We start from the raw sequence: 115,343 nt of genomic DNA, 5'->3' as shown, positions 1-115,343 counted from the left end.
TGAGCTTGCGGGTCGAACCGGCCACCTCGTTGCGCTGCTTGGATTTATGGGTACCCTGGCGCTGATCGGCAAGATACTGCTTCACGTCCAGGTAGATAGCGTGGTCATTAGCCTCCACGCCGAAAACAGCGTCCGAAAGGACCACTTTACGGCCTGTCTCTTTTCCTTGTGTGTTTAATACAGCTAATTCCATACTATTTCTCAATTGTTAAATAAGCACCCTTTGCCCCCGGAATCGAACCTTTCACCAGAATCAGGTTGTTCTCGGGAATAATTTTCAAAACTTTCAGGTTCAAAACTTTCACCTGCTCACCGCCCATACGGCCCGGCAGACGTTTGCCCGGGAATACGCGCGAAGGATAGGACGATGCACCGAGCGAACCCGGCTTGCGCTGACGGTTGTGCTGACCGTGAGTCTGACCGCCCACGCCGCCGAAACCGTGACGCTTCACAACGCCCTGGAAGCCTTTACCCTTGGAGATCCCCGTCACATCGACCCAGTCCTCTTCCGAGAACATATCGACGGTCAGCGTATCGCCCAGGTTCACTTCAGGCATATCCTTAAACTCAGCCATCTTGCGTTTAGGGGTAGTGCCGGCTTTCTTGAAGTGTCCTAACAAACTGCCGGTGGTGTGCTTTTCACTTTTGTCGTCATAGGCAATCTGAACCGCTTCGTAGGAGTCCTTCTCCACGGTTCTGATTTGCGTAACTACGCACGGACCAGCCTCAATGACAGTGCATGGTATGTTCTTACCCTCGGCACTGTAAACGGAAGTCATTCCGATTTTCTTTCCAATAAGTCCTGACATTTTTGTCAAATTACGTTTGTTAATATAAAGTATAAAGTGATCTTCTTAGAACTGTCGGGAACATTTGCGATCCCGTAGCGGCAAAACGTGCCGGAAAGGGCTGCCGCACCGGCTCGACACCGGGCGGCGGCACGATCCGAAACAGGTTTCGATCAGTCTATCAGACCTTGATCTCCACTTCGACACCCGAAGGAAGCTCCAGTTTCATCAGAGCGTCGATGGTCTTGGGAGTCGATGAATAGATATCGAGGATCCGCTTGAACGTGCAGAGCTGGAACTGCTCGCGCGCCTTTTTATTGACGAAGGTCGAGCGGTTCACGGTGAAAATCTGCTTGTGCGTCGGAAGGGGCACCGGACCGCTGACTACGGCTCCCGTGCTCTTCACGGTCTTCACGATCTTCTCGGCCGACTTATCGACGAGGTTATGGTCGAAAGACTTCAGTTTGATTCTAATTTTCTGGTTCATATGTTTTTCTTATTCTAATTCCTTACGTTTACCACTTGCCTTCTCGATCACCTCCTTGGCAATGTTCGCCGGAACTTCCTCGAAGTGCGAGAACTCCATCGAAGAGGTGGCACGACCCGACGAGATCGTACGGAGCACGGTCACATAACCGAACATCTCCGACAGGGGCACTTTGGCCTTCACTACGCGGGCATTACCCTTCGACTCCATACCCGTCACCTGACCGCGGCGCTTGTTCAGGTCGCCGATGATGTCGCCCATGTTCTCCTCGGGCGTCACCACCTCGACGGACATGATCGGCTCCTTGATGACCGAACCGGCCTTGGGAGCGGCGTTGCGGTAACCGTTACGGGCGCAGATTTCGAAAGACAACTGGTCGGAATCGACCGGGTGGAACGAACCGTCCTTCAGGGTAACCTTCATCGAGTCCATCGTGTAGCCGGCCAATGCACCGTTCGCCATCGCTGCGGCAAAACCTTTCTGTACGGCGGGAATGAACTCCTTCGGAATGTTACCGCCCTTGACTTCATCCACGAAAGTAAGACCCATCGTGCCTTCGTCGGCAGGACCGATTTCGAAAATGATGTCGGCGAACTTACCGCGACCGCCCGTCTGCTTCTTGAACACCTCGCGGTGCTGAACGGTCTTGGTCAGCGCCTCCTTGTAGTTCACCTGCGGAGCACCCTGGTTGATCTCCACGCCAAACTCACGGCGCAGACGGTCCACGATGATGTCGAGGTGCAACTCACCCATACCGCTGATCACGGTCTGGCCGCTGTCCTCGTCGGTATGTACGGTAAAGGTAGGATCCTCCTCGGCCAGCTTGCCCAGGGCAATACCCAGCTTATCGAGGTCTTTCTGCGTCTTGGGCTCCACAGCCAAACCGATCACCGGCTCGGGGAAGGTCATCTGCTCCAATACGATGGGTGCATCTTCCGCACAAAGCGTATCGCCCGTGCGAATCTCCTTGAAACCTACGGCTGCGCAGATATCACCGGCCTCTACAACCTCCAACGGATTCTGCTTGTTGGAGTGCATCTGGTACAGGCGGCTGATGCGCTCACGCTTACCGCTGCGGGAATTAAGTACATAAGAACCGGCATCGAGCTTACCCGAATAAACGCGTACGAAGCACAGACGGCCGACGAACGGATCGGTAGCGATCTTGAACGCCAGACCGCAGAACGGATCCTCTACGCTGGCATGACGCACTTCCTCCGCATCGGTCTTGGGATTTATACCCCTGACCGCAGGCACATCGAGCGGCGACGGCAGGAATGCCATCACATAGTCAAGCAGCTTCTGCACGCCCTTGTTGTGGAACGACGAGCCGCAAAGCATCGGCACGAGCTGCATGGAAATCGTAGCTTTACGGATCGCAGCCAGGAGTTCGTCGGGAGTGATCGAATCGGGATCCTCGAAGAATTTCTCCATCAGCGCATCGTCCGTAGCGGCGACTTCTTCGATGAGCTTGGCACGCCATTCGGCAGCCTCGGCCTTCATCGACTCGGGAATCTCGCGAACCTCGAAATTATCACGCACGGTCTTATCGTCGAAATAATAAATCGCGTTATTATATATAAGGTCTATCAAACCTTCGAACTTGTCCTCGACACCGATCGGAAGAACGACCGGAAGTGCCGTAGCGCCGAAGTGCTCCTTGATCTGAGAGCAAACGGCCAGGAAATCGGCACCCGTACGGTCCATCTTATTGACGTAACCGATACGCGGCACATTATATTTGTCGGCCTGACGCCAAACGGTCTCCGACTGGGGCTCCACACCGCCTACGGCGCAGAACGTGGCGATAGCGCCGTCCAGCACACGGAGCGAACGCTCCACCTCGACCGTAAAATCGACGTGTCCCGGGGTGTCGATCAGGTTGATCTGGTACTGGTGGCCCTTGTACTGCCAGAAAGCGGTCGTAGCAGCCGAGGTAATCGTAATACCGCGCTCCTGCTCCTGCACCATCCAGTCCATCACGGCAGCACCTTCGTGCGTTTCGCCGATCTTGTGCGTTTTACCCGTGTAGAAAAGAATTCGTTCCGAGGTGGTCGTCTTACCGGCATCGATGTGAGCCATGATACCGATATTGCGAGTATAAGTTAAATCTCTTGCCATCTGTCGAATCTCCTAATTAAAATCTAAAGTGTGCAAATGCCTTGTTGGCCTCGGCCATACGGTGCATCTCCTCCTTACGCTTGAAAGCGGCACCCTGCTGGTTGTAGGCATCCACGATTTCGGCAGCGAGTTTCTCAGCCATCGTTTTACCGGCGCGCTTGCGGGAGTAAAGGACAAGGTTTTTCATAGAAATCGAAATCTTGCGCTCCGGTCGAACCTCCATAGGAACCTGGAATGTCGCGCCACCGATACGCTTCGACTTAACTTCGACTTGGGGCGTGATATTCTCGAGAGCCTGTTTCCAGACTTCCAGCGGAGATTTATCAGCATCCTTCATCTTCTTGCCCACCAACTCCAGAGAGTCATAAAAAATGGTATAGGCAATACTCTTCTTACCATCCAGCATAAGGTTGTTCACGAAACGCGTTACTGCGACATCGCTGAACTTCGGATCCGGAAGTAGAATTCGCTTCTTTGGCTTAGCTTTTCTCATTGTTATTGGCTAAATTAATGTTTTGTCGTAGTCCTGATATTACTTCTTGCCTTTAGCGGGAGCCGCTGCACCTGCCTTGGGGCGTTTTGCACCGTACTTGGAACGACGCTGACGGCGTCCGTCCACACCTGCGGAGTCGAGAGCACCGCGCACCAGATGATAACGCACACCCGGAAGGTCCTTCACACGACCGCCGCGAACCAGCACGATGGAGTGTTCCTGCAAGTTGTGGCCTTCTCCGGGGATATAGGCGTTGACCTCCTTGCCATTGGTCAATCTTACACGCGCCACCTTACGCATCGCCGAGTTCGGCTTCTTCGGGGTCGTGGTGTACACACGCGTACAAACGCCCCGGCGCTGCGGACACGCGGCCAGTGCGGGGGACTTGCTCTTGTCCTCCAGACGTACTCGGCCGTTTCTCACTAACTGTTGAATAGTAGGCATTTCTTACTGTTTTTGTCCTTTAATAAATGGTTTGAATTTCAATCTCCATTGTCCAAAATGGACTGCAAAGATACGCAAAAATTCCGAACCGCCATATATAAGTGCAATATTTTTTGCCGTTCCAGCCCGATTTTTCAGCATTTTAGCCCATTTCAGCCCTTTTATCGATTCTTTTTATTTATAGAATTTATAAACATATAACATAATACTTATATACAAATCCGCAACTTACTGACAATAAAACCTATCTGCTCTCCGCGAAATAGTCTTTCGGCCTCCAGCCGACCTCCCGTCTCACCAAAACACAGGCTCCACTACGACACCCGGACAGCTCATCCGGGTCTTTCACCCCAATTCTCCGAAGCAAAGGGCAAGCCTCTCTCAATCAAAAAATTTCGATCCGTCTCCGGCTTCCGCCATCTTTCCGTACAGGAAGGCGGGACCGGACCCGAAACGGAAACCGAGGACATACGAACTCCGCCGTACAACGAACAGGGGTCCCGAAAAGAGGCCGATAAACGAAGAATATAAGGAGTATTTACAAATGATACCGGATCCGGAAAACGGAGAAACAAGTTCAAAGTCAAATCCGGCCCGTCGCTTCCTTTCTCCATTTACAGAAGACAGAATACGGTCCGGACAAGTTTGGCTCGCCCCCCATCTTTCACTATCTTTGCAGAAGATCGAATACGTCTCGGAAAACTGCGAGCAAGCACCCATTTTCTTCCGGCTTTCACTATCTTTGCAGAAGACAGGAGGCTGTTCGGAAATCTTGGAGAATAAATTCTCCCGATTTCGCCGGGCTTTCACTATCTTTGCCCCTGAAACGAAAACAATTCAAACCTATGGAGTACAATTTCAAAGAGATAGAAGCCAAGTGGCAGCGCCGCTGGCAGGAAGAGGAAACCTATCGCGTGGAAGCCGATCCCACACGTCCCAAATTCTACGTGCTCGACATGTTCCCCTACCCTTCGGGTGCGGGTCTGCACGTCGGACACCCGCTGGGCTATATCGCTTCGGACATCTACTCGCGCTACAAACGGCTTTGCGGCTTCAACGTACTTCATCCGATGGGCTACGACGCTTTCGGCCTGCCTGCCGAACAGTACGCCATTCAGACGGGGCAGCACCCTGCCGTAACGACCGAACGGAACATCGCCCGCTACCGGGAACAGCTCGACAAGATCGGCTTCTCGTTCGACTGGCACCGTGAGGTCCGCACCTGCGATCCCTCCTATTACAAATGGACCCAGTGGGCCTTTCTGGAGATGTTCAAACACTACTACGACCGCAGTACGGACAAGGCCGAACCGATCGAAAAACTCGTCGCCCGTTTCGAGGCGCAGGGCACCGAAGGACTCGACGCCGCCTGCACGCAGGAGATGCGTTTCACGGCCGACGAATGGAAATCCAAAACCGAAGAGGAACGCGAACAGATCCTCCAGAACTACCGCCTGGCGTTCCGCGCCGACACGATGGTCAATTGGTGTCCGCAGCTGGGCACGGTACTGGCCAACGACGAGGTGAAGGACGGACTCTCCGAACGCGGCGGCTTTCCCGTCGAACAGAAGCAGATGAAACAGTGGCTGCTCCGCGTAACGGCCTACGCCCAGCGGATGCTCGACGGACTGGAACGGCTCGAGTGGAGCGACTCGCTGAAGGAGATCCAACGCAACTGGATCGGCCGTTCGGAAGGCGCCCAGGTCTTCTTCGACATCCAGGGCTCCGACCGAAAACTCGAGATATTCACCACGCGTCCCGACACGATCTTCGGCGTTACCTTCATGGTCATCGCTCCGGAGCACGAATGGGTTCACGACCTTACCACGCCCGAACAACGGGCCGCCGTCGAGGAGTACATCGCCCAGGCGAAGAAACGCTCCGAGCGGGAGCGCATCGCCGAAACCAAGCGCGTAAGCGGTGTAGCGACAGGCTCCTATGCGATCAACCCTTTCACGGGCAAGGCGATTCCGATCTACATTTCGGACTACGTGCTGGCTGGCTACGGCACGGGGGCGATCATGGCTGTTCCTGCCCATGACTCGCGCGACTACGCCTTCGCCCGCCATTTCGGGCTGGAGATCATCCCGGTCGTCGAGGGCGGCGACATCGAGAAAGAGTCCTACGACGCCAAATCGGGCAAACTGATCAACTCGGATCTGCTCGACGGACTCGATGTAAAGGAGGCGATCGGTCGCATCCTGGGCGAAATCGAGCGACGCGGATTGGGCCGCCGGTTAGTGAACTACCGCCTGCGCGACGCCATCTTCTCGCGTCAGCGCTACTGGGGCGAGCCGTTCCCGATCTACTACAAGGAAGGCACGGCCTATCCGCTGCCGGAAGAGCGGCTGCCGCTGGAGCTGCCGCCGATCGACAACTTCGGCCCGACCGAACAGGGCGAACCGCCCCTGGCCCGCGTCAAGGAGTGGACGACGCCCGAAGGCTATCCCCTCGAAGTATCCACGATGCCCGGATTCGCCGGATCGTCGGCCTACTACCTGCGCTACATGGACCCGCACAACGACCGGGCGCTCGTGGGCCGCGCCGCCAACGAATACTGGCGCAACGTCGATCTCTACGTCGGCGGCATCGAACACGCGACAGGGCACCTGATGTATTCGCGCTTCTGGAACATGTTCCTCTACGACCTGGGATATGTCTGCGAACCGGAGCCGTTCAAGAAACTCGTCAATCAGGGTATGATCCAGGGCCGTTCGAATTTCGTCTATCGCGTGGTCGGCACCAACAAATTCGTATCGCTCGGACTGAAAGACCAGTACAAAACCCAGGAGATCCACGTCGATGTGAACATCGTGCGCAACGACATACTCGATCTCGACGCGTTCCGCGCATGGCGCCCCGAATTCAAGGATGCGGAGTTCATCCTCGAAGAGGGCAGGTACGTCTGCGGCTGGGCGATCGAAAAGATGTCGAAGTCGATGTTCAACGTCGTGAACCCCGACTACATCGTCGATAACTACGGCGCCGACACACTGCGCATGTACGAGATGTTCCTCGGCCCGCTCGAACAGTCGAAACCGTGGGACACGAACGGCATCGACGGCGTGCATAAATTCCTGCGCCGTTTCTGGGCCCTCTTCTACAACCGCGAAGGACAACTGATCCTTACGGACGAAAAAGCCACGGATAAAGAGCTGAAGACGCTTCATAAAACGATAAAAAAGGTGCGCGAGGACATCGAAAATTTCTCGTTCAACACCTCGGTCGCCGCTTTCATGATCTGCCTGAACGAGTTGGGCGGCTGCCCGAAGCGCGAGATCCTCGAACCGCTGACCGTGCTGCTCGCCCCCTTCGCACCGCACATCGCCGAGGAGCTGTGGCACACGCTGGGACACACGACCTCGGTCTGCGACGCGCAATACCCCGTCTGCGAGGAGAAATACCTCGTGGAAAGTTCGTTCGAATATCCGGTTTCGGTCAATGGAAAGCTGCGTTTCAAAAAGGAATACGCCCTGACGCTCTCCCCGGCCGACATCCAGGCGGACATCGTACGCACGGACGAAGCGCAGAAGTGGCTCGAAGGCAAGGCCCCGAAAAAGATCATCGTCGTACCGGGCAAAATCATCAACATCGTAATCTAAACGACCGCTCTGCGGAATATGCGATTCGGGGGAGAAGCGAAAACTTCTCCCCCGAATCTTTTAACCGCTCCGCGATCAGGCGATCAGACCGGACAGATGAAATTTACGCTTGCAGTAGCGTTCGCACTGCATCGAAATATCATAACCCAACATGATGCCCAGCATGAAATCCTCCTCGGGAGTCAGTTTGTTCAGCGGTTTATCGACGAACGTCTGCACGGCGTCCAGGCAGCTACGCTTGCCGAAATAGAGATTGACCTTCTGCTCCGTTACCGGCTGCAACAGATAGTCGATACCCTGACTGCGAAGCCGTTCGATCAGCAGCCCGGCACAGGTCGGGCACAGCGTGCAGAGCACCAGATCCCGAACGCCCTTACGGAATTCGTAGATATGATGCAGCAGCATCTTCATATTGTCGTATCGGCTGAAATCCCCGGCACTCATGGCATTCGGTTTTAGCCGATGGCGGCGATCCACAACTCCATCCGCATCTGGTTCTCGGCGTCCGACGCGCTGTCGTCCACGGCCCAGCCGATCGCCTCTCCGTCCTGACACAGCCGCGAACCGCACCCCGGATACTCCTCGGCGTCGAATCCCCCGACGAACGTGCAGCCCGTCGAAGCCAGTCCGTCCCGAATTTCGGCCATCGCATCGCAGAAAGTATCGCTGTAAATACCCGCATCGCCGCAGCCGAACAGCGCCACGCGGCGGCCGGAGAGGTCTTCCTTCCCCAACTTGTCGAGAAATCCCGGCCAGTCGTCCTGCAACTCTCCGCTGCCCCAGGTCGATGACCCCAACAGCAGCAGATCGTATTTCTTCACATCTTCGACGGACGCAGCCGCCACATTATGCACATCGGCCTGTGCTACGCCGAGCCGCTCGGCGATCCTGGCAGCTACGGACTCCGTAGTCCCGGTCGTGCTGCCGAAAAAAATTCCTGTCATCTTTTTATTTGGTTTTATGAGTGAACTTCCTGTTGCAAAGGACGCGGATTTTCCGACGGCGGACAACCCCGCGTATTGGGGATTTTCCCGGGGCGCCCTCCCCGGAAAATGCGTCGCCATATATGGGGATAACCGATAATCCGAAGCGGAATTCCGACATTCACCGCGCAGCACGGTCTTGCCGGGAGAGCACGGGCCGGGACAAATCCAAATAAATTTGGCATTGCTCCCCGCTTGCACTATCTTTGCATAAGATAGGGGCATCTCGGAAATCTTTGGGAATAAATTCTCCCGATTTCGCTCGGCTTTCACTATCTTTGTACCCAAATTAAATTATATGGCAGACAATTCCATACTCACCAGACTGGACGGTCTGAAGCTCAAATACGAAGAGATCGGCCAGAAACTCACCGATCCCGAAGTGATCGCCGACGTCAAGCAGTTCATCCAATTCAACAAGGAATACCGGGAGCTGGAACCGATCATCGAAGCCTCGGAACGCTACCGCACGGCCATCGCCAACCTGGCCGAAGCCAAAGACATCCTGGCCAACGACAAGGACGAGGAGATGCGCGAAATGGCACGCGGGGAGATCGCGGAACTGGAACCGAAGATCGAAACCCTCGAAGAGGAGATCAAACTCCTGTTGATTCCCAAGGACCCGCAGGATGCGAAAAACGCGATCGTCGAGATCCGCGGCGGCACGGGCGGCGACGAAGCCGCCATCTTCGCCGGCGACCTGATGCGCATGTACACCAAATACATCGAATCCAAAGGCTGGAAGTACGAAATCACCTCCTTCTCGGAAGGCACGGCCGGCGGATACAAGGAGGTCGTGATGAAAGTCACGGGCAACAATGTCTATGGTACGCTCAAATACGAATCGGGCGTACATCGCGTGCAGCGCGTACCCCAGACCGAAACGCAGGGCCGCGTCCACACCTCGGCCGCTTCGGTGGCCGTGCTGCCCGAAGCCGAGGAGTTCGACGTAGAAATCTCGATGAACGACATCCGCAAGGATATCTTCTGCGCTTCGGGCCCCGGCGGACAGTCGGTCAATACGACCTACTCGGCGATCCGCCTGACGCACATCCCGACCGGTATCGTCGTGCAGTGCCAGGACCAGAAATCGCAGCTCAAGAACTTCGACAAGGCTTTCGAAGAACTTCGCACCCGCGTCTTCAACCTCGAATATTCGAAATACCTCGACGAAATCGCCTCGAAGCGCAAGACGATGGTTTCGACGGGCGACCGTTCGGCCAAGATCCGCACCTACAACTACCCGCAGGGGCGCATCACCGACCACCGCATCAACTACACGATCTACAACCTGTCGGCCTTCATGGACGGCGACATCCAGGACTGCATCGACCATCTGATCGTAGCGGAAAACGCCGAGCGCCTCAAGGAGAGCGAACTCTAACACACCTCCGACATGGCCCTTCCCGAAGGATTCGACGCGGAAGTCTATTCGGTCGTGGCGCAAATTCCCGCAGGGCGCGTAACGACCTACGGACAGATCGCCCGGCTGATCGGCATGCCGGGATATGCCCGCCGCGTGGGACATGCGCTGGCAGCGGCTCCCGCCGGACTTCCCTGCCACCGGGTCGTGAACAGCGCAGGCAGAACCGCACCCCATTGGACGGAGCAACGTCCGATGCTCGAGGCGGAAGGTGTCCGCTTCCGAAAAAACGGCTGCGTCGATCTGACCCGCTCGGGCTGGAAGGAGGTCACTCTCTGAAAGCAATATTCCGTGGCCGAAACCCGTTCTGCGGATAAACGAACCGTATGAAAAAACAGCTCATACTCCTGTTCACACTGATCTTCACCGGGATCTTTTCCGCTGCGGCGCAGGACCCCATATACGTAGTCAACGGGCAGGTCGTAAGCGACATCCGCAACATTCCGCCCGGCGACATCGAATCGACCGAGATGCTGCCTGCCGACGAGCAGACCATCGCCCGATACGGAACAGAAGCCTCGAACGGCGTGATACTCATCACCCTGCGATACGACACCCCGGCCCGCTTCCCGGAAGCAGACGGCAGTTTCAACGACTATATTTCCAAACAGACCGATTGGGATGATTCTCTGCCGGCTGCACGGGTAGTCCTGCGTTACAAGATCACGACCGACGGGAGAACCGTCCCGACCGACGAGCTCGAAGCGACCGACCGAAGGCTGCGGCGCCGTGTGATCGACGCCGTCGAAAAAGCACCCCGCTGGCAGCCCGCCATGCGCGACGGAAAGCCGGTCGAAAGCGAAGGGGTTCTGCGCGTACAACTGCCCGAAGGCAAAAGCATTCCGCGTCCCTTGGAATTCATCATGCGCTAAATCCGACCAAACCCTCCGAAACTTGAAAACGAACTCACTCTCCGCATGGATTCTGGCCATCCGGCCGTACAGTCTGGGGAATTCCGTCATCCTCATTCTCATCGGATCGGCCCTGGCCTTCACCGACGGCGGCTTCCGCCCGGTCGTCGCTCTGCTGTGTCTTGTCTTCGCCGTGACGATGCAGTGTACGGCCAATCTGGTCAATGATCTCTGCGACTTTTTGAAGGGAGCCGACCGCCCCGACCGACTGGGTCCCGACCGCGCTTTCGCCAAAGGCTACATCACCCTGCGGGCGATGAAGAGCGGTATCGCGGCTTTCACTCTGGCGGCCTGTGCAGCCGGAGCGGGATTGCTGGCCCTCAGCGGCTGGAACTGGTGGCTCCTGCTGGTGGGTGCCTCCTGCATTGTCTTCGCCTATTTTTACACGGCAGGCCCGTGGCCGCTGGCCTATCACGGTATGGGCGACATAGCCGTCATCCTTTTCTTCGGCCTGATTCCCGTCGGATTCACCTACTACCTCCAGTGCGGAGGGTGGAGCGGAGAAACCGCCGTAGTCGGACTGGCCTGCGGCATGGTGATCGACACGATGCTCATGATTAACAATTTCCGCGACCGGGAGGAGGACCGCCGCTGCAACAAGCGCACGATCGTCGTCTGCCTCGGAGCCGCAGCGGGACGCTGGGGTTACCTGGTTCTGGGCACAGGAGCCATCCTGCTGTGCCTCTCGCTGTTGGCCGAAGGCCGTATCGCCGCAGCTCTGCTGCCTCTGCCCTACCTTGCAGTCCATATCGCCACATGGCGCAAGATGGTACGCATCGACCACGGCGAAGAACTGAACGTCTGCCTCGGCGAAACGGCCCGCAACATCCTGCTCTTCGGCGCCCTGCTGACCGCAGGCATCCTGCTCGACAAAATCCTGTGCTAACAACGGTCGGCACCTACTGTCCCCGCCCCGACCGCACTTCGCAGTGGGTATCATGCCCGATTTCCGAAATTCTGACGATCCCAACCCAAAGTCGAACACAACGACCGTCGCACGGCAGACCGACGGCGCCATCCCCGGAAACCGACCGTCCCCAAACGATCGACCTGCCGGACCGAGATTCGCCGCCCTCGCAGAAAAGAGAGCACGGTCCGCACAAGCTCGAACCACCGGAGATCAAAACGAGCGCAAAGGACGCCAGCCGACTCTGCCCGGCGAAAAGACGGAAAACCCATAATTAAGTTCGGTGCATCGCCCTTCTTCCGTTATCTTCGCTCAAGATCGGAGGCGGTTCGGCAATCTTTGCGTGCAAGCCCGCACGATTGCTCTCACCTTTCACTATCTTTGCAGAAGATAGGATTCGCCTCGGAAAACTGGGAACAAGTTCCCGTTTTTTCCCGGCTTTCACTATCTTTGTCGTCATGCAAAACCACCTGACACTCTCCCAGCTCCAAAAGCTCGTCAAAGCGACGCTCGACGAAGCGTTCGCCCTGCCCGTATGGGTCAGTGCCGAAATCGCGGAGATCAAAATCAACTATTCGGGGCATTGCTACCTCGAACTGGTCGAAAAGGGTGGCGACAACGGCGTGCCGCTCTCGCAGGCCCGGGCGGTCATCTGGCGCACGGCTTACGCCCGCATCGCCGGCTATTTCGAGGCCGAAACGGGTCAGCGACTGGCCGCAGGCATCCGCATCCTGGCCCGGGTGATGATCTCCTACCACGAACTGTACGGTTTCTCGCTCAACATCCTGGACATCGACCCGACCTTCACGCTGGGCGACATGGAGCGACAGCGGCAGATCACCATCGAGCGGCTCCAGCGCGAAGGAGTCTGGGACATCAACCGCGAAAATCCTCTGCCGCAGGTAGTACAGCGTATCGCCATCGTTTCGAGCCGCCAGGCAGCGGGCTATCAGGATTTCTGCAAGGAGTTGGGCAAAAGTCCCTATGCTTTCTCCCTGACGCTTTTCGACGCTTTCATGCAGGGCGCCGGTGCCGAGGATTCGATCGTGGCGGCACTCGACGCCGTGGCCGACCGCATGGACGATTTCGATGCGGTCGTACTGATCCGGGGCGGCGGGTCGGCCAGCGACCTGAACTGTTTCAATGCCTACCGCCTCTGCGCCCACATCGCCCAGTTTCCCCTGCCGATCCTCACGGGCATCGGCCACGACAAGGATACGAGCGTCGCGGACATGGTGGCCCACACGGCACTTAAAACCCCGACGGCCGTCGCCGGATGGCTCGTCGAACGGATGACGGGCGTCGAGGGATGGCTCGACACCGCCGCACTGCAACTGCGTGACGCCTCGGCGGGCATCTTCCGCCGCCATGAACTGCGGCTCGCGGAGCTCGGCAGCGAAATCGCGCATCAAAGCGCCCTCCTGCTCCTGCGTCGCAACGAACAGCTCTCCCGCTGGAGCGATGAGCTTTCGACCGCTGTCGGCGAGCTCCTGCGGCGGCAACACACACGGCTCACGACCGCCGAAGAGCTGATCGCAAGCCGTTCGCCCGAACATATTCTCTCGCTGGGGTTCGCCATCGTACACCGGGGCGATGAAACCGTCACTTCGGCCAAAGGGCTTTCCTCCGGCGACACTCTGCGGGTGGAACTGTCCGACGGCACATTCGATGCAACCGTAAAATAAGCAACCTGACAATATGGCAAAGAAAGAGATTACCTATACCGAAGCGATGAACGAAATCGAGCAGATCCTCGACCGCTTCCGCCGCGAAGAGATGACCGTCGATTCGCTGACCAAGGAGGTCAAGCGGGCTACCGAACTGATCGCCCTCTGCAAGGAGCGGCTGCACCGGACGGAAGAGGAGCTGAAAAAAATCTCCGAATAAGATGAAAAGGCTGATTCGCTGGGCACTCAACCACCTGCCCCGCACGTTTCTGCAACGCATCGCCGGAATATCGGTTCCGGTGCTGGGATGGTTTTATATCGGCCGGGGCGTCGAATGTCCCGTCTGCGGCACCCGGCGGCGCAAGTTCCTGCCCTACGGCTACGTCCACTCCCGTCCGAACGCCCTCTGCCCCCGCTGCCTCTCGCTCGAACGGCACCGCCTGCTATGGCTCTACCTGCAACGCGAAACCGACCTGCTGACCGCGTACCCCCGCATCCTGCACATCGCTCCCGAAGTGTGCCTGATGCGCAAACTGCGCAAACATTACGACGGTCACCCGGGCCTGTACCTCACCGCCGACCTCGAAAGTCCGCTGGCCGATATGCATTTCGACGTGCAGCACATTCCCCTCGAGGACGATTTTACGGACGTGGTGATCTGCAATCACATCCTGGAACATGTCGAAGACGACCGGCAGGCGCTGCGCGAACTCCACCGTATCCTGAAACCCGGCGGCTGGGGCATCGTCCTGTCGCCGATGGATTCGTCGCGCAAAGAGACCTTCGAAGACGACACGATCACCGACCCTGCAGAACGGACCCGCGTCTTCGGCCAGTACGATCACCGGCGCATCTACGGCCGCGACTACGCCGACCGGCTGCGCAGTGCCGGATTCGAAGTCGCCGACATCGACTTCGCAGCCTCGCTCACCGAAGCCGAGCGCCGTCTCTACGCCCTGCCCGACGACCATATTTACGTCGTTTACAAAGTCCGGGAGTAACCGACTTCCAGCGAGATTTCCCGCCGGTACCGATCGGGCGTCATCCCCGTTATGCGGCGGAACTGCCTCACGAACAGTGCATAGCTGTTGAACCCCGACTCATAAGCGATCTGCGAACAGGTCAGATCGGAATGTTTCAGCAACCGCACCGCGTGTCCGATGCGCATTTCCGCCAGGTATTCGAACGGTGTCTTACCCGTCCTCTCCCGAAAATAACGGCACAGTGCCGCCGGATTCCGGCCTGCCGCCGCTGCGAGCGCGGACAGCGAAACCCGCTCGCGGAAATGGGCCGCCAGATAACCTTCGACGGCATCCATGGGCGATCCGGGACACCACGAAGCCCGGCATACACATTCGGCCGGCGAAATCAACCGGTAATCCGCACAGCGTGCCAACCGTCCGAGAATCTCATACAGACGCACCAGCCGCTCCGTACCCGACAACGCATCGACCGAGCGGACCAGGCGGCCGACCTCGGCCGCCAGCACCCGGTCGCCGAAACGAATCCCCCTGCGACTGCACTCCAGCAATCTGCGGATTTCGGCATAATCCCCCAGACGCTCCATATTCTGCGGGAACAGGTCGGGCGGAAATTGCAGAACCTCGCCCGAACTCGCTTCGCCGTCCCCTCCCAGGCGCACCCGGTCGCACAGATGGAAATGAGGCAGCCCGCTGCCTAACAGCGCCAAATCCCCGGCCCGATAAGGTTCCACCCCATCGCCGGCGAACTGCAACCCCCGGCCCGAAGTGATGTACATGAGTTCGAATTCGACATGGGCATGACACGGCAGCGAGAACTGCCCGTAACGGATATGGCTGAAAGCCGTGCCGGGATCGTGGAGAATACGCCGTTCGAGAATTTTCATCAAAAAAGAAAGTTTATCTGCAAATATAGTATATCTATCCGCAAATATAATACATTTCACAACGGCTCGTTCCCCCTATTTTTGTCGGAAACAAACGAACTCATGGAACGAGAAAATCTATTATCCCGTTACGGCACGGCTGCCGAACGGGTCGAACGAGCCGCAGAAAGCCTCCGCCAAGGCCGCGGAATCCTGCTGGTTGACGATGAAAACAGAGAGAACGAAGGCGATCTGATCTTTGCCGCGACAAATATGACCGTCGAACAGATGGCCCTGATGATCCGCCGATGCAGTGGCATCGTATGCCTCTGTCTGACCGAAGAGCGGGTCCGGCAACTCGACCTGCCCCCGATGTCCACCGTCAATACGAGCCGCTACGGTACGGCATTCACCGTGTCGATAGAGGCGGCGGAAGGCATCACGACAGGCGTTTCGGCCGCCGACCGCATCCGCACGATCCGAACGGCCGTTGCACCCGACGCCCGTCCCGAATCGCTCGCCCGCCCCGGCCACGTCTTCCCTCTGGCGGCCCGCAGCGGCGGCGTACTCGAACGCGGAGGGCACACCGAAGGAAGTGTCGATCTGACAAAACTCGCGGGACTGCCACCCTGCGCCGTCCTGTGCGAACTCACCAACGAAGACGGCACCATGGCTCGGCTGCCCGAAGTGGTAGCTTTCGCCTGCGAACACGACTTTCCGATCGTTTCGATCGACGACATCCGCCGCTACCGGACGGAACGGGAAGCCGCACGCACCGACCTATAAATAATACGACGCCCAAAATCTCCTGTCAATGCCGAATTTCACCGGACCGAAGGAGCCTATGGGATCAGGCTCCGATACGCCTGCACGAACCGGTACGGTCGCGAAGGAATCGACCGCCCCCGCTGCAAACCGACACGGACAGCCCGATCGCCTGAAAACCGGTCGGCACGAACCGGCAAAATCGGTCGTTTCCGCAGGAACCGGCGCGTGCACCGACGAAAAATCCCCGGCCTCGCGGTCGGGGATTTTCTCATCCATGCGATCAAGGATTATTTCTCCTCCTTGGCAGCCGCTTCCATCGCGTCCTTGAGTTCGGCCAGACCGGCGATGTCACCCAGCGTGGTCTTCTCGACCGAAGCGTTGATCTTCTTCATCGAAGACTTGGTAGCCTCGGCGGAAGCCTTCTTCTCGGCAGCCTGCTCGGCCCGCTCGGCACGTTTAGCCTCTTCGAAAAGACGAGTGTGCGAAAGCGTGATGCGCTTGGTAGCCTTCGAGAATTCGATCACCTTGAACGGCAGTTTCTCGCCGACCGTCGCCGTCGTGCCGTCCTCTTTCACCAGCTGACGCATCGGAGCGAAGCCCTCGACGTTTTCGCCCAGCGATACGACGGCACCCTTGTCGGTCATCTCGGTAATCGTACCTTCGTGTACGCTGTCCACTGCGAACTGACCCTCGAACTCGTTCCAGGGATTCTCCTCAAGCTGTTTGTGGCCCAGCGACAGACGACGGTTCTCCTTATCGACCTCCAGCACTACGACCTCGATCTCGGCGCCTACCGACGTAAATTCACCCGGATGCTTGATCTTCTTGGTCCAGCTCAAGTCGGAAATATGGATCAGGCCGTCGATACCCTCCTCAATCTCGACGAACACGCCGAAATTGGTGAAGTTGCGAACCTTGGCCTTGCATTTCGTACCTACGGGATAGCGGGTTTCGATATCGGCCCAGGGATCGGGAGTAAGCTGCTTGATGCCCAGCGACATTTTGCGCTCGTTACGGTCGAGGGTCAGGATGACTGCCTCTACCTCGTCGCCCACCTTCATGAAATCCTGTGCCGAACGCAGGTGCTGGCTCCAGGACATCTCCGATACGTGGATCAGACCCTCGACACCCGGTGCGATCTCGACGAACGCGCCGTAGTCGGCCATCACGACAACCTTGCCCTTCACGTGGTCGCCCACCTTCAGGTTGGGATCCAGCGCCTCCCAAGGGTGCGGAGCGAGCTGCTTCAGACCCAGTGCGATACGCTTCTTGGCATCGTCGAAGTCGAGGATAACCACGCGGATCTTCTCGTCGAGCGAAACGATCTCTTCGGGGTGATTGACGCGGCCCCACGACAGGTCGGTGATGTGGATCAGACCGTCCACGCCGCCCAGATCGACGAACACGCCGTACGAAGTGATGTTCTTGACCGTACCCTCGAGGATCTGGCCCTTCTCGAGCTTCGACATGATTACCTGCTTCTGCGCCTCGAGCTCGGCCTCGATCAGCGCCTTGTGCGAAACGACGACGTTACGGAACTCCTGGTTGATCTTCACAACCTTGAACTCCATCGTCTTATCTACATATACATCGTAGTCGCGGATCGGCTTCACGTCGATCTGCGAACCCGGCAGGAAGGCCTCGATGCCGAATACATCGACGATCATACCGCCCTTGGTGCGGCACTTGATGTAACCCTTGATGATTTCGTCCTTCTCGAGGGCCTCGTTCACACGATCCCACGACTTGAGCTGACGCGCTTTCTTGTGCGAAAGAGCCAGCTGACCGTTCTTATCCTCGGCAGACTCGACGTAAACCTCGATCTTGTCGCCGACCTTCAGATCCGGGTTGTAACGGAACTCCGAAATGGGGATGATACCCTCGCTCTTGTAGCCGATATTGACGACCACTTCGCGCTTGTTGATACCGATGACCGTACCTTCGGTCACCTCGTTTGCGGCGATGTTCGAAAGAGTCTTGTCATAAGCCTCGCCGATCTGCTCTTTGGGCTGGTCGTAAACGCCCAGGTCGTTTTCAAACGCGTTCCAGTCAAAGTTCTCGTTTGCAACTTTTTTTGCTTCTTCCATGTGGAAATTAAATGCGATGCAATCGCTCGTTAAATGGTTAATAATAAAACACTCCCCTCGCGCATCGTGCGCATACGGGGAGTGCAAAGATAGGAAGAAATCGGCAATCTGCAAACTTTCGACCTTTTTTACGCAGAAAATCAATGCGTATGGACGGGCAGCGGAGCCGAAGGTACGGCCGGGCCGCGATAGGAGCGGATCACCAGCCCCACGCCGAAGAAGATAACCAACGCGCAGAGCGCCGTATCCAGATGCAGGCGGTCGAGGCCCATCGCCACCGACAGGACGACGGCCAGAACGGGTTGCAGGTAGGTATAGATGCTCGAAACGGTCGGCTGTACGTATTTGAGCGAATAGTTCAGCAACAGGTTCGGGACATACGTCGGCACGAAGACCACGAACAACGTCGCCAGCAGGATGTCGGTATCCATCGCCGCGAAATCGGTATGCACCAACTCCCGGGCACCGAACGGAAGTACCATCAGCGCCGCCAGACAATAGACCCAGCGCAACATGGTGACGACATCGTACCTGGCGATCAACTTTTTGAACCAGACCATGTAGCAGGAAGTAGCCAGGGCGCAGCCCGCGATCATCAGGTTGCCGACTAGTCCGGAGTGCGTATGTCCGCCGCTGGCTCCCAGCAGGACGACACCCACCGCACCTGCCATGCCCAACACCAGACCGGCGATCTTGAGGCGCGTGAATTTATCGATACCGAGCACCACGGAAATAAGCAGTACCAGCAGCGGCGTGATCGTGTCGATGATCGATCCGTCGATGGGCGACGTGCGGGACAAACCGTACATGAGCAGCACCTTGCGGATTACGCCGATCAGCAGGGCCGCACCGATCATCGTCTTGATGTCCTTGCGGGCGATCGGCTTCGCCTTGCTCCAAAGCAAAGGAACGAGCGAGAAAAGTGCCGCCGCGCAAAGCGAAGCGGTAACCAGCGCGATCGGGGCCACGTACTTCGACAGCACGAGGTTGTAAAAGGGATAGTCGCATGCCCAGATGATGTTGCACAACAGCAACGCCAAATGGGACTTCACCAAAAGATTCAACGGAGTCGCTTGCACCATACGCTAAAGAAGCTGCCGCCTGCGGATCCGGCAACCTGCCGAACCGTCGCGGTTTCCCTGCATTCCGGGCAAATACCGTGCAAGACACAACCGACAAGCCGGACACTTGCGCCGAAACGCCTCGGAAAATCCGACCGTTTCGGCCGACCCTCAGCTCCCCGCCGCCAACAAAACGCCGGAGCCCGACCGCCCCGGCGCATAATACCCGACTCACCGATCCCCGTCCTTCGATGAAAGGACCGGATCAATCGTCGTCACGATCGTCGTGGTTCTCCCGGTCATCGTGCAGACCTGCGACCGACTGCCGGAGCGTATTGTCGGGTGCGAGGGGTTTGCCGCCGTTGGCGACGTATTCCATCAATACGTCGGGCACGAGCCACTGCGTAGTCTCGCCGTTCGTATATTCGAGTCCCTGGTAATTCTTGAAAACATAGTCGCCCATCGCCACCTTGTATTTACGGCCGGACACCAACCCGGGAAAGATCACCTCTACCGCATCGTACCCGTCGGTACGGATCACGTACGGTGCGGTCGAGAAGAGGTCGATCCGATGCGACTCGCCCTTATTGACCGTGTCGTTGTATTTGGTCAGCACCATTTTGCTCATCTGTTCGGGCGTCATCTCCATCACGCTGACAGAAGAAATGAAAGGATCCAGGTCATATATGTCGCTCCGTGTCAGGTCGCCTTTCGAAAGGCTGTCGCGGCGAATCCCCCCGTAGTGGTAGAAAGCCACGTCGCTGCCCGACTTGCGTTTGAGCGCCTGGAGGAAGATGTTGGCCACCCCCACCTTGTCGGCCGTAGCGGTCAGCTCTCCGGCCTTCTCCTTCAGCACCGGATTGTTGCGGTAGGTCTCGACCATCTCCTGATAAACCGGGTCGGGCGCGTAGTCGGCCAGCGGAACCAGCCGGAACGACAGGGACCGGATCTCCTTGCCTTGCAGTCGCACCTCGGTAACCCCCACCATGTTCAGGTTGCGGCCCGTCTGCGTGATGAGCACGCCGTCCTCCACCTCGTTGATCCGCTCGTGGCTGTGCCCGCCGATAATCAGGTCGTATTCCGAGGCTTCGTCGGCCAGTTCCCGGTCGTATTTCGAACCGATGTGTGTCAGCGCCACCAACACCTGACAACTGTCGCGCAGGTATTCGTACTCCTCGAGCGTCCGCACGGCATCCGTAAAACGCAACCCCTCGAAGATGGCGTCGTGGCCGTCCGGATGGTTGTTGTACCCGTAATTGGTCACCGCAGCGACGAAAGCGAACTTCTCCCCTTCGCGATCGAGAATGACATAGGGTTTCAACTGCGGAATCGGCGAGTTCTCGCTGACCATGTTGGCGCAGATCACCGGGAAACGGCAATAACCGATCGCTTCGGCCAGCGTCTGCTGCCCCACGTCGAACTCGTGGTTGCCGAGCGTGGCCACGTCGTACCCCAGCTCGTTCATCAGCTCCAACACGGGACGCCGTCCTTCGGCCTGGTCCACATAGGCGTTGCCTGTCCAGCGGTCGCCGGCATCGACCAGGATCACCGACGCCGTGTCCCGACACTCGGCAACGGCCGTCGCCAACTGCGGAAAATTCTGGATTTGGGCATGTATATCGTTCGTTGATAATATGATAACTACTTTTTCACGAGGTGCGCACGCACACAACGCCGCACACAGCAACAGCGAAATACCCAAGAAGATTTTTTTCATCACAAATAGAGTTTACGTTTGTCAAAGTTAGGAAATAATTGTATTTTTACGCGATTTATGAACAAAAATATGTCAGACACCCTTCCGGTCATCTGCGAAAACGCAGGACGGACGATCGAGGTCGCGATGGGCACGACCCTGCTCGAAGTCGAACGGCAGCTCCGGCTCGACGGGCCGCATCCGTTCCTGGCCGCCTATGTCAATAACCGCATCAAGGAACTCAACTACAGAATATACAAACCGGTAACGGTCCGGTTCATCGACATCACCTCCTTCGAAGGAATCCGGGTATATCAGCGCACGATCTCGTTCATCCTGCAAAAGGCGGTCCGGGAGCTGTTCCCCGACCGCACGCTCTACATCCGGCACTCGCTGGGGGCAAGCGGTTTCTACTGCGAAATATCGGGCTTCGGACCGATTCCCGCCGAACACCTCGACGCGATCAAGGCCCGCATGCGAGGGATCATCGACCGCAACCTGCCGATCCAGGGGGTGAAGATGCTCACCGACACGGCCCGCAAAATCTACGAAGGGTTCGGAATGGCCGATAAAATCGCCCTGCTCGACTCCCGGCCGAGGTTATACAGCAAAATTTATACGATCGACTCCCTGCCGGGTTATTTCTACGGAGCCCTGACCCCTTCGACGGGTTACACTCCGCAGTTCGACCTGCACCCCTATTACAACGGCTTCTTCATCGCCCTGCCGCTGCGGACCGATCCGACGCGGCTGCAACAGAGCGTCCACCAGGAGAAGATGTTCGACGTCTTCCACCAATACCAGTCGTGGGTGGAGATCATGGGCGTTCCGACCGTCGGACAGCTCAACTCGAAAGTCCTCGCGGGCGACGCCAGCGAGCTGATCAAGATCGCAGAGGCGTTCCATGAAAACAAGCTAGCCCAGGTGGCCGGCTGCGTCGCGGAGGCCAACCGCGAACGGGGCGTGCGGCTGGTGTTGATTTCAGGCCCTTCGTCCAGCGGCAAGACCACCTTCGCCAAGCGGCTGGGCGTACAGCTTCGGGTCCTGGGACTCAACCCGGTACTGATCTCGCTGGACGACTATTTCGTGGACCGCGAAAAGACGCCACGCGACGAAAAAGGAGAGTACGACTACGAGGCACTCGAAGCGATCGACCTCGAACAGTTCAACGACCATCTGAAACGCCTCGAACGGGGCGAGAGCGTCGATATTCCGCGTTACGACTTCATTTCCGGCACCCGCCAGTGGCACGACAACCCCTTGCAGCTCGACGAGCGGTCGGTACTGATCGTCGAAGGCATCCACGGACTGAACCCGGCCCTGACGCCCGGCGTTCCCGAATCCCGGAAATTCAAGATCTACGTTTCCTGCTTCACCTCGGTGGCCCTCGACAACGTGTCGCGCATCGCCACCTCCGACAACCGGCTGCTGCGCCGCCTGACGCGCGACTACCGCACGCGGGGCAACGACGCCCTTTCGACGCTCGCCCGCTGGGAAAGCGTCCGCCGGGGCGAGGAGAAGCACATCTTCCCCTACCAGGAGAATGCCGACGTGATGTTCAATTCGTCGCTCTTCTACGAAATTTCGGTCCTGCGCCGCTTTGCCGAACCGATCCTGCGGGAAGTACCCGATACGGTCCCCGAATACGGCGAGGCCAAACGCATGCTCAAGTTCCTCGACAACTTCATCCCGATCTCTCCCGAAGAGATCCCGCCCACGTCGCTCCTGCGGGAGTTCATCGGAGGCAGCAGTTTCAAATATTGATCCCGAACGAATAAATTCGAATTACAAATCATAAAAAAATCATTCTCAAAATCCTATGTTTGATAAATTTTCCGACCGCCACATCGGCGTCACCAATCCCGAGGATTTGAAAGCGATGCTCGCCGTGATCGGCGTCAAATCCGTCGATGAGCTCATCGCACAGGTCATCCCTCAGTCTATCCGCCTGAAACAGCCGCTCGCCCTGCCCCAGGGCATGAGCGAATACGAATTCGCGAATCACATCCAGGCCCTCGCAGCCAAGAACCGCACCCTGCGTTCGTTCATCGGCATGGGTTACTACCCCTGCGCCGTACCGGCCGCCATCACGCGCAACGTCTTCGAGAACCCCGCCTGGTACACTTCGTACACCCCCTATCAGGCCGAGATTTCGCAGGGACGCCTCGAGGCGCTGCTGAATTTCCAGACCGCCGTCATTTCGCTGACAGGCATGGAGATCGGCAACTGTTCGCTGTTGGACGAAGGCACCGCAGCCGCCGAAGCGATGCTGATGATGTTCTCGCTCCGCTCGCGCGAAGCGGTCAAGGAGGGACGCAACCAGCTTTTCGTCGATCGTAACATCTTCCCCCAGACGCTCGACGTACTGATCACCCGCAGCGAGCCATTCGGCATCGAACTGGTGATCGACGACTACAATACATATGAATTCACCGGCAAGGAGTTCGGCGCCATCGTACAGTACCCCGCCGCCAACGGCGAGGTGCGCGACTACGCCGCCTTCACCGAAGCGGCCCATGCCAAAGGCGCCCTGGTAACGGCTGTTGCCGACCTGCTGTCGCTGGCCCTGCTGAAGGCTCCGGGCGAATGGGGGGCCGACATCGTCGTCGGCACGACGCAGCGTCTGGGTATTCCGATGGGCTTCGGCGGCCCGAGCGCCGGCTACATGACCACGCGCGAAGCGTATAAGCGCAACATGCCGGGCCGCATCATCGGCGTATCGATCGACCGTCTGGGCAACCGTGCGCTCCGCATGGCGCTCCAGACCCGCGAACAGCACATCAAGCGCGAGCGTGCCACCTCGAACATCTGCACCGCTACGGCACTGATGGCTTCGATGGTCGGCTTCTACTGCGTCTATAACGGCGCCGAAGGTCTGCGCCGCTCGGCCAAGACGGCCCACACGGCAGCCGTAACGGTAGCCAAGGCGCTCGAAGCGATGGACTACAAACTGGCAGCCAAGAACTTCTTCGACACGCTCGAAGTAGAGGCGGAAGCCGCCGTCGTACAGTCGCTGGCGCTCGAACGCGGCATCAACTTCTTCTATCCTTCGGAGGATCGGGTTCGTTTCTCGTTCGACGACGTGACCACCCCCGAGGAGGTGAACGAGGTAATCGCCATCTTCGCCGAGGCCAAAGGCAAAAAAGCCAAGGCCGTCAAACTGTCGGAGGAGATTACCATCCCGGCCGCGATCCTGCGCCAGTCGGAGTTCCTGACCGAACGCGTCTTCAACACCTACCGCTGCGAAAGCGACCTGATGCGTTACATCAAACGCCTCGAGCTGCGCGACATCTCGCTGGCAAATTCGATGATCTCGCTCGGCTCCTGCACCATGAAACTCAATGCCGCAGCCCTCATGCAGCCCCTGTCGCTCGCCGGGTTCCAGAACATGCACCCGTTCGCTCCCGCCGACCAGACCGAAGGCTACCGCGAACTGATCGACGGGCTGGCCGCCGACCTGGCGACCATCACCGGCTTCGCCGCCTGCTCGCTGATGCCCAATTCGGGCGCCGCAGGCGAATACACGGGACTGATGGTGATCCGCGCCTACCACCAGAGCCGGGGCCAGGGCTACCGCAACATCGTCCTGATCCCCTCGTCGGCACACGGCACCAACCCCGCTTCGGCGGCGATGGCCGGCATGAAGATCGTCACGGTCGACTGCGACGCCAACGGCAATATCGACGTGGAGGACCTGAAGGCCAAAGCCCAGGAGCACAGCTCGGAGCTGGCCTGCATGATGATCACCTACCCCTCGACGCACGGCGTATTCGAGAGCCGCATCCGCGAGATCGTGGATGCCGTACACGACGCCGGCGGACAGGTATATATGGACGGCGCCAACATGAACGCCCAGGTAGGCCTCACGAACCCCGGCTACATCGGTGCGGACGTCTGCCACCTGAACCTGCACAAGACCTTCGCAATGCCTCACGGCGGCGGCGGCCCGGGCGTAGGTCCGATCTGCGTGGCGGAGCACCTCCGCAAGTTCCTCCCCTCGCATTCGATCGTCCCCACCGGCGGCGACGAAGGCATCACGGCCGTGGCATCGGCACCCTGGGGTTCGGCCATGCTCTTCCCGATCACCTACGGTTACATCAAGATGCTGGGCGGCGAAGGTCTGAAAGCGGCTACCGAGATGGCGATCGTGAACGCCAACTACATGTCGTCGGCCCTCAAGTCGGAGTACCGCACCTACTATTCGGGTGAAACGGGCCGCGTGGGTCACGAGATGATTCTCGACCTGACCCACTTCAAGAAAGACTACAACATCGACTGCGGCGACATCGCCCACCGTCTGATGGACTACGGCTTCCACGCCCCGACGCTATCCTTCCCGGTACACGAAACCCTGATGGTCGAGCCTACGGAATCGGAGCCGAAAGCCGAAATGGACCGCTTCATCGCCACGCTCATCCAAATCAAGCGCGAATGCGAGGAGGCCGCCGCTTCGGGCGAAGCGGACAACGTGGTGGTGAACGCTCCCCACACGGCTGCCGAAATCTGCGGCGAATGGTCGCATCCCTACACGCGCGAAAAGGCAGCGTTCCCGCTCGAATTCATCCGCGAGTCGAAATTCTTCCCCTACGTGTCGAAGATCGACAACGGCTACGGCGACCGCAATCTGGTCTGCCGCTGCACGGAATAAACCGGGACTCTGCATGAAAAAGGAGGGACGCGGACTGCGCCCCTCCTTTTTATTTCACCCCGAAGGATTCGAGCCTAAAAACTCAACCCGGCACGCAGGACGATACCTCCCAGACCGCTCGAAGTGTCGGGAGCAGTCTGCTGCTGCACCTGGAATCCGAAGTCGATGTTCAGTGCCAGGACACTCCCCAAACCGAATTTCACACCGACGGCCGGCGCAGCATAAATACCGCCGTGCTTGTGGATGCCGTAACCGATATCCACTTTCAGATAGGGGGAAATCCGCCGGTCGAGGAAATAAACCTTCATATCGGCGAAAATCGGGACGAACGAACGGCCTCCGTCGGTGTACTCCCTGAAACTATCGTCCGGCATATCTCCCCGGGCGGAATAGTAGTTCCAGGCCACACCCAGGCCGACGAACAGTCGCGGGCCGATGCGCACGCCGTGGACGGTTTCCAGGACGAAACGGTCGTAGGCGTTCGATCCTACTCCGAAAGCGGTCCCCACACCGACCTCTCCCTGATAACGAATCCCCTGCCCGCTCTGCGCGAATACTGCGGGGAAGCACCACAGCGCCATGATCCATGCGAAGAATAATTTTTTCATCGTTTTCGCGTTAATAATACAATGTATAAATCCGTTTATTTCATCCCGATTGCAAAATCCGGGCGAAAATCGTATCTTTGTCACAATTACACTCAAATAATTTTCTGAAAACAATGAAAGTAGAAAAAAACAAAATGGTAGCGGTCGATTACAAACTGACCGTTGACGGCGCAATCGCAGACCAGTCCCAGCCGGGCGCTCCCCTCGAGTTCATCTGCGGAACAGGCATGCTGCTCCCCAAATTCGAGGAGGCGATCCTGGGCAAAGAGCCGGGCGAGAAGGTTGCCTTCACGCTCTCTCCGAAGGACGGTTACGGCGAGGTGATCGCCGAAGCGATCGTCGATCTGCCTAAAAATACATTCATGGTGGACGGCAAGCTGGCCGAAGACATCCTCTTCGCAGGTTCGCAGGTGCCGATGAGCGATGCACAGGGCAACCGCATGATCGGTACCATCAAGGAGGTGGGCGAAGAGACCGTGAAAATGGACTTCAACCATCCGATGGCCGGCAAGACCCTCAATTTCGAGGTCGAGGTCGTTTCGGTACGCGACGTAACGCCCGAAGACCTGCAATCGGCAGGCGGCTGCAGCTGCGGTTGCGACGGCGGCTGCGGCGATCATGAGGGAGGTTGCAGCGACCACAAGGGAGGCTGCGGCGAGGGCTGCTGCCACTAATCCGACACCGGAAAAGCGTTCCCGTACGCTTTTCTTCAATCCTGCAAGTGGAGAGCCTTCGGTTTTCCACTTGTTTTTATCTTCCCTTCATCCTGTTATCCATGCTCCATTCGATCCGCCAATTCATCGAGGCTCTTCAAGATCCCTATGGGCTGACCCGCACACTGGGAGAAATCGAAGTGTGCCGTTCTTCGGACGGCGAACCCCTGCGCTGGGTCGGCAACAGCGCGGTGGTTTTCAAAATCCGCTGCGGCGGCCGGTACAAAATGCTCAAATGCTACACACGGCCTATGGAGCATCTCGAAGCGATCTATCAAGAGAAACTCCTGCGGCAAGAGCTTTACGTTTGGCAGGCCGACGGGCAGGGCGAGTGGTGCGACGTGGTCATAGACGACTGGATCGAAGGGATCACGCTCTACGAAGCCGTTATGCGGGGCGCCGGCTCCGGCGACAAAGCGCACCTCAGCAACTTGGCCCGACAGTTCGACCGCCTGGCGCTGGAACTTCTCGAAAGCGACTGGGCGCACGGGGACCTGAAACCCGAAAATATTCTGCTGGACGAGAGCGGCACGCTCCGTCCGGTGGATTTCGATGCGATGTTTCTTCCCGTCTTCGCCGGAGAGAAAAGTCCCGAACTGGGCACGGCAGCCTACCAGCACCCCGGACGCACGGCGGAGGATTTCGACGCGTCGATCGACGACTACTCCATCGCCACGATCTCCACGACCCTGCACGCGCTGGCGCTCGAGCCCGGACTGCTCGCCCGCTACAACCGGGGAGAGGGACTGCTGCTCTCGCCCCGGAAAATCGTCCGGCACGGCTGTGCGGCCCACGCAGAATGCCTCGCACTGTTCGAAAAGGCGGGCGATGCCGTCCGCTATCGCATCGCCCGGTTGCTCGAATCCCCGCTGATGCGCCTGCCGAACTTGAAGCCGCTCGTCCGATACGCCGTTTGCGGGCCCGAAACTCCGGCCGACCGGGGCGAACTCTTCGTCCGGGACGGACTGTGGGGTTTCAAAATCGGAGAACGGGAATTGATCCCACCCATATACGACGCCGGTTTCGACTTCACCGAAGGCTTGGCCGCCGTCCGCACGGGACGCTGCTGGCATTTCATCGACCCCACCGGTGCCGTAGCGATCGACTGTTCGGACTGCAATGCGGTAAAACCGTTCGCAAACGGCCGGGCGATCGTCGTCCGCGACGGACAACGTCTGGCCATCGGCCGCAAGGAACCCCGAACCACCTTGCATATTTGACGGCGAACAACTATCTTTATCCGAAGAATACCTGTTCCGACAGGGTTGTTTCGCGGCAATCCGAAAAATAAATTTTCGATTGCCCGTCGCTTTGACTATCTTTGCAAAAGATAGAAGGCGACTCGGACAAGTTCGGACAAGTTCGGACAACCGACGGTCGAAGCAGAGGGCACTCGTGAACTCTGCCACGCAAAAAAAGAAACTAAAAGGGATGTTTGGCTCGCCGTCCACCTTTCGCTATCTTTGACATAGTTTTAGATAGGATGCGCCTCGAAAAACCGGGAATAAGTTCCCGTTTTCTCCCGGCTTTCGCTATCTTTGCAGAAGATCGGAGGCAGTTCGGCAATCTTTGCGTGCAAGCCCGCACGATTGCCCTCACCTTTCACGATCTTTGTCTTCAATATTTCGAATCGCAACGACGACATGACGGAATACAGAAAACCGACACCGGCCGAAATCGAGGCGCTCACGGCCGCCGGAAACAGCGCGGAAAATTGGGATGCCATCGAAGTCGCACAAGACTTCACCCCGGCCCAACTTTCGGGCTGTCGGCTAGAAGGACGCGTACAGATCGGGCGGGGAGCACGGCTGCGCCGCTGCACCATACGCAACTACCGCATCGGCGAAGAGGCGCTGATCGAAGGGGTTACGGCGCTCGAATGCCGCCGCGAATCCTCGTTCGGCAACGGAGTCCGGGTCGCCGCCATCAACGAGAACGGCGGACGTACCGTACGGATCTACGACCGACTCACCGCCCAGACCGCCTACATCCTGGCCGTCTATCGCTATCGCCCCGAGGCTGTCGAAGCCATCGAACGAATGATCGAACGCTACGCCACAGAGCGCCGCGACACCCTCGGTACCGTTGGTCCGCACGCACGCATCACCGGCGCCCGTTTCATCCGGGAGGTCAATATCGGGGAAGGAGCGACGATCGACGGAGCATCCCTGTTGGAAAACGGCACGGTCTGCGCCGGAGCTTATGTCGGCATCGACGTCCAGGCCCGCGATTTCATCGCCGCAGAAGGAGCCCGCATCGACGGCGGCACGCTTCTCGAACGCTGCTTCGCCGGCGAATGCTGCACGCTGGACAAACACTTCACGGCCGTCGATTCGCTCTTTTTCGCCAACAGCCACTGCGAAAACGGAGAGGCCGTTTCGATCTTCGCGGGTCCCTACACCGTTTCGCACCACAAATCCTCGCTGCTGATCGCCGGAATGTTCTCGTTCTTCAACGCCGGCAGCGGCGCCAACCAGAGCAACCACCTCTTCAAGAGCGGCGCAGTGCACCAGTCCGTCCACCTGCGGGGATGCAAATTCGGCAGCAGCACCTACATCATGGCTCCGGCCATCGAAGGACCCTTTACGCTGGTCCTGGGCCGCCATACGCAGCATCACGACACCTCGGCGTTTCCGTTCTCCTACCTGGTGGAACAGGACGGACGTTCGGCACTGATGCCGGGCGCCAACCTCACCAGCTACGGCACTGTGCGCGACATCGGGAAATGGCTCGAACGCGACCGGCGCACCGTCAAACGCGACCGGATCAACTTCGAGGAGTACAACCCCTATCTGGCCGGAGGAATGATCGATGCGGTCAATACCCTCAACTCGCTGGCGGAAGCGCACCCCGACGCGGAGAGTTATGTCCACAACCACGCCCTAATCCGCTCCACGCAGCTGCAAAGAGGTCTGAAGCTCTACAATAAGGCGATCGTCGCCTCGCTCGGCGCGATGCTCCGAAACGGCGAACCGGGTCGTGCGGACGGCACGGGTCGCTGGAACGATGTGGCGGGGCAATATGTTCCCCGCCGGGAGGTGAAACGTATCCTCGACGCCATTGCGAACGGCGGCATCGATTCGCTGGAAGGCATCGACCGGGCATTCGACCGGATAGCCGCCGACTACGACCATTACGCCCGCAGTTGGGCGGAAGGGGTGCTCGCGCAACTGCTCGGACACGCTCCCTCCCCAGAAGAGATCGCAGAAGCCGTGACAGCCGGAGAGCGAACCCGCGAAACGCTCCGTAAATCCGCCGAAGACGACCGGGCCCGCGACTGCTCGCCCGCCATGGCCGTCGGATACGGCGTGGATGCCGATTCGGAGGAGGAGAAAATGCAGGACTACCACACCGTAAGAGGAATCCGATAATGTACACCCAAAGTATCACGCGGAGCCACCGCACAGCCTTCATCCTGGCCATCGACCAATCCGGCTCGATGGCGGAGAAACTCTTGTTCCGGGGACGGCAGACCACCAAGGCCGAAGCCGTCGCCGAAGTCACCAACCGGCTGCTGTTCGAACTCATCGAACGGGCCCGGCGCAGCGACGAGGTGCGCGACTACTACGACATCGCGGTATTGGGCTATTCGGGCGACGGAATCGTATCGCTGCTGAACGATCCGGAGCCGCTGGTTCCGGTATCGCGGCTGGCCGCTCTGCCCGTCGATTTCGCAGAAACGGTCGTGGAGCGCCGCATGCCGGACGGCGAAGCCACCTTCCGCAAGATTTCGATGCCGGCCTGGATCGCTCCGAAAGCCGTCGGCCAGACACCCATGTACGAAGCGCTGCTGCAAATCCGCGACCTGACACAAGCGTGGTGCACGAATCCGGCCCACAGCGAAAGTTTTCCGCCCATCGTCTTCAACATCACCGACGGGGAAGCCTCGGACTGCGACGAACGCGAACAGCTTGCGATCTGCGAAAAGATCCGCACCATCGGAACCACCGACGGCAAGGTGCTCCTGATCAACATCCATATCGCCACCACGTCCGACTCACGTTCGCTGCTCTTTCCGACCGAAGAGGAGATTCCCGCCGACAACCGCTACGCAAGACTGCTGCACGACTGTTCGAGTCCGATGCCCGAAGAGCTTTCGGAGGCGATCCGACAGGTGCGGGGCGATCTGGCCAAGCCACCCTTCCGAGGAATGAGTTACAACACGTCGATCGCCGAACTCATCGCCATCCTCAACATCGGCTCGATCAGCATCAAAATACAGTAAAAAGATGACCGTTCCCACCCTTTATAACTTCACCGAAGCGCTCCAGGCTCCCGATCTGGCCTTTTCGACGCTCCGCGACTGCCGTCCCCGCCGGACGGCGACGGGAGGAGTAGTCCTGTCGCGCACCAGTCGCTTCGCCGAAGCGGAAATCGAATGGCAGAGCCGGAAATACCTGCTCTGCTTCCCGCTCTCGACAGCCTCGATCTTCGCCGTCGAACAGACAGCGGCCCGGCTTCGGTACCTCCGGACACCATTGCTTACCGAATACACGATCCTGCGCGACGAAATGACCTACACGGACGACACCGGGACGACCCGCACCTGCGATGTGGTGCTGCATCGGCTGCCCGAAGGGCGCCCCCTTTCGGTCTGCGCCGCAGAGTTCGATGCCGAATCCCTGCGGTCGGCGCTCGATAAACTGGAGGCGGGACTGTCCGAGCTGGACTTCAGCCACAACAACCTCAAACCCGGAAACCTCTACGTCACCTCCGACGGACGACTGATTCCCGTCCGGTACCATTTCGCCCGTTTCGGCGAAGGACACGACGCCGAAGGATTCGAACGTCTGCGTCAGTTCGTGCGCGAACAGGGCGGCAAGGGGCAGATGCTTTGCGACGCGGAACCGTCCCGCTACACCACGCTGCCCGAATTTCCGGGGCATCTGTTCGTGGGCGAGATGTCCGATCAACTGGTTCGTGTGGAAGACGAAACCGGCTACGGGTTCGTCGATACCGAAAACCGACCGGTTATCGCGCCGCAGTTCGTCTGGGCCGCCGACTTCCGCGAAGGACGCGCCGAAGTCCAGACCGCACAGGGCATGGGCCTGATCGACAAACGGGGGCGCTACGTGATCGAACCCCGCTACGAAATCGTCGATTACAACCCTTACACGGGCTGTTCCCGCATTCGGAGCGAAGGGCTCTGGGCGCTTGCCGACTACAACGGACGCATCGTCGGCGGATTCACACCGCGCTACATCGAAGAAAACGAATACGTCGAAGCTTAATAACTTAACAAAAAAAATACTTTATGGAAAACGTAAAATGTTTGATCATCGGCAGCGGCCCTTCGGGCTATACGGCTGCGATCTATACCTCCCGGGCGAATCTCTCGCCGGTACTCTACGAAGGGATCGAACCGGGCGGACAGCTCACCACCACCACCGAAATCGAAAACTTCCCCGGTTTCACCGAAGGCATCGACGGCCCCAAACTCATGGATAACATGCGCCAGCAGGCCTTGCGCTTCGGGGCGGATATCCGCCCGGGCGTCATTACCAGCGTCGATCTCTCCTCGCGCCCGTTCCACGTCATCGTGAACGGAGAGAAGGAGATCCAAGCCGAAGCCCTGATCATTTCGACCGGCGCCGCAGCCAAATACCTGGGACTGCCCTCCGAAGAGAAATTCAAGGGCATGGGCGTCAGCGCCTGCGCCACCTGCGACGGATTCTTCTACCGCAAGAAGGACGTAGCGGTCGTCGGCGGCGGCGATACGGCATGCGAGGAGGCCACCTACCTGGCTTCGATCTGCCGCCAGGTATATCTGATCGTCCGCAAGCCCTACCTGCGGGCTTCGAAAGCCATGCAGGAGCGGGTGATGAACACCCCGAACATCAAAGTCCTCTTCGAGCACAACACGGCCGAAGTGCTGGGCGATGAAACCGGCGTAACGGGCGCCCTGCTGCGCGACAACAAAGGCACGGAAACCAAAATCGACATCGCCGGCTTCTTCGTGGCGATCGGACACCATCCCAACACGGAGATTTTCGCAGACCAACTGGAACTCGACGCCGAAGGTTATATCAAAACCGCAGCGGGCAGCTCCCGCACCAGCGTCGAAGGCGTTTTCGCCGCCGGCGACGTGCAGGATCCCCACTATCGCCAGGCGATTACGGCCGCCGGTTCGGGTTGTATGGCCGCTCTGGACTGCGAGCGTTTCCTGTTACAATAATTCCCAGACAAAGAAAGGGAACGAACCGTCAAAGCCGTTCCCTTTCTTCGTCTCCGGCAGCCGGAAGGTTTCCGACCGTTCGAAACCCAGTCTTACAAAACCGGCGGGCGGAGAACACGGAAACCCTCGAACTTCTTCCAATTCCTGCAGCATGGGTTTCGACGCGGCTGTCACCCTTTTCGGAAAGGACGAGGAAGAACGGAAGGTATCCATTCCCTGCAACCCTTTTTGATTTTAAGGGCACAGGTTTTGACAGGACGATGCGATGGCCGGATGGGCATACTTTTAAGTATTCCCCAGTCGGAAAGAGCGAAAAAGGGGCGAAAGAGTCCCCATATCCTGCCGCCCTTTTTTGATTTTAGGGGTGCAGATTTTGACATGACGACGGACGACACGGAAGGGACATACTTCAAGTATCTCCCTTTCGGGGAGGACGAGGAAGGGCGAAAGATGCCCTATAAAATCGAAAAAAGATGAGTTTCAGCGTAACCATATTAGGCTCGGCTTCGGCCAAACCTACGCCCGACCGACATCCGTCGGCGCAGATCGTCAAGGTACACGAACAGCACTACCTGGTCGATGCCGGCGAGGGCGCACAACAGCAAATGTTCCGCTACGGAATCAATCCGCTGAAACTGCGGGCGGTATTCATCTCCCATCTGCACGGCGACCATGTCTTCGGACTCTTTCCGCTGATCTCGACGCTGGGGCTCTACGGACGCCGCACGCCGCTCAAGATTTTCGGTCCCGCGCCGCTGGGCGAAATGCTCGGATGCCACCTGCGCTACTTCGACACGCAACTACCCTACGAAATCGAATGGGTGGAAGTCGATACGACCCGGCACGCCCTACTGTTCGAAAACCGCACGCTCGAGGTGTGGAGCGTTCCCCTGCGTCACCGCATCCCCACCTCCGGCTACCTGTTCCGGGAGAAACAGCCCCCGCTGAACGTCCGCAAGGAGAAAATCACGGAATACGGACTCTCGATCGCCCGGATCACGGCCGCCAAGCGAGGCGAAGATATTCTGCTCGACAACGGAGACACGCTCCCCAATGCGGAACTGACCTACCGACCTTACGCGCCACGTTCATATGCTTATCTCTCGGATACGAGCTGGTCGCCCAAAGCGGCAAAACTCGTCGAGGGGGCCGATCTGCTCTACCACGAAACGACCTACGCCCACGCCGAGCACAAGATCGCCCGCGAGCGGGGTCACTCCACTACGGTCGAAGCGGCCCGCATCGCCCTCAAAGCCGGCGCCGGACGGCTCGTAATCGGACACTACTCGTCCCGCTACAAGGAAGAGAGCGTTCTGGTCGAAGAGGCCCGCACGGTATTTCCCGATACCCACCCGGCCACCGAAGGCACAACATTCACGATCGAAAAACGGCAGCAACCATGACCAAAGCCGAAATACAACTCGTCCGCTCGCTGGCCGACAAACGCAGCCGCACCGAACACGGGCTGTTCGTAGCCGAAGGACACAAGTTCATCGGGGAGCTGTGCACCTCCGCCCTGCGCGTCCGCAAGATATTCGCCCTGGAAGGGCTTTTCGAGGGCGGCGAAGTCGAAACCGTGTCTTCGCGTGAAATGGAGCGGCTCTCGCTGCTGAAGACCCCGTCGGATTCGCTGGCGCTGGTCGAAATCCCGCATCATCCTTTCCGGCCCGATACGGCACAACGGGAGCTGGTGCTGGCGCTCGACCAGGTGCAGAACCCGGGCAACCTGGGCACAATCATCCGCTTGGCGGACTGGTTCGGCATCCCCGAGATCGTCTGTTCCCCAACGACCGCCGACTGCTACAACCCGAAGGTCGTGCAGGCGACCATGGGGGCCATCCTGCGGGTCAAAGTCCACTACACGGCCCTCGAACCGTACCTGGCACAGGCTCGGGAGCGGAATATTCCCGTTTACGGGACTTTCCTCGAGGGGGAAAACATCTACTCGACACCCCTTACGCCGGGCGGGATCGTCCTGATGGGCAACGAAGGCCAAGGGATCGCTCCGGCCGCCGCACGACACGTATCGCACAAACTGTTCATCCCGCCCTATCCCGCCGACCGCAACGGTTCGGAATCGCTCAACGTAGCGATCGCCACGGCCGTCGTCTGCGCCGAATTCCGCCGGCAGGCGAGCGCAAAGAGATAAGACAAGTCCGAAAGACGAGAGAGAACCGGACCGGAGAGTCGGCATTCAGCCGGCAAATCCCCGTCCGGTGCATTTTTTAGTTTAGCGACTTTTATCTCCTCGGCGAACGATTTCGGGAAAAACGGGAAGTAATTACGTCAAACACAGACGGTTCTACGGCATAAGCCCGACGCCGGGCGAACATATATCGGAAAACAGACAACTGACAGCCGAAAAAGAACGGCAGCGATACGGAGGACCGGAATACCTATCGGAATTTCTCCCTCCCCCAAGCGCTCCGTTTCTTAGCCGGGCGCACATTCCGCCATTCTTAAAAAACGCCCCACACCGGCCAGCGACAGAATATACACTCCTGTTTCCGAGCGACTAAAAAACCCTCTCCGCAGGATCGGGAGAGGGTTCGGAACCAACGCAGACCGAAATCACTCCGCATACGGCGATGCCCAGAACCATTTGTCGTTGGTCGTCATGAAATGATACTCCCGGTCGCAATCATAGCCCTCCGGAATCAGCGCAACATAATAGATCGGATGCTTGCCTTCGCACCAGGTTTCGGTGTCGAACTCGCTCCGGTCGGAGCATACCAGGTAATAGAGGTTCTTGGCCATATAGGTATCGAGATAATGTTTCTGCGTCTGGGGCGACTCGTTGTTCCAGTTGGCATCCTCGTTCAGGAAATAGGGACGCCCGTCGCGCATCCGCTCCCGAACCTCCTGGATCGAAAGCATCACCCCGTTCTCATCGACCACGTAGGCATCGAACGTGGGATCGACCCAAACCCACTTGTCGAGCGTCGCGGAATAGACGACATTAATAACGTGACAGTCATTGACCATCTTCCGGGGCATGCAGGTCACGAAGCGCGACTTGAAACCCATCGCCAGATAGCACTCGTTGAGCACCTGAGCCATCATACGGCAGTTGATTCCCCGGTTCTCCTTGCGGCACACCTCGATCAGATCGATCGCGTTGCGAGAGGTCGGATTGCGGGAACTGCCGTCGTGACGTACCGCATTGTGCACCCAGTGCATCAGGTTCCGGATCTTCGACAGTTCGTCGCCGCTGCCGGCAATACTGTCCAAGTTGAAATACTCCCGCACCCGCACCAGATCGCGGTCGTTGGGATCGGCATAGCGGAACCGGGGAAGAGAATCCGTCGGCGCAGAGGAATCGTAAGGCCCCGCCTGCCGCAAGATCCACATGAAATCGCCCTGCTCACGAGCTTTTTCTACAGTCTCCGCATATCCCCTCTCGGAGCGGATATTGTCCAGATCGGGATCTTCGATCATCCAGGAGTAATCGCAGTTCCCGCAATCGACATAGGCCGCAAGGCTCGCCACAGCCGCCCTGCGTTTGTTCAGTCGGGACTGTGCACAAGCCAGGTTGTAATATTCGCCTCTCAAATAGCCGCCGTAATTCCACTCGTCGAGCTGCGTCCGGACACTATCGGGCAATGTCTCGAAAAGGCGGATCGCCTCCCGGTACTCACGCTCCGCTTCCGCATACCTCTTCGCTTCCATCGCCCGATTCCCACGCTCGCAACAGGAATGGACCGGAGCTAACAACTCTTCAAAACTCTGGGCCGGCGAAGCGGTTATGCAGAATGCCGCAACCACCGATAAAAGCAACTTTTTCATACACTTCCAATTTAATGGGTTCAAAACTTTCCGAAAGATAGAAAAAATTCCCCCCCCATAATTTTCGGCAAAAAAATTTACATCCGGTCATAATTTCGGCGCAAAATCCGCGAACTCCGAAAAAATATCCTATATTTGTAGATTGAAACAGAGCGTTTTCGCCCGGCAAACAGCGAAAAGACGGATTCTATCGTCGGATCGCGTGCGCGAAAACGGAACAAAGAATTTTATTTATGTCGGAAAACAGACTCAAAATAGGCATCACGCAGGGTGATCCGAACGGCATCGGCTGGGAAGTCATTCTCAAGACTTTCGCCGATCCGCGTATGACGGAACTCTGCACGCCCGTCATCTACGGATCCCTGAAAGCGGCGGAATTTTACCAGAAAACCATCGCCGATCTGGAACCCGTCCCCTTCCATATCGCCTCTTCGATACACGAGATACGCCGGGGCAAGATCAACCTGATTCTCTGCGGCGACGAAACGAAGATCGAGCCGGGTACGGCCTCGCCGGAGGCGGGCCGGGCGGCAGCCGAGGCGCTCCACGCCGCCGTGCGCGACCTGCGGGACGAACAGCTCGATGCACTGGTCACGGCTCCGATCGACAAGGAGTCGATCCAGTCGGACGACTTCCGCTATACGGGACACACCGAATTTCTGGCGGCCGAGCTGGGCGGCGAACCCCTGATGATGATGTGCAGCGACCTGCTCCGCATGGGATTGGTCACGATCCACATCCCGGTCACCGAGATCAGCCACGACCTGACCCGGCAGAAGATCGTCACACGGCTCGAACAGCTGCGTTCGTCGCTCAAGGCGGATTTCGGCATCGTCGAACCCCGTATCGCGGTGCTGGCACTCAATCCTCACGCGGGCGACGGCGGTCTGCTCGGTTCGGAAGAGGAACACATCATCCGACCGGCAGTCAATGAGGCTTACGAAAAAGGCATACTCGCTTTCGGCCCCTTCGCTGCCGACGGATTCTTCGCCAGCGGCCACTACCGGGATTACGACGCAGTACTAGCCATGTATCACGATCAGGGACTCACGCCGTTCAAGACCCTCTCGCCCGACGGGGTGAATTTCACGGCCTGCCTGGGCAGCGTACGGACATCGCCCGATCACGGCGTGGCGTTCGACATCGCCGGACAGGACAAGGCCGACCCGCAATCGATGCGCAACGCCATCTACCTGGCCACGGACATCGTGAACAACCGCCGCGCCTGGGCCGAATGGACGAGCAACCCGCTGCCGCACGCCGAGCGCGAACGGGGCGGAAGGGACTTGTCCGTGAAGGACCTGCCCGATACGGAGAAAGAGAGTTAAACCGGCTGAACGCGGCTCCGAAAACCGAACGGATAGTCGGCTCCGTAAATCGGACGGCACGCACTCTCCCGACGGTCCCGGCCGATTCAAGGCATAGTGTCATACGGCAACGGAGCCGATCCGGACAAGAAACCGCTTCCCGGCACGTTCCTTGTCACAAGCATAAGCGACAATCCGGCCCTATCCGCCTGCGCGGACAAGCCCGCCGGAAAGCCGCAGGCAAAACAGTAAAACCGGGCGAACCGGAGGTGTATTCCGTCTCGTAATTGTGGAAGCGCCGAAGGCCCCAAAACAATAATTTACAAATGATTAAAATCACCTTTCCGGACGGCAACGTCAAAGAGTTCGCCAAAGGGACTACGGCTTATCAGATCGCCGAGAGTATCAGCCCTCGTTTAGCTGCCGACTCCCTGGCCGCATCGGTAAACGGCGCGACCGTCGATCTCAACCGCGCCATCGAAGAGGACGCTTCGATCAAATTCTACAAGTGGGACGACCCCGAAGGCAAGCACGCTTTCTGGCACACCTCGTCGCACCTGCTGGCCGAGGCGCTCGAAGCCCTCTATCCGGGCATCAAGTTCGGCATCGGCCCGGCGATCGAGAACGGATTCTACTACGACGTGGACTCACCCGTGCCCATCACCGAAGCCGATCTGGAAACCATCGAGAAGAAGATGATCGAACTTTCGCGCAACAAGGAGCAACTCATCCGCACGGAAGTATCGAAAGCCGACGCGCTGAAGAATTTCACCGAAAAGGGCGATCCTTACAAAGTGGAGCTGATCCGCGACCTGGAAGACGGCACGATCTCGTTCTACACCAACGGCGCATTCACCGACCTCTGCCGGGGACCGCACCTGCCCAACACGGGGTTGATCAAGGCCATCAAGCTCACCTCGGTCGCCGGAGCCTACTGGCGCGGCAACGAGAAGAACAAGATGCTCACCCGCATTTACGGCATCTCCTTCCCCAAGAAGTCGATGCTCGACGAGTATCTGGCGATGATGGAGGAGGCCAAGAAACGCGACCACCGCAAGCTGGGCAAGGAGCTGGAGCTTTTCTGCTTCTCGCAACGCGTAGGCCAGGGGCTACCCCTGTGGCTTCCCAAAGGCGCTGCCCTGCGCGACCGCCTGGAACAGTTCCTGCGCGGCGTACAGAAGGAGTACGGCTACCAGCAGGTCATCACGCCCCACATCGGCAATAAGGAACTGTACGTGACCTCCGGCCACTACGCCAAATACGGCAAGGACTCGTTCCAGCCGATCCACACCCCGATCGAGGGCGAAGAGTATCTGCTCAAGCCGATGAACTGCCCCCATCACTGCGAAATCTACCGCTCGAAGCCCCGCTCCTACAAGGAGCTGCCGGTGCGCCTGGCGGAGTTCGGCACGGTGTATCGCTACGAGCAGTCGGGCGAGCTGCACGGCTTGACCCGTGTGCGCGGCTTCACGCAGGACGACGCCCACATGTTCGTACGCCCCGACCAACTGCTCGAAGAGTTCGAAAAAGTGATCGACATCGTGCTCTATATTTTCAAAACGCTCAAGTTCGACAACTATACGGCACAGATTTCGCTGCGTGATCCCAACAACAAGGAGAAATACATCGGATCGGACGAAAACTGGGAGAAGGCCGAAAGCGCCATCATCCAGGCCGCCAAGGAGAAGGGGCTCAACACGGTCATCGAATACGGCGAAGCCGCCTTTTACGGTCCCAAGCTGGATTTCATGGTCCGCGATGCCATCGGCCGCAAGTGGCAGTTGGGTACGATCCAGGTAGATTACAACCTGCCGGAGCGTTTCGATCTGACATACAAGGGCGCCGACGACAAGATGCACCGCCCGATCATGATCCACCGGGCGCCGTTCGGCTCGATGGAGCGTTTCGTAGCCGTGCTGCTGGAGCACACGGGCGGCAAATTCCCGCTGTGGCTCTCGCCCGACCAGGTGGTCGTGCTGCCGATTTCGGAGAAGTTCAACGACTACGCCGAGAAGGTCAGCGCCTACCTGAACAAGTACGACATCCGCTCGCAGGTGGACGACCGCAACGAGAAGATCGGCCGCAAGATCCGCGACAACGAGCTCAAGCGCATCCCCTACCTGCTGATCGTCGGCGAAAAGGAGGAAGCCGAAGGACTGGTATCAGTTCGTGCGCAGGGCGAAGGCGACAAGGGACAGATGACCCTCGAAGCGTTCCGCGACTATATGACCGATCTGGTCAGCCACGAGATCGACGCCAACAAAATGGAGCAAAAAAACTAAGTATTAACTAAATATTTCAGGAGGACAAAGCTATAGCAACACCACCTCGTCCATTCCCGCCGCGACCATCGACTCCCGGGAATAACAATTCACAGAAACCGAGGCTTCCAAGACCCGGTTTTCAACCGAAAAAAGCGGATAATCCGCACCGTATCAACGACGAGATCACGGCACCCCAGGTGCGCGTGGTCGGCGACAACGTCGAACAGCCCGTCGTACTCCCGATCCGCGACGCACTCAAGCTCGCGGACGAGATGGAGCTCGACCTGATCGAGATTTCGCCCAAAGCCGATCCCCCCGTGTGCCGCATCGCCGATTACCAGAAGTTCCTCTACCAGCAGAAGAAAAAGGCAAAGGAGCTGAAGGCCAACCAAGCGAAGGTCACGATCAAGGAGATTCGCTTCGGACCGCAGACCGACGACCACGACTACAACTTCAAGTTGAAGCACGCCGAGAACTTCCTCAAGGAGGGTTCCAAGGTCAAAGCCTACGTCTTTTTCCGCGGTCGTTCGATCGTGTTCAAGGAGCAGGGAGAAATCCTGCTGCTGCGTTTCGCCACCGATCTGGAAGAGCTCGCTAAAGTCGAGTCGATGCCCAAATTGGACGGCAAGAAGATGAACATGATCCTCGCGCCGAAGTCGAAAAAATAACGACAGACCGAGGGCAACACGGGCTCCGACCGTAAATACGACACACCCCGAGGGAGAAATCACATTTTCCCTTGGGGTGTTATTTGAATTTACGACACCGAATATTTCCCGACCGAACCGGAATTGGAATTGGGGACCCGGAGCACAAGCCGGGAAATTCCGCTTCGCACGATTCGCCGCAGGCAGAGCCGACAACCGGGCAGAGAAGGAGGAAAACAAAAAGTTAAGTTTGACTTGTCGCCCACCTTTCACTATCTTTGTAGAAGATAGGATACGCCTCTGAAAACTGGGAGCAAGCTCCCGTTTTCTTTTCGGCTTTCACTATCTTTGTAGAAGATAGGATGCGATTTGACGATCTCTGCGTGCAAGCCCGCACGATTGCTCTCACCTTTCACTATCTTTGACTGCGCTTTTAATCTTTCACCTGCACGATGACGACAACCGACAATATCTTCGCCCTCGAACCGGGAAATACACCCGCTTTCGAACGGACCGCGCTCGAAACTTTCCGGTTTCAGGCCGACCGGTGCGCCGTGTACCGCGAATACCTCGACCGCATCGGAGTCATACCCGCAGAAGTGACGCGGATCGAACAGATTCCGTTCCTGCCGATCGAGCTGTTCAAGCGACGCGAAGTTTATGCCGGCGACCGGCCCCCCGAAATCGTCTTCACGTCGAGCAACACGGGCGGCACGATTCCCTCGCGGCACTTCATGCAATCGCTGGCCCACTATGAAAAGGCGTTTCTCACGGCCTTCCGGACGTTTTACGGCGATCCGGCCGGGTGGAGCCTCTACGGATTGCTGCCCAACTATCTCCAGCGCGAAGGTTCGTCGCTGGTCTATATGGCCGACCGACTGATCGCAGCCTGCGGTTCGGGCGGCTTTTACCTCGACGACTACGAAAAACTGCTCGCGGACATGGCCCGCGATCCGAAGCCCAAAATCCTGCTGGGTGTCAGCTACGCACTCTGGGACCTCGCGGAGCGATACGCCCCGAAATTCGAAAATACGGTCGTGATGGAGACCGGCGGTATGAAAGGGCACCGGGAGGAGCTTCCGAAGGCCCAATTCCACCGCATCCTCTGCGAAGCGTTCGGCGTAGAAAGCATCCACTCGGAATACGGCATGGCCGAACTGACCTCGCAAGCCTACTCTTCGGGCAGCGGCATCTTCCGCACACCGGGCTGGATGCGGGTGCTCGTACGCGACGTGAACGATCCCTTCGACATCCGCCCGGCAGGTGTGCGGGGCGGGATCGACATCATCGACCTGGCCAACCGCTACTCCTGCGCCTTCATCCAGACGCAGGACATCGGCCGCGTCTTCGACGACGGCAGTTTCGAAATCGAAGGACGTATCGACCGCAGCGACATACGCGGTTGCAACCTGCTGGTACAGTAAACACCGGGGCTTCGGTATCTACGCAAAAAGGGATTCCTCGCAAAAACACCCCGAAGAGGGCGGCCTGAAAATCCCGCAGTCACCCGAAGATCGAAAAAAACGGAAACGGACAAGAACCCGAATAAAATTTAATTGCCAAACAGCAAAAATGAACGAGATAGATTTCGTAATCCTGTGGGTGGACGGCAACGATCCCGCCTGGCGCGAAGAGTTCGTCCGCACACGACAGGCGGAGAACGACGATGCCTCGGAGATCCGTTACCGCGACTGGCGCAATCTGCACTACTGGTTCCGGAGTGCGGAACGTTTCGCTCCCTGGGTGCGGAAGGTGCATTTCATTACCTGGGGACACCTGCCTGCGTGGTTACGGCGCGACCACCCCAAGCTGCACATCGTGAATCACCGGGATTTCATCCCGGCGGAATACCTCCCCACATTCAATTCGAACACCATCGAACTGAATATCCACCGCATCGAAGGGTTGGCCGACCGGTTCGTACTCTTCAACGACGACACGTTTCTTACGCGCGGCTGCCGGCCGGAGGATTTTTTTCGCCGGGGTGTGCCCTGCGACATGGCACGCCTGAGCGTCGTACAACCTTCGTCGGTCGGGCATATCATCTACAACGACCTGGAGCTGATCAACCGCCTGCACGATAAACGCACGGCTATCCGCAACCACATCGCCCGGTGGTTCTCGCCACGCTACGGTATCGTCAGCCTGCTGAAAACCCTCACGCTGTTACCCTGGGGCTTCTTCCCGGGTTTCAACGACTCCCACATGCCCCAGCCCTACCTCACGGAGCGCTTTCGGCAAGCCTGGGAACGCTGGCCCCAGGAGCTGGACGCCTCCTGCCGTCACCGAATCCGCTCCTTGAGCGATCTCTCGCACTGGCTCGTCCGTTACGACATGCTGGCCTCGGGAGCTTTCGCGCCCCGCTCGATGGCCGACTGCCGGTTGATGACCCTCACGGACGACTCGCTCGAAAGCATCTGCCGCGACATCGAACAGCAGCGCTGGCGGATGATCTGCCTGAACGACAGCGAGCACATCTCCGACTTCGACCGCCAATGCCAGCGTCTGTGCAAGGCTTTCGAGCGGATACTCCCGGAAAAATCGAGCTATGAAATCTGATATTTCGGTCGTCATTCCCCTCTATAACAAAGAGAAAGAGATCGCCTGCACCCTCCGTTCGGTGCTGGCACAAACCTCGCAGCCTCTTGAAATCATCGTCGTGGACGACGGTTCGACCGACGGAAGCGCCGCCCGGGTCGAGGAGATCGGCTCGCCCCTCATCCGGCTGATCCGGCAGGAGAACCGGGGCGTAAGCGCCGCCCGCAACCGGGCCATGCAGGAAGCCTGCGGAGAGTACGCCGCCCTGCTGGACGGGGACGATACGTGGGAACCGGGCTATCTGGCAGAAATCGAACGTCTGATCGCTGCCTACCCGGGCTGCGGAGCCTACGCAACCTCTTTCAACGTGGATGACGGACATCACCTGACACCGGGCGACACTCCGCAAACGGAGGGTGTCGTGGATTTCTTCACCGAAGCGCTCTCCCATTACGTGCTGATCCCCTCCTCGACTACGCTCCGGCGGGAACCGGCTCTCTCGCTGGGCGGATTCCCCGAAGGGATGCGCATGGGCGAAGATCAATACCTTTGGACGAAACTCGCACGCACCAGCCCGGTCTGCTTCTCCCCGGCCCGGCTCGTGCGTTACTCGAAAGCCGCTTCCAACCGTTCGGCAGCCATCTACCGCCCGGAACAGACGCGATTTTCCTTCGAAGACCTATACGAACCCGCCGCCCGCGATTCGAGCAACGAATACGTCGCCCGCGCAGCACTGGGCAAAGCCCTCGTCGTCAGCGCCAAAGGCGGCACGGCGGAAGCCGCGCGGGCTGCGAAATTCTTCGCCTACACCCGGCACGACCGGCGTACGCTGCGCAAACTGCGCATCCTCAACGCACTGCCCGTCCGCTGGCGCGGTCCGCTGCTCGCGGCCTACAACCGCCTGGCCTGGGCGATCGCCCGGAAAGGGATGTAACGAAACGCCGGGACGCAACCGCCGAGGCTCCGGCCGACACGACAGTCGGGCGAAGTCCCCCGCCCCCTCCGCCAAACAAAAAATCCCGGCATCGTGAAATGCCGGGATCGTCTTTATGTGCGAAACGAAAAACTACTCCTCTTCCGCCTCGTCCTTCATGGCGGTATAGACGTTCACCACGTCGTCGTCCTCCTCCAGACGCTCGATCAGCTTCTCGACCGCCTCACGCTCCTCGCCGTGAAGCTCCTTGGTATCCGTAGCGATGCGGATCGACTCGCCCGACACGATCTCGTAGTTCTGGTCGTCGAGCCATTTCTGGATCGCACCGAACGACTCATAGGGCGCCTCGACCGTAACGGTCGTTTCGTCTTCGGGTGCGAACTCGTCCACGCCCAGGTCGATCATCGAAAGCTCCAGCTCTTCGAAATCCGTACCTGCCGGCACGTGGAACTTGAACACGCACTTGTGCTCGAACAGGAAAGCCACGCTGCCGCTGTTACCCAGCGTACCGCCGCAACGACTGAAGTGCATGCGGACATTGGCCACCGTGCGGTTGGTGTTGTCCGTCGCCGTTTCCACCATGACCGCAATGCCGTGCGGGCCGTATCCTTCGTAGATCACCTCCTTGTAGTCGGCCGAATCCTTCTCCGTGGCACGCTTGATCGCACGTTCGATATTCTCCTTGGGCATGTTCTCCGCTTTGGCGTTCTGAATCAGGATGCGCAGGCGGGTGTTGGCGGAAGGATCGGGACCCGCCGACTTGACGGCTATTTCGATCTCCTTGCCGATCTTGGTAAACACCCGGGCCATGTGCCCCCAACGCTTCAACTTGCGCGCCTTGCGATATTCAAACGCTCTTCCCATAGTTTTCTATATTTTTTCAATTATTCAACGACTCTAACTCCCACACCCGAAACGTCTTCGGGGACCGGAGCGCGGCGCAAAATTAAGAAAAACAATTCATATTTTACAAGGAATATCCAAAAATGTCTAACTTTGCCAAAGGTTTTCGCCGCGCGAGGACCGGCCGGCTCTCCGGATGCGACCGCGTGCCTGAACGTCCGGTTCCGCGACCGGAAAAGCGGATCGCGTCGCCGCCTCCGGGAACGAAGCGAAACCGATTTCCCGCCCGCGTCGCCGCAAACGGAAGATGCAAACCGGCCTTACGACCACGACCCGGAGCCGTGAGCCATCCCGGAAACCGGGCGATCGCAGTATCGGGACGACAGCCGCTTCCGGCCCCCCGAACAGGAAACGACGAAAGCCTCTTTCCATTTCCGCGCTGCAAGGGCAGACGGAATCCGGACGCGCCCAACGGCGAAAACGAAACAGGATATTCAACGAAAACACGACAATTTTTTCTATGGAAATCAAAGCCCGCTTCGACCATTTCAACATCAACGTCACCGACCTGGAACGCAGCCTCGCGTTCTACGACCGGGCCCTCGGTCTGAAAGAGATTTCACGCAAGCAGGCCGACGACGGCAGCTTCATCCTCGCCTACCTGGGCGACGGAGAAACCGGGTTCCGCCTGGAGCTGACCTGGCTGCGGGATCACGCCGCGACGCCCTACGAATTGGGCGAGAACGAAAGCCACCTCTGCGTCCGCGTCGCGGGCGACTACGAAGCCGTACGCGCCTACCACAAGGAGCTGGGATGCGTCTGCTTCGAAAACCACGAAATGGGACTCTACTTCATCAACGATCCGGACGACTACTGGATCGAAGTGCTGCCCCTGAACCATTAACACAAGACGGCTCCCGGGAATCGCTCCGCTCCGGGAGTATCCGCAAATTCGAAAAACATTATGGCAACGGAAACCATGGAACAGGCCGTGACGGAGGCCGTCCGGATCCTTCGTGAAGGAGGAGTGATCCTCTACCCGACCGACACGGTCTGGGGCATCGGCTGCGACGCCACCAACGCCGAAGCGGTCGAGCGGATCTACCGCCTCAAGCGCAGCGAAAACAAGAAATCGATGCTGGTGCTCTGCGCCACGCCCGATATGGTCGTGCGGTACGTTCACAAGGCCCCCGGCATCGCCTTCGAAGTGCAGGAGCTGGCCACCAAGCCGCTCACGCTGATCCTGCCCGGAGCTTCGGGCGTCGCCGCGAACCTCATCCCCGAAGAGGGGACGCTGGGCGTACGGATTCCCGACCATGCCTTCTGCCAGGCGATGCTGCGCAAGCTGGGGCGCCCGATCGTTTCGACTTCGGCGAACATCTCGGGCGAAGATACGCCCCGCAACCTGGCCGAAATCTCCCGCGAGATCATCGACGGGGTGGATTATGTGGTCAATCCAAAATTCGAAGGCAAACCGACGGGCAAGGCCTCGTCGATCCTCCTTTTCAACGAAGCCGGAGAGTTCAGGATCATCCGCGAATAAAGCACCGACAGAACTCCGGCCTCTTTTTACCATCTACCAGGCAGAGAGCCTGTCCGGATCCCCCGCCAAAGGCAGCGACAGGTTCTTGCCCTAAAAGGTACACCTTATGGCACGAATCATCAAAACTCTTATTCAAAAGCGTGTTTCGGATATCGACATGTTCCAGCACGTGAACAATGTATCGCAGCAGATGTATTTCGACCTGGGCAAAGCGGATTTCTACCGGCAGGTCCTGCAGGACGACGTACTCTCCGGAACGAGCCGCATCATCACGGCCGCGACCGCGAACTCCTTCAAAGAGCAGATCCGGATGGAGGACGACATCTACGTCACGACTACGGTCGCCAAAGTAGGTAACAAGAGCATCACCCTCTTCCAGCAGATCATCGGGCGCAATGCCGCCGGGAGGGAAACGGTAAAGACCGAAAGCACCTCGGTCATGGTCGCTTTCGACTTCGACCGTCAGGAGTCGGTGACGGTGCCTGAACGCTGGAGAAGAAACCTCGCAGATTAGCTTCGCGGATCACCAGGATAATACTGGCGAAAATCAACACCCCGGCGATGATGTTGGTGCGGTCGATCTGTTCCTGGTGCCGCACGAGCGCGAGAACCGTAGCGACTACGGGCTGGATATAACGGTAAAGGGCCGTGTGGATGAAAGTGAGCTTCTCCGTGCCCCGGTAAAGCAGGTACATCGGCAGCACCGTACCCAGAACCAGCACATAAGCCAGCTCCGCCTGACCGCTCAGCGGCAGGCGCAGAAAATCCGTATCGGCAATGTATTTCCAGAAGAAGGGGGCGGTAATAAGCAACCCGATGATATAGTACCATCCCATCACCACCAACGTCCCGTACCGCTGCAACTGCGGCTTGATGATGACCGTATTGACCGCGATCGCCACCACGGCGACGAGCACCAGGGCGTTGCCCAGGCCGCTGCTGCCGGGTGCCAGCCGAAACCCCTTGTCGAACAGGAGGAAAGCCGCACCTGCGAAACCCAGCACCACACCGATACGGCGTGCCCACGTAATGTTCTTTTCCCGCAGCAGGAAATGTCCCGTCAGGATGGTGAACACCGGACCGAGGGTCGAGATCGTCGAAGCGTCGATCGGCGAGGTATAGGAAGCTCCCCACAACAGCATGAACATCCAACCATAGACGATCAGCACGGTCACGATCAAGATATTGCCGAAATCGCGCAGCGGAATGCGGTAGGACTGTTTCGAGAAAAGGGCGAAAGGAATGAAAAAAATCGACGCCGCAAGTACCTGAAGCATAAAAATCTGCTGGAAATCGAGGTAGTTGCGCGTCAAAGAGACATAAAATGAAAAATTGGCGCCGAACAACAGATTGGCGAAAATCAGATCGAAATTATAACGCAACGCTCCCATAGACGGAAAGCATAGGACAATTTTCGCACCAAGTTCCGGTTTTCTGCGTATCTTTGTCCCTGTCACCAAAAAAGGAATCAATCGAATGGAGCGCGGAGCTCTCAAAGGGCACGGAGCCCTGCTGCTGGCCAATGTCATCTGGGGACTGAACTCCCCGATCTGCAAGACCGTCCTTCTCTCGCCCGAGAACCCGGAGGGGCTCAACCATTTCGCCCTGACGGTCTATCGTCTGGTCGGGGCTTTTCTGCTCTTCTGGCTGGCATCCGCCTTCCTCCCGCGCGAACGGGTCGCCTGGCGCGACCTGGGCGGACTGTTCATCGCCTCGCTCTTCGGCATCCAGCTCGACCAGATTCTTTTCCTCTGGGGACTCTCCCTCACCTCGCCGATCAATGTCTCGATCATCGCCACCACGGTACCCATCCTCACGATGATCCTGGCGATGTTCTTTCTGCGCGAACCGATCACCCCGCTCAAGACGGGCGGCGTGCTGCTCGGCGCCGCGGGAGCCGTGCTGCTGATTCTCATCAGCAGCCGCGGTGAAAGCGGCGGCGGATCGATCGCAGGCGACATCATCACCCTCGTCAGTTCGGTCTGCTACGCCATCTACCTGACGGCCTGCCGCAAGGTGATCCTCAAATACTCGCCCGTGACCACAATGAAGTGGATGTTCTTCTTCGCAGCGATCGTAGTGGTCGTACTTTACCACCGGCCCGCCCTCGAAGTGGACTTCCCGGCCGTTCCCGCACGGGTCTGGGGCGGAGCCGCCTTCGCCATCGTACTCTCGACGTTCCTGGCCTATCTGATGGTGCCGATCGCCCAGCACTACCTGCGTCCGACGGTTATCAGCATGTACAATTACGTGCAACCCGTCGCCTCGGTGCTTTTCACGGTCGTGCTCGGGCTCGACGTTTTCGGATTCACGAAAGCCGCCGCAGCGGGCTGCATCTTCCTGGGCGTATGGCTGGTAACGATGTCCAAATCACGAAAAGACCTCGAAGCGGAACAAGCCGTCAAAATGACGGATAAGAAATAAATCGGCCGACCGCCCCAGGCGACCGGTCGTTCCGAAAAACGTGCAGCGCAAGGCGAACCCCTGCGCTGCATTTCATATACGGTCGTCCCGCCTCTCCGCACCCACACGACGGCATACGGGATCGGGATCACCCGCCTTACGATAAAAATCAAAAGGAAACAGGCCCCGGAAAACGAACCGCACGAGGAAGGGAAGGGTACTCACTGTTTTTTACGAAGTCCCCGTTCGTCCGCCAGCCGTTCCATCAAGGCGTACGCCGCCTCATAATCGTTGGGAATCTCCCCCTCCAGAATGGCCTCCTTGATGATCTCCTTGATCTCGCCGATTATGCGGGAGGGCGGAACTCCGTAGGTTTCCATGATGATCTCGCCCGTGATCGGAGGCTGGAAATTGCGGATGCGGTCCCGCTCCTCCAGGTCCTTCATCTTGCGGCGCACCAACTCGAAATTCCGCAGGTAGCGTTTCACTTTGGCGTCGATGCCGGACGTAATATCCGCCTCGCAGAGGGTCATCAGTTTCTCCACGTCGTCCCCGGCCTCGAACAACAGCCGCCGCACCGCAGAATCGGTCACCATATCTTCCGAAAGGATAATGGGACGCAGATGCAGAAAGACCATCTTCCGCACGAACTTCATATGCTCGTTCATGGGCAACTTCAACGCTCGGAAAATGGCGGGCACCATCTTCGAGCCGACCACTTCGTGCGAATGGAACGTCCAACCCACCTGAGGATCGTAAGCCTTCGTCAGCGGCTTGCCGATGTCGTGCAGGATCGCCGCCCAACGCAGCCAGAGATCGTCGCTCACGGCCGCCACGTTGTCGAGGACCTTGAGCGTATGGTAGAAATTGTCCTTATGGGCGTGTTGTCCCCGCCGTTCGACACCTTTGAGACGCTGCATCTCGGGGAAAATCAGCTCCAGCAGCCCCGTCCGCTCCAACAGGTCGAATCCTACGGACGGAACGGGCGAGAGAACGATCTTATTGAGTTCGACGGCGATGCGCTCCCGCGAAACGATGCCGATACGCTCCCTGTTGCGGACGATCGCCTCGAAAGTTTCGGGGAAGAGCCGGAAATTCAGTTGCGAAGCGAAGCGCACGGCCCGCATCATCCGCAGCGGATCATCCGAAAAGGTGACATCCGGGTCGCACGGCGTGCGGATGATCCCCTCATGCAGATCCCGCATCCCGTCGAAAGGATCGACCAGGCGGCCGAAATCCTCCTCCCCGAGCGACCAGGCCATCGCGTTGATGGTAAAGTCGCGGCGCCGCTGGTCGTCTTCGAGCGTCCCCGCCTCGACCTGCGGCTTGCGCGAATCGCGCACGTAAGACTCCTTGCGGGCTCCCACGAACTCGACTTCGACACCCTTGGTTCGGAGCGCCGCCGTGCCGAAAGTCTTATAGACGGACACCTTGGTCCGCAGTTCCCGACCCAGCTCCTCGGCCAGCCCGATACCGCTGCCCACGACCACGACGTCAATGTCGGTAGAAGGCCGCCCGAGGTAGAAATCGCGGACATACCCTCCGACGACGAAGGCCGGAACGCCCTGCCGGGAGGCAATCGCGGAGATCTGCCGGAAAACCGGCAGGGACAGAGGAGCTGTGGAATCGTTTTTTTTCACGGAATAAAATCAGAATTTTAACAACATTACGACCTGCCTCCCGCCTCCGTTTCGATACGGAACGGACGAAACTGCCCCGCGACGGCCCGTCGAAGAGCGAGCCATCCGCCGGGAAAGCGGCTTCGGAGCGAATGCCGGGCGAATTTTCAGAACGTCAGTTCACGGCGGTAAAGCCGCACGGTATTTTCGAGCCCGTAATAGAGAGCGTCGCAGATCAGCGCGTGCCCGATCGAAACCTCGTCCGTCCAAGGAATCCGCTCGACGAAATAGCGCAGATTCTCCAGATTGAGGTCGTGGCCCGCATTGAGCCCCAGACCGCAACGGCGAGCCTCCTCAGCTGCCCGGACATAAGGCTCGATCGCCCGTTCGCGCCCGGCGGCGAAATCCCGGGCATAGGCCTCGGTGTACAGCTCCACCCGGTCGGCTCCGCACTCCTTCGCCCCTGCAACCATCTCGGCGACGGGATCGACGAAAATCGAAACCCGGATTCCCCCGGCCTGAAATTCAGCGGTCACCTCCCGCAGAAAATCGCGGTACTTCACCGTATTCCATCCGGCATTGGAGGTGATGGCGTTCTCGGCATCGGGCACGAGCGTCACTTGCGCCGGACGCACTTCGAGCACCAGTTCGCGGAACGAAGGGATCGGATTACCCTCGATATTGAACTCGGTCGTCAGCACTTTCTTCAGGTCGCGCACGTCCGAATAACGGATATGGCGGGCGTCGGGACGGGGATGCACCGTAATCCCCTGCGCTCCGAAGCGCTCGCAGTCCAGTGCCGCACGTACCACGTCGGGAAGATTGCCGCCGCGCGAATTGCGCACCACGGCGATCTTATTGATGTTCACACTCAGTTTTGTCATAAAAAACTCTATTTACCCAAAAACGACAGGCAATCCGTCAAACTTTACCCGCAAACCCGCACGATTGCTCTCACCTTTTCGTATCTTTGCGGAGGTAAAGTTAATTATTTTTCCAGACACGACGGATGAAAATCATACTTTTTTCCCGGCAGGGCGTCGTCCACACGGCCGGCGACCTGCATCAGATGTTCGACGCGATCGCCCGTTTCGGGTTCGATTACGCGGTCAATGAGGAGTTCGCTCCCCAGATCGAACGGCTCACCGGCATATCCATCGATGCGGCCCACCGTTACGGGCGGCCGATGGGTCCCCAGCCTGCGGAGTCGGTGCTGGTATGTTACGGCGGCGACGGTACGCTTTTGGATGGCATTCACCGGCTGGGAGGGGCCGAAATCCCCGTCATAGGCATCAACTCGGGACATCTGGGTTTTCTGACGAGCGTACCCCGCAACGGCTGCATCGGCGATGTCTTCGAGCTGATCGCCGCCGGCAAACTCGAATGTCAGCCCCGATCGATGCTCGAGGTCACGGGCGACTTCGGCGACGGCATCTCGACCCGCTATGCGGTCAATGAAGTGGTCATCCAGCGCCAGGGCGCGGGCATGATCTCGGTCGAAACGTACGTGAACGACCAAATGGTCGCCACCTATCACGGCGACGGACTGATCGTCAGCACGCCGACCGGCTCGACGGCCTATTCGCTCAGCGTGGGCGGTCCGGTCGTCGCCCCCCAATGCGCCTGCCTGGTGCTCTCGCCCGTCGCGCCCCACAACCTGACGATGCGCCCGGTCGTGATTCCCTCGTCGAGTGACGTGCGGCTCAAGGTACACGCCCGGCACGCCGAAATATCGATCGCCACCGACAACGAAACCTGTCCGATTCCCGAAGGAGCCGAATTCAAAGTCCGCCTGGCTTCCAGACGCTTTTTTCTGGCGGTCCCGCACAATATATCGTTTTACGACACGTTACGCAAGAAAATGATGTGGGGAGTGGATATCCGAAGCTGACGAAAAACCCCTGTTTGCCGGAAATTCTTTCGCTTTCGGATTTTATTCCCTATATTTGCATGCTATGAGCGAGCAAAAACGCATACCTCGACACGTCGCCATTATCATGGACGGCAACGGACGCTGGGCCGCGCAACACGGGCTGGAGCGTTTCGAAGGTCATATCCGGGGTGTGGAGTCCGTGCGCCGGGCAATCCAGGCCGCGACCCGTCACGGGGTTCGCTACCTGACGCTTTATGCTTTCTCGACCGAAAACTGGGGACGCCCCGCCGCAGAGGTCGATGCCCTGATGGAGCTCTTCTGCAAGAGCATAATCAACGAAACGCCCGAACTGGCTGCTCAGGGAGTGCGCGTGCGGATCATCGGCGACAAAAGCCGTTTCCCCGAAAAAGTAAAACACCACCTGGATCAGATCGAAAACCGAACGGCTACCGGGAAACGCCTTACGCTGCAACTGGCCCTCAACTACTCTTCCCGCAGCGAAATCGTCCATGCGATGCAGGGTCTGGCACGCCGTGCCGCAGCCGGCATCTTCTCTCCGGAAGAGATTTCCGAGCAGACGGTTTCCGAAGCGCTCTATACGGCGGGCTGTCCCGACCCCGACCTGCTGATACGCACCAGCGGCGAACAACGGCTCAGCAATTTCCTGCTGTGGCAGGCTGCCTACGCCGAACTCTTTTTCACCCCCGTATTATGGCCCGACTTTACCGAAGAGGATTTCGCGCAGGCACTCGACGAATATGCCCGGCGCGAAAGGCGTTTCGGACTGGTAAAAAATAATGAACGTATTCGGTAAGCGAGTGCATCACGAGTTTACTCGCTACACTGAACGGAGAGAATGAAGAAAGAAACTCTAGAGAGAAGTTAGACGACACACGATGAATCATCCAGGCAAAGTATTTCTGACACTGACGGCCGCCCTGCTGCTGCTCTGTCCCCAGATATTCGCGCAGGAGCCCTCCGGCGAGGCGGCTCCGCCCCCGGCCGAACAGACGGATCAGGACGAGGATACGAACCAGCTTTTACAGCAATTCGAAAAAGCCCCGACGCTCGAAGGCGGTACCCAGAAACTTTACCACATCCGCAACGTCAATATTCACGGGGCGCAATACATTGACAACAGCATTCTGCGAGCTTCGTCGGGTCTTATCCCGGGCGATTCGATATACCTGCCCAGCAACTTCATCTCGACAGCCATCACCCGCCTGTGGAACCAGCGCCTCTTTTCGGACATCCGCGTCGGTGCGACCATCGAAGGCGACAGCCTCGACCTGGAAGTTTTCCTGAAGGAACGTCCCCGCGTCAATTACTGGCGTTTCGAGGGCATCTCCAAAAGCAACCAGAAAGACCTGCTCGAAAAGCTCAAACTCAAGCGCGGCACCGAGCTTTCGGACTACGTGATCGACAAGAACTCGAAGCTCATTCACAAATACTACGCAGACAAAGGTTTCCGCAACGCCGAAGTATCGGTCCGCATCGACAACGACTCGATACTGAAGCAGGCCGTAAACGTGACCTTCATCGTCGATCGCAAACGTAAAATCAAAATCGGAGAGATCAATTTCACGGGCAACGAAGAATTTTCCGACAAACGTCTGCGCCGCACCTTCAAGAAAACCCACCAGAAAAGCCTCAACTTCTTCCGGGGGGCGAAATTCAACGAAGAAGATTTCGAAAACGACAAGGAGCTGCTGCTCGACTTTTACAATTCGAAAGGTTTCCGCAACGCCAACATCGTCGCCGATTCGATCTACGCGATCAACGACAAGCGTATGGGTATCACGCTGGACATTTCGGAAGGCAACAAGTACTACATCCGCAATGTTTCCTGGATCGGCAACTCGGTCTATGAAACCGACGAACTGGCTCGGATGTTCGGTGTCGAAAAAGGCTCGATTTACGACAAAAAATCGATGTACAAGCGCCTGGGCATCGGCGCCTACTACAATCCGGACGAACCGTCCATCACCAATCTCTACAAAGATCAGGGCTACCTCACCTCGCAGATCGACCCGGCCGAAATCATCATCGGCAAAGACTCGATCGACCTGGAGGTCCGCGTATTCGAAGGCAAACAATTCACCATCAACAATGTCGGCATTTCGGGCAATATGCGGCTCGACGACGAGGTGATCCGCCGTGAACTCTACACGCGGCCGGGCGAACTCTACAACCAGTCGCTGTTGTTCCAGACCATCCGCACCCTGGGTTCGATGGGACATTTCACGGCCGAAGCGATCGCTCCGGACATTCAGCCCGTCGTCAATTCGGACGAATTGGTCGATATCAACTGGCCGCTCGAGGAGATCGCCAGCGACCAGTTCCAGATCGCCGGCGGTTGGGGCGGCGGTACGTTCGTGGGTTCGGTGGGTGTCACACTGAACAACCTCTCGATCAAAAACTTCTTCAAGAAAGGCGCCTGGAGACCCTACCCGATGGGACAGAACCAGCGGCTGTCGATCAGCGCCCAAACCAACGGTACTTACTACAAAGCCTTCGCAATCAGCTTCACCGATCCCTGGATGGGCGGGCGAAAACCGAACTCCTTCACGATTTCGGCTCACTATTCCGATGAGAACAACGCCTATTACGCCTGGCAGAAAGGTACCCGTTATTTCCGCACCGCCGGTGTCGCGGCGGGACTCGGCAAGCGTCTGGACTGGCCCGACCCGTACTTCACGTTCTATGCGGAAGCCAGCTACGAGCGCTACATGCTGAAGGACTGGAACACCTTCGTACTCAAGAACGGTGCGGCAAACCTGCTGTCGATCCGCCTGGTATTGGGACGAAATTCGGTGGATCAGCCGATCTATCCCCGCAGGGGTTCCGATTTCAGCGTTTCGGTGCAGCTCACTCCTCCCTATTCGCTGTGGGACGGCAAGGATTACAAAAGCACGGCTTTAAGCGAACAGGAACGCTACAACTGGATCGAATTCCACAAGTGGATGCTCAAAGGCCAATGGTTCACTCCGCTGACCCGCAACGGCAACCTGGTGCTGATGGCCCGCGCAGAAATGGGATACCTGGGACATTACAATAAAAACAAGGTATCGCCCTTCGAACGGTTCGAAGTCGGCGGCGACGGCATGACGGGCTATAATATGTACGGTATCGACATTATCTCCATGCGCGGTTACGACGACGGAGCGCTCGATCCCGTAGGCAGCAACTATTCGTGTGCCTACAACAAATACACGATGGAGCTCCGCTATCCGCTCCTGCTCAAGGGACAGACCAACATCTACGTACTGGGATTCCTGGAAGGAGGCAACGGATTCACCTCGTGGAAGGAGTTCTCCCCGTTCAAGATCAAACGGTCGGCGGGTATCGGCGTGCGCCTCTTCCTGCCGGTCGTAGGCATGGTGGGAGTCGATTGGGGCTGGGGCTTCGACCCGGCCGCAGGACAGACCAAGCGCAGCGGCAGCCACATCCATTTCACGATGGGTATGCAGTTCTAAACCGGCGGAAGTTGGCAATAAATTTGAAGAAACAGGGTTATACTTATAAAAGATAACTAAAAAATAAACGGTATGAAACGGATCCTTTTGCTCGTACTCGCCTTCACGGCAGCCATAGGCTCGCTTTCGGCACAGAACTACATCGTGGTAAACAGCGAAAAAGTATTCAAGTCGATCGACGAATATAACAAAGCACTCGACACGCTCGACCAACTGGCCAAAAGCTATCAGCAGCAGGTCGATCTCAAATTCGAAGAGGTCGAAGCCCTCTACAACAACTATAAGGCGCAGGAAATGTCCCTTTCGGCTTCGTCACGACAGGCCCGGCAAAACCTGATTCTCACCCGGGAAGAGGAGGCCAGCAAATTCCAGGAGGAGATCTTCGGCCAGGACGGTACCCTTATGAAAAAACGGATCGAGCTGATCCAGCCGATCCAGAAACGGGTATTCGACGCCATTGCGAACTATGCCGCACAAAACGGGTATGAGCTGGTTCTCGATGCGGCTTCGAACCCCACGCTGCTTTACAATTCAGAAAAAATCGACCACACTCAGGCCCTCATCGAATTTATGAAAAAGTAAGAAATATCGAATCAAATCAATAAATCCGTATGAAAAAACTCATTAAATTAACCCTCGTGGTTGCCTTGGTACTGGGAAGCAGTTCCCTGTTCGCACAGAAGCTGGGCCGTATCAATCTCGAAGAGATCATTACCCTTATGCCGGAATACAAGGAGATGATGACCAACATGGAGGCGTACAGCAAAGATCTGCGCGACAACCTGGAAACGATTCAGGTCGAGCTGAACACCAAGTACAACGATTTCCAGAAAAACAAAGCGACCTACTCGGAGGTAACCCGCCAACTGAAGGAGAAAGAATTGACCGACCTGCAAAACCGTCTGCAAGAGTTCTACCAGAGCGCACAGGAAGACTTGCAGAAAAAGGAGAAGGAGCTGACCGACCCGATCGTCGCCAAGGCTCAGGAGGCCGTCAAGAAGGTGGCGCAAAAGGGAGCTTACGTCGCCGTATTCAATACGACCATCCCCTCGATGGTCTATTACGACGAAGCAGCCATGACCGATTTGAGCACCGAAGTCAAGGCCGAGCTAGGGATTCAATAAACGGCAACGCATCGACAACAAAAAGCGTCCGCTTCGGATTTCGAAGCGGACGCTTTATTTCTTCCAAAAGTCCTTTCCGAGCTGCGGAAATCAAAGTTCAACATATCCTTCCCCTGCCGACACGAACTCCGTGCAGACGAATCATCCTCGCCCGACAGCGGCTCCATACACAGCCCCGGCCGCCGCAGTGAAAAATCCGGTACACCGCCCGCTCCGGCCCATATTCCCATATCGGCATCAGAACGGATAACCTACTCCGAAATTAAGCGCCGTATTCTTCCACTTGAAATTGTGGATCCACCGTTGTCCGGCAGGTGCATTGGGGTTGTGGATCTGTATGCCCCAGTCCAGACGCAGTACGGCAAATTTGATGTCCAGGCGCAGACCGATACCGGCATCGAAGCCCAGTTGCCTGTAGAAACTGTCGAAATGGAAAACCGCAGCGGGCGAAGGCGCGGAATGCCGGTCGGCAAACCAGATATTGCCCACATCGACGAACGTCGCTCCGTGAAACATCCCCCAAATCGGGAAGCGCAATTCGAGATTGGCCTCCAGCTTCATATCGCCCAGTTGTGTAGGGAAAACCGCATCTTCCGGCTCCGGAACAGCCCCCGGCCCCAACATACGGGGTGCCCAACCGCGCATGCTGTTGGCACCGCCCGCATAAAACAGACGGTCGAAGGGAATCGAAGTCGAATTGCCGTACGCCATACCGTAACCGCCGTAAAGCCGTCCCACGAGAGCCGTCACCTCACCGAGCATGATCTTGCGGCTCACACTCAAATCGGCCCGGAAATATTGCGAATATTGAAGACCGAAAACCTCGTAATAGTCCTTCCCGGCCGCCGGACGCGAGAAGAGGTGCATCAGGCCGTCGAGCAGGTTGCCCGCCATCTCGTAATTGAAGCGGAGCAGCGTCGCGTTTCCGCCCAGATGCTTGCGCTGATTGTTATAGACATAACTGAACGAAAGGCCGCTGATGAACTGCGACTCGTAACTTCGCTTGAGATATTCGTTCTGGAGATGATCCAGGAAATCCTCCCTATTGACATACCCCATATCGATCACGTTGATATCGATCGGACGCAGCGAATAGCTCGAATACTTCAAATCGCTCCACGAATATCCCCAAGCCACGCTGGAAAGGGTACGCCGATAATAAGGGCGATCCTGGAAATTGATGCCGAATTCGAGCCGGGTCCGGGGCATCTGGATCGACTGCCACCGCTGGGTTCGGAAAGGCAGCAGGAAACGGGGAAACTGCAAACCCATATTGACTCCGAATTCGATGGCGTTGCGCTTGCGGGCACTCGGAGTTTTCATATACTCGTACCCTACCGAGAACGAAACGTCGAAAGACTCCGCTCCCCGGAAAATATTGCGGTTCTGATACCCCACCGTCGCCCGCAATCCGTAGAAACTCGACGTCGTACTTCCTTCCAGCTCTATCTTATACCCCTGCTTCAAGGCCGGAATGCACTGGATGTCGCACTGGAGATAGCCCTCGCGGGTCTGATGTACCGAATCGGCCGGCTCCTTGCCTTCGCCCACGAAAGTCACGTAGTTATCCTTTGCCACACTGTCGGCCTGCTCGTTGAAAATGACGTTGGCGCTTTTGAAATAGCCCATCGACATAATCTGGTTGTACGTCTGATCGACCCGGTTAATGTTATAGACGTAGTTCGGATAGATCGGCACGATCTGTCGCAGCACCGAAGGACGTATGTTGGGACGCTTGTTGTCCTTGTGGTACACCACGTTCAACCCCCGGTAGTAGATCGTGTCGAGTCCCTTGCGGTAGTCGGGAGCAATAGCCGCCGTAGGATCGTAATTGGGAAAAATATTGATCTGGTCGATACGGTAAACCGTATTGTTGCGCAGAATCGGATAACCCTGCTCGTTATAACCGGCCAGATGCTGCTTGACGATCATCTTCAGGTCCACCAGATGATTGCCGCCGAGCGTGTCGGCTTCATACTCGATGTTATTGACCGTAAAATTGTAATAGCCGCGCTGTTTGAGGTAGGTGGTGATGCGCTGCCGCTCCTGGTCAAGGACCTCCATGTCGAACACCTCGCCCGTACGGAGCAGCGAATGTACCGTATCGGGCAGGATGATCTGCTCGAGGAACCGATCGCGGAAATCGTACGAAAGGCGGTTGATGCGGTAAGGCTCGCGCTGTACGGTGCGGTAGGTGATGAAAGCCCGCTTTTTCCGCGACGTGGTATCGACTTCGTAAGTCGCCTGCGAAGAGAAGAACCCCCGATAGTCCATGTAAACCTTCAGGTTGCGGACCGACTGCTCCGTGAGGCTCATATCCAGCAGCACGGGCGCTTCGCCGATACGCCGTTTGAACCGGTTCCACCAATTATCCTTTTCGGGATCGGCCTGCTCATAAACCCAGACGTAAAAATTGAGTCCCAGGAACCGTTTATTCGGATTCTGACGGATGAATTTCCGCAGGTCGGAAGCCGGAATACGCTCTTTTTTAGGCGTTTCCTTATCGGCTTCTACGGTCACCTTCTGCACCAGATAACTTTCCTCGGGAAGTTTGCGCGTGACACTGCACGACACCCCCGCGAGCACCGCCAGCAAAAAGACGAATATGACCGGCAACCGTTTCAAGACTTCCGTTAATTGTTGAAGAAACCCTGTTTTTTCAGCAGCGCGAAATAGTTGCGCGAAATAGCCAGGTTATCTTCGGCACGATACCTGTTGCGCGTGAAAATCTGTGCCAGATTCGGCAGGCCGTTCTCCTCGAGCAGCCGCCGGGTCTCTTCCGACGTCTCCTTCTCGGCCCAGAGTTCGTCGATCTCCGACGAGGTGTAATGATGGTATTTCTCGCAATGCACGACCGCATCGAGCGGCAGGCGGTCGGTCAGTTCGGGCGACTCGTCGGGATGCCCCACCACGATCGTCGTCACGGGAATCACCCCTTTGGGAAGATCGAGGATGCGGGCGATCTCCTCGGCCGTATAGATGGTCGTACCGAGGTAACAGATTCCCAACCCGTGCGCTTCGGCCTCGACACACAGGTTCTGCGCCGCCAGCAGCGCATCGGTCACCCCGTTGAGAAACCAGGCGAAATTATCGTAGCACGGCTCGGCATCGCGCTGTTCGCACCACATCGAAAAACGGTGGACATCGGCACAAACCGTAATCACGCAGGGAGCCTGCGTAACCATCGGCTGATTGAAATGACACGGGGCCAATGCCTCGCGCAATTCCCGGCTCTGAGTAACGATCAGACTGTAAAGCTGCATATTGCCGCACGTCGAGGCACGCGAGGCGGCTTCGAGCATGTCTTGCAGCACCTCCGGCGCAATAGGCTCAGAGCGGAATTTTCGGATCGAACGGTGTTTTGCAAGCAATGTTTTCATACGGATTATAAGTTACGTAACAAATTCACGCAAAAGTAGTAAAACTTTTAGAATTTTATTATTTTTGTCCGCGTTAAAGCTGGTTGGAACCTATTTTGCAGCGCCCCGGAAAAACCCTCTTCCGTCCCGGACATACACGCGTTTTCAGGATGCAAGAGAAGTGCCGAACGGCTCCGACCTCCGAACCGGAATAGCGACAAAGCCGATATTTCAGAACAGATGCAAATGCGATTCGCAAAATACGAAGGTGCCGGCAACGACTTCATCCTGCTCGACCTGCGGAACGGCGGAGCGACTCCCCAAAGCGCGGAGATCGCCCGTCTGTGCGACCGCCATTTCGGCATCGGAGCCGACGGTCTGATGACGCTCGCCGCTTCCGCCGTATCCGGCTGCGACTGTTCGATGCGCTACTACAACGCCGACGGCTCGCCGGGCGAGATGTGCGGCAACGGAGGCCGCTGCTTCGCCCTGTTTGCCCATCACCTGGGCATCGGCGGCGACATCAAGCGGTTCGACTCGACGGACGGCATCCACGAAGCCAGGATGCTTCGTATCGACGGGCTGCGAAGCACCGTAGAGCTGGGAATGATCGACGTCGAACGGATCGACCGGGGCGACGGATACTGGTTCCTCGATACGGGCGTTCCCCACTACGTCGAATTCACGGACGACCTCGAAGCCGTGGACGTCATCGGACGCGGACGCCGGATACGCTACGACAAACGCTTCGCCAAAGGCACCAACGTCAATTTCGTCAAGGTAGTCGGTCCCGGGCATATCGCCGTCCGCACCTACGAACGCGGCGTGGAGGACGAAACCCTCGCCTGCGGCACGGGATCGACCGCTGCGGCGCTGGTCACCCACCTCGCGGCCCAGCCTTCCGTCACAGCGTTCCGCATCGACGTACGCGGCGGACGGCTCGGCATCGCCTTCGACGAGCCGAAACCCGGCATCTACACCCGCATCCGCCTTTCGGGAGAGGCCCGCAAAGTATTCGAAGGCAGCTACGATACCGCCAACTTTCAATCCTAAATCTATTTTTTCTTCTCCGATCCATGAAAACGAACAAGGGATTCCGCGACGAAAACCATGCGGACGAACTTCGTAAGGCCAAACGGCTCGAGCCGATCCACAAAAGCGGCAAGGAACGCCACACCATCTACCGCGAACTCGACGACGAGGAAGACGATGCGCCCGCACGCCCCAAGCGGGAATCGGCGTTCGACTATTTCGACGACGAGGAAAACTGAAAATCCACCCGACAATGGTTGAAAAATTCATTACGGCAGGCGACACGCCCGTCCATGTGTGCGACTCCGAAAAAGGAGACCGGTGCGCGGTCCTGTTGCACGGTTATCTGGAGTCGATGCTCGTCTGGGACGATTTCGTCCCCTATCTTTACAAACAGGTACGCGTGATTACGCTCGACCTGCCGGGGCACGGGATCTCGGTGGTCAAAGGGCCTGTACACACGATGGAATACCTGGCCGATGTGGTGAAGGATACGCTCGATGCGCTCGGTATCGCCCGCTGTACCCTGGTGGGACATTCGATGGGCGGTTACGTCGCCCTGGCTTTCTGCGAGAAATACCCCGAACGGCTCGACGGCGTGGTGCTGCTCAGTTCGACGCCGGACGCCGATACGGACGAAAAGAAAGAAAACCGCCTGCGGGAAATCAAATTGGTCGAAGCAGGCAAAAAGGACGCGCTGGCCCGCGTAGCTCCCGAAGCGGGCTTCGCTCCCGAAAACCGGCCGCGAATGCGCGACGAGATCGAAGATCTGGTCGAACAGGTATTCGTCACCGAAGACGAAGGGATCGCAGCCCTGCTGCGCGGTATGATCGAGCGGCCCGACCGCAACGAAATGCTCCGCCGCTCTGCGGTGCGGCAGCTCTTCATCTTCGGTAAGCACGACGGCTATATTCCCCTCGAAAAAGCCGAAGCACTGGCGGCGGCCCATCCTCAGGCTCGCATCGCCTGGCTCGAACATTCGGGACACATGGGATTCCTCGAAGAACCCGAAATCACGGCTCGGGCCCTGTTGGATTTTATGGGAACGGAAAACGAACCGGAATCCCGATAGCGAAAGTTTCCTAAAAGGGAAACTTTTTCATTTTTATTTCTCCAGACGCAGATGCAGAATCGGAAACGGCCGGTCGGCATCGTCCGTTTCGCTACGCCCGACAACCGCAAACCCCATACGCAGGTAAAAACCCACCGCCTGCGGATTCTGTTCATTGACATCGACCGAATCAGCTCCCTGGCGGGCGACGGCCCACTCCACCAACTTGCGTCCGCAGCCTCTGCCCCGGTATTCGGGCCGAACGAACAACATGGCGATATGACTTCCGTTCAGACCGATGAACGCCACGATACGCCCCGCATCCCGCAGGCAGCGAAGTTCGACCGCCGGCAGGTAGCGGACAGGCAACAGAGAACGCAATTCCCGAATATCCGCCTCGGAGAGAAAATCATGGGTAGCCCGCACGGAAGCCTCCCACACTTCGGCCAGCTCTTCGAAATCGTCCGGTCCGACCTTTACAACGCTCATCTGTCAATGATTAAAATATATCCGACGATCGCTTATTCGCGGTACTGGCCGCGTTTATGATTCCGAACTGTTCCCAAATCCCTTCCTCCGAAAGAATCTGCATTGTTACGCCCGGCATATAAGCGAATTCATTATCAACCGATAAAAAAGACGATCCCCGCCAGATGCGACAACAGCGCCAGGTCGATAAACAGATGCCAGACCAGGTGGTGGTAGCGGAATCCCTTCTTCGCATAAACGATCGCTCCGGCCGTATAGAGGACCCCGCCCAGCAGGATCAGCAACAGCAGAGGCAGCGAAGCGTTCCGAATCAGCCGAGGCAGGAAAAAGATCGCCGTCCAGCCCATCACCAGATAAATCGTCAGGCTCAAAGCCGGGATGGAACGCCGGGCCAGCGTCTTATACAGAATACCCAGCAGAACGGCCGTCCACTGCAAAACGGTGACGAAGACACCCTGCCAGCCGCCGATCACGAGCAGCGCTACGGGGGTATAGGTTCCGGCGATGGCGACGAAGATGAAGATATGGTCGAGCTTGTGGAAAACGGCCTTGTGCTTCGAATCCGGGCGCATCGAATGGTAGAGCGTCGAAGCGAGCAACATCAGAAAGATCGAAATGACGCAGACGCTTACCGACACCGACGCCAGCACGGGCCGGGCATCGTGCAGATAGGTCCACACCGCAGCGAAAGGCAGCAGACAAAGGGTCAGCGGCAGCATCACGGCATGCGAAACCGTGTTGGCCACCTCCTCGCCGTAGGTGGGTACGTAGGGCAAACGGACTTTTTCCTCTTTTTTCATAGACGACGTATAATTCTGTTCTACAAAGATACGTTTTTTATACAACTGCATCGGTTTTTGCACAAGATTATTCCGTGAAATCCCCGACGGCGCTTTGCGATGCCGAAGATTTTCGCTACTTTTGAAAAACAGTAAAACTTTCCGGAAAATGGATTTGACCCGTTATGACAAGCTGCGCAGCGCGATCCGCCGAACGCTCTCGCCCGACGAGGCGGCCGCAGCCGACCGCGCCCTGGAATATGCTGCCGAACATACCGCTTCGCAGGTACGACACGACGGCTCGCCGATGCTGGACCACGCCGCCGAAGTAGCGCGGATCGGGCTGGAGGAGATCGGGCTGGGAGGCGACTCGGTCGTGGCCGCCATTCTCCACGACGTAGTCCGCACAGCCAGTCGGCAGGACGAAGAGACATTCCTGCGGCTGACGGACGAGATCCGGGACCGCTTCGGCAAGGAGGTGCTCGGCATGACCGTAAGTCTGAGCCACATCTCCGATATTCGCCTGAAAGCCTCCCGGGAGCAGGCGGAAAATTTCCGCGAGCTGATCGTCTCCTATTCGGAAGATCCGCGCGTGATCCTGATCAAGCTGGCCGACCGGCTCGAGGTGATGCGCCGCCTCGAAATTTTCCCCCGCGAAAAGTGGCGCAAGAAGAGCTGGGAGAGCCTCAACCTCTACGCCCAAATCGCCCACAAACTGGGTCTATACAACATCAAGAGCGAACTCGAAGACATCGCCCTGCGCTATCTCGAACCCCAGGACTACCAGCATATCGCCGACAAACTGGCCGAGACCGAAAGCGAACGCCGGGCCTTCATCGCCCGCGTCCTCGAACCCATCACGCAGCGGCTCGACCAGGCGGGGCTGCGCTATCACGTCAAGAGCCGCACCAAGTCGATCTTCTCGATCTGGAACAAGATGCGCAAGCAGCACGTCCCGTTCGAGGGGGTATATGACATCTTCGCCATCCGTATCATCCTGGACTGTCCGCTCGAAGAGGAGAAGCAGCAATGCTGGACGGTCTATTCGATCGTCACGGATTTCTACACGCCCAATCCCGAGCGGATGCGCGACTGGATCTCCATCCCCAAATCCAACGGCTACGAATCGCTCCACACCACCGTCGCCACCAAAGAGGGACGGTGGGTCGAAATCCAGATCCGCACCGAGCGGATGGACGCCGTGGCGGAGCGGGGCATCGCGGCCCACTGGCGCTACAAAGGCGTAAACGCGGGATCGGACGGGAGCGAAATGTGGATGAAACAACTCCGGGAGCTAATGGAAGACAAGACCCGTCCGCTGGCCCAGAACTTCGACGCCAAGCCCTCCTCGGGCGAAATTTTCGTCTTCACCCCCGGCGGCGACCTGCGCAAGCTGCCCGAAGGAGCCACGGTGCTGGATTTCGCCTTCGACATCCACACCTCGCTGGGGCTCACCTGCTCGGGCGGCAAGGTCAATAACCGTCCGGCGGCGATCCGCGACGTACTCCACAACGGAGACATCGTCGAAGTGCTGACGCAGAAGAATCAGAAGCCCAAAGCCGACTGGCTGGGGTTCGTCACCACGTCGAAGGCCCGCACCCGGATCAAGGCCTCGCTGCGCGAGGAGCACACCAAGAACGCCCGTCTGGGACGGGAAGAATTGGAACGCAAACTCAAGAACTGGAAACTGCCCCTGACCGTCGATGAAGGGGTCGGCATCCTCTGCAAGCACTTCAAACTCCGCACGGGAACGGAACTTTACGCCTCGATCGGCACCGAAAAGATCGACCTCATGCAGATCAAGGAGCTGCTTCAGGCCCATCTGTCGGGCGAAGCGGAGGAAGAGCGCCGGGCCGCAGCAGCAGCCATCGAGTCCGAAAAACGACGCAAAGCCGAAAAAGTTTCGACCCAGAGCAGCGGCGACGCACTCATCATCGACGAAAAGATCGGACAGCTCGACTACAAACTGGCCAAATGCTGCAATCCGATCCACGGCGACGAAATCTTCGGCTTCATCACCGTAGGTGCCGGCATCACGATCCACCGTACGGACTGCCCCAACGCACAGCGTCTCCGCAGAAACTACCCCTACCGGGTACTCGAAGCCCGCTGGCGCGACGAAGCGCAGGGCGCGTTCCGGGTGTCGATCCGCGTGGTGGCCAGCGACACGACGGGGATGATCAACCACATCGCCGAAGTAATCAACCGCGACCTGAAGTTGAGCATCCGCTCGATGAACCTGTCGCCGGGCGGCGGCCTGCTCTCGGGCGTGATCCACGTCGAAGTGCCCGGTACGGGCATGGTCGATATGCTGATCCACTCGATCCTGCGGATCAAAGGCGTGCAGAAAGCCTACCGCGTCAATAACTGAAAACGCCCCGAAAAGAGAAAGCCGCCTTTATCAGGCGGCTTCTTCGTCGCATCCGACGGGTCGGCAACCCGCCAGCGCATCATAAAAAGCAGTAAAAAAAGATACAAAACAGCCCGCAGAAAACCACCCTCGACCTGCAAGTGTATCCTGTCATAAAAAAGAGTGTGTTGAAATGAAAATTTCAGGCACGATCCTAAAGGGTGTCGGAATGGATGCAAGGCAAGGCATTGAGGGTAAGGGTGACAGTCTTTTACTATGGCAAATGACTTAACCCGTATCCCGATAATAACTACCGTTGTGTGTCATTCGGACACACCGCCATACACCTGTTCGGGTCCCATGTCCGGAAATTTACAACGGACCTCCGCCGATCGGACAATCCGCACTCCCGCCCGGAAATCCGAGCCGAGCCGCAGAAAATCCAGACAACAGGTCAAAAATTCGCACGAGGAACCCGGAACCAAGCTGCACGGGCAACCGCTTCCCTACCGGTCCCGCTCACCGACATAGACACAGAGGTTGGCCAATGCGTCGCGGTATTCGGAAGGTTCGTATTCGGAGAGCACGGACATCGCCCGCGTGAGGTATTCCTGCATGACGCGGGCCGCCTTTTCCATACCGCCCTCGTTCTCGACGATGTGCTGCAAATATTCGACCGACTCATCCTCCTCGTGGCAACGGGCCAGCCGGGCCAGCAACTCCCTGCGGCGCTCCTCGCCGACGGACTCGAGCACCGTGAGCAGCGGCAGGGTCACCTTGTGTTCGCGCAAGTCGTTGTTGGAGGGCTTGCCCGTACGGGCCGTGCGGGTATAGTCCAGAATGTCGTCCTGAATCTGGAACGCCATGCCTATCGACTCGCCGAACTTGCGCATGAGCGCCTGTTTTTCACGGGACGCACCGACGGCCAGCGCTCCGGCCGAAGCGCTCACCCCGATCAGGCAGGCGGTTTTCTTGTAGATGATATCCAGGTACGACGCCCGCGTCATCTCCTGCCGGTTCGCCTTGTCGTTTTGCAGAATCTCTCCCTCGCAGAGCGTGGCGATGGCACCGCAAACGTGAGTCACCAGGTCGAACTGGCCGCTCTTGAGGCCGAGGTCCATGTTTTTGGCCAGGATGTAATCTCCGACTACGACCGCATTGCGCGACTGCCAGCGGGCATTGACCGAAGCCCGGCCCCGGCGCATGTCCGATTCGTCGATCACATCGTCGTGGATGAGCGAGGCCACGTGGATCATCTCGACCAACGTGGCTGCGAGCAGTGCGCGCAGACCGCCGCTGCGCTGCCCCGCCGGAGCGTTGAGCGCCGCAGACAGCAGCACCGTCATCGGACGAATCCCCTTGCCCCGCGCCGAGAGCGCATAATCGAGCATCTCGGAGAGCAACGTGCCGTCCGCCGTGAATTTTTGCCGGATGAACTGCTCGAAGGCCTCCAGATCACCCTCGACCGGCTTGCGGATCATATCGAGTGTTACCATAACCGAACTTTTGTTTACGTCGAAAAAAGGTTAGCCGAATACAGAGCGATTGTCTCCCCGCCGGAATACAACCGCCCCGAGCCTGGGATCAATCCGTGCAAAGGTAGTGATTTTTCGCTGAGTCGGGGAGGAAACTCAATGTTTTTTCGTACCTTTGGCAATCGACAAAAACATTCCAGATGACCCGCTTCAAAGAGATTCTCCCGAAAGTGCTGCCGACGGGCGCGGCCCTGCTGCTCTTCTTCATCGTCAGCGCCCTCTATTTCGCCCCCCAGTTTCGCGGCGAAGTGCTGCCACAGCACGACGTGCAGCAATACGAAGGCATGGCCAAGGAGATCTGGGACAACCGCGCCCAAACGGGCGAAGATCCCCAGTGGGCGGGGCGGATGTTCGGCGGCATGCCCGCCTACCTGATCAATGTAGCCTACCCGGCACAGCTAGTCAAAAACACGGCAGGACAGATCGTTAAAATTATAAATACTCCCGCAGCCTTCGTCTTCTTCGCCATGGTTTCCATGTGGCTGATGCTCCCGATCGTCGGGGTGAATCCCTGGGTCGGCATCATTCCGTCGCTCATGTACGGCCTTTCGACCTACTTTTTCCTCATCATCGGCGCGGGTCACGTGACCAAAATGTGGGCACTGGTATATGCCCCCCTGATGATGGGCGGCGCATGGCTTACGCTGCGGGGTAACATGTGGCTCGGCGGGGCGCTCACGGCCCTTTTCGCCTCGCTCGAAATCGGCGCCAACCATCCGCAGATCACCTACTATTTCCTGCTGGCCATGGCCGCGCTGTGGATCAGCGAAGGAATCGTCGCCTTCCGAAAAAAGCACCTGCCTTCGTTCGTCCGCCGCACGGCGGTACTGCTGGCCGCAGGCATTCTGGCCGTCGGCTCGAACTTCGCTCCTCTGTGGTACACGATGCACCACTCGAAACAGACCATCCGCGGCGGTTCGGAACTCGCCGCCGGCGAGGAAACCTCCCAGGAAGGGTTGGCACTCGATTACGCTACGGCCTGGAGCTACGGACGCGCCGAAAGCTGGAACCTGTTGATTCCCGACTTCATGGGCGGCGATTCGGGTCGGGCGTTCACACGCGACGGCAAGGTAGCCGAGGCCTTGAAACCGTACGGGCTGGAGGGTATCGCGGAGCAACTGCCCGCCTACTGGGGGCAGCAGCCCTACACTGCCGGACCGACCTACCTGGGCGCCGCCGCCCTGTTCCTGGCTCTGCTGGGACTCCTGCTGGCATCGGGACGCAACAAGTGGTGGATCGCAGCCGTCAGTCTGCTGACGCTTTTGCTGGCCTGGGGACATAATTTCATGGGATTCACCGAATTCGCCTTCAAATACCTGCCCGGCTACAACAAGTTCCGCACCGTATCGATGGCCCTCGTGGTGGTCGAATGGACGGTTCCCCTGCTCGCGGCGTTGGCTCTGATGCCCCTCTGGCGGGGAGAGGTGCCGCGTCGAAAACTCCTGCGGGCCCTCGCCTGGGCCGGAGGCATCACGGGCGGTTTCTGCCTGCTCTTCGCCGTGGCCGGCAGCGCGATCTTCGACTTCGGCCGGACGGAAGCCGCCGATTTCATGAGCCGCCAATACTACCAGATGTTCCAAGCCGCAGGTATGCAGGAAGCCATCGCACAGGGCGCTCCCGAAGAGTTGGGAGAGGTGACGGCCGACGCCATGGCCGCCGACCGGGCCGCGATCATGCGCTCCGATGCCTGGCGCTCGCTCGTAATGATCGCCCTCGCGGCGGGCAGCGTGCTGCTCTTCGCCCTGGGACGGATCAGACGGGGCTGGCTCATAGCGCTGCTCGGCGTGATCGTTCTGATCGACCTGGTGCCGGTCAACCTGCGCTACCTGCCTCAAAGCCGCTTCGTCGCCGCACGGCGCCAGCAGATACAGCCCACGGAAGCCGACCGCGCGATCCTGCGCGACCCGGAACCCGGATTCCGGGTGCTGAACCTCACGGTCAGCCCCTTCAACGATGCTACGACCTCCTACTTCCATCGCTCGGTGGGCGGCTACCACGGCGCCAAACTGGCCCGCTACCAGGACTTGATCGAGCGTTATCTCACGTCGATGGACGAGGGCGTACTCGACATGCTCAACACGCGTTACCTCATCCGCTTCGACCCGACGGGACAGCCCGTCGCCGAATTGCGGGCCACAGCCAACGGCCCGGCCTGGTTCGTCCAGGAGGTCGTCGATGCGGACACTCCGCAGAAAGAAATCGACGCACTGGGGCGCATCGACACCAAAACGGCGGCTGTCATCAACACCCGTGAGTTCGATATCCGCCCCCTGATCGGCGGCGAAGGGGAAATCCGTCTGGAGGAGTACCGGCCCAATTATCTCCGGTACGAATACACGGCCACTGCGCCCGGTACGGCGATCTTCTCGGAGATCTACTACAAGGACGGCTGGACAGCCTATATCGACGGCATCGAAACTCCCTATTTCCGAGCCGACTACCTGCTGCGGGGAATGGAGCTCCCGGCCGGTACGCACACGGTCGAATGGCGGTTCCGCGCCCCCGGCTGGAACGTCGCCGAAGGCGTGACGCTCGCCTCGTCGCTCGCGATTCTCGCAGGCATCATTGCAACCGTTATACTCGTTTTACGCCATGAAAGACGACAAAAGACTCAAGCGTAAGGTACGCAATTCCTACATCGTTTCGAACATCAGCATCGCCCTGGTGCTCTTCCTGCTGGGATCGGTGGGATACCTCATGACGGCCGCCATGCAGGTGGCCCGCACGTTGCAGGAGAGCGTCACCGTCACCGTCGAGCTCCGCAACGGAGCGGACGAAAAACAAAAAGAATCGCTCCGCAAACGGTTCGAAGCCAACGAGCTGGTGAGCCATGTGGAATACAGCTCCAAAGACGATAAACTGAACGACACCGATTTCCGGCAGATGTTCGAACAGGAGTTCGAGGCGATCCTCGAAGAGAATCCGCTGCTCGACTCGTTCGAATTGACCCTGTCAGCCGATTCGGCGGACCCGGACAAGCTCGAAACCTTCATCGCCCAAATTGCCGAACTCGACGGCGTGGACCGGGTTTCCTATCCGGCACAGACCGTCGAGCGGCTGCATGCCACGATCGCGAAGATCCGGCTGGTGCTGCTACTCTTCGGCGGAGCCCTGCTCGTCATCTCGCTCATCCTGCTGAACAACACGATCCGGCTGGCGATCTTCTCGAAACGCTACCTGATTAACACGATGAAGCTCGTAGGGGCAACCAAATGGTTCATCATGCGACCGTTCCTGGGCAGCAGCATCACACAAGGCATTCTGTCGGGAATCATCGCATCGGCACTCTTCCTGACGGCCGTTTACGGACTGAACGAGGCGGTTCCGGAACTGATGTCGCTGGCCGAAACCATGAAAATCGGAATCATCGTGGGCGGCATGGTGTTGGGCGGCATCCTGATCTCGCTCTGCTTCACGTTCTTCGCCGTCAACAAGTTCGTCAACATGAAATCCAACAAGATCTATCTCTACTAAAAATCCCCGTACCATGAAAAAATTCAAGGAGATCAACGATAAAAACGATCCGAAGATGCCGCTCTCGCTCAAAAATTACATCCTGTTGCTCGCCGGACTGATCGTCATCATTCTGGGCTTCGTCCTGATGGCCGGCGGCGGCAGCGACTCGCCCGACGAGTTCAACTACGCCATGTTTTCCTGGCGCCGCATCACGCTCGCCCCGATCCTGGTGATCGGCGGCTTCATCTTCGAAATTTACGCCATTCTCAAACGATTCTGAATCCGGACTTCTCCGACCGCCGGAAGCCGGGTTGCAACCCGCGCTTCCCCGACACCGAAATATCCCCGAGAACTGTAAAATGGAAACCATTCAAGCTATCATCCTGGGCATCGTCCAGGGTCTGACCGAATTCCTGCCCGTATCGAGCAGCGGCCATCTGCAACTGGCCAAAGAACTGCTGGGCGTCGATCCCGAAGTGGGAGGACTCACCTTCGATCTCACGCTGCACGCCGCGACGGTCCTGAGCACGATCGTCGTGCTCTGGAGCGAAATCAAACGCTTGGTCGTGGGACTCTTCTCCAAACGATTCAACGCGGAACAGGCCTACGTGCTGAAGATCATCCTTTCGATGATCCCGGTAGTCATCGTGGGCTTCACGCTGGAACCTTTTCTCCAGTCGCTCGTCGAAGACCTGCCGAATCACGGCATCCTGCTGCTGGTCGGAACCATGCTGCTGGTCACGGCCGTACTGCTGACCTTCGCCTATTACGCCAAACCCCGCCACAAGGCGACCATCTCCTACCGCGACGCCTTCATCATCGGTCTGGCGCAGGCAGTCGCCACACTGCCGGGTCTGTCGCGCTCGGGCACGACGATCGCCACGGGACTGATCCTGGGCAACCGCAAGGAGAGCGTGGCCCAATTCTCCTTCCTGATGGTGCTGGCACCGATCCTGGGCAAAATGGTTCTCGATCTGATGAGCGGAGAACTGGCCGCCCAGAGCATCGGGACCGCCCCCCTGCTCGCCGGATTCGCTGCTGCGTTCGTAGTCGGCTGTCTGGCCTGCAAATTCATGATAAACATCGTTAAACGGGGAAAGCTCAACTGGTTCGCCATCTACTGTACGCTGGTCGGAGGGCTGGCCATCATCCGCTATTTCGTGATCCAATAATCCGCACATGACGCAACAATCCGAACTGAACCTACAGGGAATCGACTTCGAAGAGGGCTACATCGCCGTCATCGACAAACCGCTGGAGTGGACCTCCTCGGACGTAGTCCGCAAAATCAAGTTCGCCCTGCGCAGGGCCGGTTACCCGAAAATCAAGGTCGGCCATGCCGGAACACTCGATCCGCTCGCAACGGGCATCCTGCTGGTCTGCATCGGCAAGGCGACCAAAATGGCGGACGCCCTGCAAGCCGAGGAGAAAGAGTACGTCGCCGACCTGATGCTGGGCGCTACGACCCCCAGCTTCGACCTCGAACACCCCATCGACAGGACCTATCCCTTCGAACATATCACGCGCGAAGCGGTCGAGGAGGTACTCCGCTCGCTCACCGGCGAACGGCTGCAAACCCCGCCCCTCTATTCGGCCAAGAAGGTCGAAGGCGTCCGGGCCTACGAGCTGGCCCGCGCGGGCGAAGAGGTGGAACTGCGCAAAGCGCTCATCAACATCTACGAAATGGAGCTCATGGAATACGACCTGCCCCGCATCCGCATCCGGGTCCGGTGCAGCAAGGGGACCTACATCCGTTCGCTGGCCGGAGAGATCGGCCAGGCGCTCGGCAGCGGTGCGCACCTCACCTCGCTCTGCCGCACCCGCAGCGGAGGTTTTCGGCTCGATGCGGCGCACGAATTGAACTTTTTTCTCGAAAAACTGCAAAAAGCTGAAACAAAATAACTTATTTTTCGTATAGATAAATTGACGGTTTATCTTGCTCCGTACCCGCAAAACTGCCTGCAGCGCTGCCCACGGACCGAAAAAATGTTCGCAAATACTTTTAGCCATGAAACTATCGCAATACGGTTACGACTTCTCCGCCGACCTGCTGGCGAAATACCCGGCCGAAAACCGGGACGAATCCCGCCTGATGGTGGTCAATCGTGCCAAGGGCACCATCGAACACCGCATTTTCAAGGAGATCATCGAATACTTCGACGAAAAGGACCTCTTCATCTTCAACGACACGAAGGTTTTCCCCGCCCGTCTGTACGGCAACAAGGAGAAAACGGGCGCCGAGATCGAAATCTTCCTGCTGCGCGAACTCAACCGCGAGTTGCGCCTGTGGGACGTACTGGTGGATCCGGCCCGCAAAATCCGCATCGGCAACAAGCTCTACTTCGGCGACGACGACCTGCTGGTAGCCGAGGTGATCGACAATACCACTTCGCGGGGCCGCACGCTCCGGTTCCTGTTCGACGGGTCCTACGAAGAGTTCAAAGAAACCCTCTTCAAACTGGGCGAAACCCCGCTGCCCAAGTGGGTGCGCGAAAAGGTCGAGCCGGAAGACGCCGAGCGCTATCAGACCATTTTCGCCAGCAAAGAGGGTGCCGTAGCCGCTCCGACGGCCGGCATGCATTTCTCCAAGCACCTGTTCAAACGTATGGAGATCAAGGGGATCGAAAAGGCGTTCATCACGCTCCACGTCGGCCTGGGCAACTTCCGCACGGTCGATGTCGAAGACCTCTCGAAGCACAAGATGGACTCCGAACAGTTCTTCGTGGACGAACCCACGGCCGAAACGGTAAACAAGACCAAACGCGAAGGACATAAGATCGTTTCGATCGGCACGACGGTCATGCGAACGCTCGAAACGGCCGTTTCGACCGGCGGCATGATCAAGCCGATGGAGGGCTGGACCAACAAGTTCATCTTCGCCCCGTACGAATTTTCGGTGGCCGACGCCATGGTGACCAACTTCCAGCTTCCCTACTCGACCCAACTGATGATGGTTTCGGCATTCGGAGGTTACGACCTGATAATGAATGCCTACAAAATAGCCAAAGAGGAGGGCTACCGCTTCGGAACTTATGGCGACGCGATGCTGATTCTTTAAGAAAAATCACTATCTTTGCAGAAGATAGGAGGCGGTTCGGCAATCTTTTGCGTGCAAGCCCGCGCGATTGCTCTCATCTTTCACTATCTTTGCGAAAGATAAACTTTCGTGAAGTGAGGTACGGCAGCACGACAAGGCAACTTTTCGCATTGCATCCGGCCCGTGCCTTCTTCGCCGAGCAAGCTAAAAAATCATCGTTTCCGACCGGCGGGCACTCCGAGCACACCGCACCAGGAGATGAAGAAAAAATTTCAACCAATGGCATCGAACAGGATACTATACGTCTGTCAGGAAGTGGCTCCGTATGTCCCGGATACGGAAGGGGCGCTTCTGTGCCGGCGGCTCTCGCAGGCGATGCAGGAGCGCGGCAATGAAATCCGCACATTCATGCCCCGGTACGGCTGCATCAACGAACGGCGTCATCAACTGCATGAGGTGATCCGGCTCTCGGGTATGAACCTCATCATCGACGACAACGATCATCAACTGATTATCAAGGTCGCTTCGATTCCGTCAGCCCGAGTGCAGATCTATTTCATCGACAACGACGACTATTTCGCCCGCAAAGCCATTCTCCGGGATGCCGACGAAAACTATTTCGAAGACAACGACGAACGGGCCATCTTCTTCGCCCGGGGCGTACTCGAAACGGTCAAGAAACTGCGTTGGACGCCAACGGTCGTCCACTGCCACGGCTGGTTCTCGAGTATCGTGCCGATCTATCTGAAAAAGGTCTTCGCCGACGACCCGATTTTCAAGGAGGTCAAAATCGTCGTTTCGCTCTACGGCGACGGTTTCGACAAACCGCTGGATGCAGGAATGAAGGAGAAAATCGCCAACGAAGGCGTCAAAGACAAAAAACTGTCGATCCTCGACACCCCTTCATACGAAAACCTCTGCCGTTACGTTATGGAGTATGCCGACGGCATCATTCTGGCTTCCGATGCGGTAACCCCCGAAATTATCGAGTTGGTCCGCAACAGCGGCAAACCGCTCCTGGAATACCAGTCGCCCGACGCAGAGGACTTTTTCGACAACTACAACCGATTCTATGATTCGATCCAGTAAAATACGCCGGGCCGCCGAATTGGCCGCCGTTCTCACCGCAGCGGGCATGGTCTTCTTTACAGGTTGCACGAAAGTGGACGACCGGCTGGGCGCAGGCTACCAACCGGGGGATCAGCAGATGAAGATCGGTCTGAAAGTTTTCGCGCTCGCACCCGACGCCGAGCGGCCCTATTTCGAAACTCGACTCTACAAAACCGACTCTCTCAAGGCTTCCAACCTGGGAGAGGGGTATTTCGGTGTGATGCACGACGAAACTTTCGGGCGTCGCACGGCAGGTTTCCTGACCCAATACCGCGCCGTAGCCCTCTCCGATACGACCGGCTTCGGTTACCAGCCCATTTTCGACTCGATCGAACTCAAAATCAAAATCTCGAACTACGGAGGCGACACCCTCAAGCCGATGACGTACAACGTCTATGAGGTGATTTCGAACGATTACCTCAATCCCTCGCTGACAGCCCCGGCCGGAGCAGGCAGCGTCGCCGACACCCTTTTCTACCCGACCTTCGATCCGACCCCCTACCTCAACCCCAATCCGGTATTCACCTTCACCTTCCCCAACGGCACGACGACCGGACCGGCCACGGAGTACGTCACCCTGCAGCCTACGCCCGAAGGACGGGGGCTCATCAAGCGTCTGATGCTGCTCGAAGGCAAGTACAAGGGCGATATGACGATCTACCGCAATCCGGAGCTTTGGGTGGACTATTTCAACGGTATTTACATCAAGCCGGCCCAGGAAAATCCGTCGGGAGAAGGGAACCTGTTCGCTACGAACCTCGCGGAGTCGGGTCTTCTGATGTACACCCGCAGCCGGAACAGAACCGACCCGACGCTGATCCAGGATACGATCACGGCCAGCTACCTCTTCTACCGCGAAGACGATCCCTACGGCAATGTTTCGATCAATACCATCCGGCATGATTACACCGGCTCCAAGATCAATCCGGCCGACATCGACGAGCGGAACGAACAGCGGCCCCTGAACCCCAACGTATATGTCGAAGGGATGGACGGCGTAATCACGGAGCTGACCCTCACGGACGCCCTGTTCGAAGGAATCGAAGCCCTCTACAAGGAGGTTACGGACGAATCGGGCATGCCTTACACCTCGATCGCCATCAACCAGGCGGAACTGATGATCTACCTCGAAAAGAGCGATTACGATTGGGAAAAGATCGACGTGGGAGCCATCACTCCCCTGCTGGACGCATCATTCGAGCGCTTGGGCCTCTATGCCGATTACAAGCACGTACTGGGCATTTCGGATTACTATTACACCTACGAAAGGCTCTATTCAAGCCAGAACTTCCAGTTGCCGTACGGAGGTTACCTCAACCGCAGCCAAGGCTGTTATGTCATGGACATCACCAGTCACCTGCAGGAGGTATGGAACGGCTACCTGAAATCCCAGGGAATCGAAACCGGCGGCAGCCAAACGGAGAATCCCGCCCCCCGGACGATCTACATCGGACCCGAAGCCTACGGGCTCTTCACGATGCCCTATACATCGGCACAAGGCATGGAAAATACCGCAAACAACGCGCCGATCAAGCTGCGCCTGATTTACACGATGATAAAATAGCGAAGCACCTGCGGATAACCTAAGTACGAACTTAGGTTATCTTGCGTTAGTGAAAAGATACTGAATGTTATGCAGGAAAATTTAGTAATAGTCGAGTCCCCGGCCAAAGCCAAGACCATCGAAAAATTCCTGGGCAAGGATTTCGTCGTCAAGTCGAGCTTCGGGCATATCCGGGACCTCTCGAAAAAAGATCTCGGCGTCAATCTGGACAAGGACTACGAACCGGTCTATGAAATTCCGAGCGACAAACGCAAGGTTGTCGAGGAACTTTCGTCGCTGGCCAAGAAGACCAAGACCGTCTGGCTCGCGTCCGATGAAGACCGCGAAGGAGAGGCGATCGCCTGGCACCTCGCAGAGGTTCTCGGCCTGCCGATCGACCAAACCAAGCGAATCGTTTTCCACGAAATTACCAAACCGGCAATTCTGGCAGCCATCGAATCGCCCCGCACGATCGATATGAATCTGGTAAATGCCCAGCAGGCACGCCGCGTGCTGGACCGCCTGGTCGGATTCGAGCTATCGCCCCTGCTTTGGAAAAAGGTGCGGCCCCAACTCTCGGCCGGACGCGTACAGAGCGTCGCCGTACGGCTGCTGGTAGAGCGGGAGCGGGAGATCATCGCATTCCGCTCGACGCCCTACTACCGTGTCGTAGCACAGTTCTACGCCGCCGCCGATCCCGATAAAACCCTTTTCAAGGCGGAACTGTCCACCCGCTTCGATACCCGCGAGGAAGCAGAGACTTTCCTGCGCAGCTGCATCGACGCCCGGTTCACCGTCGCCAAAGCCGAGGAAAAACCGGCACAGCGCTACCCCGCGCCTCCGTTCACGACCTCGACGCTCCAGCAGGAGGCGGGCCGCAAACTCGGAATGTCGGTATCGCAGACGATGTCCGTGGCGCAGCACCTCTACGAGCAGGGTTTGATTACCTACATGCGTACCGACTCGGTAAATCTCTCGAAGCAGGCGATCGGCCAGTGCAAGGAGGAGATCATCAAACTTTTCGGTGAGAAATATTCGTCGGCACATAATTACAAGACAAAAACCAAAGGCGCACAGGAAGCCCACGAGGCGATCCGCCCGTCGTATATCGAGCGGCAGACGATCGAAGGCACTCCCGCCGAAAAGAAGTTGTACGACCTGATCTGGAAGCGGACGGTCGCCTCGCAGATGGTTCCTGCGGAGCTCGACCGCACCACGATCGTCATCGATATCTCCGGTTCGGACGCCCAGTTCGTCGCCACGGGCGAAGTGATCCGTTTCGACGGATTCCTGAAACTCTACTCGGAATCCACGGACGAGGAGCCGGGCGAAGAGGGATCGGGCATCCTCCCCAAAATGGCCCAAGGCGAGAGCGTCAATCCCGCGCAAATTACGGCCACGGAACGCTTCACCGCACCGCCGGCCCGCTATAACGAGGCTTCGCTCGTAAAACGGCTCGAAGAGCTCGGCATCGGACGTCCTTCGACCTATGCGCCGACCATCACGACGATCATCAACCGCGGGTACGTGGTCAAACAGAACAAGGAGGGCCAGAAACGCAGCTACGTGCAACTTACGCTGACCGGCAGCAAGATCGCCGAAAAAAGGCTTACCGAAACCTACGGCAAGGAGAAAAACCGACTCCAGCCGACCGATATCGGCATGGTGGTCAATGACTACCTCGAATCGCAATTCGAGCCGATCATGGACTACAACTTCACGGCCAACGTCGAAAAGGAGTTCGACCGCATCGCCGACGGAGAGATCACCTGGAACAGCATGATCGACGATTTTTACGGTCCTTTTCATAAAATGGTCGATCATGCGACCACGACCCAGACGACCAAAAACAACCAGATACGCATCCTGGGCACCGACCCCACTACGGGGCATACGGTAAAAGCCCGCATCGGCCGCTACGGTCCGATGGTCGAAATCGAAGGCAACGAAGGGGAAAAGAGCCGTTTCGCATCACTCAAGAAGGGGCAGTTGATCGAATCGCTCACCCTCGAAGAGGCTTTGGCGCTCTTCAGCCTGCCCCGCAACCTGGGGCCCTACGAAGGGGAAGATCTGGTCATCGGCATCGGAAAGTTCGGGCCCTACGTGCGGCACGGCAAATCGTTCGCATCGCTCGCCCGCACGGACGATCCCTATACGATCGGCTACGACCGCGCTGCGGAGCTCGTGCGCGAACAGCAGGCCCGCGCCGCTGCAGCGAACACTCCGCTCAAAACCTTCGCCGAAGAGCCCGAACTACTGATTAAAAACGGCCGTTACGGTCCTTATATCGCCTACAAAGGCAAGAACTACCGTATTCCCAAAGGGACCAAACCCGAGGAGATCACTCTCGAAGCGTGCATGAAAATCATTCAAACTTCTAAAAAATAACAAACCCCAAAATTACGATGAAAAAACTGCTGTTACTCGCAGGCCTGGCACTTATGGTGTGCTCCGCATCGGCCAAGAAACCTGCACAGAAGACCCAGGAGGAAGGCTACAAGTTCACCGACTTGACCACCGTACCGACCACTTCGGTCAAAGACCAGCACCGCAGCGGCACCTGCTGGTGTTATTCGGCTCTTTCGTTCCTGGAAAACGAAATTCTGCGGGCCGGCGGGCCGGAGATGGACCTGTCCGAAATGTGGATCGTCCGCAACATGTATTTCGATAAAGGCGTTAAATACGTCCGCCTGCACGGACATCTGAACTTTGCGGAAGGCGGTGCCGCCCACGACGTAATCGAAGGCATCAAGAAATACGGCATCGTACCCCAGGAGGTCTATCCGGGTCTGAACTACGGCACGGAGAAACCGGTCTTCGGCGAGCTCGACGCAGCACTGAAAGCCTACCTGGACGCAGTTATCAAGGCAAGAAACAACGGGGTGCTGACCACGGCCTGGCAAGACGGTCTGAATGCGCTGCTGGACACTTATTTCGGCGTGCGCCCTGAAAAATTCACCTACGAAGGCAAGGAATATACCCCCGAATCGTTCGCAGCGTCGCTGCCGATCAAGATGGACGACTATGTAGACGTAGGTTCCTTCACGCACCATCCGTTCTACACGGAGTTCATCATCGAAGTCCCCGACAACTGGATGTGGGGCACGGTTTACAACGTACCGCTGGAGGAGATGATGGCCGTGGTCGATAATGCCCTGGCCAACGGTTACTCGATCGAATGGGCTACCGACGTCAGCGAAAAGGGCTTCGACCGCATCAAGGCGATCGGAATCATTCCCGAAACCGACATCGACGGCATGGAGGGTACCGAGGCCGAGAAGTGGGGCAAATTGAGCGCCGCCGAGAAAGAGGCCGCCCTCTACAAGTTCGACAAACCCGTCAAGGAGAAGAAGATCACGCAGGAGATGCGCCAGATCGCTTTCGACAACTACGAAACTACGGACGACCACGGCATGGTAATCGTGGGTACGGCCGTCGATCAGCAGGGCAATCCCTTCTTCAAGGTAAAGAACTCGTGGGACGTACGTCCTCCCTACGACGGTTACTACTACTTCTCGCGTCCGTTCGTGGAGTACAAAACCCTGTCCGTTATGGTAAACAAGAACGCCATTCCGCAGGAGATCCGCACCAAACTCGGAATTTAATCCAAAACACAAAATCCAAAACAGAGCCGGTGGATCACCGGCTCTGTTTTTTATTATCGTAAAAGCTCTTTCTGCGCAGATATCCCTATCGTTACGACCAACGCCCGGAGGCACCCGACACCTCCTCGCTCCTGCTCCGTATTCAAGCCAAATCGGACGCGTGCAACGATCCGTCCGAGAGTTCTGTCGTATTTCCCGGATCGAGCGAATGCCCCATCAATTCACCGAAAGAGTCTGTAATCGATATTTTCAAAAAACTCAGATACTCCGTTCCGCATGGGGCCGGTGTCTGAATTTACGAACCTGGTAGAAGAGCAGCACGGCGGCCAGCAGAGAGGCCGTACCGTCGGCAATCGGCATCGACATCCAGACACCCAGCGTACCGAGATGCGGCGGCAAAACAAGGAGCAGCGGGATGAGGAACAGCATCTGCCGCGTGAGGGAGAGGAAAATCGCCTTGTGCGGCTTGCCGATATATTGGAAAAAATTGGAAGTCACGATCTGGAATCCGACGATCGGGAAAACGCACAACACGATCCGCAGCCCCTCGGCCGCCGTAGAGATCATCCGCTCGGCCGCAGCTCCGTCCGCAGCATCGACGAAGAGCATCGCCACCTGCCGGGGAAAGAGCTGTCCCAGCAGGAATCCCGTCGTCGTCACGCAAACCGCACACACGACGGTCTGCCGCAGGACCTTCAACACCCGGTCGTACCGCCGGGCGCCGTAATTGTACCCCACGATGGGCTGCATGCCTTGATTCAGTCCAGAAACGATCATCAGGAAGAGCATCGCCACCCGATAAATGATGCCATACGCCCCGATCGCCACGTCGCCGCCGTACTCCCGGAGCGATTTGTTCACGACGATCACTACCGCCGAAGCACAGAGGTGCAGCAGAAACGAAGCCATACCGATAGAAAAGATCTTGCCCACGACCGACGCCTGCAAGCGGAAAATCCCCCGTTCGAACCGGATGAAACTTCCCCGGGAAGAGAAGTGGATGAGCGAAACCGAGAGCGCCGCGACCTGGGCCAGCACCGTCGCGGCCGCCGAACCGCGAATACCCCAGCCGAACCCGAAAATGAACAGCGGATTGAGCAGACAGTTCAACACGACGGCCGTCAGCATAATCGCCATGGCTCTCCTCGGATAACCCGAAGCACGGATCACTTCGTTCAGGCTCAAATACATATGGGTAACGATCGTACCGCCGAGAATGATCTGCATGAAATCTCGTGCATAACCGATCGTAGCGTCGCTCGCCCCGAAGAAGCAGAGAATGGGGTCCAGCAGCAACAGACCTACGGCCGTAAAAAGCGCCGCTACCAGAAAATTGAGCAACACCACATTGCCCAACACCCCCTCGGCAGCCTCCCGGCGTCCCTGCCCCAGCCGGATCGAGGTGAGCGCCGCAGCACCGATCCCGATCAACGACCCGAAAGCCGACGCGATGTTCATCAGAGGCATCGAAAGCGCCACGCCGGAAATGGCGATCGGACCGACGCCGTGTCCGATGAAAATGCTATCGACGATGTTGTAGAGCGACGAAGAGGTCATCGCGATAATCGAAGGGATCGCATAACGGACGAGCAGCGACGAAATCCGGTCGGAACCTAAACGAAGCGGGGTGACAGCCTGTTTCATCGTTACAAAAATAACAATAACATTCGGAATAACGCCCCGACCGACCGGATTTCGTCGGCAGGAGGTTCGATTTCCGGCCGCCCGATACGAAAAAGGATTTGTGAAACTTCCGGCAAGGAGGAGGGTATTCGTCCCATTTCGGCAGGAAGAAGGTTCCGAATCCTCCGCAGGCCGCCCGACATCCCTCCCCGGCGGCAAAACGGTCTGCCAACAGACGATCCGAAATTTCAAGAGCACCGAAGCCCCGCCTCGAAGCTGCCGGGCGGCATCCTTGCATCCGGCGCCGCAGACAGCGCCCCAAGCGTCCGAAAATCAACTCCTCGGCGGAACCTCCATTATAGAACGACAGACACCCCGAAAGTCCCGAACCGAATTACGCCTGCAAGCATAATCACACCAAGATATAGGCTGCAAGAAGCTCCTCCTCCCTCCGAAGTCCGATTTCCAATGCGGATTCCCCGCAAATACGGCCCGTCATCCGGCCTTCGTCCGGATCGAAACGCTCGATCCGTAAATCCCGGAGCAGATCGAGGTTCCGCCGCCCCGAATATTTGTAAAGCGTCTCCTTGGCGCACCAGAGGGCCGGCAACAACAGCGGACTGTCGGACAACTGCCGCTCTTCGGCAGAAGCAAAGCGGGCTGCCGCCCGACCGAAATCGCGGGCAAGCGGCTCGATATCGACGGCACATGGACGGTCGGAGAAACAGACCGCAACGTATCCGGGGCAGTGGGAAACTCCGATATGGAGGGGATAATTGCATACGACGGGAGCTCCGACCGCATTATATGCGATTTCGGCATCCGGCAGACGACGGTAAACAATCGACCGCCACATCAGAAACTCTTCGCGGCGGGAAGCCGGCTTCAACGCCGCAGCCAACCGGAGATCCCGTTCGGGCACCAGCCGCAGCAACCGTTCCCAGGACAAAACCTTTTCGATACAAAGGATATTATCCATGCAGACGGACTTTGATCTTGTCGATGCGGTGTCCCTCGATCTCCTCCACAGTGAACCGCACATCGTGAGCCGTTACCGTATCCCCCTTTTTCAGGAAGTCGCACTTCAGTTCGAGCATCAGACCGGCCAGTGTTTCGGCACGCCCCTTGACATCGGCGAAAGTACCTTCGGCAATCTCCACAATGCGTTCGAAATCGCCGATATGGGTCTTGCCGTCGAACAGGTAGGTATCTTTGTCCAAACGGGTATAAAACACTTCGTCCTTGTCGCTTTCGTCCGAAATTTCACCCACTACCTCCTCGACGATGTCTTCGAGCGACACGAGGCCCTGCGTCGAGCCGTATTCATCGACGACGATCGCCATGTGGATCTTCTGGTTCTGGAAATCGGCCAGCAGGTCGTTGATCTTCTTGTGCTCCGGCACGAAATAGGGCCTGCGGATCAGTTGCTGCCAGCCGAATTCGTCGCCCCGGTCGATATGCGAAAGCAGATCCTTGACATAAAGCGTTCCCTTGATATTGTCCAAATCGCCCTCGTAAACCGGAATGCGCGAGAAACCCGACCGGATGATGGTCTGCTTGACCTGTTCATAGGAATCCGTGATGGCAACGGCCGTAATATCCACCCGGGGTTTCATGATCTCCTGCACCTCGGTATTGACGAAGCTGACGATGCCCGAAAGCATCCCGTGCTCCTCCTTGGAGGCCGTGCGTGTCATATCGATCGCATCGGCCAGTTCGCCGATGGAAATTTCCTGATGGTGGGCAGCCCGCTCGCTGATACGGTTTCCGGTGCGCACCAGCACATACGACAACGGATAAAAAATCCATCGCAGCACCAAAAGGGGCCGCGCAGCGAAACCGGCGAACCGCAAAGGAATCGTCTGCGCCGCGACTTTAGGCAGAATCTCCCCGAAAAGCAGCAGCAGGAACGTCACGATCACCGTCTTGAAAAGAAACTCGAAACGGGCGAAAGTGAAAAGCGAATCGATGATCTCCGAAGAGAGGATAACGATACCGATATTGACCAGGTTATTGACTACCAGAATCGTAGCCAGCAGCAGATCGGCCTTGCCCAGCAGATTCAGCATCCGCCGGCAAACCGGCGTATCGTGCCGCCGGATCTTGCGCACATCGTTGCCCGAAAGCGAAAAAAAAGCGGTTTCGGAGCCGGAAACCAACGCCGAAACCAATAGCAGGAACAAAGTCACACAACACAGCACCACGACATGAAACGTCATGCCGTGATAGATGATGGCCGCAGCACTATCTTCCAAATCCAATCCGTTTTATGTTAATCGAACAGCGACTCGGAGCGGTTTTCCTCCGCACGCTCCGCAGCACCCTTCTCCTCCTTAAGCACCTCCTTGCGGCCCGCAGGCATCTCGACGATGAACTGCGCCTTACGCGACTGATAAGCCGGTTTGGCGAGGATCTGGTCGATATTGCTGTAACGGGTCGATTTCTCGCCCAGGATCACCTGCTCCAGAGGGCGTGTCTGCGGAGTGGCCTTGCCGGGCTTGCCCACCGGTTCCAACACCGGCTTTCCGGCAGGGTCGGCACCTTCCGGGACAGGCTTGACGATCCGTGCGGGCGGAATGACCGTCTCCATCATCCGCTTCTCCTCGTCGCCCTCGAATCCCGTCGCCACCACCACCAGCTCGATGGCATTGCCCAACTGGGGTTTCTCGCTCGTACCCCAGATGATATTGGCGTTGTGAATGTTGCCCGACTCGTCCTCGACGCTGGCATGCGCCTGGATATACTCCAGAATCCGCACCACCTCCTCGTACATCAGCTCTTCGGCATTGGCCACCGAGATATTGAGCAGAATGTTGCGGGCTCCGGAAATCAGGTTGTGATCCAACAGGGGCGAATGCAGCGACGCTTCGGCCACCGCCTCGGCCCGGTTGTCGCCTTCGGCCGTCGCTACGCTCATGTGCGCGCGACCGCTGTCCCGCATCACCTTCGACACGTCGGCGAAATCGACGTTCACCAGGTCGCTCTCGACCGTAATGATCTCGGCGATGCCCTTCGCAGCCGAAGCCAGGATGTCATCGGCCTTGCCGAAAGCCTGCTTCAAGGCCAGACGGCCGTATATTTCAAGAATATTCTCGTTGTTGATAATCAGCAGCGAATCGACGTTCTGACGCAGCTCCTCGATGCCCCGGAACGCCTGTTCGTAACGGATCTTGCCTTCGACGGCCAGCGGCGAAGTGACGATGCCGACGGTCAGCATTCCCATCTCCTTGGCCAGCTTGGCGATCACCGGCGAAGCGCCCGTACCCGTACCGCCGCCCATACCGGCGGTGATGAAGACCATCTTGGTCCCCGACGCCTCGAAACGCTGGCGCACCACATCGAGCGACTCGATGGCGGCCTTGCGTCCGTTTTCAGGGTCGTTGCCGGCGCCCAATCCCTCGCTGCCGAGCCGGACTTTCAGCTCCACGGGACTCTTGTCGAGCGCCTGCTGGTCGGTGTTGCAGACCATAAAGTCCACGCCCTTGATCCCCAGGTTCCACATGTGATTCACGGCATTGCCGCCCGCACCGCCGACACCGACTACCATGATAATGGAAGGATTCGTGCGGGCAGCGGCCAACTGGGTGATTACATCGTCTGTCATATCGTTTCGTTTCTCTTGTCTTAATCGTTAAATCTCCTCGTCATCGGCGGCATTGAAGCCCTCGTTGATCTTGTCGAGCGTCCGCTTGAAAATACTCCGCCAGTTGCGTTCCTTTTTCACCGGCTCCTGCACGGGAGCCTGAGGCGCGGGCTCCTCTCCGGCATCGTCCGCCTCGGGCTCGGCCGCTGCGGATTCCGCACGGGCAGCCTCCCGACGCGCATACGCCGCATTGACCGTTTCCGCAGAAGGCCGTGTCGGCGCATAGGGCTGGGGTTGCGGCCGCGACTGGGGCTGCGGAGGCTGGAATCCCGGCACAGAGGTCGGCGGGACAGGGCGACGGGGCGAAAGGCCCGCCTTGTCCTCGATCACGTTGCACGAACCCATGCCGGCCCCCTTGAGCAACAGTCCGACGACCGTGGCGAACGCAGGGTTCGCAACCGCCTCGCGCGAATCTTCGCTGATGCCTGTTTCGGCGCTTGCGATACGAACGTCCATGCCGGTCACACGACGGAACAATTCGTCTATATCCTTGAGTCGGGCCGAGCCGCCCGTCAGCACGATGCCGTAGGCCAACCGCTCGGCATACCCCGAATCCCGGATCTCCTGCTGCACGAATTCGACGATGTCGGTAGCCCGGGCCTCGATGACGGTGGCCAGGTTGCGCAGCAGAATATCCTTGGCTTCGCGGGCCGTGCGACCGCTCACGCGGATCAGCTTGTCTTCGGGAGCGAGCTCGGCAACAGCCGAACCGTATTTGCACTTGAGGCTCTCGACATGTTTCTCGGGAATGCTCTGCGAACGGATGTCCCGGTTGATGGCGCTCGCTCCCATCGGGATCGTCGCCACGTAACGCGGCACGCCCCGGTAATAAACCGCAACGTCGGTCACGCCTCCACCGATATCCACGACGGCCACCCCCTCCTCCTTCTCATCGGAAGAGAGTACGGCTTCGGGCGTCGCCAGCGCATTGGGGAATACCCCCAACATACGGATACCGAGCCGCCGGAGAGCCATGTCGAGCCGTTGCAGCGGCGTCTTGCCGCAAAGTATGAAGTTGAAAGTCGAAGACAACCGCTTGCAGAACGAACCGACCGGATTGCGCACCTCCTCGGCATCATCCACCATATAATGCTGCGGAATACGCTCCATGATCGTTTCGTCGTCGGGGGCCTGGACGTTGCGCATACGATCGAACAGGGCATCTACATCGCCCTGGTTCACCCCGTTCTGGGGATCGTAGGTAAAGACGTGGTCGGTATGGCGGGCACAACGGACGAACTCGCCCGAAATGCCGGCATAAGCCTCCGTAATTCGAACGCCGAGCGTCGATTCCACCTCGGCGACAGCCTCCCGGATGGCATTGCCCGCCTGTTCGATATTATCGATCCGGCCGGCCTTGACCCCCTCGACCGGTTTGGAAACGACGGCTTCGATACCGAGCGTTCCGTCTTCGCGTTTCGACCCGACAGCGACCACCACGTTCGAAGAACCGAGGTCGATGGCTACCGTATAACTCTTTTTTTCCACTGTGCTCTATCTATTTTTTCATTGAATCGTTTCCCAGCCTCTTCCCTGCCCGGCACATATTCCGCAGGCAGATCCGGCTCCTGCATCTCGAAAACCTTACCACTCCGTACAGACGACCTGCCCGGCGTACTTCACGTTGATCGTCCGGTACCGATCCCATCCGGCTTTTCCGAGTCCCTCCCGGTAAAACCGCAGCAACTTATCCAGTTTCTGCTCGGCATCGTCCAAGCGGCCGAAAAGGATGGTATAGTTGCCGCTCCGGGGCGTAAGTTCCAGGTCGATAGCCCCGCTTTCAGTGGTGCGGGCCGTTATCTGAACGATTTCCGACCGCCAGAAATCGTCGTTTTCCATCCATTTTACAAAGGTAGTCAGTTTCGAGAAATCTTCGTACCTTTTCGCCAAAATTTTTTGTCGGCGACGCTCGGCTTCCTGTTTTTCGGAAATTTTGTCGATCGCCGACTGAATCACCTGAGCCTCATAGCGATATTTGCGGCGCAACTGCTCCTTGTGCTTGCGGAGTTCCCGCACCCGCTCGCCGAAGGACTCCGAAGATTCGAACCATCTCTTTTTAATCAGCATCCGCCGCAGCGAACGGATATTTTCATCGTTCTTCAGCTCCCGTCGGTAAAGAGGGTATTTTTCCCGTTCCAACTCCGCGATCTTATCGTCTATCTGTTGCATCTGCTCCCGCCTGTAATCCGCCGCATACCCCACATAGGAGGCCGGGAACGGGGGACGGTAGGTACCCGTAATCACCGGCACATAAACCGACGAGGCACGGGGCACTGCAAACAGATAGCCCTCCTCGGTCACGTACGAATTATAGCCGTCGATCAACAGCCGCATCAGAGGCGTCCGCTGCCAGACGGCGACATGCAGCACGCCCGAATAGGAAACCGTAACCCGGGCGTCGGCGACGAATCCATTGCGGGCGATAAGCCGTTCCAGCGCATCCAGCCGCACGGCACCGATCTTCTCGCCGACGGTTTTGATGCCGCTGCGGGCGAGCCACCCCCGAACGGTAGCTTCCGACACCAGCCGCAACTGCGAGGTGCTGTCCACCACTTCGACCTCGATGCGCGTCACAGGCTGCTCCGCACAATGACGGCGCACCTTGCCTCCCGCATAGAGCAAATAAGCGGCCACACCGCCCCAAAGCAGTGCAAGAAGCGTATATTTCAGGTATTTCGGCATTCGTCAATGGTTGAATCTCATCCCGGCGTTTACTTCCCGCCCGGTACGGCCGCGACGGACACGGCCTCGAAAAAAACAGATCGTCTCCGGCAGACGGCGAATCAGGCTTTTTCCCGCAATTTTTCTGCCAGTGCCCCGCAGCAGGCGTCTATATTGCCCGCGCCGAAGCTGACGACTACATCGGTATCCATCGCAGCCACCTTTTCGGCCAACTCCGCACGGTCGCAGATCGTCCAAGGCACCGTCAGCAGGCGGCCGATCATCTCGGACTCCACACCCGGAATCGGCTCCTCGCGGGCCGGATAGATCGGCAGCAGTACCACCCGGTCGGCATGCGAGAGCGCCTCGGCGAACTCGCGGTAGAAATCCCGCGTGCGGGTGTAGAGGTGCGGCTGGAAAAGCGCCGTCAGCCGCCGCCCCGGAAACATCTTCTTGACCGAAGTGATCGCCGCCGCCAACTCGCGCGGGTGGTGGGCGTAATCGTCCATATAAACCTGCCGGGGCGTATTGACATAAAATTCGAAACGTCGCTTGACCCCCTCGAACGAGGCCAGCGCCTCCCGCAGACGCTCCGCATCCAGCGGCTCGCCGTCCCGCTCCGACGCGCACCAGAGCGCCGCCACGGCCGCCACGGCATTCTCGATATTGACCCAACCGGGAATACCCAGCGTGCACCCTTCGACAACGCCGCCGGGCGTCACCAGATCGTACCGGTAGTGGCCGCCTTCGAGCAGCGTCACGTTACGGGCGTAAAAATCGCACGGCTCGTCGTACGAATAGCGGTAAACCCGGATACCGGGGTTCCCGATCTTCAGATCGACACCCCGCTTGACGACCAGCGCCCCGCCTTCGCGGATCTGTCCGACGAACTGCGAGAAAGCCTCGCGCAATGCCTCGTGCGTACCGTAAATATCCAGATGATCGGCATCGGCCGAGGTGACCACCGCCACGTCGGGCCACAGCCGCAGGAACGAACGGTCGAACTCGTCGGCCTCGACCGCCAGACGCCGCCCCCGGCCGAGCACCAGGTTACTCGAAAAATTCCGCGAAATACCGCCCAGGAAAGCGCTTCCGCCGCCCGTCACCCGGTGGTTGAGCCATGCCACGAGCGTCGTGGTCGTGGTTTTGCCGTGCGTACCGGCCACCGCCATCACGAACTTCCCCTGCGAAAGATACCCCAGCATCTGCGAACGCTTGACGATCTCGAAACCATGCTCTTCGAACCAGCGCAACTCGGTATGATCCGCCGGAACAGCCGGCGTATAGACCACGATCGTCGTGGCCGGATCCCGGAAATCAGCCGGAATCAGCGCCGGATCCTCCTCATAGTGAACAACGGCTCCTTCGGCCTCGATCTGGTCCGTGAGATGCGACCGCACCCGGTCGTACCCCGCCACCCTTTGGCCTTCGTGGAGGAAATACCGGGCCAGAGCACTCATGCCGATCCCCCCGATTCCGAGAAAATATACGTTGAGCCGTTCCCGCCGTTCGCCGCACCCGGCTGCGGTCGAACAAGTCCGGCGTTCCTCCCGCCCGCTCGTAACATTCGCAATAGTAGAAAACTCTTTCATTCGTCGGTTTCTTCTTCGTTGTTTACGCCCGGCAGAGGATTCGCACAATCTCCGCCCGGCACTATTTTCCCCGCTCGGTCGCTCCCGGCGGCTCTATTTCGACTGCGGCAACTGTTTTTCGATTTCATTCACGATCCGCTCGGCGGAATCGGGGATGGCCAGCGCCTCGATATTGCGGCTCAACTCGGACAAACGGGCCGGATCCTTCAACAGCCCGACCGCCTCGTCCATGACCCGGGCGACCGCCTCGGAATCGGGGATCAGCAGCGCAGCCCCCTTGTCGGCCAACGCCCGAGCATTCTTGGTTTGGTGGTCTTCCGCCACGTTGGGCGACGGCACGAAAAGGGTCGGCTTGGCCACCAGACAGAGTTCCGACACCGTGCAGGCCCCGCTGCGCGAAACGACCAGGTCGGCCGCCGCATAAGCGTAATCCATGCGGTCGATGAATGCCCCCTGCCAGATATTCGCCGTAGGATGCTGCGCCAAAAACTCGCGCATCTCCCGCTCGTAATATTTGCCTGTCTGCCAGATCACCTGCACCGGCGAAGCATCGCCCTGCCGCAGAACCCAGACCTTCATCATCTCGTTGAGCGTCCGCGTACCGAGCGACCCGCCCACGACGAGCAGCACCGGCAGATCGTCCCGGAAGCCGAAATGCGCCAGCGCCTCGCGGCGATCCGCACCCGCTTTCGAAAAACGTCCCCGCAGAGGGTTGCCCGTCATCACGATCTTCTCTTTCGGGAAAAAGCGTTCCATTCCCTCATACGACACGCAGATCGTGCGGGCACGCTTGGCCAGCAGCTTGTTGGTGACTCCCGCATAGGAGTTCTGCTCCTGAATCACGGTCGGAATCCCCATCCGCTGCGCCGCCCACAGCACCGGGCCGCTGGCATACCCTCCGAAACCGACGACCACATCGGCCCCGAAGTCGCGGATGGTGCGCCGGGCCTTGCGGATGCTTTTGAGCACCTTGAAGGGCACCGCCAGGTTTTTCAAATCGAAACGGCGCTGCAAGCCCGCAACGGGCAGACCGACGATCCGGTATCCCAATGCAGGCACCTTCTCCATCTCCATCTTGCCTTCGGCACCGACGAAGAGGATCTCGACTTCCTCCCCGAAGCGCCGTCGGAGCGCTTCGGCCACAGCCACGGCAGGATAGATATGACCGCCCGTGCCGCCGCCCGAAACAATGACTCTTTTCATATTTTATTTTCGTTTCCAGCCTCGGCAGACGCATCCCCGCCGGCATAAAATTCCTGATTTTTATCCGAAATATCTCCTAACGAATCCTTACCGCTTCCGCTGCGGGTTCCGGCCCCGCCCCGCAGACACAGCCCCAGCGCCACGCCCACCGGCAGCCACGCGAGCACCGCACCGCGCAACAGTCCCACCGCCGCACCGAGCCCGATGCCCAGCAGCAGCAATCCGTCCCTCCTTTCCGGTTTCCACTTCTTCATCGCAACATCCCCATTCGATTACCGGCCCCAACTTCCCCGGTCGAGCGAACGGTAGTTGATCGCCTCGGCCAGATGCGCCGCACCGATGTCGGCCGTCCCCTCCAGATCGGCGATCGTGCGGGCCACCTTCACGATCCGGTCGTAGGCACGGGCGGAAAGATCGAGCCGCACCATCGCCCGTTCGAGCAGCTCCCGCGCCGCCTGATCCAGCGGGCAGAACTCGCGCAGCATTCTGGCATTCATCATGGCGTTCGTATGCACGCCCGGCACCCCACGAAAACGCTCCGCCTGCACCTCCCGCGCCCGAATCACCCGCTCGCGGATCGCGGCGCTCGGCTCCGAAGGCCGCACCTGCGAAATCTCCCCGATAGCCACCGGCGTCACCTCGACCTGCAAGTCGATGCGGTCCAGCAGCGGGCCCGAAATACGTCCCATATAACGGTGCACCGCACCCGGCGGGCAGGTGCACTCTTTGGTCGGGTGGTTGTAATACCCGCAGGGACAGGGATTCATGGCCGCTACGAGGGTGAAATTGGCCGGATATTCCACGCTGTATCTCGCCCGCGAAACCATGATCTTCTTATCCTCCAGCGGCTGCCGCAGCACTTCGAGCACGCTGCGTCCGAATTCGGGCAGCTCGTCGAGGAACAGCACTCCGTTGTGCGCCAGCGACACCTCGCCCGGCTGGGGCGACTGTCCGCCGCCGATCAGCGCCACCTGCGAAGTCATGTGATGCGGCGCACGGAACGGACGCTGCGAGAGCAATCCCCTCTCTGCGCCCAATTTTCCCGCCACGGAGTGTATCTTGGTCGTTTCCAACGCCTCCTCGACGCTGAGCGGAGGCAGAATCGTCGGCATGCGCCGCGCCAGCATCGTCTTACCCGAACCGGGCGCACCGATCATCAACACGTTATGTCCTCCGGCCGCCGCGATCTCCAGCGCCCGCTTTACGGCCGTCTGTCCTTTCACGTCGGCGAAATCCTCGGCATAGGCACTCTGCGACGCCAAAGTTGCCTCGGCATCCACCGGCACCGTCGCATCGAATCTCCGCTCCCCGTTCAGCAGGGCGATCACCTCGCCCAGGGAGTGCAGACCGTACACTTCGACCCCCTCCACGACCGCCGCTTCAGCGGCGTTTTCGGCCGGCACCACGAGCCGCCGCAACCCCTCGTCCCGGGCCTTGACCGCAAGGGGCAGCACACCCCGTACGGGCCGCAGCGTTCCGTCGAGCGAGAGCTCGCCCGCGAACATCGTCGTCGGAAGCAACTCCCCGCTCACCTCGGACATCGCGGCGAGAATCCCCACGGCGATCGGCAGGTCGAAACCCGCCCCCTCCTTGCGCAGATCGGCCGGAGCGAGGTTCACCACGACCTTGCGGCCCGACATCTTGCGACCGGTATTCTCGAAAGCCGCCCGGATACGCTGCTCGCTCTCCTTGACGGCGTTGTCCGGCAGTCCGACCAAATAGAGTCCCAGACCGCCCCCGGTGAGATTGACCTCGACGGTCACCTTCACGGCGTCGATCCCGGCAACAGCCCCTGCATACGTACTGACGAACATATTATCGATCTTTCACTATACAATCAAGCGATCTTCCTCCAGCTCCGGTCCGAATTTCCGGACCCGCACTTCCAGAGCGGCGCCCCCGCCGCGAATGCGGCAAAACCGGACGCGGAAACCGGAGCCGGCTCCGCTAAAACGGCTCCTCCTCGTTCAGATTCACGGGCGCCCCCGACACACCGGGCGTAAGGAACTCCTCGGGCACGCCGCCGAAGCCGCCCAGCCCGGAATTGGAACCGCTCGATACATCCTCGTACTGCCCCGGCGCAGGGCGACTGCCCGCCTCCGGCATCAGCGTTTCGTCCACATCGGCGAAGCGGGCCTGGTCCTTCAGGAAACGCAGATTGACATCCGTGACCGCACCGTTACGGTGCTTGGCGATGATGATCTCGGCCATACCCGCCGTCGGCATACCGTTCTCGTCCTGATTGATACCGTAATATTCGGGACGATGGATGAAAGCCACGATGTCGGCGTCCTGCTCGATGGCCCCCGATTCGCGCAGGTCCGAAAGCTGGGGGCGTTTCGAACCGCCGCGCAGCTCCGTAGCACGGCTCAACTGCGAGAGGGCGATGATCGGCACGTTCAACTCCTTGGCGATGGCCTTCAACGTGCGGGAGATGAAAGCCACCTCCTGTTCGCGGTTGCCCTTCGAATCCTGCGTTCCGCCGGTCATCAACTGCAAATAGTCGATGATGATGATCTGGATGTCGTTGTGTATCTTCAGACGCCGGGCTTTCGAGCGGAATTCGAAGACCGACAACGCCGGCGTATCGTCGATGTAAAGGGGGGCCGCCCCCAGCGGCTTGGTCGCCGACTCCAGGTGGCGCCACTGCTCGGGCGTAAGACGGCCGCTCTTGATATCGTTGCCCGGAATACCCGTTTCGGCGATGATAAGGCGCATCATCAACTGCACCGAAGACATCTCGAGCGAGAAGAACGCCACCGGACGTTCGTGATCGACGGCCATGTTGCGGGCCATCGACAACACGAAGGCGGTCTTACCCATCGAAGGGCGTGCCGCCACGATGATGAGGTCCGACAACTGCCAGCCGAGCGTCACGCGGTCGATGGCCATGAAACCCGAAGGCACGCCGTTGAAGGCCGACGTGTTCTTGGATGCCTCCTCGATCTGCATCAGCGCCTTGGCCAGCAAATCCTTGGACGACTGTACCGAACGCTTGACGTGACCTTCGGCCACCTTGAAGATTTCGCTCTCGGCATAGCCGATCAACTCCGTCACGTCAGTCGATTCGTCGTACGAACGGCGCTGGATCTCGGTCGCGGAGCGGATCAGCTCCCGCTGCACGTACTTCTGGGCGATGATTTTGGCGTGGAACTCCACGTTGGCCGCCGAGCCCACCTTCTGCGTGAGCTGCGCCAGGTACGACGCACCGCCCACCTTCTGCAACTCCTTGCGGACCTTCAGCCGCTCGGTGACCGTATAGAGGTCGATCGGTTTGAGTTCGGTCGAGAGCTCCTCGATCGCGCGGTAGATCGTCCGATGCTCTTCGGTATAGAAAGCCTCGGGCGTGATGAACTCCTGCACGGTGATGATCGAATCCTTCTCGAGCATCAGAGCGCCGAGCACCGCCTCCTCCAGTTCGACGGCCTGCGGAGGCACGTTGCCGGGGGTATCGGTCATTGCAGCGAACGCTTCGCGGTTGCGCGAAGCGGGGGTATATTCTTTAGCCATTCGTTACGTGGATTTCAACTTTCAAAAATAGACAAACGGGGCGACATATCAAAACGCCCCGGACCCCGTTTTGTCGAAAAATCTGTTTACAATCGAACGATCCCCGGCAGGGGATTCTCCCGGGCCGGAAAGATGTCGATAAAAAGGGGCTTTCTGTCGATTCTTTTTTACGGTCCCTTCGGTCAGCAAAAGGCACCGACCAGAATCGGCACGCACACCTCCAGTACGATGCCGTGCAGGATGGCCAGCGGCACCAGGTCGCTGCCCGAATAACGGGCGATCGAAGGCAGACACACGTCCATCGAAGTCACGCCCGCCACCGAGATCGGGGCCAGCGGACCGCCCCAGCGGGCGAACAGCGGCATTCCGAACAGGGCGATCATCTCGCGCACGACGTTGGCCAGCAAAGCGACCGTCGCCAACTCGGCGGCGCCCTGCACGCCGAGCGTCGCGCTCTTCAGGTCGGCGATCAGCACCGACGAAAGCGAATAGTAGCCGAAACCGCTGCCTACGGCCAGACAGTCCGTCAGGCTGAATCCCCGGAGCACCAGCACGCCGAGCGCCGAAAAGAGCAGGGTGCCGACGATCGTACAAAGCGGCAACAGGAGCATCCGCCAGTTGAACGTGCGCAGCATATAGTGCAGATTGTCGCCGGCCCCGAGTCCCAAGCCGACCAGCACCACCATCACCGAAAGAATAATCATCGGCAGATCGGGATCCAACAGCCACGTCGGGACGGCATCGGCATAACCGAGCGCCACGCCGACTGCAAAAAAAACGAAAACGATCAGACTATCTCTCATCGCTCCCTCCTTTCCGGAAAAAGTAACGCCGGACGACGAATACCGCCGCGAAACTCCCGGCGACGCCGAGGCAGGCGATCACGGCGGCCTGCCAGCCGAAACGTCCGAAATTGACGATCAGTTCGCGGTTGGAACCGATCGTAACACCGAAAACGAAGAGCAGGGCCCACACGGTAAGCGATACTCCCCGCTCCAGCCTGGCCACAAACGACCAGTTGCGCAGCAGATAGCCCGCTCCGATTCCGGCAAACAACAGCAAAACGATACGAAACATAGCTCAATCGACAGTTAAAAAAGCCCGACGAGATACATTGCACCCCGCCGGAAAAATATTATAAAACACAAATTTCGCGCTGCAAAGATAGCGAAAGCCGAGAGAAAACAGGAACTTGTTCCCAGTTTTCCGAGGCGCATCCTATCTTCTACAAAGATAGCGAAAGGTAAGTGACAAGCCAAACCCGTTCGGACCTGGCCGGAGCAAAATCCAACCGAAACACCTCATTGTCAATGCAAAGACTACTCGATCGAAGTTACCGATCCAATCCGAAATGGCGGCGCGAAACGGCCAGTGCAGCAATGCTGACCCGACAGTCGGGCACCGCACGAAGGAGAGCTTCGGTGCAGGAAAGCAGCGTCGAACCGGTAGTCACCACGTCATCGACCAGCAGCACGTGCCGTCCGGCCAACGCTCCGGGCCGCGCGACCGCAAACAAGTCGCGTACGTTCTCCCAGCGCCCGGCCGAAGAACGGGTCGTCTGGCTCGGGTTGTTGCGCAGGCGACTGACCGCCCGATCCTCCACCGGCACTCCCATCCGGGAAGCGATCCCCTCGGCGATATAGGCAGCCTGATTGTACCCCCGGGCCAGCAACCGCCGGGTATGAAGCGGCACGGGAACGATGCAGTCCACGCTTCCGTACAGTCCGCTGTCGGCAAGGTTGCCGCCATACCAGGCACCCAGGTCGCGGGCCGTGCGCCAGCGGTTGTAATACTTGAAACCATGAATGGCCCGCTGCCAGGGACTGCCCGCAACGAACCAGAGAAAAGCCGAGGCCTGCACGACGGGAAACTCATTGCGCAGCCGCTCGGCCAGCGGATTGTCCGCACGGCGCCAGAATCCGGTCTGGGGTGCCAACGTACGGCACATCATACAGAAAGCACCCTCGCCCTCGTGCAACTCGCCGCCGCATACGGGACAGACAGGCGGCAGAAAAAGCCCCTTTATATCATTGAGGATCGACATCGCAGAGAATCGTAACGCCTTTGCATTCGGGACTTTTGACCACCCGGTCGAGAATCCCGCGCACCGCCTCGCGAGCCCGGGCCAGCGAAGCCCCCGCCTCGACCTTCAGCAGCAGGGTCGCCAGATACTCGCCCCGTACCCGATCGACGGGCGGGGCCGTGGGTCCCAGCACGCGCCGCCCGAACCGTTCGCGCAGGGCGGCGGCCAGGGCGTTGGCCGCACGGCGCAGCGTCACGGGATCGCGGTGACGCAACAACAGGTTCAGGAGCCGTGCATAGGGCGGATAGAAGAACGCTTTCCGCTCGGCGAGCTGCTGACGAGCCATCGCCTCGTAATCGCCCGCAATCACCTGTTGCAAGACGGGATGTCCCGGCTCAGCGGTCTGGATCACGACCGTTCCGGGATTTTCGCGCCGACCGGCGCGGCCCGCCACCTGCATCAGCAGTTGGAATGCACGCTCCGCCGAACGGAAATCGGGATTGTTGAGCAGATTGTCGGCGTTGAGCACACCGACCAGCTCCACGCCGCCGAAATCGAATCCTTTGGTAATCATCTGCGTCCCCACCAGAATATCGTCGTCGCCCCGGGCGAAGGCCTCGACGATCTGCCGGAAAGCACGCTCGGAGGTAACGCTGTCGCGGTCGAGCCGGGCGACCCGCGCCTCGGGGAAAACGCGGGCGATCTCCTCCTCGACCTTTTCCGTCCCGAAGCCCATCGGCACGGGTTCGGTCACCCGGCAATGGGGGCACTTGGCCGGAACAGGCTCCGTATGACCGCAATAGTGACAGACCATACGACCGCTTCCCTTGTGGAGCGTGAGAGTCACATTACAATCCGGACAGCGGGCCGTCCAGCCGCACTCCCGGCACTCGACATAGGGTGCGAAACCCCGCCGGTTCTGGAAAAGCATCGCCTGACCGCCTCCGCCGAGGGTCTCCTCCATACGGTCGAGCAGCAATTTGTTGAAATGGGCATGCCGCTCGCCGCGTTTCACGGCACGGATCGTATCGGACACGAGGATCTGCGGCATCCGCGACGGTCCGTAACGCTCGGCCAGTACCACGCTGCCGTATTTTCCGGTCGCAGCGTTTAAATAACTCTCCAGCGACGGAGTAGCGCTGCCCAGCAGCGTACGGCACCCCAGCAGTCGGGTCATCAGCACGGCGCAGTCGCGTGCCTGGTAGCGGGGCGCCGGGTCGGTCTGTTTGTAACTGGGATCGTGTTCCTCGTCCACCACGACCAGCTCCAGGCGGCGCAGCGGCAGGAAGATCGCCGAACGGGCCCCGATCACCAGCTCGCCGCCCGCAGAATCCCGCAGGCGGAGGTAAAGCTCCGTACGCTTGCGGTCGGTGAGTTTCGAATGATAGGCGATCACCCGCTCGCCGAAAACCTGCCGGAGCCGATCGACCAACTGGGCCGTGAGAGCGATCTCCGGCACGAGCAGCAGCACTTGTCCGCCCCGGGCCAGCACCTCGGCAGCGAAGTGCATATAAATTTCCGTTTTGCCCGAACCGGTGACACCCCGCAGCAGCACGGTCGCGCGATCGGCAAACACGGCACGGATCTCCTCGGCAGCCTTCCGCTGCGCAGCGGAAAGCGTCGGCAGACGAAACTGCGCACCGCCAGTCACCGGACCGGGTGCGACCTCCCGTTCGATACAGGTCAATAACCCCTTTTTCACCAGGAGAGCGAGAGCCGTCCGATCGGCGGCGAGTCGGCTCCGGGCGACTTCCGCCCCGTCGGGCGCAAGGGCAGCCAACTCCTCCAGCGCCTCCCGCTGCCGGGGGGCACGACGCCCCATACGTTCCAGCGCGGCGGCCAGCCCGTCGGCGGTGAGCGCTTCGCCGGCCAGGGCCACGAACCACTCCCGGCGGGGCCGGAACTCGTCGGCAGCAAACTCCTCCTCGCCGTGTCCGCTCGGCTTCATCAGCGACGGCAGCGCCACGCGCATCACCTCGCCCAGCGTGCACATGTAATAATCGGCGACCCACTCCCAGAAACGGCGCTGCCGCTCGTCGAGCAGAGGCGTACCGTAGAGCACGCGGGAGACGGTCTTGACGGTCTTGAAATCGGGGCGCCGGTCGTGCAGCCGCCAGACGATGCCCGTGTAGATCTTCGATCGGCCGAAAGGCACGACTACGGCCATCCCCTCGCAAAGCGTCACGCCTTCCGCCACCGCAAAGGTGTAGAGAGGCTGGGCCAGAGGAAGTACGATGTCGGCATAGCGCATGGTCGTAGCAGGATCGAAAAGGAGTGCTTTCAGGCTGCGGAACCGACCGGCCCGTCCGGAGCCGAGCCGCAACCGCAAAACGACGGAATCAATTCGGTTTTTCTTCGGGTAAAGTTACGCATTATTCCCGGAAAACAAATACTCCCCGCCGGATCGACGAGGAGTATTATTTCAAATCGAAGAAGATTCCCTAATTCTTCTTCATACCGTTGAGCATACCGCCGTCGATGATACCGAAGCCCTGTCCGTAAACACCCGTTACCGAAGCCACCGAAACGAACGCCTTGGGGTCGAGGTTGCGGACGATCTTGAGGATGTCGGCCGTTTCGCGTTTGCGGCAAATAACCATCACTACCTGCGACGACTCTTTCGTGTACCATCCCATGCCGTTGAGCATCGTCACCCCGCGATGCGCCTTCTCGACGATCTCTGCGGCGATACGGTCGTGCTCATGGCTGATGACCAGAATCTGATTCGACTGCTGGTTGCCCGCCAGCAACGCATCGGTGCTCAGACCGAATACCGCCGTCAGCAGGAAGCCGTAGATCACCGTCTCGATGCCGTTGCCCACCAGCAGCGATGCACAGATGATAAGCGAATCGGTCACCAGCACGACACGGCCGTAGTTGATCGGATGATACTTGTTGATCAGCAGCGCCACGATATCCGTACCGCCGGTCGAACCGCCCTGACGAAAACACATATAGATACCCACACCGGACAGCATACCGCCCATGATGACCAGCAGCAGCGGTTCCAGATTACCGAACAGGCTGATCGCATCGGGTGGGATAACGCCCAGTTCCGCGAGCCACGCCTGCACGCCGGGCAGTGTTTCCTGGAAAAAGTTCAGCGACGCAGGAAGCACGATGATACAGAAAATCGTCTTGATACCGAAATTCCAACCAATGATGAAACCTGCGAACAGCAGCAGAATACCATTGACGATGAACGCCATCGTACCGATGTTAATCTGGAAGTTGAACAGGTTTTCGATCGCCCCGCACAACACCAGCGCCGCACCCGTGGCACCGCCGCCGGTACCGTGTGCGGGCAGAATACAGGCGATCCACGCGAACGTGTAGAGGAGAATACCGATCGTCATCACGAAATATTCCCGTACTACGCCCATAATCGTCCCGAAAGTTATTTTTTCCTTCAACAGAGTCATTTTTCTTTGAACAATTAAGGTTTAACGGCGCAAAGGTATAAAAATTTCGCCTTGATACGCGTTCCGTGCCGTTAATCTTTTTTCAAGCAGGGACCAAAGGGTGGAAACCCGCGTTAAATGCCACTGCGTCAAGTGGTGAAATCCCATCGGCACTTCGCTGGCGATACGCTCCACAGCCATATCGGGACGCAGCCGCCGCAACACCTCGACCACCAGCGAGAGATACTCCTCGGAGGTACGCAGGCGGAAGCGGCCGGGCTCGGCGTCGTATTGCGCGGCAAGGGTCGTTCCCCGAACGAGCTGCAACTGGTGGAACTTGACCGTTTCGAGCGGCAGGGCATTGATCCGCTCCACCTGTCGAAGAAGCATTTCGTCGTCTTCGCCGGGCAGCCCCAGAATGAAATGGGCCCCGACGTGCAACCCCCGTGCGGCGCTCGCCGCAATAGCCTGCCGGGCCGCCGCGAAGTCATGGCCGCGACGGACGGCCCGCAATGTTTCGTCGCAGGTGGATTCGACGCCGTATTCGACCGCCACATAGCGTTTCCGTGCCAGCTCCGCCAGCAAATCCAGCTTCTCGTCGTCCACGCAATCGGGCCGCGTGCCGATCACCAGTCCCGAAATCCGGGGATGAGCCAACGCTTCGGCATAAAGCTCCCGAAGCCGTGCGACAGGAGCGTGCGTATTGGAAAAAGGTTGGAAATAGACCAGACAAAGCCCTTCATCCCGCCCTCGGGCCGCATGGAAAGCGATTCCCTCGTCGATCTGCCGCGTCAGGCTCTTCCGGGGCGAACAGTAGGAAGGGGTGAACGCCCTGTTGTCACAGAACGTACACCCCTCCGATCCGATCGTTCCGTCCCGGTTGGGACAGCTCAAGCCGGCATCCACCGCGATCTTACGCACCCGGCCGCCGAAATGTCGCCGGCAATACGCCGCGTAGCTGTGCCAGGGTCGGCCGTCGCCCCAAGAATAGACCCGGGTTTCCATTCGGAACGCTACAAGCCCCAGTCCGACGGATTGTAGGTATCCTTCGGCGCATTCGGCACGTTGGCGAAGAAGGTAAAGCCCGTCAATCGCTCGATTTCCGCCACCGACATCATATCTTTGGCCTGCGGCTCGTGCCCTTTATCCATGTTATGACGCAGCACGAAGGCGGCGCACTTCAATTCGCTCGCGGCACAATCCATCACCGATTTTTTCGTATTTCCGTTCTTGGTCCGCAGCAGCAGGTAGTAGAACATCGAAGGCCGGCTCACGTCGCTGCGTCCGCCGAAATCGATTTTCGACGAAGTGCAGCTCTTGCCGTAAGCATCGGTGAAAGGTTCGAAATAGGTGCCTACCACGATATAAGTCGTATCGGCGCAAACCTGCGCATCGACAAAACTTTCCAGATTGTTCCATGCCCCGCCGCCGTTGTTGAAGTTCGACGAATATTGCGGCGCGATATTCGAATAATAGAATACCTGTTCGTTGGTTTTCCGGGTCACGAGCCGTTCGGCCGAACCGAGCATATGGCCCTTGTTGCAACCGCCGCCGGTCGATTTACTGCTGTATTGAATACCGGACGGAATATCCGGATCGCGACTGTAAGCGTCCGTACGATCCGTTCCTTTCACCTCGTAGCAAGCGTGGCGCGGAGCGGCCACCCAGACCGGACAGTGGTGCTCGGCGCTGAAGCAGACCGTATAATTGCGGGCTTTCTGGCTGCCGACATAGAAATCCGGGCAAATATGATGCGCATAGTAGTAGTCGCTGTTCTGCACCTCCACCGGCAACTCGGCCCAGCCGGTACGATAGACGTTTTCCGGGGGGGGGACTGTTCCGCTCTCAGTGGTGAAAGTACCCTCCTCGCTCCGATACTGCTTGCCGCCGATCGAGGCGTACAGATGGAACGTATAGGTGGTCGCGGCACTCAATCCGGTAATGGCCGCACGCTTATCTCCCGACGAAGCCGTCACCGTTTTCGTCGTGTAATCCGTTTCACCGGAGGGTTTGTAAGCAAATCCTACTTCGATGCCGACCGTTTCTTCGCCTTCATAGGTGAAGCTGCCCGTCAGGGTGGCCGACGAAGCGGTCACATCCGTCGCAGCGACGGGACCGAACTCCGGCTCGGGATTTTCACCCGCTTTAAGGGTCGTGAACTGCGCGACGGCGCTCGTATAACGCTCGTCGCCGACAACGACATACGCATAAAAATCGTATTTCGTTTCAGGTTCGAGCCCGTTCAGCTCACAGGCCAGGGGCGAAGCCGTCGAAGCAGCCTTCACCTCGGTATATTCCTCCTGCGCACCGGCCTTATACCCGAAGCCGGCTTCCGCAACATCGCCGTCGCCTTCGTACTCATAAACGCAGGCAAGCGTCGCTCCGGTCGGAGAAACCCCGGACGACGAAGGCGTTTCGAACTGCGGAGCTCCCGGTTGCTCGCCCTCCTTCAACGTGGTAAAAACGACCCGTTCGCTGGTGTAATTCTTTCCGTCGATCACCAGATAGGCATAGAACTCGTAAGCCGTTTCAGGCGTCAGCTCCTCCAGACGGGCCGACAACGAAGAGTCGTCCGGCGTAATTTCTACCATAGTATATCCCGTTTGGGCCGATGCCGCAGGCTTGTATCCGAAACCGGCTTCGGCAATATCGGCCGCATCACCGGTGTATAGATAAGCGCACGCGAGCGATGCGCTCGTAGCCTGCACCTCGGAAGCCGAAGGCTTGCCGAACTGGGGCGTCGGAGCCGGAGGCACCTCCCCCTCCTTGAGGGTCTTGAACGTTTTCGACAGCGACGCATTGAACCGCTCGCCGCCCAAGACGGCATAACAGTACCAACGATATTCGGTGTCGGGCTTCAGGCCGGTCAGGGTCTGCCGGGCCAGACCGTCCTTGAAATTCGTACAAACCACATCGACGTACTCTCCGCCCGCTTCCTGGTAGGAGAAGCCGACTTCGGAGATGGGCACTTCGCCCTTCGATTCGATGTTGGCCGCCACGACCGCACTCGTCACATCGGGCTGCGCGTCGATCAGATCGAAAGTCGGACGCACGGTCGGCGCAGGCGCCGTATCGTCGCTTTCGCAGGCTACGATCGCCAGCGACAGCAAGGCGACCATACACAAAAAATACTTCTTCATAACGAACTTTTTATATCTTTGACATAGCCTCGGATAGGATGCGATTCGGCAATCTCTGCGTGCAAGCCCGCACGATTGCGCTCATCTTTCACTATCTTTGAAATAACTGAAGTCATTCGCGTTGTCGGGAGTCGATCCAGATCGTCACCGGCCCGTCGTTCACCAGCTCGACCTGCATATCGGCTCCGAACTCCCCGGTAGCGACTTCGCGCCCGAGCGCACGGCCTACACCGGCGGCGAACCGCTCGTACAAAGGTCGGGAAATCGCTTCGGGGGCCGCCTTGATATAGGACGGGCGGTTGCCCTTACGGGTCGAGGCATGCAGCGTGAACTGGCTCACCACCAATATTTCGCCGCCGACCTGCCGCACGTCGAGATTCATCACCCCGTTTTCGTCGTCGAAAATCCGCAGCCGGGTGAGTTTACCCGCAAGCCACTCGATATCCTCCTCGCCGTCCTCGGCTTCGATACCGACGAAAACCAACAGACCCGGTCCGATGGCCGATTTGAGGGTTCCGCCGATGGAAACCGACGCACGGCGCACCCGTTGAATCAAAATTCGCATGGCAACAATGAAAATTGTCGGGCGAAGAACGCCCAGAGATTATCTTCTTTCGGCACGGGCGCCGTCACGACGATCCGCTCGCGCCGCACGGGATGGATGAAATCGACACGGTACGAATGGAGCGAAATGCCTCCGTCGGGATTCGAACGGCGAGCCCCGTATTTCAGGTCGCCCTTAATCGGACAGCCGATCTTCGAGAGCTGCGCCCGGATCTGATGGTGGCGCCCCGTCAGCAAATCGACCTCCACCAACGTATAACGGGCACTCGCCCCCAGGGTGCGGTAACGCAATTTCGCCAGTTTTGCATCGCCCCGGGGCGCATCGAGCGCCCGCGAACGGTTGGTTTTCTCGTTACGCAGGATATAGTGGCACAACTCTCCCTCTTCGGGATCGGGACGGCTCTCCGTAAGCGCCCAATAGGTCTTTTTGATCTCACCCCGGCGGATCATCTCGTTCAGGCGGGCGAGGGCTTTCGACGTTTTGGCGAAAATGACGGCTCCGCTCACGGGACGGTCGATACGGTGCACCACGCCGAGGAACACCTCGCCGGGCTTGGCATCGCGCCGCCGGATGAACTCCTTGATCTGCCGTTCGAGCGCATCGCCGCCCGACGGATCGGGCTGCACCAGGTCGCCGCACCGTTTATTGACGATCAAAAGGTGGTTGTCCTCGTACAGAATATCTTCGGGAGCAAACATCGGAAACGGAGCGTAATTGCGAAGCGGATTATAACTGGAACGTGAAAGGAAGCAGCCGCACGGCCGAATCCACCACCGTGGCACCGCCCGCACCGGACATGATGATACGGATCGGCGACCTCTGGCGACGCTCCGCATCGAGCAGCACCTGGCGGCACTGTCCGCAGGGATAGCACTCCCGCTCGGACGGCTCCGAAGCGATGGCCAGCGCCTCGATCGGATCGTCGGCATGGCACGCTCCGGCATGGAACAGCAACGACCGTTCGGCGCACATGCCCGCAGGAAACACCTCGCTCTCCTGGTTGCTGCCGCAGAGAATCTTCCCGCTGCGCAAACGGGCCGCAGCGCCTACCCGGAATTTGGAATAGGGAGCGTACGCCCGGGCGACGGCCCGGCGAGCCTCCTCCACCAACTCCCGGTCCCCGGCGGGCATCCCCTCCGGAGAGTCGTAGTGCTGGTAATCGAAACTGAATCTGTTCTCCATAATTCCTTGCTTTTGAAAAAAGGGAAAGTGGTCAAAGGTAAGCCGAATTTCCGGGTTATCCAAAAATTCGGCCTGCCAATTCATTTCCGACGATAACCCCGATTATTCGAGGACGAACTTGGTCTGGACGTTATACTCCAGCTTGATCGTTTTGAAATCGAGCGAAGGCTCTTCGGGCGCACCCGCTTCGGCGCTGTCGGCCATCATCGCCTTCGAACGCACCATCATCATATTGTCGTAATACTGCGGAGCCACGTCGTAATTCGAATCGTAGATATAGAAACATTTTCCGATCTTCTGCCCGATCGCCCCGGCCAGCGCTTCGGCCGACGACTTGGCGTTGTGGATGGCATCCAGGCGCACCTGCTCCTTCAGGGAATCGATGTCCGAACGGGTCACGCGTACGATACCGACGTTCGAGATGCCCAGATCGCCCAGGGCGGCGGTCACGTCACCTACTTCGGCCGCCGAATGGAGCAGCAACTGGTATTTGGCGGTGGTCAGCGAGCTGGCCTTCTTGTAGAAATCGCTCGACATATTGGCCACCTTGAGCTGTTTCTCGACATCGACGCCCAACTTCTTCAGGGCATCGATCATCTGCCGCTGCTGAGTTTCGACCGTAATTTTTCCTTTCGACTCGCGCTCGTTGATTACGATCGACAGATAGAATTCATCCGGCGTAACCTCCATCTGGGAACGTCCGTTCACCTGAATATAACTCGGAAAAGCCTCCTGGGTTTGAGCGAACACCGGCGCAGCCAATACGACCGCCGCCGCTAAAATCATCCATTTTTTCATACGTTTCATTCGTTTTTGAAATAGTACTGCAAATATAACGCCCGAACAGGAGCCGATAGTATAAAAACCGCCCCGGAACAGGAGCCGCCTACCGGCGGACGAGCTTCACCACGTTCTCCACGTGGTGCGTATGGGGGAACATATCGACCGGCTGCACCGCCTCGACGCGATACGCGCCGTCCATCAGGGCCAGGTCGCGGGCCTGCGTAGCCGGGTTGCAGCTCACATAGACGATCCGCTCGGGCGCCGCCCGCAGGATCACGTCGATTACCGGCTCATCGACTCCGGCACGCGGCGGGTCGAGGATGATGACGTCGGGACGGCCGTTGCGCCGTATGAACTCGTCGCTCAGCACGGCTTTCATATCGCCAGCATAGAACACCGTATTCCCGATGCCGTTCAGCGTCGAATTGATGCGGGCGTCCTCGATGGCCTCGGGCACGTACTCCACGCCCACGACCTTCGCGCACCGCGCCGCACAGAAGTTGGCGATCGTACCCGTGCCGGTGTAAAGGTCGTATAAAATCTCTTTTCCCGTCAGGGCGGCGAAGTCGCGCGCGACCTTGTAAAGTTCGTACGCCTGCGCCGAATTGGTCTGATAGAACGACTTGGGTCCGACCTTGAACTGCAGCCCCTCCATCCGCTCGATGATGTGATCCTTGCCCCGGTAGCAGACGGGTTCCAGGTCGCCGGTGGAGTCGTTGAACTTCTCGTTGATTACATAGAACAGCGACGTGATTTCGGGGAAAGCGGCCGCCAGATGGTCCAGCAGGGCCGCGATCTTCTCCCGCTCGTCGGCATGGAAAACCACGATCACCATCACCTCGCCCGTCGAGGCGGTGCGGACGACCATGTTGCGCATCAGCCCCCGGTGCTCGCGCGGATTGTGGAACGTATAGCCGTGTTCGAGGCAGAAACGCCGGGTTTCTTCCCGGATCGCATTCGACGGATCGGGCTGCAACCAGCATTTTTCGATGTCCAGCACTTTGTCGAACATACCGGGGATGTGGAATCCCAGCGCCGGGGCATCGGCGATCTCGCCCTTTTCGGCGATCTCCTCGTAGGTGAGCCAGCGCCGCTCGGCGAAGGTGAACTCCAGCTTGTTGCGGTAAAAACGGGTTTCGGCCGAGGGCAGGCAGGGCGCGATTTCGGGCAGCTCGACCTTACCGATGCGGGCAAGCTGGTCGCGCACCTGCTCGGTCTTGAAACGCAGTTGTTCGGCGTAGGGCAGATTCTGCCACTTGCAGCCGCCGCAGACCCCGAAATGGGCGCAGAACGGCTCTTCGCGCAGCGGCGAGCGCTTCACATAATTGACGACGAAACCTTCCATATACCGGCGGCGCTTGGAGCGGATCTGCACATCGACCACGTCGCCCGGCACGGTCATCGGCACAAAGACCACCACGTCATTGTAACGCCCCATCGCCTTGCCTTCGGCGGCCAGCGTCGTTATCTCAAGCCCCTCAATCAGGGGATAATTCGCTTTCTTTCGAGCCATATCGCATTCGGATTTAGAACGCAAAGGTACGAATTTTCCGCTATGCGCCGCCCGTTTTCCTGGTTTTGGCACGTTCGCGCACCCGTCCCAGCCAGAAACCGATGCCGAACGGCACGCCCAGCATGATGACGGCGAAAAGCACGATCCAGGCGAGGAGCTTGGCCACCAGAGCCGGTACCCGGTCCATCGCATTTTGTACCGCCGCATCGACCGCCTGCTGCGCCTGATCGACCAGCGCTTTGCGCTCGGCCGAAATATAACCCTGCAACTCCGCACGCTGGCGGTCGAGGTCGGCAAATGCGTTGTCCACGGCACCGTTCAACGTTTCGATGAGCGCTGCGACTTCGGTATTCAGACTTTTGCCCATATAATCGGCGATCTGCGGCAGGTGCTCCATGACCGTCACGATGCGGTCGAAATTACGCTCCAGGCTGTCGAGCTGCCGCGTCAGCCGGTTGCGGACGCTGTCCTGCTGCATCTGCAACTCGAAAATATCCTTCGACCAGCCGATGCTATTGACCATCTGCTCGGACTGGCCGCCGAAACGGTCGCCCAGATCGGCGATCACATCGGAGATGGAGCCTACGTTATACTGCGTTTCCACGCCTTTCGACTGGAGAAATTCGATCCAGGGCAGGGTCGTATTGACCGGAGTGAACTGCGACCCCGTGACGGGATTCGCCTGCATATAATTCCCCACGAACTCCTGCATCAACGCGAACTTCTCCGGCGCAAGCAGGGTCGAAGCCAGGTGTTCGGCTTTCTTGTCCAGACGCGCCACGACCTTGCGCACGAGCGGCGTCTGCCCGGCGAAAAGCAGCGAATCGGGCAGGCGGCGGAAAGCGCTGTCCATGCGGACGCAGAGCAGCCAGGTGTCGATGAGCGCCACGTCGGGGTTGGACTGCATGACGGCGGTAACGGCGGCCCGCGTCGCCTGCATCTTCCACCGGATCGCCCGGATCCGCACCGGAATCTCCGACGATGCGGCCGCGACCGAATCGGCCGTGCGGGCGATCTCGTCCGCCAAGTCGTAATAAAATCCCCGGGTCATCATCCGGGTATTGGCCTCCGAAGCCGGAAGCGGCGGGTTGCCCGTATCGACCGACACCTTGAGCAACGAACAGCTTCCGAACGACAGCAGCACGGCGACCGCCGCAAAAATTTTCAGTAAACGTATCTTCATTCTTCTCTCTGTTTTGACTTTCAACAAATTACTGTTCCAGGACCTCTGCGCCCGCTCCGGCAGCGCCGTTTCTTTCCGGCGCTCCGGTTCCAAAAATAGCGATTATCCGCGAAATATCGCTATATTTGTACCTTAAATAAATTTCACATATCATGAAAATCGCCTGCCTGACTTTCAATCCGATACAGGAGAACACCTACGTCGTTTGGGACGACACGAAGGAGTGCGCGGTCATCGACGCCGGAAATTCCACCCCCAAAGAAGATGCCGCACTCGACGGTTTCCTCGCCGAACACGGGCTCAAACCGGTGCTGGCGGTCAATACGCACGGTCATTTCGACCACGTGCTGGGCGTCGAACATCTGCGCAAGACCTACGGCATTCCCTTCGCCCTCTCGGGCAAGGACGCCTTCATGCTGGACACCGATGCGGTGGGATCGACCGTTTACGGGGTCAAAATCAACGCCATGCCGACCATCGACATCGATCTGGACAAGGTAGAAGAAGTGAAATTCGGCCACACCGTCCTGCGCGTCATCCGCACGCCGGGCCACACGCCGGGCCACGTATCGCTCTACGAACCCGAATCGAAGAGCCTCTTCACGGGCGATACCCTCTTCCGCGAAAGCATCGGACGCACGGATCTGCCGGGCGGCGACTATTCGTGGATCATGCGTTCGATCCTGGACAACCTGCTCCCGCTGGGCGACGAAGTGCGCGTCTATCCCGGACACGGCCCTGAAACCACCATCGGCCACGAAGTGCTCTACAATCCCTTCGTCACCGAAGTCCTCAACCAGGAGGTGAACTACAAGAACTAATTCCGTCCGGGTCCGTTATGAAAGCGCTGCTCCACAAAATCCTCTACCGGACGCTTCCGCTCGAAGGTTATCTGCGGGCGGTGAGCCGCCTCTTTTTCATCAGCTACCGGCTGGGGCTTGGACGGCGCAGCGCGGCGACCGAATACGTCTATCACCTGCCCCGGCTGGCGAAAGCCGGCGACACGGCGATCGACATCGGAGCCAATCTGGGCTATTACGCCCGTCCTCTCTCGGAAATCGTCGGCACCGCAGGCAGGGTCCATGCCGTCGAACCCGTCCCGGTCGTTTGCCGGGTGCTGCGCCGCAACCTGCGGGGCTGCCGCAACGTCGAAATCTTCGACTGCGCGCTGGGAGCCGAGAATAAAGAGATCACCATGAGCAACGACTCCGCCCGCGAAACGGGTTATCTCGGCACGGGACGAAACTTCGTGGGCGATGCCGCCGGAGAGGGCGCCGTCACTTTCACCGCCCGGATGCGGCGCGGCAGCGAGCTTTTCGCCGGGCTGGAGCGGCTCGATTTCGTCAAGTGCGACGTCGAAGGGTATGAGTTGATCGTCATGCACGAGCTGCGCCCTCTGCTGGAGCGTTTCCGCCCGACAGTACTGATCGAAACGGGCGGCGAAAACCGCCCGCAGATCATCGAACTCTTCACCGAACTGGATTACAAGGGTTACACGCTCGAGAACGGGCGGGAAATTCCGCTCGCCCCCGACACCGAAAAAGACATCATCTTCCGCCAAGCACGCTAACGCCATGAGAATAGACATCCTGACCGTCGTACCCGAACTGCTCGCCTCGCCGCTGAACGAATCGATCCTCAAGCGTGCGCAGGAGAAGGGGCTGGTCGAAATCCATATCCACAACATCCGGGACTACACAGAAGACAAGCACCGCACCACGGACGACTACCCCTTCGGCGGAGAGGCGGGTATGGTAATGAAGATCGAACCGATCTACCGCTGCATCGAAGCCCTCAAAGCGGAACGGGAATACGACGAGGTGATCTACACCTCGCCCGACGGCATCCGCTACGACCAGCACGAAGCCAACCGCCTCTCGACGCTCGACAACCTGATTATCCTCTGCGGCCACTACAAGGGCATCGACTACCGCATCCGCGAACACCTGGTCACGCGCGAGATCTCGATCGGCGACTACGTGCTCACGGGCGGCGAGCTGGCCGCCTGCATCATCGCCGATTCGGTGATCCGGATCATCCCCGGAGCCATCGGGGACGAAGCCTCGGCGCTCACGGACTGCTTCCAGGACAACCTGCTGGCACCACCGGTTTACACCCGACCCGCCGAGTTCAACGGCTGGAAAGTGCCCGACGTGCTCCTCTCGGGCAATTTCGCCCGAATCGACCGCTGGAAGGAGGAGCAGGCCTGGGAGCGCACCAAACGGCTGCGGCCCGATTTACTGAAAGAAGAATAAGACTTACGATATGCGTTACTACCTGATAGCCGGCGAGCCTTCGGGCGACCTGCACGGCGCCAACCTGATGAAAGGGCTGAAAGCCCACGACCCCGAGGCGAAGTTCCGCTTCTGGGGCGGGGACAAGATGGCCGGGGTCGGAGGCAGCGGGAATCTGGCCAAACATTACAAGGAAACCTCGTTTTTCGGCATCGTCGAAGTAATCAAAAACCTGCGGACGATCCGCCGCCAGATGAAAGAGTGCCGGCAGGACGTCGAGGCGTTCGCCCCCGACGTGCTGATCCTGGTGGATTATCCGGGCTTCAATATGAAGATGGCTCGCTGGGCCAAGGAGCACGGCATCCGCGTCTTCTACTACATCGCCCCGAAAGTCTGGGCCTGGCGCGAATGGCGGGTGAAGGCGATCCGCAAATACGTGGACGAGCTGTTCATCATCTTCCCCTTCGAACGGGACTACTTCCCCAAGCACGGCATCCGGCCGATTTTCGAGGGCAACCCGCTCGTGGACGCCATCGAAGCACGTCGGGCATCGCTGCCCTCCCCGGACGAATTCCGCCGTCGCCATGCGCTCGACGAGCGGCCGATCGTGGCTCTGCTGGCCGGCAGCCGCCGCAGCGAGATCAAGGCCAACCTGCCGCTGATGGCCGACCTGGCCCGGAAATTCCCCGACCGGCAATTCGTGGTCACGGGGGTTTCGTGGCTCGACCGCTCGATTTACGAACAATATATCGCGGACAGCGGCATCCGCTACGTCTGCGACCAAACCTACGAAACACTCGCGGCGGCCGAAGCCGCCGTCGTGACCTCCGGCACGGCGACGCTCGAAACGGCCCTGCTGAATGTACCGGAAGTGGTAGTCTATCGCACGCTCTGGTTCCAGGTGAAATTGCAGCCCTACGTGCTGAAAGTTCCCTACGTGTCGCTGGTGAACCTCAACCTGGGCCGCGAATCGGTCGTGGAGATCATCCAGTCCGACCTGGACATCACACGGGCCGAACGGGAGTTGCGGGCCATCCTTACGGGCGGAGAAAAACGGGAGCGGATGCTCCGGGACTTCGCCGAACTGCAAGCCGTAATCGGGGCTCCCGGCGCCAGCGACCGCTTCGCGGCCCGGATGGTGGAGCTGCTGAAAAAACAGGTGCGGTAAGATGCGCGAACTGTTCACGACATACCCGACGCAACTCCTCGGCGGAGGGTTGTTGGTCCTGCTCGGCATTTTGGTTCGGTTTTTCCCGAACCTGATCGCCGGCTACAACACGATGTCCGCCGAGCAGAAGAAAAACGTGGATGTCAAAGGATTATCGCGTTTCATGTGCTTGAGCCTGGCGGCGATCGGCATAGGCTGGATCGCATTGGGTATGCTGGCCGGAAATCTGGGCGGCGAAAAATGGGTTTTGGCGGTGGATTTTCTTTGGCTGCCCGCCGGATGTGTTTTCCTCTTGGTCAAAGCGCAAAAATACGACCGCAACAAATAAACCGGGCACACCGGACGGACAGGACATATTCGAACCTCCCTTTCGAGGAGAACAAGAAGGGGCGAAAGACGCCCTACCTGCAACCCTTTTTGATTTTAGGGGTGCAGGTTTTGACACGACGAGACGAGGACCGGACGGGACATACTTTATGTATTTCCCATTCGGGATGAGCGAGAAGGGACGAAAGACGCCCCACCTGCAACCCTTTTTGATTTTAGGGGTGCAGGTTTTGACACGACGAGGCGAGGACCGGATGGGACATACTTGAGTATTTCCCATTCGGGATGAGCAAGGAGGGGCGAAAGATGCCCCACACCCTGCAACCCTTTTTGATTTTAGGGGTGCAGGTTTTGACACGACGAGGCGAGGACCGGATGGGACATACTTTATGTATTTCCCAGTCGGGATGAGCGAGAAGGGGCGAAAGATGCCCCACACCCTGCAACCCTTTTTGATTTTAGGGGTGCAGGTTTTGACACGACGAGGCGAGGACCGGATGGGACATACTTTATGTATTTCCCAGTCGGGATGAGCGAGAAGGGGCGAAAGATGCCCCCTAAAATCGAAAAGAGATGAAGATAATTTGCATAGGACGTAATTACGCCGAACATGTGAAGGAGCTGCATAATACGGCAGGCGGACCCGACGGACTTCCGACGGAACCGGTATTTTTTCTGAAGCCCGATACGGCGCTGCTGCGCAATAACGACCCATTTTACATCCCCTCGTTCTCGCAGGAGGTGCACTACGAATGCGAATTGGTCGTGCGGATCAACCGGGTAGGCAAGTGCATCGAAGAGCGTTTCGCGCATCGTTACTACGACGAAGTGGGACTGGGCATCGACTTCACGGCCCGCGACCTCCAACGCGAGGCGATCGCCCGAGGGCTCCCCTGGGAGCGTGCCAAGGGCTTCGACCACTCGGCGGCCCTGTCGCCCGAATTCATCCCGCTCGCGGAGCTGGGCGGCGACGTGCAGCGGCTTCACTTCGAACTGACCATAGACGGCCAAGTCCGGCAGCGGGGCGACACCGCCCGAATGCTTTTCGGCATCGACCGGATCATCCACCACATTTCGCAATACATCACGCTGAAAATCGGCGACCTGATCTACACGGGCACCCCCGCCGGCGTAGGTCCCGTGCATCCGGGCGACAACCTGAAAGCCTCGCTCGAAGGACACATGCTGCTCGATTTCGATATTCGCTAACCGTTTTTCACGCCATGAAACCGCAATTACTACTTCCCCTTCTGCTGGCAGCTCTCCTGCCGATGACCGCCTCCGCCCAAAGCGGAGAGGGAGAATTTCCCGATCTTTTCAACACCTCGGCGGCATACGACATACTCGCCGTTTTTCCGCAGGCGGACAAACTCGCCGAAGACCCGTTTTTCACCGGCACACTGGGAGCGGACACGCTGTTCCTCGACCGGGCGCACCGGATCGATTCGGTCGTCCGTCCTTCGCAACTCTGCAACCTTTACAGTTTGAGCGGAGGCAGCAAAGACGATCCGGAACAAGTCGTCGAATTCTTCGCCTCGTTCGACCCCGAATCGCTCCCGCAAAAGGTGCGGGGTGCTTGGATCGACGAAATATGCAGCGTCCGCGACGAACTCTCTTACTGCCTGCAACGGCTCGCACAAGCGGGTTACGCACAATATTGGCAGGAGCAGGTGCGGCCCTGCCTGAACAACGCGATCGAACAGTACCGGATCGCCCCGGAACAACTGGGCGCCATCCATCAGGAAATCACCCGTCTGGCCGGCGGGCAGCCTCTGGACGCTACGGGTTCCCGAATCTACATCCTCGGCAACATAGACAACGCTTTCGCCCTGCTGGACGAAACATTCTGCTGTACGCCTCTGCTGCTCGATCCCGAAACGGCCCGCCAATACCGTATCGACTTCATGCAGGTCTATATTCACGAAAACCTGCACCGGCTCTCGCTTTCGGGCGAACTGCTCGACATGTTGCAGACGCTCTACGACAACGACGACTTCTACCGCACGCACGAAGACCGGGCACGCGCCTACGGCGAAGGCGGCAACGAGGCATTCGTCGTAGCGGCCGAACGGTATGTATCCCGCCGCCTGGGGCGCATCGACGACAAGCAGGTATTGGACGAATTTCTCGTTTATTGCGACGGCACGCACGTATTGGCGCCAATCGTTTACCGCTATCTGCCCGACCTGCGGGACGGAGAGTCCTTCGACGGCTTTCTCCGTCGGCTGCTCGACCGCCGCATCCGGCCGGGCAAAGTCGAAAGCCAATACCGCCGGGCTATGAAAAAACTCGCCGGAACCCGGAAATCCGAAACAACGGCAACGGAAACCCGGTCCTGAACCCAAAACCCGTAACGCCATGCTGCTGCACGACAAACTCAAACCCTACCGCCTGATCCTGGCCTCGCAATCACCGCGACGACAGCAACTGCTCGCCGAGAGCGGGCTGCCGTACGAACCGG

The 115,343-nt window shown here is 58.5% G+C and carries 104 protein-coding genes (2 of these 104 only partly in view); 56 read left to right on the top strand and 48 right to left on the bottom strand.

All coding sequences use genetic code 11. The annotated features are described in order from the left end of the window. The 6 genes from rplD to rpsL all read right to left on the bottom strand — a co-directional run. Positions 1 to 193, bottom strand: partial view of a 50S ribosomal protein L4 gene (gene rplD, locus ALIPUT_RS08445; protein ID WP_004329467.1) — the 5' portion only. It extends 434 nt beyond the left edge of the window; only the first 193 of its 627 coding nucleotides appear in the window; the start codon lies at positions 191 to 193; its stop codon lies beyond the left edge, outside the window. Between the two features lies 1 nt (position 194). After that, positions 195 to 809: a 50S ribosomal protein L3 gene (rplC, locus tag ALIPUT_RS08440; RefSeq protein ID WP_004329466.1), complete on the bottom strand. Its 615-nt coding sequence runs from the start codon at positions 807 to 809 to the stop codon at positions 195 to 197. A 160-nt stretch (positions 810 to 969) separates the two neighbouring features. Beyond that, positions 970 to 1,275, bottom strand: coding sequence for a 30S ribosomal protein S10 (rpsJ, locus tag ALIPUT_RS08435; RefSeq protein ID WP_004329464.1), 306 nt, complete (start codon positions 1,273 to 1,275; stop codon positions 970 to 972). A 9-nt stretch (positions 1,276 to 1,284) separates the two neighbouring features. Beyond that, positions 1,285 to 3,396, bottom strand: coding sequence for an elongation factor G (gene fusA, locus ALIPUT_RS08430; protein WP_004329462.1), 2,112 nt, complete (start codon positions 3,394 to 3,396; stop codon positions 1,285 to 1,287). A gap of 16 nt (positions 3,397 to 3,412) precedes the next feature. Beyond that, complete coding sequence (gene rpsG, locus ALIPUT_RS08425; RefSeq protein WP_004329461.1) at positions 3,413 to 3,889, bottom strand: 30S ribosomal protein S7; 477 nt, start codon at positions 3,887 to 3,889, stop codon at positions 3,413 to 3,415. Between the two features lie 39 nt (positions 3,890 to 3,928). Then, positions 3,929 to 4,333 (bottom strand): 30S ribosomal protein S12, encoded by a 405-nt coding sequence (gene rpsL, locus ALIPUT_RS08420; protein ID WP_004329460.1) that lies wholly within the window; start codon positions 4,331 to 4,333, stop codon positions 3,929 to 3,931. 845 nt (positions 4,334 to 5,178) lie between these two features. On the opposite strand from rpsL, the gene leuS reads away from it, so the two are divergent. Then, on the top strand, positions 5,179 to 7,935 hold the full coding sequence (leuS, locus tag ALIPUT_RS08415; RefSeq protein WP_004329457.1) for a leucine--tRNA ligase: 2,757 nt from the start codon (positions 5,179 to 5,181) through the stop codon (positions 7,933 to 7,935). Positions 7,936 to 8,010: 75 nt separating this feature from the next. On the opposite strand, the gene ALIPUT_RS08410 is transcribed toward leuS, so the two are convergent. Both ALIPUT_RS08410 and ALIPUT_RS08405 read right to left on the bottom strand, forming a co-directional pair. Continuing rightward, positions 8,011 to 8,379 carry a DUF2023 family protein gene (locus tag ALIPUT_RS08410; protein ID WP_022460253.1) on the bottom strand — a complete coding sequence of 123 codons (369 nt, stop codon included), beginning with the start codon at positions 8,377 to 8,379 and terminating at the stop codon, positions 8,011 to 8,013. A gap of 11 nt (positions 8,380 to 8,390) precedes the next feature. Continuing rightward, on the bottom strand, positions 8,391 to 8,879 hold the full coding sequence (locus ALIPUT_RS08405) for a flavodoxin domain-containing protein (protein ID WP_022460254.1): 489 nt from the start codon (positions 8,877 to 8,879) through the stop codon (positions 8,391 to 8,393). Between the two features lie 337 nt (positions 8,880 to 9,216). Between ALIPUT_RS08405 and prfA the strand changes: the two genes are divergently transcribed. The 7 genes from prfA to ALIPUT_RS08370 all read left to right on the top strand — a co-directional run bounded on the left by prfA (position 9,217) and on the right by ALIPUT_RS08370 (position 14,827). Next, positions 9,217 to 10,302: a peptide chain release factor 1 gene (prfA, locus tag ALIPUT_RS08400; protein ID WP_004329454.1), complete on the top strand. Its 1,086-nt coding sequence runs from the start codon at positions 9,217 to 9,219 to the stop codon at positions 10,300 to 10,302. A 12-nt stretch (positions 10,303 to 10,314) separates the two neighbouring features. Beyond that, positions 10,315 to 10,620 (top strand): MGMT family protein, encoded by a 306-nt coding sequence (locus ALIPUT_RS08395; protein WP_004329453.1) that lies wholly within the window; start codon positions 10,315 to 10,317, stop codon positions 10,618 to 10,620. Positions 10,621 to 10,667: 47 nt separating this feature from the next. Continuing rightward, positions 10,668 to 11,213: an energy transducer TonB gene (locus tag ALIPUT_RS08390; protein WP_004329452.1), complete on the top strand. Its 546-nt coding sequence runs from the start codon at positions 10,668 to 10,670 to the stop codon at positions 11,211 to 11,213. Between the two features lie 22 nt (positions 11,214 to 11,235). Further along, positions 11,236 to 12,138, top strand: coding sequence for a 1,4-dihydroxy-2-naphthoate octaprenyltransferase (gene menA, locus ALIPUT_RS08385; protein WP_004329451.1), 903 nt, complete (start codon positions 11,236 to 11,238; stop codon positions 12,136 to 12,138). 479 nt (positions 12,139 to 12,617) lie between these two features. Next, the gene (gene xseA, locus ALIPUT_RS08380) at positions 12,618 to 13,844 is read left to right on the top strand and encodes an exodeoxyribonuclease VII large subunit (protein ID WP_004329449.1); all 1,227 of its coding nucleotides are present in this window, start codon (positions 12,618 to 12,620) and stop codon (positions 13,842 to 13,844) included. A 13-nt stretch (positions 13,845 to 13,857) separates the two neighbouring features. After that, entirely contained in the window at positions 13,858 to 14,046 is a 189-nt protein-coding gene (gene xseB, locus ALIPUT_RS08375) for an exodeoxyribonuclease VII small subunit (protein ID WP_004329448.1), read from the top strand. Between the two features lies 1 nt (position 14,047). Next, on the top strand, positions 14,048 to 14,827 hold the full coding sequence (locus ALIPUT_RS08370; protein WP_004329447.1) for a class I SAM-dependent methyltransferase: 780 nt from the start codon (positions 14,048 to 14,050) through the stop codon (positions 14,825 to 14,827). Here ALIPUT_RS08370 and ALIPUT_RS08365 read toward each other — a convergent pair. Further along, on the bottom strand, positions 14,809 to 15,693 hold the full coding sequence (locus ALIPUT_RS08365; protein ID WP_040293619.1) for an AraC family transcriptional regulator: 885 nt from the start codon (positions 15,691 to 15,693) through the stop codon (positions 14,809 to 14,811). The two genes, ALIPUT_RS08370 and ALIPUT_RS08365, sit on opposite strands and share 19 nt — an antisense overlap. Positions 15,694 to 15,795: 102 nt before the next feature. On the opposite strand from ALIPUT_RS08365, the gene ribB reads away from it, so the two are divergent. Next, positions 15,796 to 16,458: a 3,4-dihydroxy-2-butanone-4-phosphate synthase gene (ribB, locus tag ALIPUT_RS08360; RefSeq protein WP_040293616.1), complete on the top strand. Its 663-nt coding sequence runs from the start codon at positions 15,796 to 15,798 to the stop codon at positions 16,456 to 16,458. A gap of 269 nt (positions 16,459 to 16,727) precedes the next feature. Here the strand turns inward: ribB and rpsA are convergent, their stop codons facing one another. The 3 genes from rpsA to ALIPUT_RS08345 all read right to left on the bottom strand — a co-directional run bounded on the left by rpsA (position 16,728) and on the right by ALIPUT_RS08345 (position 21,305). Continuing rightward, complete coding sequence (rpsA, locus tag ALIPUT_RS08355; RefSeq protein WP_040293615.1) at positions 16,728 to 18,527, bottom strand: 30S ribosomal protein S1; 1,800 nt, start codon at positions 18,525 to 18,527, stop codon at positions 16,728 to 16,730. Between the two features lie 140 nt (positions 18,528 to 18,667). After that, a complete protein-coding gene (locus ALIPUT_RS08350) occupies positions 18,668 to 19,609 on the bottom strand; it encodes a DMT family transporter (RefSeq protein WP_004329443.1) in 942 nt (313 codons plus the stop codon). A 244-nt stretch (positions 19,610 to 19,853) separates the two neighbouring features. Continuing rightward, entirely contained in the window at positions 19,854 to 21,305 is a 1,452-nt protein-coding gene (locus tag ALIPUT_RS08345; protein WP_004329442.1) for a bifunctional metallophosphatase/5'-nucleotidase, read from the bottom strand. 69 nt (positions 21,306 to 21,374) lie between these two features. Between ALIPUT_RS08345 and ALIPUT_RS08340 the strand changes: the two genes are divergently transcribed. After that, complete coding sequence (locus ALIPUT_RS08340) at positions 21,375 to 23,048, top strand: nucleoside kinase (RefSeq protein ID WP_040293613.1); 1,674 nt, start codon at positions 21,375 to 21,377, stop codon at positions 23,046 to 23,048. A 55-nt stretch (positions 23,049 to 23,103) separates the two neighbouring features. Then, positions 23,104 to 25,932, top strand: a complete 2,829-nt coding sequence (gcvP, locus tag ALIPUT_RS08335) for an aminomethyl-transferring glycine dehydrogenase (RefSeq protein WP_004329440.1) — start codon at positions 23,104 to 23,106, stop codon at positions 25,930 to 25,932. 74 nt (positions 25,933 to 26,006) lie between these two features. Here the strand turns inward: gcvP and ALIPUT_RS08330 are convergent, their stop codons facing one another. Next, a complete protein-coding gene (locus ALIPUT_RS08330; RefSeq protein ID WP_004329439.1) occupies positions 26,007 to 26,540 on the bottom strand; it encodes a hypothetical protein in 534 nt (177 codons plus the stop codon). A gap of 113 nt (positions 26,541 to 26,653) precedes the next feature. Between ALIPUT_RS08330 and ALIPUT_RS08325 the strand changes: the two genes are divergently transcribed. From ALIPUT_RS08325 to trxB, 6 genes are all read left to right on the top strand, one after another. Continuing rightward, positions 26,654 to 27,214: an FKBP-type peptidyl-prolyl cis-trans isomerase gene (locus ALIPUT_RS08325; protein ID WP_004329438.1), complete on the top strand. Its 561-nt coding sequence runs from the start codon at positions 26,654 to 26,656 to the stop codon at positions 27,212 to 27,214. 101 nt (positions 27,215 to 27,315) lie between these two features. Then, the gene (locus tag ALIPUT_RS08320; protein ID WP_004329437.1) at positions 27,316 to 28,473 is read left to right on the top strand and encodes a WG repeat-containing protein; all 1,158 of its coding nucleotides are present in this window, start codon (positions 27,316 to 27,318) and stop codon (positions 28,471 to 28,473) included. Between the two features lie 423 nt (positions 28,474 to 28,896). Further along, the gene (locus tag ALIPUT_RS08315; RefSeq protein WP_004329435.1) at positions 28,897 to 30,624 is read left to right on the top strand and encodes a DUF4954 family protein; all 1,728 of its coding nucleotides are present in this window, start codon (positions 28,897 to 28,899) and stop codon (positions 30,622 to 30,624) included. Beyond that, on the top strand, positions 30,624 to 31,478 hold the full coding sequence (locus ALIPUT_RS08310; RefSeq protein ID WP_004329434.1) for a hypothetical protein: 855 nt from the start codon (positions 30,624 to 30,626) through the stop codon (positions 31,476 to 31,478). Before ALIPUT_RS08315 ends, ALIPUT_RS08310 begins: the two co-directional genes overlap by 1 nt. 4 nt (positions 31,479 to 31,482) lie before the next feature. Then, entirely contained in the window at positions 31,483 to 32,484 is a 1,002-nt protein-coding gene (locus ALIPUT_RS08305; RefSeq protein WP_004329433.1) for a WG repeat-containing protein, read from the top strand. 23 nt (positions 32,485 to 32,507) lie between these two features. Continuing rightward, positions 32,508 to 33,428: a thioredoxin-disulfide reductase gene (gene trxB, locus ALIPUT_RS08300; protein WP_004329432.1), complete on the top strand. Its 921-nt coding sequence runs from the start codon at positions 32,508 to 32,510 to the stop codon at positions 33,426 to 33,428. On the opposite strand, the gene ALIPUT_RS12800 is transcribed toward trxB, so the two are convergent. Then, the gene (locus ALIPUT_RS12800; RefSeq protein ID WP_155813748.1) at positions 33,420 to 33,641 is read right to left on the bottom strand and encodes a hypothetical protein; all 222 of its coding nucleotides are present in this window, start codon (positions 33,639 to 33,641) and stop codon (positions 33,420 to 33,422) included. The two genes, trxB and ALIPUT_RS12800, sit on opposite strands and share 9 nt — an antisense overlap. 260 nt (positions 33,642 to 33,901) lie before the next feature. On the opposite strand from ALIPUT_RS12800, the gene ALIPUT_RS08290 reads away from it, so the two are divergent. Beyond that, on the top strand, positions 33,902 to 34,831 hold the full coding sequence (locus ALIPUT_RS08290; RefSeq protein ID WP_004329429.1) for a ribonuclease Z: 930 nt from the start codon (positions 33,902 to 33,904) through the stop codon (positions 34,829 to 34,831). Then, positions 34,828 to 35,577, top strand: coding sequence for a TrmH family RNA methyltransferase (locus tag ALIPUT_RS08285; protein WP_004329428.1), 750 nt, complete (start codon positions 34,828 to 34,830; stop codon positions 35,575 to 35,577). The genes ALIPUT_RS08290 and ALIPUT_RS08285 overlap by 4 nt, the downstream gene beginning before the upstream one ends. 422 nt (positions 35,578 to 35,999) lie before the next feature. On the opposite strand, the gene ALIPUT_RS08280 is transcribed toward ALIPUT_RS08285, so the two are convergent. Continuing rightward, positions 36,000 to 37,214: a TPR end-of-group domain-containing protein gene (locus ALIPUT_RS08280; protein WP_004329427.1), complete on the bottom strand. Its 1,215-nt coding sequence runs from the start codon at positions 37,212 to 37,214 to the stop codon at positions 36,000 to 36,002. Between the two features lie 233 nt (positions 37,215 to 37,447). On the opposite strand from ALIPUT_RS08280, the gene pdxA reads away from it, so the two are divergent. From pdxA to ALIPUT_RS08250, 6 genes are all read left to right on the top strand, one after another. Continuing rightward, the gene (pdxA, locus tag ALIPUT_RS08275) at positions 37,448 to 38,542 is read left to right on the top strand and encodes a 4-hydroxythreonine-4-phosphate dehydrogenase PdxA (protein WP_004329425.1); all 1,095 of its coding nucleotides are present in this window, start codon (positions 37,448 to 37,450) and stop codon (positions 38,540 to 38,542) included. Positions 38,543 to 38,847: 305 nt separating this feature from the next. Beyond that, positions 38,848 to 40,803 carry a threonine--tRNA ligase gene (gene thrS / locus ALIPUT_RS08270; RefSeq protein WP_004329423.1) on the top strand — a complete coding sequence of 652 codons (1,956 nt, stop codon included), beginning with the start codon at positions 38,848 to 38,850 and terminating at the stop codon, positions 40,801 to 40,803. A gap of 152 nt (positions 40,804 to 40,955) precedes the next feature. After that, positions 40,956 to 41,453 (top strand): translation initiation factor IF-3, encoded by a 498-nt coding sequence (gene infC, locus ALIPUT_RS08265; RefSeq protein WP_050751502.1) that lies wholly within the window; start codon positions 40,956 to 40,958, stop codon positions 41,451 to 41,453. A gap of 431 nt (positions 41,454 to 41,884) precedes the next feature. Further along, positions 41,885 to 42,856 (top strand): long-chain-fatty-acid--protein ligase, encoded by a 972-nt coding sequence (locus ALIPUT_RS08260; RefSeq protein ID WP_004329420.1) that lies wholly within the window; start codon positions 41,885 to 41,887, stop codon positions 42,854 to 42,856. 148 nt (positions 42,857 to 43,004) lie between these two features. Next, a complete protein-coding gene (locus ALIPUT_RS08255; RefSeq protein ID WP_004329419.1) occupies positions 43,005 to 43,991 on the top strand; it encodes a Stealth CR1 domain-containing protein in 987 nt (328 codons plus the stop codon). After that, entirely contained in the window at positions 43,981 to 44,904 is a 924-nt protein-coding gene (locus ALIPUT_RS08250) for a glycosyltransferase family 2 protein (protein WP_004329418.1), read from the top strand. Before ALIPUT_RS08255 ends, ALIPUT_RS08250 begins: the two co-directional genes overlap by 11 nt. Before the next feature lie 132 nt (positions 44,905 to 45,036). Here ALIPUT_RS08250 and ALIPUT_RS08245 read toward each other — a convergent pair whose 3' ends face one another. Then, complete coding sequence (locus ALIPUT_RS08245; protein ID WP_004329417.1) at positions 45,037 to 45,768, bottom strand: YebC/PmpR family DNA-binding transcriptional regulator; 732 nt, start codon at positions 45,766 to 45,768, stop codon at positions 45,037 to 45,039. Between the two features lie 499 nt (positions 45,769 to 46,267). Here ALIPUT_RS08245 and ALIPUT_RS08235 point away from each other — a divergent pair, with 499 nt between their 5' ends. The 3 genes from ALIPUT_RS08235 (at position 46,268) to ALIPUT_RS08225 (ending at position 47,804) form a co-directional block, all read left to right on the top strand. After that, on the top strand, positions 46,268 to 46,651 hold the full coding sequence (locus ALIPUT_RS08235; RefSeq protein WP_004329415.1) for a VOC family protein: 384 nt from the start codon (positions 46,268 to 46,270) through the stop codon (positions 46,649 to 46,651). Positions 46,652 to 46,711: 60 nt separating this feature from the next. Then, on the top strand, positions 46,712 to 47,290 hold the full coding sequence (locus tag ALIPUT_RS08230) for an L-threonylcarbamoyladenylate synthase (RefSeq protein ID WP_004329414.1): 579 nt from the start codon (positions 46,712 to 46,714) through the stop codon (positions 47,288 to 47,290). A 106-nt stretch (positions 47,291 to 47,396) separates the two neighbouring features. Then, positions 47,397 to 47,804, top strand: coding sequence for an acyl-CoA thioesterase (locus tag ALIPUT_RS08225; RefSeq protein WP_040293604.1), 408 nt, complete (start codon positions 47,397 to 47,399; stop codon positions 47,802 to 47,804). Here the strand turns inward: ALIPUT_RS08225 and ALIPUT_RS08220 are convergent. Then, positions 47,728 to 48,681 (bottom strand): DMT family transporter, encoded by a 954-nt coding sequence (locus tag ALIPUT_RS08220; protein WP_004329413.1) that lies wholly within the window; start codon positions 48,679 to 48,681, stop codon positions 47,728 to 47,730. The genes ALIPUT_RS08225 and ALIPUT_RS08220 overlap by 77 nt on opposite strands. Before the next feature lie 85 nt (positions 48,682 to 48,766). Here ALIPUT_RS08220 and ALIPUT_RS08215 point away from each other — a divergent pair, with 85 nt between their 5' ends. Further along, positions 48,767 to 49,714: a DMT family transporter gene (locus tag ALIPUT_RS08215; RefSeq protein WP_004329411.1), complete on the top strand. Its 948-nt coding sequence runs from the start codon at positions 48,767 to 48,769 to the stop codon at positions 49,712 to 49,714. 200 nt (positions 49,715 to 49,914) lie between these two features. Here the strand turns inward: ALIPUT_RS08215 and ALIPUT_RS08210 are convergent, their stop codons facing one another. Together ALIPUT_RS08210 and ALIPUT_RS08205 are read right to left on the bottom strand one after the other, a co-directional pair. Further along, positions 49,915 to 51,333 (bottom strand): CCA tRNA nucleotidyltransferase, encoded by a 1,419-nt coding sequence (locus tag ALIPUT_RS08210; protein ID WP_004329410.1) that lies wholly within the window; start codon positions 51,331 to 51,333, stop codon positions 49,915 to 49,917. A 146-nt stretch (positions 51,334 to 51,479) separates the two neighbouring features. After that, positions 51,480 to 52,196, bottom strand: coding sequence for a pyridoxine 5'-phosphate synthase (locus tag ALIPUT_RS08205; RefSeq protein WP_004329409.1), 717 nt, complete (start codon positions 52,194 to 52,196; stop codon positions 51,480 to 51,482). A gap of 125 nt (positions 52,197 to 52,321) precedes the next feature. Between ALIPUT_RS08205 and ALIPUT_RS08200 the strand changes: the two genes are divergently transcribed. The 5 genes from ALIPUT_RS08200 to ALIPUT_RS08180 all read left to right on the top strand — a co-directional run bounded on the left by ALIPUT_RS08200 (position 52,322) and on the right by ALIPUT_RS08180 (position 57,785). Next, entirely contained in the window at positions 52,322 to 53,203 is an 882-nt protein-coding gene (locus ALIPUT_RS08200) for an NAD(+)/NADH kinase (RefSeq protein WP_004329408.1), read from the top strand. Between the two features lie 64 nt (positions 53,204 to 53,267). Beyond that, positions 53,268 to 53,999: an isoprenyl transferase gene (locus ALIPUT_RS08195; RefSeq protein WP_004329407.1), complete on the top strand. Its 732-nt coding sequence runs from the start codon at positions 53,268 to 53,270 to the stop codon at positions 53,997 to 53,999. A gap of 82 nt (positions 54,000 to 54,081) precedes the next feature. Continuing rightward, complete coding sequence (bamA, locus tag ALIPUT_RS08190; protein WP_004329406.1) at positions 54,082 to 56,661, top strand: outer membrane protein assembly factor BamA; 2,580 nt, start codon at positions 54,082 to 54,084, stop codon at positions 56,659 to 56,661. Between the two features lie 72 nt (positions 56,662 to 56,733). After that, positions 56,734 to 57,243 (top strand): OmpH/Skp family outer membrane protein, encoded by a 510-nt coding sequence (locus ALIPUT_RS08185; RefSeq protein WP_004329405.1) that lies wholly within the window; start codon positions 56,734 to 56,736, stop codon positions 57,241 to 57,243. A gap of 29 nt (positions 57,244 to 57,272) precedes the next feature. Continuing rightward, positions 57,273 to 57,785 carry an OmpH/Skp family outer membrane protein gene (locus tag ALIPUT_RS08180; protein WP_004329404.1) on the top strand — a complete coding sequence of 171 codons (513 nt, stop codon included), beginning with the start codon at positions 57,273 to 57,275 and terminating at the stop codon, positions 57,783 to 57,785. A 237-nt stretch (positions 57,786 to 58,022) separates the two neighbouring features. Here ALIPUT_RS08180 and tamL read toward each other — a convergent pair whose 3' ends face one another. After that, entirely contained in the window at positions 58,023 to 60,410 is a 2,388-nt protein-coding gene (tamL, locus tag ALIPUT_RS08175) for a translocation and assembly module lipoprotein TamL (RefSeq protein WP_004329403.1), read from the bottom strand. A gap of 8 nt (positions 60,411 to 60,418) precedes the next feature. Then, a complete protein-coding gene (locus ALIPUT_RS08170) occupies positions 60,419 to 61,165 on the bottom strand; it encodes a nitroreductase family protein (RefSeq protein WP_004329401.1) in 747 nt (248 codons plus the stop codon). A 219-nt stretch (positions 61,166 to 61,384) separates the two neighbouring features. Between ALIPUT_RS08170 and dapF the strand changes: the two genes are divergently transcribed. Genes dapF through ALIPUT_RS08155 form a run of 3 tightly spaced genes read left to right on the top strand, consistent with a single transcriptional unit; the run spans position 61,385 to position 63,248 of the window. After that, positions 61,385 to 62,197: a diaminopimelate epimerase gene (dapF, locus tag ALIPUT_RS08165; protein WP_004329399.1), complete on the top strand. Its 813-nt coding sequence runs from the start codon at positions 61,385 to 61,387 to the stop codon at positions 62,195 to 62,197. Positions 62,198 to 62,220: 23 nt separating this feature from the next. Next, positions 62,221 to 62,415 (top strand): hypothetical protein, encoded by a 195-nt coding sequence (locus ALIPUT_RS08160; RefSeq protein ID WP_004329398.1) that lies wholly within the window; start codon positions 62,221 to 62,223, stop codon positions 62,413 to 62,415. A gap of 14 nt (positions 62,416 to 62,429) precedes the next feature. Then, on the top strand, positions 62,430 to 63,248 hold the full coding sequence (locus ALIPUT_RS08155) for an alpha/beta fold hydrolase (protein ID WP_004329397.1): 819 nt from the start codon (positions 62,430 to 62,432) through the stop codon (positions 63,246 to 63,248). Positions 63,249 to 63,281: 33 nt separating this feature from the next. On the opposite strand, the gene ALIPUT_RS08150 is transcribed toward ALIPUT_RS08155, so the two are convergent. Together ALIPUT_RS08150 and trhA are read right to left on the bottom strand one after the other, a co-directional pair. After that, positions 63,282 to 63,716: a GNAT family N-acetyltransferase gene (locus ALIPUT_RS08150; protein ID WP_004329396.1), complete on the bottom strand. Its 435-nt coding sequence runs from the start codon at positions 63,714 to 63,716 to the stop codon at positions 63,282 to 63,284. Positions 63,717 to 63,850: 134 nt separating this feature from the next. After that, positions 63,851 to 64,516 carry a PAQR family membrane homeostasis protein TrhA gene (gene trhA, locus ALIPUT_RS08145; protein WP_040293718.1) on the bottom strand — a complete coding sequence of 222 codons (666 nt, stop codon included), beginning with the start codon at positions 64,514 to 64,516 and terminating at the stop codon, positions 63,851 to 63,853. Between the two features lie 148 nt (positions 64,517 to 64,664). On the opposite strand from trhA, the gene ALIPUT_RS08140 reads away from it, so the two are divergent. Continuing rightward, positions 64,665 to 66,866: a RelA/SpoT family protein gene (locus ALIPUT_RS08140; protein WP_004329394.1), complete on the top strand. Its 2,202-nt coding sequence runs from the start codon at positions 64,665 to 64,667 to the stop codon at positions 66,864 to 66,866. 485 nt (positions 66,867 to 67,351) lie between these two features. On the opposite strand, the gene ALIPUT_RS08135 is transcribed toward ALIPUT_RS08140, so the two are convergent. Continuing rightward, positions 67,352 to 68,341: a polyprenyl synthetase family protein gene (locus ALIPUT_RS08135; RefSeq protein ID WP_004329391.1), complete on the bottom strand. Its 990-nt coding sequence runs from the start codon at positions 68,339 to 68,341 to the stop codon at positions 67,352 to 67,354. A 179-nt stretch (positions 68,342 to 68,520) separates the two neighbouring features. Here ALIPUT_RS08135 and ALIPUT_RS08130 point away from each other — a divergent pair, with 179 nt between their 5' ends. The 10 genes from ALIPUT_RS08130 to ALIPUT_RS08085 all read left to right on the top strand — a co-directional run bounded on the left by ALIPUT_RS08130 (position 68,521) and on the right by ALIPUT_RS08085 (position 81,131). Further along, positions 68,521 to 71,001, top strand: coding sequence for a YfhO family protein (locus ALIPUT_RS08130; protein WP_004329390.1), 2,481 nt, complete (start codon positions 68,521 to 68,523; stop codon positions 70,999 to 71,001). Beyond that, complete coding sequence (locus tag ALIPUT_RS08125) at positions 70,973 to 71,854, top strand: cell division protein FtsX (RefSeq protein ID WP_004329389.1); 882 nt, start codon at positions 70,973 to 70,975, stop codon at positions 71,852 to 71,854. The genes ALIPUT_RS08130 and ALIPUT_RS08125 overlap by 29 nt, the downstream gene beginning before the upstream one ends. A 13-nt stretch (positions 71,855 to 71,867) precedes the next feature. Further along, entirely contained in the window at positions 71,868 to 72,116 is a 249-nt protein-coding gene (locus ALIPUT_RS08120) for a DUF3098 domain-containing protein (RefSeq protein ID WP_004329388.1), read from the top strand. 79 nt (positions 72,117 to 72,195) lie between these two features. Beyond that, positions 72,196 to 73,008: an undecaprenyl-diphosphate phosphatase gene (locus ALIPUT_RS08115; RefSeq protein WP_004329387.1), complete on the top strand. Its 813-nt coding sequence runs from the start codon at positions 72,196 to 72,198 to the stop codon at positions 73,006 to 73,008. Positions 73,009 to 73,048: 40 nt separating this feature from the next. After that, positions 73,049 to 73,738, top strand: a complete 690-nt coding sequence (gene truB / locus ALIPUT_RS08110) for a tRNA pseudouridine(55) synthase TruB (RefSeq protein ID WP_040293717.1) — start codon at positions 73,049 to 73,051, stop codon at positions 73,736 to 73,738. A 106-nt stretch (positions 73,739 to 73,844) separates the two neighbouring features. Beyond that, positions 73,845 to 74,894, top strand: a complete 1,050-nt coding sequence (gene queA / locus ALIPUT_RS08105) for a tRNA preQ1(34) S-adenosylmethionine ribosyltransferase-isomerase QueA (RefSeq protein ID WP_004329385.1) — start codon at positions 73,845 to 73,847, stop codon at positions 74,892 to 74,894. A 258-nt stretch (positions 74,895 to 75,152) separates the two neighbouring features. After that, entirely contained in the window at positions 75,153 to 75,962 is an 810-nt protein-coding gene (locus tag ALIPUT_RS08100) for a glycogen/starch synthase (RefSeq protein WP_022460777.1), read from the top strand. After that, on the top strand, positions 75,946 to 77,547 hold the full coding sequence (locus ALIPUT_RS08095; protein ID WP_004329383.1) for a DUF4270 domain-containing protein: 1,602 nt from the start codon (positions 75,946 to 75,948) through the stop codon (positions 77,545 to 77,547). The genes ALIPUT_RS08100 and ALIPUT_RS08095 overlap by 17 nt, the downstream gene beginning before the upstream one ends. Positions 77,548 to 77,616: 69 nt before the next feature. Continuing rightward, positions 77,617 to 79,914 (top strand): type I DNA topoisomerase, encoded by a 2,298-nt coding sequence (gene topA, locus ALIPUT_RS08090; RefSeq protein ID WP_004329382.1) that lies wholly within the window; start codon positions 77,617 to 77,619, stop codon positions 79,912 to 79,914. A gap of 17 nt (positions 79,915 to 79,931) precedes the next feature. Beyond that, entirely contained in the window at positions 79,932 to 81,131 is a 1,200-nt protein-coding gene (locus ALIPUT_RS08085) for a C1 family peptidase (protein ID WP_004329381.1), read from the top strand. A 258-nt stretch (positions 81,132 to 81,389) separates the two neighbouring features. On the opposite strand, the gene ALIPUT_RS08080 is transcribed toward ALIPUT_RS08085, so the two are convergent. The 24 genes from ALIPUT_RS08080 to ALIPUT_RS07965 form a co-directional block, all read right to left on the bottom strand. Beyond that, positions 81,390 to 82,775 carry an MATE family efflux transporter gene (locus ALIPUT_RS08080; protein WP_004329380.1) on the bottom strand — a complete coding sequence of 462 codons (1,386 nt, stop codon included), beginning with the start codon at positions 82,773 to 82,775 and terminating at the stop codon, positions 81,390 to 81,392. A gap of 391 nt (positions 82,776 to 83,166) precedes the next feature. Then, positions 83,167 to 83,733 carry a 4'-phosphopantetheinyl transferase family protein gene (locus ALIPUT_RS08075; RefSeq protein WP_004329379.1) on the bottom strand — a complete coding sequence of 189 codons (567 nt, stop codon included), beginning with the start codon at positions 83,731 to 83,733 and terminating at the stop codon, positions 83,167 to 83,169. Beyond that, positions 83,726 to 84,973: a gliding motility-associated protein GldE gene (gldE, locus tag ALIPUT_RS08070; protein WP_370797610.1), complete on the bottom strand. Its 1,248-nt coding sequence runs from the start codon at positions 84,971 to 84,973 to the stop codon at positions 83,726 to 83,728. Before gldE ends, ALIPUT_RS08075 begins: the two co-directional genes overlap by 8 nt. A 53-nt stretch (positions 84,974 to 85,026) precedes the next feature. Then, the gene (gene ftsZ, locus ALIPUT_RS08065; protein WP_004329377.1) at positions 85,027 to 86,358 is read right to left on the bottom strand and encodes a cell division protein FtsZ; all 1,332 of its coding nucleotides are present in this window, start codon (positions 86,356 to 86,358) and stop codon (positions 85,027 to 85,029) included. A 27-nt stretch (positions 86,359 to 86,385) separates the two neighbouring features. Further along, positions 86,386 to 87,885: a cell division protein FtsA gene (gene ftsA / locus ALIPUT_RS08060; RefSeq protein ID WP_004329376.1), complete on the bottom strand. Its 1,500-nt coding sequence runs from the start codon at positions 87,883 to 87,885 to the stop codon at positions 86,386 to 86,388. A 96-nt stretch (positions 87,886 to 87,981) separates the two neighbouring features. Then, the gene (locus ALIPUT_RS08055) at positions 87,982 to 89,079 is read right to left on the bottom strand and encodes a cell division protein FtsQ/DivIB (RefSeq protein WP_004329375.1); all 1,098 of its coding nucleotides are present in this window, start codon (positions 89,077 to 89,079) and stop codon (positions 87,982 to 87,984) included. A 101-nt stretch (positions 89,080 to 89,180) separates the two neighbouring features. Beyond that, a complete protein-coding gene (gene murC / locus ALIPUT_RS08050; protein WP_004329374.1) occupies positions 89,181 to 90,650 on the bottom strand; it encodes a UDP-N-acetylmuramate--L-alanine ligase in 1,470 nt (489 codons plus the stop codon). 93 nt (positions 90,651 to 90,743) lie between these two features. After that, positions 90,744 to 91,853: an undecaprenyldiphospho-muramoylpentapeptide beta-N-acetylglucosaminyltransferase gene (gene murG / locus ALIPUT_RS08045; protein ID WP_004329373.1), complete on the bottom strand. Its 1,110-nt coding sequence runs from the start codon at positions 91,851 to 91,853 to the stop codon at positions 90,744 to 90,746. Beyond that, on the bottom strand, positions 91,850 to 92,107 hold the full coding sequence (locus ALIPUT_RS08040; RefSeq protein WP_004329372.1) for a hypothetical protein: 258 nt from the start codon (positions 92,105 to 92,107) through the stop codon (positions 91,850 to 91,852). The genes murG and ALIPUT_RS08040 overlap by 4 nt, the downstream gene beginning before the upstream one ends. Positions 92,108 to 92,125: 18 nt before the next feature. Beyond that, positions 92,126 to 93,667: a YifB family Mg chelatase-like AAA ATPase gene (locus tag ALIPUT_RS08035; protein ID WP_004329371.1), complete on the bottom strand. Its 1,542-nt coding sequence runs from the start codon at positions 93,665 to 93,667 to the stop codon at positions 92,126 to 92,128. Positions 93,668 to 93,800: 133 nt separating this feature from the next. Next, positions 93,801 to 95,363: a replicative DNA helicase gene (gene dnaB, locus ALIPUT_RS08030; RefSeq protein WP_004329370.1), complete on the bottom strand. Its 1,563-nt coding sequence runs from the start codon at positions 95,361 to 95,363 to the stop codon at positions 93,801 to 93,803. A gap of 182 nt (positions 95,364 to 95,545) precedes the next feature. After that, positions 95,546 to 96,166, bottom strand: a complete 621-nt coding sequence (locus tag ALIPUT_RS08025; protein WP_004329369.1) for a LysO family transporter — start codon at positions 96,164 to 96,166, stop codon at positions 95,546 to 95,548. Then, the gene (locus tag ALIPUT_RS08020) at positions 96,156 to 96,440 is read right to left on the bottom strand and encodes a LysO family transporter (protein ID WP_004329368.1); all 285 of its coding nucleotides are present in this window, start codon (positions 96,438 to 96,440) and stop codon (positions 96,156 to 96,158) included. Before ALIPUT_RS08020 ends, ALIPUT_RS08025 begins: the two co-directional genes overlap by 11 nt. A gap of 256 nt (positions 96,441 to 96,696) precedes the next feature. Then, positions 96,697 to 97,407: a ComF family protein gene (locus tag ALIPUT_RS08015; protein WP_004329367.1), complete on the bottom strand. Its 711-nt coding sequence runs from the start codon at positions 97,405 to 97,407 to the stop codon at positions 96,697 to 96,699. Continuing rightward, positions 97,391 to 99,637: a replication restart helicase PriA gene (gene priA / locus ALIPUT_RS08010; RefSeq protein WP_004329366.1), complete on the bottom strand. Its 2,247-nt coding sequence runs from the start codon at positions 99,635 to 99,637 to the stop codon at positions 97,391 to 97,393. The genes ALIPUT_RS08015 and priA overlap by 17 nt, the downstream gene beginning before the upstream one ends. A gap of 190 nt (positions 99,638 to 99,827) precedes the next feature. Beyond that, positions 99,828 to 100,769 (bottom strand): YitT family protein, encoded by a 942-nt coding sequence (locus tag ALIPUT_RS08005; protein ID WP_040293713.1) that lies wholly within the window; start codon positions 100,767 to 100,769, stop codon positions 99,828 to 99,830. Between the two features lie 60 nt (positions 100,770 to 100,829). Continuing rightward, positions 100,830 to 101,792 carry a tRNA modification radical SAM protein MnmL/YtqA gene (gene mnmL / locus ALIPUT_RS08000; protein WP_004329363.1) on the bottom strand — a complete coding sequence of 321 codons (963 nt, stop codon included), beginning with the start codon at positions 101,790 to 101,792 and terminating at the stop codon, positions 100,830 to 100,832. Between the two features lie 8 nt (positions 101,793 to 101,800). Beyond that, entirely contained in the window at positions 101,801 to 103,927 is a 2,127-nt protein-coding gene (locus ALIPUT_RS07995; protein ID WP_004329362.1) for a DNA/RNA non-specific endonuclease, read from the bottom strand. A 112-nt stretch (positions 103,928 to 104,039) separates the two neighbouring features. Next, the gene (gene dtd / locus ALIPUT_RS07990) at positions 104,040 to 104,492 is read right to left on the bottom strand and encodes a D-aminoacyl-tRNA deacylase (protein ID WP_004329360.1); all 453 of its coding nucleotides are present in this window, start codon (positions 104,490 to 104,492) and stop codon (positions 104,040 to 104,042) included. Further along, complete coding sequence (locus tag ALIPUT_RS07985; RefSeq protein WP_004329359.1) at positions 104,480 to 105,190, bottom strand: RluA family pseudouridine synthase; 711 nt, start codon at positions 105,188 to 105,190, stop codon at positions 104,480 to 104,482. Before ALIPUT_RS07985 ends, dtd begins: the two co-directional genes overlap by 13 nt. 28 nt (positions 105,191 to 105,218) lie before the next feature. After that, positions 105,219 to 105,674, bottom strand: a complete 456-nt coding sequence (locus tag ALIPUT_RS07980; RefSeq protein ID WP_040293709.1) for a cytidine deaminase — start codon at positions 105,672 to 105,674, stop codon at positions 105,219 to 105,221. Positions 105,675 to 105,776: 102 nt separating this feature from the next. Further along, positions 105,777 to 106,472 carry an SIMPL domain-containing protein gene (locus ALIPUT_RS07975; RefSeq protein WP_040293707.1) on the bottom strand — a complete coding sequence of 232 codons (696 nt, stop codon included), beginning with the start codon at positions 106,470 to 106,472 and terminating at the stop codon, positions 105,777 to 105,779. Between the two features lie 88 nt (positions 106,473 to 106,560). Next, positions 106,561 to 107,970 (bottom strand): 23S rRNA (uracil(1939)-C(5))-methyltransferase RlmD, encoded by a 1,410-nt coding sequence (gene rlmD / locus ALIPUT_RS07970; protein ID WP_004329356.1) that lies wholly within the window; start codon positions 107,968 to 107,970, stop codon positions 106,561 to 106,563. A gap of 40 nt (positions 107,971 to 108,010) precedes the next feature. Continuing rightward, on the bottom strand, positions 108,011 to 109,153 hold the full coding sequence (locus tag ALIPUT_RS07965) for a hypothetical protein (protein WP_004329355.1): 1,143 nt from the start codon (positions 109,151 to 109,153) through the stop codon (positions 108,011 to 108,013). A 152-nt stretch (positions 109,154 to 109,305) separates the two neighbouring features. Between ALIPUT_RS07965 and ALIPUT_RS07960 the strand changes: the two genes are divergently transcribed. The 8 genes from ALIPUT_RS07960 to ALIPUT_RS07925 form a co-directional block, all read left to right on the top strand. Beyond that, entirely contained in the window at positions 109,306 to 109,974 is a 669-nt protein-coding gene (locus ALIPUT_RS07960) for an MBL fold metallo-hydrolase (RefSeq protein WP_004329353.1), read from the top strand. Positions 109,975 to 109,991: 17 nt separating this feature from the next. After that, positions 109,992 to 110,723, top strand: coding sequence for an FkbM family methyltransferase (locus ALIPUT_RS07955; RefSeq protein WP_022460751.1), 732 nt, complete (start codon positions 109,992 to 109,994; stop codon positions 110,721 to 110,723). 4 nt (positions 110,724 to 110,727) lie between these two features. After that, on the top strand, positions 110,728 to 111,408 hold the full coding sequence (gene trmD, locus ALIPUT_RS07950) for a tRNA (guanosine(37)-N1)-methyltransferase TrmD (protein ID WP_004329351.1): 681 nt from the start codon (positions 110,728 to 110,730) through the stop codon (positions 111,406 to 111,408). Positions 111,409 to 111,418: 10 nt separating this feature from the next. After that, positions 111,419 to 112,555: a lipid-A-disaccharide synthase gene (gene lpxB / locus ALIPUT_RS07945; RefSeq protein WP_004329350.1), complete on the top strand. Its 1,137-nt coding sequence runs from the start codon at positions 111,419 to 111,421 to the stop codon at positions 112,553 to 112,555. A gap of 1 nt (position 112,556) precedes the next feature. Then, positions 112,557 to 112,883 (top strand): DUF3784 domain-containing protein, encoded by a 327-nt coding sequence (locus ALIPUT_RS07940; protein WP_004329349.1) that lies wholly within the window; start codon positions 112,557 to 112,559, stop codon positions 112,881 to 112,883. A gap of 572 nt (positions 112,884 to 113,455) precedes the next feature. Continuing rightward, complete coding sequence (locus ALIPUT_RS07935) at positions 113,456 to 114,091, top strand: fumarylacetoacetate hydrolase family protein (RefSeq protein ID WP_004329347.1); 636 nt, start codon at positions 113,456 to 113,458, stop codon at positions 114,089 to 114,091. 14 nt (positions 114,092 to 114,105) lie between these two features. Continuing rightward, the gene (locus tag ALIPUT_RS07930; RefSeq protein WP_004329346.1) at positions 114,106 to 115,221 is read left to right on the top strand and encodes a hypothetical protein; all 1,116 of its coding nucleotides are present in this window, start codon (positions 114,106 to 114,108) and stop codon (positions 115,219 to 115,221) included. Between the two features lie 19 nt (positions 115,222 to 115,240). Then, positions 115,241 to 115,343, top strand: partial view of a Maf family nucleotide pyrophosphatase gene (locus tag ALIPUT_RS07925; protein WP_004329345.1) — the beginning only. 509 nt of this gene lie beyond the right edge of the window; only the first 103 of its 612 coding nucleotides appear in the window; its start codon is at positions 115,241 to 115,243; its stop codon lies off the right edge, out of view.

Origin of the sequence: Alistipes putredinis DSM 17216 (assembly GCF_000154465.1) — a bacterium.
Taxonomy (GTDB): Bacteria; Bacteroidota; Bacteroidia; order Bacteroidales; family Rikenellaceae; genus Alistipes; species Alistipes putredinis.
This window is presented reverse-complemented; position numbering and strand designations above follow the sequence as displayed.

Excerpts from the sequence above, each read along its gene's own strand:
- trxB (WP_004329432.1), top strand. The coding sequence starts at position 32,508 with ATGGAAAACGTAAAATGTTTGATCATCGGCAGCGGCCCTTCGGGCTAT.
- ALIPUT_RS07955 (WP_022460751.1), top strand. The coding sequence starts at position 109,992 with ATGAAAGCGCTGCTCCACAAAATCCTCTACCGGACGCTTCCGCTCGAA.
- ALIPUT_RS08365 (WP_040293619.1), bottom strand. The coding sequence starts at position 15,693 with ATGAAAATTCTCGAACGGCGTATTCTCCACGATCCCGGCACGGCTTTC.
- ALIPUT_RS08140 (WP_004329394.1), top strand. The coding sequence starts at position 64,665 with ATGGATTTGACCCGTTATGACAAGCTGCGCAGCGCGATCCGCCGAACG.
- ALIPUT_RS08130 (WP_004329390.1), top strand. The coding sequence starts at position 68,521 with ATGACCCGCTTCAAAGAGATTCTCCCGAAAGTGCTGCCGACGGGCGCG.
- ALIPUT_RS08100 (WP_022460777.1), top strand. The coding sequence starts at position 75,153 with ATGGCATCGAACAGGATACTATACGTCTGTCAGGAAGTGGCTCCGTAT.
- ALIPUT_RS07980 (WP_040293709.1), bottom strand. The coding sequence starts at position 105,674 with ATGGAGAACAGATTCAGTTTCGATTACCAGCACTACGACTCTCCGGAG.
- ALIPUT_RS08170 (WP_004329401.1), bottom strand. The coding sequence starts at position 61,165 with ATGAAAACATTGCTTGCAAAACACCGTTCGATCCGAAAATTCCGCTCT.
- thrS (WP_004329423.1), top strand. The coding sequence starts at position 38,848 with ATGATTAAAATCACCTTTCCGGACGGCAACGTCAAAGAGTTCGCCAAA.
- ALIPUT_RS08220 (WP_004329413.1), bottom strand. The coding sequence starts at position 48,681 with ATGGGAGCGTTGCGTTATAATTTCGATCTGATTTTCGCCAATCTGTTG.
- ALIPUT_RS07960 (WP_004329353.1), top strand. The coding sequence starts at position 109,306 with ATGAAAATCGCCTGCCTGACTTTCAATCCGATACAGGAGAACACCTAC.
- ALIPUT_RS07965 (WP_004329355.1), bottom strand. The coding sequence starts at position 109,153 with ATGAAGATACGTTTACTGAAAATTTTTGCGGCGGTCGCCGTGCTGCTG.
- dnaB (WP_004329370.1), bottom strand. The coding sequence starts at position 95,363 with ATGGCTAAAGAATATACCCCCGCTTCGCGCAACCGCGAAGCGTTCGCT.
- lpxB (WP_004329350.1), top strand. The coding sequence starts at position 111,419 with ATGCGTTACTACCTGATAGCCGGCGAGCCTTCGGGCGACCTGCACGGC.
- mnmL (WP_004329363.1), bottom strand. The coding sequence starts at position 101,792 with ATGGAAACCCGGGTCTATTCTTGGGGCGACGGCCGACCCTGGCACAGC.
- ribB (WP_040293616.1), top strand. The coding sequence starts at position 15,796 with ATGGAACGAGAAAATCTATTATCCCGTTACGGCACGGCTGCCGAACGG.
- gldE (WP_370797610.1), bottom strand. The coding sequence starts at position 84,973 with ATGACGTTTCATGTCGTGGTGCTGTGTTGTGTGACTTTGTTCCTGCTA.
- ALIPUT_RS08390 (WP_004329452.1), top strand. The coding sequence starts at position 10,668 with ATGAAAAAACAGCTCATACTCCTGTTCACACTGATCTTCACCGGGATC.
- topA (WP_004329382.1), top strand. The coding sequence starts at position 77,617 with ATGCAGGAAAATTTAGTAATAGTCGAGTCCCCGGCCAAAGCCAAGACC.
- ALIPUT_RS08155 (WP_004329397.1), top strand. The coding sequence starts at position 62,430 with ATGGTTGAAAAATTCATTACGGCAGGCGACACGCCCGTCCATGTGTGC.
- ALIPUT_RS08345 (WP_004329442.1), bottom strand. The coding sequence starts at position 21,305 with ATGAAAAAAATCTTCTTGGGTATTTCGCTGTTGCTGTGTGCGGCGTTG.
- ALIPUT_RS08235 (WP_004329415.1), top strand. The coding sequence starts at position 46,268 with ATGGAAATCAAAGCCCGCTTCGACCATTTCAACATCAACGTCACCGAC.
- ALIPUT_RS08395 (WP_004329453.1), top strand. The coding sequence starts at position 10,315 with ATGGCCCTTCCCGAAGGATTCGACGCGGAAGTCTATTCGGTCGTGGCG.
- gcvP (WP_004329440.1), top strand. The coding sequence starts at position 23,104 with ATGTTTGATAAATTTTCCGACCGCCACATCGGCGTCACCAATCCCGAG.
- ALIPUT_RS08195 (WP_004329407.1), top strand. The coding sequence starts at position 53,268 with ATGAGCGAGCAAAAACGCATACCTCGACACGTCGCCATTATCATGGAC.
- ALIPUT_RS08260 (WP_004329420.1), top strand. The coding sequence starts at position 41,885 with ATGACGACAACCGACAATATCTTCGCCCTCGAACCGGGAAATACACCC.
- ALIPUT_RS08350 (WP_004329443.1), bottom strand. The coding sequence starts at position 19,609 with ATGGTGCAAGCGACTCCGTTGAATCTTTTGGTGAAGTCCCATTTGGCG.
- xseA (WP_004329449.1), top strand. The coding sequence starts at position 12,618 with ATGCAAAACCACCTGACACTCTCCCAGCTCCAAAAGCTCGTCAAAGCG.
- rlmD (WP_004329356.1), bottom strand. The coding sequence starts at position 107,970 with ATGGCTCGAAAGAAAGCGAATTATCCCCTGATTGAGGGGCTTGAGATA.
- ALIPUT_RS08150 (WP_004329396.1), bottom strand. The coding sequence starts at position 63,716 with ATGAGCGTTGTAAAGGTCGGACCGGACGATTTCGAAGAGCTGGCCGAA.
- ALIPUT_RS08255 (WP_004329419.1), top strand. The coding sequence starts at position 43,005 with ATGAACGAGATAGATTTCGTAATCCTGTGGGTGGACGGCAACGATCCC.
- ALIPUT_RS08135 (WP_004329391.1), bottom strand. The coding sequence starts at position 68,341 with ATGGTAACACTCGATATGATCCGCAAGCCGGTCGAGGGTGATCTGGAG.
- ALIPUT_RS08325 (WP_004329438.1), top strand. The coding sequence starts at position 26,654 with ATGAAAGTAGAAAAAAACAAAATGGTAGCGGTCGATTACAAACTGACC.
- ALIPUT_RS08230 (WP_004329414.1), top strand. The coding sequence starts at position 46,712 with ATGGCAACGGAAACCATGGAACAGGCCGTGACGGAGGCCGTCCGGATC.
- queA (WP_004329385.1), top strand. The coding sequence starts at position 73,845 with ATGAAACTATCGCAATACGGTTACGACTTCTCCGCCGACCTGCTGGCG.
- ALIPUT_RS08250 (WP_004329418.1), top strand. The coding sequence starts at position 43,981 with ATGAAATCTGATATTTCGGTCGTCATTCCCCTCTATAACAAAGAGAAA.
- ALIPUT_RS08115 (WP_004329387.1), top strand. The coding sequence starts at position 72,196 with ATGGAAACCATTCAAGCTATCATCCTGGGCATCGTCCAGGGTCTGACC.
- rpsA (WP_040293615.1), bottom strand. The coding sequence starts at position 18,527 with ATGGAAGAAGCAAAAAAAGTTGCAAACGAGAACTTTGACTGGAACGCG.
- ALIPUT_RS08410 (WP_022460253.1), bottom strand. The coding sequence starts at position 8,379 with ATGAGTGCCGGGGATTTCAGCCGATACGACAATATGAAGATGCTGCTG.
- ALIPUT_RS08225 (WP_040293604.1), top strand. The coding sequence starts at position 47,397 with ATGGCACGAATCATCAAAACTCTTATTCAAAAGCGTGTTTCGGATATC.
- dapF (WP_004329399.1), top strand. The coding sequence starts at position 61,385 with ATGCAAATGCGATTCGCAAAATACGAAGGTGCCGGCAACGACTTCATC.
- pdxA (WP_004329425.1), top strand. The coding sequence starts at position 37,448 with ATGTCGGAAAACAGACTCAAAATAGGCATCACGCAGGGTGATCCGAAC.
- trmD (WP_004329351.1), top strand. The coding sequence starts at position 110,728 with ATGAGAATAGACATCCTGACCGTCGTACCCGAACTGCTCGCCTCGCCG.
- ALIPUT_RS08005 (WP_040293713.1), bottom strand. The coding sequence starts at position 100,769 with ATGGGCGTAGTACGGGAATATTTCGTGATGACGATCGGTATTCTCCTC.
- leuS (WP_004329457.1), top strand. The coding sequence starts at position 5,179 with ATGGAGTACAATTTCAAAGAGATAGAAGCCAAGTGGCAGCGCCGCTGG.
- ALIPUT_RS08095 (WP_004329383.1), top strand. The coding sequence starts at position 75,946 with ATGATTCGATCCAGTAAAATACGCCGGGCCGCCGAATTGGCCGCCGTT.
- ALIPUT_RS08025 (WP_004329369.1), bottom strand. The coding sequence starts at position 96,166 with ATGAGAGATAGTCTGATCGTTTTCGTTTTTTTTGCAGTCGGCGTGGCG.
- ALIPUT_RS08370 (WP_004329447.1), top strand. The coding sequence starts at position 14,048 with ATGAAAAGGCTGATTCGCTGGGCACTCAACCACCTGCCCCGCACGTTT.
- ALIPUT_RS08055 (WP_004329375.1), bottom strand. The coding sequence starts at position 89,079 with ATGCCGAAATACCTGAAATATACGCTTCTTGCACTGCTTTGGGGCGGT.
- ALIPUT_RS08040 (WP_004329372.1), bottom strand. The coding sequence starts at position 92,107 with ATGAAGAAGTGGAAACCGGAAAGGAGGGACGGATTGCTGCTGCTGGGC.
- rpsJ (WP_004329464.1), bottom strand. The coding sequence starts at position 1,275 with ATGAACCAGAAAATTAGAATCAAACTGAAGTCTTTCGACCATAACCTC.
- ALIPUT_RS08330 (WP_004329439.1), bottom strand. The coding sequence starts at position 26,540 with ATGAAAAAATTATTCTTCGCATGGATCATGGCGCTGTGGTGCTTCCCC.
- ALIPUT_RS08205 (WP_004329409.1), bottom strand. The coding sequence starts at position 52,196 with ATGACAAAACTGAGTGTGAACATCAATAAGATCGCCGTGGTGCGCAAT.
- bamA (WP_004329406.1), top strand. The coding sequence starts at position 54,082 with ATGAATCATCCAGGCAAAGTATTTCTGACACTGACGGCCGCCCTGCTG.
- ALIPUT_RS07985 (WP_004329359.1), bottom strand. The coding sequence starts at position 105,190 with ATGTTTGCTCCCGAAGATATTCTGTACGAGGACAACCACCTTTTGATC.
- ALIPUT_RS12800 (WP_155813748.1), bottom strand. The coding sequence starts at position 33,641 with ATGGATACCTTCCGTTCTTCCTCGTCCTTTCCGAAAAGGGTGACAGCC.
- ALIPUT_RS08160 (WP_004329398.1), top strand. The coding sequence starts at position 62,221 with ATGAAAACGAACAAGGGATTCCGCGACGAAAACCATGCGGACGAACTT.
- ALIPUT_RS07935 (WP_004329347.1), top strand. The coding sequence starts at position 113,456 with ATGAAGATAATTTGCATAGGACGTAATTACGCCGAACATGTGAAGGAG.
- rplC (WP_004329466.1), bottom strand. The coding sequence starts at position 809 with ATGTCAGGACTTATTGGAAAGAAAATCGGAATGACTTCCGTTTACAGT.
- ALIPUT_RS08320 (WP_004329437.1), top strand. The coding sequence starts at position 27,316 with ATGCTCCATTCGATCCGCCAATTCATCGAGGCTCTTCAAGATCCCTAT.
- ALIPUT_RS07930 (WP_004329346.1), top strand. The coding sequence starts at position 114,106 with ATGAAACCGCAATTACTACTTCCCCTTCTGCTGGCAGCTCTCCTGCCG.
- fusA (WP_004329462.1), bottom strand. The coding sequence starts at position 3,396 with ATGGCAAGAGATTTAACTTATACTCGCAATATCGGTATCATGGCTCAC.
- ALIPUT_RS08185 (WP_004329405.1), top strand. The coding sequence starts at position 56,734 with ATGAAACGGATCCTTTTGCTCGTACTCGCCTTCACGGCAGCCATAGGC.
- xseB (WP_004329448.1), top strand. The coding sequence starts at position 13,858 with ATGGCAAAGAAAGAGATTACCTATACCGAAGCGATGAACGAAATCGAG.
- ALIPUT_RS08020 (WP_004329368.1), bottom strand. The coding sequence starts at position 96,440 with ATGTTTCGTATCGTTTTGCTGTTGTTTGCCGGAATCGGAGCGGGCTAT.
- ALIPUT_RS08015 (WP_004329367.1), bottom strand. The coding sequence starts at position 97,407 with ATGTCGATCCTCAATGATATAAAGGGGCTTTTTCTGCCGCCTGTCTGT.
- priA (WP_004329366.1), bottom strand. The coding sequence starts at position 99,637 with ATGCGCTATGCCGACATCGTACTTCCTCTGGCCCAGCCTCTCTACACC.
- ALIPUT_RS08305 (WP_004329433.1), top strand. The coding sequence starts at position 31,483 with ATGACCGTTCCCACCCTTTATAACTTCACCGAAGCGCTCCAGGCTCCC.
- ALIPUT_RS08290 (WP_004329429.1), top strand. The coding sequence starts at position 33,902 with ATGAGTTTCAGCGTAACCATATTAGGCTCGGCTTCGGCCAAACCTACG.
- ALIPUT_RS08035 (WP_004329371.1), bottom strand. The coding sequence starts at position 93,667 with ATGTTCGTCAGTACGTATGCAGGGGCTGTTGCCGGGATCGACGCCGTG.
- trhA (WP_040293718.1), bottom strand. The coding sequence starts at position 64,516 with ATGAAAAAAGAGGAAAAAGTCCGTTTGCCCTACGTACCCACCTACGGC.
- ALIPUT_RS08125 (WP_004329389.1), top strand. The coding sequence starts at position 70,973 with ATGAAAGACGACAAAAGACTCAAGCGTAAGGTACGCAATTCCTACATC.
- ftsZ (WP_004329377.1), bottom strand. The coding sequence starts at position 86,358 with ATGACAGACGATGTAATCACCCAGTTGGCCGCTGCCCGCACGAATCCT.
- ALIPUT_RS08340 (WP_040293613.1), top strand. The coding sequence starts at position 21,375 with ATGTCAGACACCCTTCCGGTCATCTGCGAAAACGCAGGACGGACGATC.
- murC (WP_004329374.1), bottom strand. The coding sequence starts at position 90,650 with ATGAAAGAGTTTTCTACTATTGCGAATGTTACGAGCGGGCGGGAGGAA.
- ALIPUT_RS08075 (WP_004329379.1), bottom strand. The coding sequence starts at position 83,733 with ATGGATAATATCCTTTGTATCGAAAAGGTTTTGTCCTGGGAACGGTTG.
- prfA (WP_004329454.1), top strand. The coding sequence starts at position 9,217 with ATGGCAGACAATTCCATACTCACCAGACTGGACGGTCTGAAGCTCAAA.
- dtd (WP_004329360.1), bottom strand. The coding sequence starts at position 104,492 with ATGCGAATTTTGATTCAACGGGTGCGCCGTGCGTCGGTTTCCATCGGC.
- ALIPUT_RS08285 (WP_004329428.1), top strand. The coding sequence starts at position 34,828 with ATGACCAAAGCCGAAATACAACTCGTCCGCTCGCTGGCCGACAAACGC.
- ALIPUT_RS08085 (WP_004329381.1), top strand. The coding sequence starts at position 79,932 with ATGAAAAAACTGCTGTTACTCGCAGGCCTGGCACTTATGGTGTGCTCC.
- ALIPUT_RS07995 (WP_004329362.1), bottom strand. The coding sequence starts at position 103,927 with ATGAAGAAGTATTTTTTGTGTATGGTCGCCTTGCTGTCGCTGGCGATC.
- rpsL (WP_004329460.1), bottom strand. The coding sequence starts at position 4,333 with ATGCCTACTATTCAACAGTTAGTGAGAAACGGCCGAGTACGTCTGGAG.
- murG (WP_004329373.1), bottom strand. The coding sequence starts at position 91,853 with ATGAAAAGAGTCATTGTTTCGGGCGGCGGCACGGGCGGTCATATCTAT.
- ALIPUT_RS08120 (WP_004329388.1), top strand. The coding sequence starts at position 71,868 with ATGAAAAAATTCAAGGAGATCAACGATAAAAACGATCCGAAGATGCCG.
- ALIPUT_RS08245 (WP_004329417.1), bottom strand. The coding sequence starts at position 45,768 with ATGGGAAGAGCGTTTGAATATCGCAAGGCGCGCAAGTTGAAGCGTTGG.
- ALIPUT_RS07975 (WP_040293707.1), bottom strand. The coding sequence starts at position 106,472 with ATGAAAAAATGGATGATTTTAGCGGCGGCGGTCGTATTGGCTGCGCCG.
- ALIPUT_RS08310 (WP_004329434.1), top strand. The coding sequence starts at position 30,624 with ATGTACACCCAAAGTATCACGCGGAGCCACCGCACAGCCTTCATCCTG.
- ALIPUT_RS08080 (WP_004329380.1), bottom strand. The coding sequence starts at position 82,775 with ATGAAACAGGCTGTCACCCCGCTTCGTTTAGGTTCCGACCGGATTTCG.
- ALIPUT_RS08315 (WP_004329435.1), top strand. The coding sequence starts at position 28,897 with ATGACGGAATACAGAAAACCGACACCGGCCGAAATCGAGGCGCTCACG.
- ALIPUT_RS08405 (WP_022460254.1), bottom strand. The coding sequence starts at position 8,879 with ATGACAGGAATTTTTTTCGGCAGCACGACCGGGACTACGGAGTCCGTA.
- ALIPUT_RS08215 (WP_004329411.1), top strand. The coding sequence starts at position 48,767 with ATGGAGCGCGGAGCTCTCAAAGGGCACGGAGCCCTGCTGCTGGCCAAT.
- ALIPUT_RS08200 (WP_004329408.1), top strand. The coding sequence starts at position 52,322 with ATGAAAATCATACTTTTTTCCCGGCAGGGCGTCGTCCACACGGCCGGC.
- ALIPUT_RS08280 (WP_004329427.1), bottom strand. The coding sequence starts at position 37,214 with ATGAAAAAGTTGCTTTTATCGGTGGTTGCGGCATTCTGCATAACCGCT.
- ALIPUT_RS07940 (WP_004329349.1), top strand. The coding sequence starts at position 112,557 with ATGCGCGAACTGTTCACGACATACCCGACGCAACTCCTCGGCGGAGGG.
- rpsG (WP_004329461.1), bottom strand. The coding sequence starts at position 3,889 with ATGAGAAAAGCTAAGCCAAAGAAGCGAATTCTACTTCCGGATCCGAAG.
- ALIPUT_RS08180 (WP_004329404.1), top strand. The coding sequence starts at position 57,273 with ATGAAAAAACTCATTAAATTAACCCTCGTGGTTGCCTTGGTACTGGGA.